This window comes from Micromonospora sp. CNZ280 (genome assembly GCF_011759515.1).
Map to the genome: position 1 here is coordinate 683,649 of NZ_JAAOYP010000003.1, position 113,727 is coordinate 797,375.

Genomic DNA, 113,727 nt, shown 5'->3' on the forward strand with positions numbered 1-113,727 from the left:
CCGACCTCCCGGAGGGCCGGGGTCAGCGGGCGGAGGAGGGGAGGTCGCCGGGACCGCGGACCAGGTAGACGCCGACCAGCAGCAGGTAGAGGCAGAGGCTGAGCACCGGGTCGACGAAAACGAAGGCGAACGCGACCAGATAGAGCAGCGGGCCGAGCAGGAACCGCAGCGCGACCGCGCGGGCCAGCCGGGGATCCAGGTCGGGGTGCAGCAGCCGCCGGCGGCGGGCCCACCACCAGCTCAGGTTGAAGAAGGCCGCCTCGCCGAGCACCGCGCCGACGTAGAGCGCCGCGGTGAGCCGCTGGTCGACCACGCTGGCACGCAGGTTGTCCGCGAGCAGGCTGGCGGTGAACGGGATGGCCGCGACGAAGAGCAGCAGGAGCAGGTTGAACACCAGCAGCAACTGGTCGACCCGGACGACGTAGCGCCACATGTTGTGGTGGGTCAGCCAGACCTGGCCGACGATCGCGAAGGTGATCACGTACGCCAGGTAGGCCGGCCACTCGTGCGCCAACGCCTGGGTGAGGTCCCGCCCGGTGCGCGGGCCGAGCTGGAGCAACTCGACCGCCATCAGGGTCAGCACGATCGCGATGACCGCGTCGCTGAACGCCTCCACCCGGGACGCGTCGCGGGCCATCTCCCGGTCGCGCGAGTACCGGTACCCCTTTTCCTCCTCGTCGGCCGCCGTCACGCCCACCCCCGCGCGCCGTATCCGCTGCCGGTCCGTCCGGTGCGGGGCGGCACACCTGCATGGTGGCGCAGGTACGGAGGTGGGCGTGGCGGTTCGGCTCAGCCGGCGCTCTCGCCGGCCGGCGCCGGGGTCTCGGCGTCGACCCGGCGGGCCCGGACCTTGTGCCCGACGCTGGTCAGGCAGCGGCCGCTGGCCAGGTCGAACCGCCACCCGTGCAGCTGGCAGGTGAGCTGGTCGCCCTCGACGATGCCGAACCGGCTCAGGTCCGCCTTCAGGTGCGGGCAGCGCCGCTGCACCACCCAGTCGCCGAGGGTGATGTCCTCCGCGTCGACCGCCCGCTCGTGCTCGTCGTACCAGCCCTCGGCGTACTGGAGCCGCTCCTCGGAGAGGCACTTGAAGAACGCGTAGACGAACTCGTTGTACTGGCCGATCCGGGCGGCGGAGAACCGGCAGGAGAGGAAGAGCGAGTTGACCCAGTCCACCTCGCCGATGTGCAGCAGGTGCTCGATCAGCGCCCGCTCGGTGCGGAACCGGTACCGGACCTTCTCGTCCGCGTACGGCCGGACCTGCTTGCCCGGGAAGTCCACCACGATCGACTCGACGCTCTCCCCGTCGTAGCCGACCAGGTCGAAGCGGACCGGGCCGCCGACCCCCTTGGCCAGGTAGATCGACTCGTCCAGCAGTGGCTCGACGCGCCGCTTCATCTCCTTCAGGATGTCGATCTCCGGGTGCCGCCAGGACGCCTTCTCCGCCTCGATGATCGGGCGCTTGCGCTCCCGCATCTCCTCCAGGTGGGCGACCTTGTTCGCGAAGAACTCCTCGACCGGCACCGGATGGGTGGTGGTGGCGCCCTCCGTGGTGACCTCGGCGACGCTGCCGGGCAGCAGCACGATGCCGTTGGTGCCGCCGACCTTCGCGTACTCGGCGAGGAACACCGACTGGTCCGGGAAGATGTTCCCCTCGTCGCCGAAGATGTCGTTGAACTGCCACAGCTCGTCGTCGAGGAAGCACGGCGGGCCGGCGATCGGGAAGACGTGCGAGGCGTTCAGGTCGTTGATGTACCGCCAGGTGCGGTCGAACTGCCGGTCGCGCTTCTGCTTGCCGAACGCCGTCTTGGCGGCCTGCGGCAGCTCGTAGACCATCGGGTACCAGATCGCCCCGGAGAACTGGAGCATGTGCGCGTGCACGTGGCCCAGCTCGGCGAAGACGCTGAGGTCGGTGGGGCGGGCGTCGTTCTGGTTCAGCAGCCGGACGCCGTCGTACTCGACCCAGAGCGAGGAGTCGCCGATCGGGCCGTCGGTCGGGCTGGTCAACGCCTGAATCATGATCTTCAGGCCGCCCGGCAGCTCCACGACCTGCTCGTTCGGCGCCTTGAGGAACCTGGTGAAGCCCAGCTCCCGGAACTCGTCCTCCATCTCCGAGGTGGGGAACTCGGGGAGCAGCACGGTCGCGTCCTTCGACACGAAGTCGCGCAGGTGCTTCGCGTCGAAGTGGTCCCGGTGCAGGTGCGAGACGTACAGGTAGTCGACCTGGCCGAGGGTCTCCCAGTCGAGCTGCGAATTGTCGGGAAAAGGGAACCATGAGGCGAAATAGGCCGGATTGACCCATGGGTCGCACAGGATGCTGCCCGCGGCCGTGTCGATCCGCATGCTGGCGTGCCCCGTACCGGTCACTCGCACCGCAGTTCTCCCTCGAGAAGACAGCCAAGGTGTACGTCAGAACGCTACCGGAGGCAGTGTGGCCGTCGACCCGCGACGCCGGTAGTGCCGTTCTGCCCTGGCCCCGGGCCCCGGACGATCCAGCCGGGCGGCGAGGCGGCGAGGCGCTCGCCCGCTTCCCGGCGGGCGCGTGGTCCGCGCGCGTGGACGGTTCCCGGTCGTCGGCGCCCGGGTGCGGCCTCGACCCCGTCCGGTCGGACCCTGCGCCGGGCCCGGTACGCGGCGTGCCAGACTAACCAGAGATCCGATCGCGAGGGAAGGACCGACAGTGGCAGGAAGCGAGCCGGTAACGTCGCCAGACCAGCACAAGCCCGGGCACCGCAAGTCCGGGCGGATCGGCGCGGTGCTGACCGCGCTGGCGCTGCTGGCGATGATCTGCGGCAACCACGAGGGCAGGGTCGAGGACATCTGGCTGGTCGGCCTCGCCGTGCTGCTGCTGGTCATCGTCATCGGCGACGCGGTGCTGCGGCGCAACGGCCTGCGCTCCTGACCGGGCCGGCCACCGGCTGCGCACCTCCCGCGACGTACGAGGGCCCGCCCCCACACCGGGGAGCGGGCCCTTCGTGACGGCGGTCAGCGGCCGAAGAGGATGTCCTGCACGTCCTTGAGCGCGGCGTCCACCTCGGCCTCGAAGTAGCCACCCTGCACCAGGCCGAAGCGGAGCGTGTCCAGGTCCTTCGGGTTAACCGGCATCGGGTTGCGCCCGGCCATCCCGCCGAGCAGGCTCTCGAAGAACCGGTCGACCTGGTCGGGGTCGTAGCCGCTGCCGAACCGGCGCACCTGGAAGCTGCGGCGGATCTGGTCGACCCGGTAGAGGTCGCTGCCGGGCGGGCCGGCCATCGGCGGGCCACCCATCGGCGGGCCACCGGCCGGCGGGCCGCCCATCGGCGCGCCGCCGAACCCCTGCTGTGGCATCGGCGGCGGTCCGGCCGGGCCACGACCCCGCGGGTCCCGCTCCCGCTCCGGCATCCGGATCTCGGCGGTCATGTCGGGCCGGCCGCGCCGGCCCGCCTCGAAGCCGTCGAAGCGCTGCTCGTCCGGGCCGTAGCCGTCCGGGCCGTAGCCGCCCGGACCGGCGGGCAGGCCGCGCGGCGGCGGGCCGCCGTGCCCCATCGGGCCCGGCCCCATCGGCGGGTTCGGGCCGGCCGGGCCGCGCGGCGCGTCGTAGCCCCCGCGCGGGTTGTCGTAGCCGCCGGCGAAGGCGCCGGTCGGCTCGTCATAGCGGCCGTAGCGGTCCGCCGGCGGCGGGCCGGCCTGCGCCGGCATCGCCCGGGGCGGCAGCGGCTGCGGCACCGGGGACATGCCCCGCTCGTCGCGCATCGGCGGACCCATCCGGTCCGGCGGGCCGAGCCGGTCGCCCATCCGGGGGTCGCCGCCGCGCCCGCCGCGCTCCTCCAGTTCGGCGAGCTGCCGCTCCACGCGGTCCAGGTGCAGGTCGACCTGCCACTCGTCGTAGCCGTTGAACCGGACCCGGAAGACGACGTCGTGGACCTCCTGCGAGGCCACCGGGGCGCCGACCGGCTGACCGGCGAGTGTCGCCTCGACCCGGTCGAGGAAGGCGTCCACCTCGTCGACCTTGTATCCCCGGCGGAGCGCCTTACGCCGGAAACGCTGACCCTGACTCGCCACTATGTCTCCTGGTCTCGTTCGCTACGGCCGGTCACGCCGTCGTCTCCGCGGTCCGGTCGGTGTCCCTGTCCTCGGCGGCGGCCAACTGCCCACACGCTCCGTCGATCTCGCGGCCTCGGGTGTCCCGTACCGTCGTGGACACCCCGGCGTCGCGCAACCGCCGGACGAACTCCCGCTCGACCGGCTTCGGGCTGGCGTCCCAGCGGCTGCCCGGAGTCGGGTTGAGCGGGATCAGGTTCACGTGGGCCAGCTTGCCGGCCAGCAGCCGACCGAGCAGGTCCGCTCGCCACGGCTGGTCGTTCACGTTCTTGATCATCGCGTACTCGATCGACACGCGACGGCCCGTACGGGCCGCGTAGTCCCACGCTGCGTCCAGCACCTCGGCTACCTTCCAGCGCTGGTTTACCGGCACGAGTTCGTCGCGCAGATCATCATCGGGGGCGTGCAACGACAGCGCAAGAGTCACTGAGAGGTCTTCGCTGGCCAGTCGGCGGATGGCCGGAACCAGCCCGACCGTGGAAACGGTGATGTGCCGCTGGGACAGCCCGAGCCCCTCGGGCGCCGGCGCGATCAGCCGGCGGATCGCGGCGACCACCCGATTGTAGTTGGCCAGCGGCTCACCCATGCCCATGAAGACCACGTGCGACAGCCGCGGCGGCGACCCGGCCACCGCTCCGGAGGCGGCCACCCCGGCCAGGTAGACCGCCTGGTCGACGATCTCGGCGGTGGAGAGGTTGCGGGTCAGCCCGGCCTGGCCGGTGGCGCAGAACGGGCAGGCCATGCCGCAGCCGGCCTGGCTGGAGATGCAGACGGTGACCCGGTCCGGGTAGCCCATCAGCACGCTCTCCACCAGCGAGCCGTCGTGCAGCCGCCAGAGCGCCTTGCGGGTCGCGCCGTCGTCGCAGGCCAGCTCCCGTACCGGGGTGAGCAGCCGGGGCAGCAGCCGGTCGGCCAGCCGCTCCCGGGTGGCGGCCGGCAGGTCGGTCATCTGGGCCGGATCGCGGACCAGCCGGCCGAAGTAGTGGGTGGAGACCTGCTTGGCCCGGAACGCCGGCTCCCCCAGCTCGGCCACCAGCTCACGGCGACCGGCGAGGTCGAGGTCGGCGAGGTGGCGGGGTGGCATGCTCGCCCGGCGCGCGCCGGGGGCGTCCGGGTCAACGGGGATCAGGGGCAGGCTCGTCATGGCGCGTCCAGTCTGTCACGCCGGATGGCGGACGCACCTGTCCGGACGTGCCGAATCGACCCTGGCCTCGCGGAGGACCCCGACACCCGGACGTGAGCCACGCCTCAGCCCGCCACCGGCGCGACGACCACCAGCAGCAGGTACGCGGTCGGCAGGGCGAACAGGATCGAGTCGAGCCGGTCCATCAGCCCGCCGTGGCCGGGCAGCAGGTTGCTCATGTCCTTGATGCCCAGGTCCCGCTTGATCATGGACTCGGCGAGATCGCCGAGGACCGCCGCGACCGAGACCGCCAGGCCGAAGAGCGCGCCCCACCACGGCGCGACGTCGAGGAGCAGCCAGAGCAGCAGGGCGCTGCCGAGTGCCGCCGCGGTGACCGAGCCGGCGAAGCCCTCCCAGGACTTCTTCGGGCTGATCGTCGGCGCCATCGGGTGCTTGCCGAAGGCCACCCCGGCCGCGTACCCGCCGGTGTCGGAGAGCACCACCGCGGCCAGGGTGACCAGCACCCGCAGGTCGCCGTCGTCGGGCACCGCCGCCAGCAGCGCGGCGAAGCCGCCGAGGAACGGCACGTAGACCGCGATCAGCGTGGCCGCGGTGAGGTCGCGCTGGTAGCCGCCAGGACCGTCGCCCAGCCGCCAGACCATCGTGCCGAGGACGGTGACCAGCAGGCCGAGGCTGAGCGCGTCGGGGCCGGCGAACCAGGCCAGCCCGACGGTGAGCACCCCGCCGGCGATCAGCGGCACCAGCGGCGGGTGGGCGCCGCTGCGGCGTACCGCCCGGGCCATCTCCCACACGCCGACGCCGACCGCGGCGGCGACCACCAGCAGGAACGCCGGCCGGTAGAGGAAGAGCGGCAGCAGGATCGCGCCGACGCCGAGGCCGAGGCCGACCGCGATGGCGGCCGGCAGGTTGCGCCCGGCCCGGCTCGGCTGGGTCGGCGGCCGGTCGGCGCTGGCCCGGCGCCGTCCCCGCGGCCGCCGGCCGCGCGGAGGCTCCGGGTCGGGCCCCGGCTCCGGTTCGCGGTCCGCCCGCACCGGCTCCAGTTGGGCGGTCGGGTAGTCGTCCGGATCGCGGTGGCCGTTCATCCCGGCCGGCCGCTCGTCGTACGGCTGGCCGCGATACGCCTCCGGGTACGGATCGGCCGGCGGGCGGGTCAGCCCACGCGGCTCGGCGTACCGGTCGGGAACCGGGCGGCGGTCCCACGGGGCCGGTTCGATGTCCGGCTCCGGCCAGGGCAGAGCGGTCGGGCGGTCGGGCCGGTCCCAGCCGCGCGGCTCACCGCCGTAGGGGTCGAGGTGGGACATCACGCACCGAACGGAGCCGGTTCGAGATCCACCACATGACGCAAACGCACAACCATCCCCTACCGGCCCGACTGTCCCTCATGTCGACCGACCCGACGGCCGGTCGATTCCCGCCGTTCACCGCGAGGTGGCCGGGAATCCTGCCGAGCCTACTGCACCCGCCGGCCCGGCACGGCGGACGATGTCCCGGCCGCCCGCCCGGCCCGCTCGACACCCCGCCGACCAGGCACAGCATGGCGGGGCGGGGCGTCCCGTCGCCGCCGTGGTCCCGGATCGGCACGAGGCCCGCCCCCCGGGCCGGGGGCGGGCCTCGTGTGCCGACGTACGGCTCAGACCTCGAGCAGCTCGGTCTCCTTGTGCTTGACCAACTCGTCGACTCCTGCCACGTAGCGCTGGGTCAGGTCGTCCAGCTCCTTCTCGGCCCGGCGGCCCTCGTCCTCGCCGACCTCACCGTCCTTGACCAGCCGGTCGAGCTCCTCCTTGCCACGGCGGCGGATGTTTCGGATCGCCACCTTGGCCTCCTCACCCTTGTGCCGGGCCACCTTGATCATGTCGCGGCGGCGCTCCTCGGTCATCTGGGGAAGCAGGATGCGCAGCTGGTTGCCCTCGTTGTTGGGGTTCACCCCGAGGTCGGAGTCGCGGATCGCCTTCTCCATGGCGTTGATCTGCGAGTTGTCGTACGGCTTGATGATGGCCATCCGCGGCTCGGGGATGGCCACGGACGCCATCTGGGTCAGCGGCGTCGGCGTTCCGTAGTAGTCGATGATGACCTTGGAGAACATGGCCGGAGTGGCGCGGCCGGTGCGGATGGCCCCGAACTCCTCCTTGGCGTGCTCGACCGCACGCTCCATCTTCTCCTCGGCCTCGAGGAGGGTGTCGTCGATCACCGGTCTCCTCGCCTCCTTCTGTGCTCGTCGTGGGCTGTGCTGGGTGTCGGAGGACCGTCGGGTGGGCCGCGGAGCCCGCTCAGGCGGTGATCAGGGTGCCGATCTTCTCGCCCGCCACGGCGCGGATGATGGTGTCGTCGCCCTGGGCGCCGAAGACCAGCATCGGCAGGCCGTTCTCCATGCAGAGGCTGAACGCGGCGGCGTCGGCGACCCGGAGGTTGCGCTGCAGCACCTCGGAGAAGGTGATCGAGTCGAACTTGCTGGCGGTCGGGTCGACCCGCGGGTCGGCGGTGTAGACGCCGTCCACGCCGTTCTTGCTCATCAGCACCACGTCGGCGCGGATCTCCAGCGCGCGCTGGGCGGCCACCGTGTCGGTGGAGAAGTAGGGCATGCCGGCGCCCGCGCCGAAGATGACCACACGGCCCTTCTCCAGGTGGCGGATGGCGCGCAGCGGGATGTACGGCTCGGCGACCTGGGCCATCGTGATCGCGCTCTGCACGCGGGTCTCGATGCCCTCCTTCTCCAGGAAGTCCTGCAGCGCGAGGCAGTTCATCACCGTGCCGAGCATGCCCATGTAGTCGGCCCGGGCCCGGTCCATGCCACGCTTCTGCAACTCGGCGCCGCGGAAGAAGTTGCCCCCGCCGACCACCACGGAGACCTGCACACCGCGCCGGGCCACGGTGGCGATCTGCCGGGCGACGGCCTGTACGACGTCCGGGTCGACGCCGACCGCGCCGCCGCCGAACACCTCGCCGGAGAGCTTCAGCACCACCCGGCGGGCACGGCCGGGTGGCGGCGCCGTCGGATCGTCCGCCGCCAGCGTCCGGTCACTCACAACCTGCGTCATCCGCCCCGCCCTTTCCCACGCGCGCGCCCCGTGCGCCGCAAACCGCGAAACTGCCGCTGCCGACCCTATGTGACGAGGAGGCCGCGGTGCCTGTCACGTACACCGGCGGCCTCCTCGTCTACGTTCCTGCCCACGGGCGCGTCGCGCCCGATCAGGCGGCTCAGGCCTGGCCGACCTCGAACCGCACGAAGCGGGTGACCTCGATGCCGGCCTCGGCCAGCAGCTGCTTCACCGTCTTCTTGTTGTCGGCCACCGACGCCTGCTCGATCAGGACGTAGTCCTTGAAGAAGGCGTTGACCCGACCCTCGACGATCTTCGGCAGGGCCGCCTCGGGCTTGTTCTCCTCGCGGGCGGTCTGCTCGGCGATGCGCCGCTCCGACTCGACGACGTCGGCCGGCACCTCGTCGCGGGTGAGGTACTTCGGCCGCATCGCCGCGATCTGCATGGCGACCGCGCGGGCGTCCGAGTCCGACGCCTCGTCGTCCGGGGTCGACCGGCCGGCGCTCGCCGGGGCGGTGGTGTACTCCACCAGCACGCCGACGGCCGGCGGCAGGTCCTGGCTCTTGCGGTGCAGGTACACCGCGGTGGTGCCGTCGACCTTCGCGAACCGGTTGAGCACCAGCTTCTCGCCGATCTTGGCGGACTGCTCCTGGATCAGGTCGGCGACGGTCTTGCCGTCCAGCTCGCTCGCCAGCAGCTCCTCGGCGTTGGTCACGCCGGTGCTCGCGCCGTGCTCGACCAGCTGCTGGGCGAGCGCGATGAAGGCGTCGGTCTTGGCGACGAAGTCGGTCTCGCAGTTCAGCTCGAGCAGCGCCTTGCCGGAGTGCGCGATCAGGCCGTTGGCGGCGGTACGACCGGCACGCTTGCCGACGTCCTTGGCGCCCTTGACGCGCAGGATCTCGATGGCCTTGTCGAAGTCGCCCTCGGCCTCGGTCAGCGCCTTCTTGCTGTCCATCATGCCGGCGCCGGTGAGGTCGCGGAGCTTCTTGACGTCCGCGGCGGTGAATTGGGACATGGCTCTCTCTTCGGTGTTGAGACGGCGTGTGGATGGTCAGAGGTGCCGGTTACCCGGATCCGGGCGGGATGTGCCCGGTGGGCCCGTCGCCACCCCGGCATCCGTCGAAACGGACGGCGGGGCGGCGACGGTACGCCTCACTCCGCGGCGGCGGCGGCCGGCTGGTCCTCGGCCTTCTTCGGCTCCTCGAGCAGCTCGCGCTCCCACTCGGCGAGCGGCTCGTCCGAGGCCACGCCCGGCTCCGGCTTCTCGTCGGTGCCCCGGCGGCGGCCGGAACGGGCGATCAGGCCGTCCGCAACGGCGGCGGCGACGACCTTGGTCAGCAGTTCGGCCGAGCGGATCGCGTCGTCGTTGCCCGGGATCGGGAAGTCGACCTCGTCCGGGTCGCAGTTGGTGTCGAGCACCGCGATCACCGGGATGCCCAGCTTGCGGGCCTCGTCGACGGCGATGTGCTCCTTCTTGGTGTCGACCACCCAGATCGCGGCCGGGAGCTTCTGCATGTCCCGCAGACCACCGAGGGTGCGAGTCAGCTTCTCCTTCTCGCGGGAGAGCTGCAGGGTCTCCTTCTTGGTGTAGCCGGCGGCGGTGCCGCTCAGGTCACCGAGGGCCTCCAGCTCCTTCATCCGCTGCAGCCGCTTGTACACGGTCTGGAAGTTGGTCAGCATGCCGCCGAGCCAACGGTGATTGACGTACGGCTGGCCGACCCGGGTCGCCTGCTCGGCGATCGCCTCCTGGGCCTGCTTCTTGGTGCCGACGAAGAGGATGCTGCCGCCCTCGGCGACGGTGCCGCGCACGAAGTCGTACGCCTTCTCGATGTAGTCGAGGGTCTGGCGCAGGTCGATGATGTAGATACCGTTGCGCTCGGTGAAGATGAAGCGCTTCATCTTCGGGTTCCAGCGCCGGGTCTGGTGCCCGAAGTGGACACCGCTCTCCAGCAGCTGACGCATGGTCACGACGGCCATGGTGGGTACTCCTTGCGTCCCTGGTTGTCCCGCCCGGCCGGCGGCCGGGCGTCCTGGCGCCCGGTCGCCGGCCATGGCGGGCCCGACCAAGATCGGGACCAGGGAGGCCGTCGCCCCACGACGGCTCGTGGAGAGGGCGCGCGAGGTCGACCGCGCGAGGCGGTCGCCAGTCGACCAGTGTACGCCCCTCCCCCGCCCGACGACCCCCGGGTGCGCGGCACCGGCCGGGCGGTCAGTTCGCGGCGAGGGCGGCGGCGACGAAGAGCACCAAGCCGACCGTCAGGTACGCCGTCGGCGGGCGCAGCCAGCCCCGGCCCCCGTCGGCCAGCGACAGCCCACCGGTGCGCAGCCCGTACAGGCCGACCGCGAAGATCGGCAGGCCGCAGACCAGGAAGGTGCCGACGACCACGTCGGCGGCCGACACCGGATCACCCGTCACTCCGGTGAACAGCACCCGCAGCGCGGGGACCTCGAAGACCGCCACCAGCACCGCGAAGAGCACGGCCAGCGCCGGCCGGCGGGTCCGGTAGACGCCGTCGCCGACCGGCACCCCCGGGCCGGCCGCCGGTGGGTAGGCCAGCGGTTCGCCGCGCGGACCGACCGACGGCATCGGCCCGGTCGGCATCTCCAGCGGGTGCGGCGCCTCCGCGACCGGGGTGGCCGGCTGCACCGGATGCCCCGGCTCCGCCCCTGGTCCGGGCCCCTCCGCGGGGCGGGCCGGCTCGGACGTGCGGGCGGGCTCGACGATCGGATACCCGGCCAGCGTGGCCGGCCGGGCCGGGTCGGCACCGGTCAGCGGGTCCGCGGCGACGTCGCGTGAATCCCGGGCGGCCCGGCGGCCCGCACGGTCGCCGGGCAACTCGCCGGAGATCTCCACCGGGTCCGGTTCCGCCCGGCGCGAGCGGCCCGTCCGGTATCCGGCCGGCTCGTCCCGGCCGGCCTGCCGCGGGTCGGCGGTGGCGTACCGCCCCGGATCGCCCATCGTCGCCGCGCCGAACCGACCGGCGTCCTCGTCCGCGGCACCGCGGGGGGCGTCGGCGTCACGTACCCCGAACCGACCGCTGTCGACGTCGCTCGCCCCGAGGGGAGCCCGCCCCGGGTCCACCGCGGCGAACCGCCCCGAGTCGGGCTCCACCCCGAAGCGACCGATGTCCGGCTCCGCGCCGAAGCGACCGATGTCCTGCTGTGCGGCGGAGCGGCCGGAGTCCGGTTCCGCGCCGAGGGGGCCGGGGTCGCCGTGACGGCCGGCGAGGTCGGCGTACCGGCCCGTCTCGGCGCCGCGCTGCTCCGGCGGGCGGAACTCGTCGTCCCGGTACCGCGGCTCGGCTGCCGCGCGCCAGTCCGCTTCGCCGTAGCCGCGCTCCGGTTCGCCGGAGTACCAGCGGGGCTCTTGATCTTCGGCAGAACTCCGTCGTCCGTCCACGTCCGGCACCGTATGTGACGGGTCGCGCGGGCGCCATTCGCCCCCCCGGCCAGGCATTCCACCCGCTCGGCCAGCCACCGCAGTTCCAGGATCGCCTGAGGCTCGGTAGGCGGGGTTGGGCTGTCCCACCCTGCTGGGCGACAGACGATCAGGCGAGCAGCGCGTCCAGGTCGGCCACCAGGTCGGCGCGGAGGTCGTCGTGCGCGGATCCGAGGGCGTACGCGGGGTCGCGCCAGACCTCGGGCGGGTAGTGGTAGACCGGTCCCCGTCGCAGCTCGGCGGGCTCCCAGTCGTAGCGGGGACGCACGTGGGCGTGCAGGAAGGCGTCGAGGTTGCCGAGGATCTCGTAGTTGATCCGCCGGAACGCCGGGTCACGGCGGGCGCAGACCCGGGCCACCGCCTCGCCGAGCAGGTCCAGGTCGGCCAGGAACGCCAGCCGCCGCTGCCGGGGCAGGTCGGTCAGCCGGTCGGCGGCCGGATCGTCGGTGATCAGGACGCAGTAGCCCGGAAGGTACTGCACGTCGCCGATCACCGCGAAGCCGGCGGAGAGGCGGCGGAGCACGGTGGGGTTCTGCCCGGCCAGCGCCGCGCGGACCCGGTCGTTACGCCAGTCGATGGTCATCCCCGCACGCTAACCGGGGCCCGGACGGCATGGGCCTTAGCACAACAGGGGCATGATTGTCCGTTCGTCCACAGCCGCTCCGGTTGTCCACAGCCGGCCGGGCCGGGGCGGCGCGTCCGGGCCGGTCCACGAGACCGTGCCGGCATGACGACGCGGAACCAGGCGATCGGCGCGTACGGCGAGCGCTGCGCGGTGCGACATCTCATCGAGGCGGGGCTGCGCCCGGTGGCCCGGAACTGGCGCTGCCCGGCCGGGGAGATCGACATCATCGCCTGGGACGGGCCGGTGCTCGCCTTCTGCGAGGTGAAGACCCGGGGCACGGGCGAGTTCGGCACCCCGGCCGAGGCGGTCGTCCCGGCCAAGGCCCGCCGGTTGCGCGGCCTGGCCGCCCGGTGGCTGGCCGAGACCGGCACCACCGCCGACGAGGTCCGCTTCGACGTGGTTTCGGTACGGCTCGGCGATGCCGGTGCGGCTCGGGTGGAGCACCTGAAGGGGGCGTTCTGAGATGCCGGGCGGGAGCGGGTGGCGCCGGCCGACGGGCGGCCACGGTGGCGCGAGCGGGAGAGCGGTGCCGGCATGAGCTACGCCAAGGTGCTCTGTGTGGGTCTGGTCGGCGTGACCGGGCACCTCGTGGAGGTGGAGGCCGACCTGGCACCCGGTCTGCCGGCGGTGGTGATCTCCGGCCTGCCGGACACCGCCCTGCACGAGGCCCGGGACCGGGTCCGGGCGGCAGTGGTCAACTCCGGCCAGCGTTGGCCGAACCGGCGGATCACCCTCAACCTGCTGCCCGCCACGCTGCCGAAGTTCGGTTCGGCGTTCGACCTGGCGATCGCGGCGGCACTGCTGGGCGGCTCCGGAGAACTGCCGCTGCTCCCCCTGGAGCGGGTGGTGGTCCTCGGTGAACTGGGGCTGGACGGCACCGTCCGACCGGTCCGCGGCGTGCTGCCGATGGTCGCGGCGGCGGCCCGGGCCGGCGTCGACCGGGTGATCGTGCCGGCCGGCAACGCCGCCGAGGCGGCGGTCATCCCCGGGATCCGGGTCCGCGCGGTGGACACCCTGCACCGGCTGGTCAGCTTCGTCCGCGACGGCGAGCCGCTGATCGAACCGGTCGCCGAGGGGCCACCTCCGGCCGGGGACAGCCCCGATCTGGCCGACGTCGCCGGGCAGGATCTGGGCCGGCGGGCACTGGAGGTGGCCGCGGCCGGCGGCCACCACCTCGCGCTGCTCGGGCCGCCCGGGGCCGGCAAGACCATGCTCGCCGAGCGGTTGCCGTCGATCCTTCCCGAACTGGACGACGAGGACGCGTTGGAGGTCACCGCGCTGCACTCGATCGCCGGGCTGCTGCCGGCGGGCGGCCGGCTGATCCGCCGCCCGCCGTTCCAGGCGCCGCACCACAGCGCCACCGTGCCGTCGCTGGTCGGCGGTGGGTCGGGGCTGGCCCGTCCCGGGGCGGTGTCGCTGGCCCACCGGGGGGTGCTCTTCCTCGACGAGGCACCCGAGTTCAGCAAGGGCGCGCTGGACGCGCTGCGCCAGCCGCTGGAGAACGGCCGGGTCCAGCTGGCCCGCAGCCGGGGCGGCACTGAGTATCCGGCCCGGACCCAACTGGTGCTGGCCGCCAACCCGTGCCCGTGCGCCAAGCCGGGCGGGGACACCTACTGCGAGTGCTCGCCGCTGGTGCGCCGACGCTACCTCGGCCGGCTCTCCGGACCGCTGCTCGACCGGATCGACGTGCAGGTGCGGCTGCCTGCGGTCCGGGCGGCCGAGCTGATGCAGGCGACCGCCGAGAGCGAGTCGTCGGCGGCGGTCGGCCGGCGGGTGGTGGCGGCCCGGCAGGCGGCGGCCGCCCGCTGGTCGGCGATCGGGCGCCGGCTCAACGCGGAGATACCCGGCCCGTTCCTGCGCCGCCCGCCCTGGCGACTGGACGGGCGGGACACCGTCGAGCTGCGGGCCCGGCTCGACTCCGGGTCGATCTCCGCTCGCGGCTTCGACCGGATCATCCGCCTCGCCTGGACCATCGCCGACCTGGACGGACGGGACCGGCCCGACCGGGAGGACGTCCGGGAGGCGATCGGACTCAGGACGGGGGAAGAATCGTGAGCGGGGACGAGGAACGACTGGCCCGGGTGGCGCTGACCTGGCTCACCGAGCCGGGCACCCGGTCGGTGTACCGGCTGGTCCGGCGATTGGGGCCGGTGGCGACGCTCGACCTGCTGCTCGACGGCGGAGCGCCGGACGAGAAGCTGCGGGCCGCGGTGGCCGCCCGGTCGGCCGGCGGGGACGCCCGGGCGGTGGCCGCCGAGGCGGTGGACCGCACCGAGCGGCTCGGTGCCCGGATCGTGGTGCCCGCCGACGACGAGTGGCCGGCACGCGTCGATCAGCTGAGCGGCCTGCGGCTGCCGGAGGCGTACCGGCGGGTGGACGTCGAGACCGATCCGCCGCTCTGTTTCTGGGTGCGCGGCTGCTGGCCGTTGGCCGAGGCGTTCGACCGGTCGGTGGCCGTGGTCGGCGCGCGGGCCGCCACGGCGTACGGCACGCACGTCGCCACCGAACTCGGCTACGGGCTGGCCGACCGGGACTGGACGGTGGTCTCCGGTGGCGCCTTCGGCATCGACGCGGCGGCGCACCGGGGCGCGCTCAACGCCGGCGGCCTGACCGTGGCCGTGCTCGCCTGCGGGGTGGACCGCCCCTACCCGATGGGCAACGCGGCGTTGTTCGACCGGATCGCCGACACCGGGTTGCTGGTCAGCGAATGGCTGCCCGGTGCGGACCCGCTGCGGCCACGGTTCCTGATCCGCAACCGGGTGATCGCGGCGGCCACCCGCGGCACCGTCCTGGTGGAGGCGGCGGCGCGCAGCGGCGCGGCGCAGACCACCCATCGCGCGATCGCCCTGGGCAAGCCGGGGATGGTGGTGCCCGGGCCGGTGACCTCGGCGATGTCCGTCGGTGCGCACGAGCTGCTGCGCGAGTACCCGAAGGCCCGGCTGGTGACCGGGGTCGCGCAGGTGCTGGAGGAGGTGGGGCCGATCGGTGAGCTGGCGCCCGTGGTGCGCGGTCCGCAGCAGCCGGCCGACCTGCTCGACGACGAGGCGCGGTCGGTCGTCGAGGCGTTCCCCCGGCGGGGCGCCGTGGCGGTGGACGTGCTCGCCGCGCGGGCCGGGGTGGACGTGCGGACCGTGCTGCGAAAGCTGTCCATGCTGGAGGAGCTCGCCCTGGTGGTCCGGCGCGAGGACGGCTACCGGCTCGCGCCGCCACCGGCCAGGACGGCCGCCGAAGCCCCGGCGCCAGGCCACGGCGCTCCCGAGGTGGCCCGACGGACCGCCGGCTGACCAGCGGGTTCGACGGTGAGGCCAGCCACCGGAGGAGGTGGGAGCCCGTCGCCCGCCCAGCGCGGCGACGGGCGCCACCCCGGGTACGACCCGGTGCGGCGCCCGTCGCCGTGGTGCTCCGCCCGTGCCGCCAGCTCCCGTGGCACGGGCGGGACCGTTCAGCGGGCGGTCGCGTACGCGGCGCACCCGATCAGCTCGAGCGACACCTGGAGCCGCTCGAGGCTGATGTTCTTGGCGATGGTGTCCTCGGGGGTGTGGTACGGCGGCTCCAACCGGGCTGGGGTCTCCTCGCCCCGCCAGGAGAAGTTGGCGCTGGCGATGCCGACCTCCTGGAAGGGCTGGTGGTCGCTGGAGCCGCGCTGCGTCACCGGCGAGATCCGCGGGTCGTAGCCGAGGCGGGCCGCGGCGGCCGCCACCTCGTCGGTGGCCCGGTTGGCCTCGCCGGTGTACGACAGCAGCCAGTACCGGGTCGCCGGGTCCCAGCTGGTGGCCACCATGTCGTTCTGGTACACCGCGAGGATCCGGTCCCGCTCGGCCGGTGGGAGCTGCCGGACGTGGTAGCGGGAGCCGACCAGCCCCTGCTCCTCCGAACCCCACAGGACGAACCGGAGGTTGGCCTCGACCGGGATCGCGCGCAGCACCCGGGCCAGTTCGAGACAGAGCACCGTGCCGGAGCCGTCGTCGTTGGCGCCGGGCGCGCCGACGACCGTGTCGTAGTGGGCGCTGACCATCACCACCGGCCCACCGGCAGCCGAGTGCCCCGGCCGGTCCGCGAGGACGTTGTGCGAGGTCAGACCGCGGTGTGCGGTGGTGGTGACGCTCAGCGTGAGCCGACCGGCGGCGAGCAGGGCGCGCAGCCGCTCCTTCTGCGCCTGGGCGACCCCGACCACCGGGATCGGCACCGGCGAGCCGGCCGAGCCCGGCAGCGTCGGCGAGAACGTCCCGCTCCGCCGCGGCGGTACGCCGTCGGCGGCGAGGAAGACGACGGCGGCAGCTCCCCGGGTCAGGGCGGTGGCCACCAGTTGTTCCCGGCGCGCGGCCACGTAGTCCACCAGCACGATGCGGCCGGTAACGTCCGCGGGATAGTTCTCCGGCGCGCCGGCGCCCACATCCACCGCGTCGCCGCTGACCGTGGTGTCCAGCGCGGCGTGCGGCGAGGCGCCGACCTGCCAGTTCAGGTCGGTGGGAAGCCCGGCCGGTGAGGCGAGTTGGGCGAGGAACTTGTCCCCCACGGCGAACGGTTCCAGCTGGACATCGTACCCCAGGTGGTCCAGCTCCTTGGCGATGTAGTCGGCGGCGCGGCGCTCGGACGCCGTCCCGCCGATGCGCGGCCCGATCTCCTCACTGAGGAAGCGCAGGTGCGACAGCGCCCGCTCGGCCGACACCTGAGCGATGACCCTGCGGTCGTCCGGGGTCAGCGCCGGCGGGCGGTACGCGCCGGGACGCTGGTCGTTGGCCGCCCACGCCGGTGCGGGCAGGGCGACGGTGGCGGCGCCACCGAGGGCGATGGTGAGCATCCGCCGTCGGTTCACGGTGGAGCGAGCTGGGTCGGTCGAGGATGGAAGGGGATGGCCGTCGTTGGTCATGGCTCCTCCTGGTCTTTCGCGGAGCCCGTCGACCGATGGTGACCGGGCTCACGGAAACTTGAACCTATCCACTCTTCCGGCGTCCTCCAAGATCCGTGCGGGGGTCACCGAAGGGCCGTGCAGCCGCCCTGACCAGGCCGGCTGGCCAGCTGAGGGCGACGCAGCGGGCTGCGGTTCGGAGGGAACGCCGCACCGCCGACGTGATGCCGGGCCACCGGGGAGAACGACCGGCCGAAGCACCGGTCGCGTCGGTCGCTGTTCCGCCAGGTCCGGGGTGGACGGTCGATGACCCCGCGGCCGGAATCAGTCCCCCTCGAACCGGATCTCCATGTCCCGGTCCCGGCACCGCCGGGCGAGCCGGTCCAACCGGCGCACGTGGGTCAGCTCCGGGGTGGTCCGAGCCGCCTCGACCAGGCAGCGCAGTTCAGCGCGCAACTGTGCCACCTGCTCGGCGGGAACCAGCAGCTCACCGATCGGGTCCACCCGGTCGAGCAGCGGGGTACGTCCGCCATCCCGGACCCGCCGGATCAGGTCCAGCAGCACGTCGTCCGGGTCGGGCAGCACCTCGGCCGGCACGTACGACGTCCGGCGCCGGCCCGGACCGGCACCGATCACCCGGTAGAGGACGACTTCCACCCCCATGGCCGGTCCCCCTTCGTCGAGCTCGGCCGGTCGCACGGGTGGGAGCCGATCCGGGCTCACCGCGCCCCGTGGAACAAGTCTGCTCGTACCGGCGGCCGGAATCCATCATTGGTGGGTGTGGACAGTCGGAGGAATCCCGCGCGCGCACCCGTGATCCGGTCCGGAAGGGTGGGCAGGGCGACCCGGCACCGCGCCCCCGGGCCACGCACGCGGACCCAGGGCTCCAGCTGACCGCATTCCCAAAGGTGGGCAGGGCCATCCGGCACGGCGCGCGGGACCCGGGCCGCGCATCCGGTCCCAGGGCCTCGGCTGAGGCACCCACCCGCGCGGGAGCATGCGGGTGGTCGGGCCGGAGGTCGCCCGGCACAGCGGTCCTCGGCCGGCGGCCGCGCCGACCGTAAGGTGGGTCTGTGCGACGTGACACCGTGGGCCGGCCGGTCATCCGGGTGTGGGCGCCGGTCGACCCGGCCGGTACTCAGCCGCGATCGGGGCCGGGGTGAGCCGGGAGTCGCGCAGCACCCGCACGGCGCACGAGGCGCTGCCCGCGGCGATGCGCGAGGCGGTGGACGACTTCGCGGCCCACCTGGCCGGGGTGCGCAACCGCTCCGCGCACACCGTTCGGGCGTACGTCGCGGATCTGGTGTCGCTGCTCGACCACGCGAGCCGGATGGGCTGCGCCCAGCCGGCCGACCTCGATCTGACGGTGCTGCGCAGCTGGCTGGCGAAGCAACGCACGACGGGTGCCGCCCGGTCGTCGCTGGCCCGGCGGGCGGCCGCGGCGCGGACGTTCAGCGCCTGGGCGCACCGGTCCGGGCTGCTTCCCACCGACGTGGCGGCGGCGCTGGCCAGCCCGCGCGCGCGGCGGGAACTGCCCACCGTGCTCCGCGCCGACCAGGCGGCCGCCCTGGTCGAGGCCCCCGGCACGCCCGGACGGACGCCGGCGGAGAACGCCGACGCGCACCCGGGTGGCGGCGACGCGCCGGCGGACCCGACGGCCGCGGCGGTGCTGTCGCGGGACCGGGCCCTGCTCGAGCTGCTCTACGGCACCGGGGTCCGGATCAGCGAGGCGTGCGGGCTGGACATTGCCGACGTGGACCACGGCAGGCGGGTGGTCCGGGTGCTCGGCAAGGGCGGCCGGGAGCGCGCCGTGCCGTACGGCATCCCGGCCCAGCGGGCGCTCGACGAGTGGCTGCGTCGGGGCCGCCCGGTGCTGGCGGCGCCGCACTCCAGGAGCGCCCTCTTCCTGGGCGCCCGGGGCGGCCGGCTCAACCCCAGCACCGCCCGCCGGATCGTCGGCATGTACGCCGAGGCCGCGGGTCTGCCCCGGATCAGCCCGCACGGGCTGCGCCACTCGGCCGCGACCCACCTGCTGGAAGGCGGCGCGGACCTGCGCGCGGTGCAGGAACTACTCGGCCACTCGTCACTGGCCAGCACGCAGATCTATACGCACGTCTCGGTGGAGCGGCTGCGAGCGGCGTACCGCCAGGCCCACCCACGCGCCTGACGCTCGCGGTGCCGCGCAGTCGGCGGGACGGCGTTCGCGGCCGGGCCGGGGACGCCGGTCGGCCTGCTCTCGCCGGTACCGGTGGCGCCGGCGGGCCCCGTGGCCCCGATCGAACCGGGCGGTGGAAGATCGACCAGCGGTTACGATCATCGGGTGAGCGTCCCGCAGCCGCCCGAGCCGATTCCGGGCGCCCGCCTGCTCTTCTCCCTCGATCCGGCGGTCAGCCACCTCAACCACGGCTCGTTCGGCGCGGTGCCCATCGGCGTACAGCGGGCCCAGCAGCGGCTGCGCGACGAGATGGAGGCGAACCCGCTGCGCTTCTTCACCCAGGGGCTCGTCGACCGGATCACCCACACCCGCCGGCACCTGGCGACCGCGCTCGGCGCCGACCCGGACGGCACGGCGCTGGTCGCGAACGCCACCACCGGGGTGGCGGTGGTCCTCCAGTCGCTCGGACTGCGCCCGGACGACGAGGTGCTCACCACCGATCACGGCTACGGCGCGGTCGACCTGTCCGTCCGGCGCGAGTGCCGCCGTACCGGGGCGGTGACCCGGACGGTGCGGGTGCCGCTGGCCGCCACCGACGAGGAGGTGGTCGAGGTGATCCGGGCCGGGCTGCGCCCCGGCCGGACCAAGCTGCTCGTGGTCGACCAGCTCACCTCGGCCACCGCCCGGCTCTTCCCGGTCGCCGCGATCGTCGGAGTGGCCCGCGAGCACGGCGTCCCGGTGCTGATCGATGCCGCGCACGCGCCCGGCATGCTGCCCACTCCGGTGGACAGCATCGGCGCCGACTTCTGGGTGGGCAACCTGCACAAGTGGGGCTACGCGCCGCGCGGCACCGCCGTGCTCGTGGTGGCCCCGAGGTGGCGGGAGCGGATCGAGCCGCTGGTGGTCTCCTGGGAGCAGCAGACCGGGTTCCCGCAGCGGGTCGAGTGGCAGGCGACGCAGGACTACACCGCCTGGCTGGCGGCGCCGGCGGGCCTGTTCACGCTGCGCAGCCTCGGCGTCGACCGGGTACGCGCGCACAACGCCGCGCTCGTCGCGTACGGCCAGCGGGTGCTGGGGGACGCACTCGGGGTGGCGCCGGCCGACCTGCCGGACCCCGGCGGGCCGGGGATCGCCATGCGGATCGTGCCGCTGCCGCCGGGCCTGGCCACCACCATCGACGCGGCTCGGGCGCTGCGCGCCCGCATCGCCGAGCGGCTCGCCACCGAGGTGGCGGTCATGGCCTGGGACGGGCGCGGCTGGCTGCGCCTGTGTGGCCAGGTCTACAACTCCGCCGACGAGTACGAGCGGCTCTCGGTGCGGCTGCCGCCGCTGCTCGCCCTACGCTGACCCGGGCCGTGCGCCGCCCACGCCCGCTGACCCCGACGACGTCGGCGGGCGCCGCGCCGGACAGCGGCAGCAGTCGCACCGGCCCGAGACCGAGCAGCGCCAGCGGGTCGAGGTACTCGGCGCCGCGGCGCAGTCCCCAGTGCAGGCAGGCCGGTGCCGGGCAGCCCGCGTGCCCGCCCAGCAGAGTGCCCAACGATGTGCCGGCCGAGACCGGGGTGCCCGGGCGGACCGCCGGTTGGACCGGTTCGTGAGTGGTTCGCAGGCCGCCGGCGTGCCCGACGGTGACCACCGGGCGGCCGGCGACCAGCCCGGCGAAGAGCACAGTGCCGGGGCCGGCGGCCCGCACGATGGCACCGGGCACGGCGGCCAGGTCGACGCCGCGGTGACCGGGAAGCCACGGCTGCGGCGGCGGGTCGAACCGGCGCACCAGGCGCGGCGGGCCGTCCAGCGGCCACCGGAACCGGACCCGAGCGGCACCCTCGGCCGGCGCGGCCACGGTGCGCTGCCCGACCGCCGACGAGCCCGCCGGAACAGCCGGCGCGGCACCCGGGATGTCCGCCCCGGCCGTGGTCGCCCACGCCGGGCCGGCGGCCGGGGGACCGGACGGCGGCTCCGGTCCGCCGGCCAGCAGGGCGGCGCAGAGCGCGGCGACGGCACTGAACGAGGTCGGTCGCATGGGCGCAGCCTGCCCGGGGGCGAGCGGCCTCGCCGCCCGCCGGTGGCCGGCTGTGGACGGCGGAGCCCGCTGTGGACAGCCACCGATCCGACCGATGATCTGCTATGTGCCGGCGCTCGACCCCGCCCCTAGGCTGGGCCGGTGACGAAGGACTGGTACGCCTGGCACGACGACTACGACGAGCCGGGATCGGCGCTTTCCCGCCGGCTGGCCGAGCTACGGACGCGGCTGCGGGAGGCGCTCGACAGCGCCCGGCCGGGGCCGCTGCGGGCGGTGAGCCTCTGTGCCGGGCAGGGCCGGGACCTGATCCCGGTGCTGGCCGGGCATCCGCGCCGGGACGACGTGACCGCCCGGCTGGTCGAGCTGGATCCGCGCAACGCCGAGGTGGCCCGGGCGGCCGCCGCCGACGCCGGCCTCACCCGGGTGGAGGTGGTGGTCGGGGACGCCGCCCGCACCGACGCGTACGCCGACCTGGCGCCGGCGGACCTGGTGCTCGCCTGCGGTGTGTTCGGCAACATCTCCGAGGCGGACATCCGGCGCACCGTTCGGTACTGCGCGGCGCTCTGCGCCACCGGCGGGACGGTCTTCTGGACCCGGCACCGGCGCAGCCCGGACCTGGTGCCGGCGATCTGCGACTGGTTCGCCGAGGAGGGCTTCGTCCCGGTGTCGGTGAGCAGCCCGGCGGACGGCGTCGGCGTGGGCGTGCACCGCTTCGCCGGCGAACCCCGGCCGCTGCCGCCCGGGGTGACCATGTTCGAGTTCGTCGGCGACGGCCGCCTGCCGTGACCGGAACGGGCAGCACCCGAGGCGGCACGCCCATCCCGACCGGGACAGGCAACCACTCGAGGCGGCACGCCCGTCCCGACCCGGAACAGGCGGCCTCCGGCCGGTCCGGGCCCGGCCGGAGGTTCTAGGCTGGGCGCGCGTACGGCGGACGCCGCCGGCGCGGACCGGGAGGCCACCATGACCACTGTGGACGAGGTGAGCCGGCCGTCGCGGCTGGCCGAGCCGGACGAGACGATCAGCGCCGAGGAGCTGCAACTGGCGGCCCGCAACCACGGCATCCCGCTGGAGGCGCTCCGCTACGACGTGACCCCGGCGGGGTTGCACTACCTGCTCATCCACTACGACATCCCCGACCTCGACCCGGCCGGTCACCTGCTGCGGGTGGACGGCGCGGTGGCGCGGCCGCTCACTCTCGACCTGGCCGACCTGCGGGCCCGGCCCCGGGTCACCCACCGGGTGACGCTCGAGTGCGCGGGCAACGGGCGGGCCCTGCTGCACCCCCGCCCGGTGAGCCAACCGTGGCTGGTGGAGGCGGTCGGCAACGCGGAGTGGACCGGCACCCCGCTGGCGCCGCTGCTGCGCGAGGCGGGCCTGGACGCCGACGCCGTGGACGTGGTCTTCACCGGCGCCGACCACGGCATCGAGCGGGGTGTCGAGCAGGACTACCAGCGGGCGCTGCCGGTCGCCGAGGCGCTGCGCGAGGAGGTGCTGCTGGCGTACGAGATGAACGGCGCTCCCCTGCTGCCGCAGCACGGCGCTCCGCTGCGGCTCATCGTGCCCGGCTGGTACGGGATGGCGCACGTCAAGTGGCTGCGCTCGATCAGCGTGCTGACCGAGCCGTTCACCGGCTACCAGAACGCGGTGGCCTACCGGCTGCGGCAGGACGCCGACGACCCGGGCGTGCCGGTGACCCGGATCGAGCCGCGCGCGCTGGTCCGGCCGCCCGGCTTCCCGGACTTCATGTCCCGGACCCGGGTGCTCCGGCCGGGACCGTGCAAGCTGGACGGTCGGGCCTGGTCCGGCCACGCCCCGGTGGTGGCGGTGGAGGTGACCACGGACGGCGGCGCGACCTGGGCGTCGGCCACCCTGGACGAACCGACCGGCGGCGAGTTCGCCTGGCGGCGCTGGCGCTACGAATGGGACGCGCCGCCGGGCCGGCACGTGCTGAGTGCCCGGGCCACCGACGCCACCGGCCGGACCCAGCCCGTCGAGCAGCCCTGGAACCGCGGCGGCTTCGCGAACAACCTCGTCCAGCGGGTGGACGTGGCGGTCATCCCCACCTGACGCCCCCACCCGAGGCCCGCGGGGTCAAGGTCGATCATGGAGCTGTTGTCATCCGCCACCGGCGTGTCGCGACAACTTCATGATCAACGCGGCCGTCTACCGGGGCGCAGCGCGGGGAGGGTGGGGTGGGGTCGGCGTGGGGGTGCCGACGGGGTGGGTCAGCCGCCGAAGCCGGAGTCGGCGGGCAGGGAGATGTCTGGCTTCTCCAGCTCCTCGACGTTGACGTCCTTGAACGTCATCACCCGGACATTCTTCACGAACCGCGCGGGGCGGTACATGTCCCACACCCAGGCGTCGTGCATCTCGACCTCGAAGTAGACCTCGCCGTCGGAGTTGCGCACGTGCAGGTCGACCTGGTTGGCGAGGTAGAAGCGGCGTTCCGTCTCCACCACGTAGGAGAACTGGCGGACAATGTCGCGGTACTCCCGGTAGAGCTGCAGCTCCATCTCGGTCTCGTACTTCTCGAGATCTTCCGCGCTCATCGCACTCCGCCTTCCATGACCACATCTTCCCCCACCGGCGCCGAGGGCCGAGGCTGCTCGCCCAACGCCACGCCGACGGTACCCCTTGCCGCGCCGAAGTGCTCCATCGGCTCGTCCGGGCTTGCGCCCACCGGTCGGCGCGAGCGCGGTGGGCGGCCGTCGCGCCCGGAGACGGCGGCCACGTTGACGTACGAGAACCGGTGCTCCCGGCACGGCCCGCGCTCGCGCAGCGCCGCGCTGTGCTCCGGCGTGATGTAACCCTTGTGCTCGGCGAACCCGTAACCGGGGAAGGTTCCGTCCAGCTCGACCATGATCCGGTCCCGGGTGACCTTGGCCAGCACGCTGGCCGCCGCCACGCAGGCGGCCACCCGGTCGCCCTTCCAGACGGCCAGCCCCGGCACGTCCAGGCCGTCCACCCCGAAGCCGTCGGTCAGCACATACTCGGGCCGGGTGGTCAGCGAGGCCAGCGCCCGGCGCATCGCGGCCAGGTTGCACACGTGCAGGCCGCGGGCGTCGACCTCCTCGGCCGGGATCACCACCACGGCGTACGCCAGCGCCCGGGCGACCACCTCGTCGTAGACCCGCTCCCGGCTGGCCGGGGTGAGCAGCTTGGAGTCGGCCAGCCCGTCGATCTCGCCGCGGCGGCCCTCGGGCAGGATCGCCGCGGCGGCGACCAGCGGCCCGGCGCAGGCGCCCCGGCCGGCCTCGTCGGCCCCGGCCACGTGCCGGAAGCCGCGCCGCTGCAGCGCCCGCTCCAGCGCGTAGAGCCCGGCCTCACGGCGCACCACGGTGCGCGGCGGGGTCAGCACGGCGCACCTCCGGCGGTCGGCGACAGCACCCGGGCCAGCACCGTGGGCAGGTCGGGCGGGTAGTAGCGCTCGTCGGTGCCGGCCAGCTCGTCGACCGACCACCAGCGGTGCCCGTCCACGCTGGCCCGCTCGACGTCGCTGAAGCCGGTCGTGTCCACCTCCCAGGCCGGCACCCGGACCAGGAAGAACTCCTGCTCCTGCCGGTACCAGACCCCGTCGAAGGGGAACTCGATGGTGTCCCGCCAGACCGGCTCGCCGAGCTGCTCGGGGGTCAGCCGCAGCCCGGTCTCCTCGACCAGCTCGCGGGCGGCCCCGACCGCCGGGGACTCCCCCGGATCCAGGCCGCCGCCCGGGGTGAACCAGTAGCGGTGGTCGGGCCGGGCCGGGTCGAACCCGGCGAAGAGCAGCACCCGACCGGCCGCGTCGACGAGCAGCACGCGGGCCGCGCGCCGAGGGGTGTAGACCGTCACCGCACCAGCCTGCCAGACGCCGCCGACAACGCCCACGCCCCCGCCGGGATCGGCCCGCCGCGCGCCGGCGCCGGATCCGCCGGTCAGGAGTTCGGGATGCTCTCGTACTGCTCCGGCACGCTCAACCAGGTGGCCCGGCTGACCGGCCAGAAGACGGTGAACGCCCGCCCGACGACCTCGTCCTCGTCGATGGTGGCCACGGTGATGTCCTGCCCGGACTGCTGCCAGTGCTCCAGCGAGTCGCCGGAGGCGGACCGGTGGTCGCCCATCACCCAGAGCCGGCCCTCCGGGACGGTGACGTCGAACTCCTGGTCGGCCGGCTTGTCCCGCTGCCCGTCCATCGAGAAGATGTACGGCTCGTCGAGCGGCTTGCCGTTGATCACCAGCCGGTCCTGCGGGTCGCAGCAGACCACGTGGTCGCCGCCGACGCCGATCACCCGCTTGATGAAGTCCTCGCCGTCGGGGTTGCTGCTCCACTCCAGCGGCGCCTTGAACACGATGACCTCGCCCCGCCGGGGCGAGCGGAAGTCGTACACCAGCTTGTTGACCAGCACCCGATCGTCGATCTGGAGCGTGTTCTCCATGGACGGCGAGGGAATGAAGAAGGTCTGCAGCACGAAGGCACGCACCAGCACCGCGACCAGGATCGCCACGCCCAGGAGGATGGGCAGCTCCTTCCAGAAGGAGCTGCGGGGCTTGTCGGTCTGCTCGTCAATCACGGGATGGAGCCTACGTTGCCCGGCTGGACGTCACCGTCCGGAACGCGCGAGAACCCCACAGCGCGGCCGTGAGCGGGAGGAGCAGGACGACACCGCCCTCCGGGGTGGGCCGCACCGGCGGCGGCCCGTCCGGGGCGGCCACGGCCGGCCCGCGTACGTCGGCGAAGGTCTCCGGCACCGAGAGGGCACTCCACCGCGACGACGGCCAGACCACCGTGAAGGCCCGGCCGACCACGTTCTCGATCGGCACCGGGCCCTGGCAGCGGGCGTCCTGCGAGACCAGCCGGTGGTCGCCCATCACGAAGATCTGCCCGGGCGGGACGACCACCTCCTCGAAGCGCCGGGAGCGACACTCGCGGGGGTTCGGTGGGATGTCCAGCGGGGAGTCGCGCACCACGTACGTCTCGTTCAGCGGGGTGCCGTTGACGGTCACCCGGCCCTGCGCGTCGCAGCACTTCACCCGGTCGCCGGGCAGCCCGATGACCCGCTTGATGAAGTCCTTCTCGCCGGGCCTGCTCACCCCGACCAGGTCGCCGACGGTGCGGCTGAGCCTGCCGACGAAGCCCGGGTCGAGCTCCTCGTCGACCTGGGGGGCCCACCGGTCGGTGCCCCGGAACACCACCACCTCGCCCCGCTTCGGGTCACGCACGTCGTAGACGACCTTGTTGACCAGGACCCGGTCGCCGACGAGGAGGGTGTCCTCCATCGAACCGGACGGGATGAAGAACGCCTGGAGCAGGAAGGTGCGGATCAGCACCGCGAGGCAGAACGCGACGACCAGCAGCAGCGGCAGTTCCTGCCAGAGCGGCATCTGCCGGCGCCCGCGGCGGGACCGGCGGCGCCACGGATCGACCGCGCCGCCCTCGTCAAGCGTCTGCACCACGCCACTCTCCGGTCCGCAGAAATGACACTACCGCCCGGGAACCCTGTCGAGGCTCCCCGGGCGGTAGTGGACGTCTCCCCGCCGCTGTCGCGGGGTGACCGCCCCGCCGCGCCCGTACGCCCAGCGTAGTGCGGGCCGGGTCGTACGACATACGCGCAGCTCAGGCGGCGTGGCGAGCGGAAGTCAGCTGGGCTGCTTCTCGCGCTTCTCCTTGATCTTGGCCTTCTTGCCCCGCAGCTCGCGCAGGTAGTAGAGCTTGGCGCGCCGGACGTCCCCGCGGGTGACGACCTCGATCCGGTCGATGGCCGGGCTGTTGACCGGGTAGGTCCGCTCGACGCCGACACCGAAGCTCACCTTGCGGACCGAGAAGGTCTCGCGCAGGCCGTCACCCTGGCGGCGGATGACCACGCCCTGGAAGATCTGGACACGGGACCGGTTGCCCTCGACCACCCGGGCGTGCACCTTGACGGTGTCACCGGCCCGGAAGTCGGGGACGTCGGACCGCTTCGACTGGGCGTCAAGGGCGTCCAGGATGTTCATCGCAGCAACCTCGTGAGGCTCACGGCGCACCGTCAGTCGGTGCGCGGGTGGGTGATTCTGATCCTCGGGTGGTGATCGGTGGCGCCGACCCCGGTCGGGGATCCTCGCAGCCGTCCGCGGCGCGGCCGGATGCGGCAACCCCTCTACTTTGCCACATCCTCCGGTGGCGGCTGAAATCCGGCCCGCTCCAACGCCGCGACGTCCCGTTTGTCCAGGCGCGCCGGGTCCAGCGCGGCGAGCAGGTCGGGCCGGCGACGCGCGGTGCGGACCAGCCCCTCCTCCCGCCGCCAGCGGGCGATCCGGCCGTGGTCGCCGGAGCGGAGCACCTCGGGCACGTCCAGGCCGCGCCAGCTCGGCGGCTTGGTGTAGACGGGGGCCTCCAGCAGGCCGTGCGCGTGCGACTCCTCGTCCAGCGAGCCGGCGTTGCCGAGCACCCCGGGCAGCAGCCGGGTGACCGCCTCCAAAATCACCAGCACCGCGACCTCGCCGCCGAAGAGCACGTAGTCGCCGAGGGAGACCTCGGTGACCGGCATCCGGGTGGCGGCGTGGTCGAGCACCCGCTGGTCGATGCCCTCGTACCGGCCGCAGGCGAAGAGCAGGTGCGGCTCGGCGGCCAGCTCGTGGGCCAGCGCCTGGGTGAACGGGACGCCCACCGGAGCGGGCACCAGCAGTCGCGGCGGGGTCAGCTCCGCCGGTGCGAGCGCGTCGAGCGCCTCGCCCCACGGCTCCGGCCGCATCACCATGCCCGGCCCGCCGCCGTACGGGGTGTCGTCGACCGTGCGGTGCACGTCGTGGGTCCAGGTGCGCAGGTCGTGTACGGCCAGCCGGAGCGTGCCGTTGGCCCGGGCCTTGCCGATGAGCGACAGCTCCAGCGGGGCGAGGTACTCCGGGAAGATCGACACGATGTCGACGCGCATGCGGGGGTGCTCCGGCGGGTCAGAGGTCGAGCAGACCGGCTGGCGGGTCGACGACCACGCGGCCACCGGCCAGGTCGACCTCGGGAACGATCGCCTTGACGAACGGGATCAGCGCGGTCTTCCCCTCGGGGCGGCGCAGCACCAGCAGGTCGGAGGCGGGGGCGTGGTCGATCCGGGCCACCTCGCCGAGCGGCTCGCCGGCCGGGGTGACCGCGGCGAGCCCGACGAGCTGGTGGTCGTTGAACTCCTCCGGGTCCTCCGGCGGGGCCACGTCGGCGCTGTCCACCCCGAGCAGGGTGCCGCGCAGCGCCTCGGCGACGTCCCGGTCCAGCACACCCTCGAAGGCCACCAGCAGCCGGCCCTGGTGCCACCGGGCGGACTCCACGGTCAGTTCGGCGGGCACCCGGAACGGCACCCCCGGGCCCGCGGACGGCGAGGTGGGCGGGGGCGTCGCCCCCGGCTCGGTGCGCAGCACCATGCCGGGGGCGAACCGCGCCTCGGGTTCGTCGGTCCGCACTTCCACGGTGACCTCACCGCGGATGCCGTGCGGCTTACCGATCCTGCCGACGATGAGCAGCATCAGTACGAGTCGACGATGTCGACGCGTACGCCGCGTCCACCGATGGAGCCGATCACCTGGCGCAGCGCCTTGGCGGTCCGGCCGGACCGCCCGATCACCGTGCCGAGGTCCTCCGGGTGCACGCGGACTTCCAGCCGCTTGCCCCGACGGTTGTCGACCAGCCGGACACGGACATCGTCCGGGTGGTCGACGATGCCCTTGACCAGGTGCTCCAGCGCCGGACGCAGAGCCACGTCAGGCCTGCTCGCCGGAGTCCGCACCGGCCTGCTCCTCCGTCTTCGGCGCCTCCTCGGCGGCCGGAGCCTCGGCCTTGGCGGCCTTCTTGGCCGGCTTGGCCGGAGCCTCGGCCAGCCCGGCGGCGGCCTTCGCCTCGGCCTCGTACGCCGCGGTGCGGTCGGCCCGCTCGGGGGCCACCTTCAGCGGCGGCGGGGCCGGCAGGCCCTTGAACTTCTGCCAGTCACCGGTCAGCTCCAGCAGCCGCTGCACCGCCTCGCTCGGCTGGGCGCCGACGGACAGCCAGTACTGGACCCGGTCCGACTTGACCTCGATCACCGAAGGGTCCTCCTTCGGCTGGTAGATCCCGACGAACTCGATCGCCCGCCCGTCGCGCTTGGTGCGCGAGTCGGCGACGACGATGCGGTACTGCGGGTTGCGGATCTTGCCCATCCGCAGAAGCCGGATCTTTACGGCCACAGTTGTTTCGCTCCTGTTGCGATCTCACCGGCCCAACACGGGGCGGTGTGCACGGGTGAGCGCCGACCGGCACAGTGGGGTTGGGCCGGAGACTGCTCGGTGGACTGGCGACGTGCCCGGGTTAGAGGGCGCCGGGCACACGCCGGATACCAGCCAGCCATTCTGCCAGATCCGGCCCGGATCTCTCACACCGGACCGGTACGGGTCATCCGGCGAGCGGTCGAGGTGACCGAAAACACACCTTCGGCCGCCCGATCGGCGGACCGGTCAGCGCACCGGCGGGCGGTCCCAGCCGGCCGGCAACGCCTCGGGGGCGGTCCAGTCCGGCGGCGGGGCGAAGTCGCACCAGGTGCCGTCGAACGGGAACTCCCCCGCCTCGGCCAGCGCGATCACCCGCTTGCCCTCGGCCCGGACCGCGTTCTCGTCCGCCACCCAGTAGTCGTCGGGGTACGCCAGCCGCTCGGCGAACTCCTCCTCGTCCTTCCACTCCCAGCTCCGGTCCGGTCGGACCAGCACGTCGAGGTCCTGGTCGACCACGTCGACCCCGGCGAGCGCGCCGTCGTCCCAGCGCACCCCCGGCTCCTCGAGGTTGACGTACCAGGTCGCGAACTCGTCACGCGCGTCGCGGAACCACCAGACCGAGTGCGCCGCGCCGGTGGGCAGGAACTTCAGCAGCGGCGGCCCGTTCCACCGGTCCACCGCCAGCCGGTACGACGCGGCGATCCACTCGCCGAACGGCATCGCCCGCATGCCCAGCCCGGCCGCGGTGACCTCGTTGGCCACCGGGGTGTCCCGGGCGATCCAGAGCAGCAGGCCCCGGTCGTCGTCGCTGACCACCCGCGCCGGGCGGACCCAGCCGATCCGCCCGCGCCGCACGTTGCGGTGCACGATCAACCGCCCCGGTTCGAACCTCACGGAGGCGACCCTACCGGCGGCGGCGCGCCGGCCTCCGCGGGCCGCGCGAGACGCGGACCCGCCGGAACGCTCTGGACGGACACGGCCCCGCCGAAGCGATGCCGCCGCGCCCCGCACGACGCGGAAGCCGGCCCCGCCGAGGCGGGACCGGCTGCCGGACGGGTGGGTCAGTAGGCGCGGGCCAGGATGGCGACCAGGTCGGGCTCGTCCTCGCTGTCCGGCACCGAGCCGTCGGCGCGGACCAGGCAGCGCACCGTCACGCCCTGGCCGTTCGCCGCCGCCTCGCCCTCGACACCGACCGCCGACCACGGCACCCGGGCCCAGCCGGTGGCCGCCGCCTCGATCGCCTCCGCGAGGGTGCTCACCTCGGTGGTCCGGGACTGCCGGTGGGCCAGCGCCTGGTCGTGCAGCGCCCGCTGGTCGGCCTCCAGCGCGGCCAGCACCGCGCCGACCACGTCGGCCACCGGCACCGGGGACTTCGAGCCGTCCGTACGCCGGACCACCACCGCGTTGCCGGCGGCCAGGTCGCGAGGGCCGACCTCGACGCGTACCGGGTAGCCGCGCAGCTCGGCGTCGACGGCCCGGCGGCCGAACGGGGTGTCGGTGCGGTCGTCGAGCGCGACCCGGACGCCGGCGTCGCGCAGGCCGTCGCGCAGCTTGGCCGCCGCCTCACCGACGCCCTCGCCGTCCTTGACCACCATGACGTACGCCTGCACCGGCGCCAGCTTCGGCGGCACCCGCAGGCCGTTGTCGTCGCCGTGGCACATGATCAGGCCGCCGAGCATCCGGGTCGAGGTGCCCCAGGAGGTGGTCCAGGCGTGCTCCCGGCCGCCCTCGGCCGAGGAGTAGCTGATGTCGAACGCCTTGGCGAAGTTCTGCCCCAGCTCGTGGCTGGTGCCCAGCTGGAGCGCCTTGCCGTCGCCCATCATGCCTTCGCAGGTGTAGGTGGCGGTCGCGCCGGCGAACCGCTCGCGGGCGGTCTTCAGGCCGACCACCACCGGGATACCGAGCACGTTGACCATCAGGTCCTCGTACGCCTCGTGCAGGATCCGCCGGGCGTACGCGCGGGCGTCGGAGCGGGTGGCGTGCGCGGTGTGCCCCTCCTGCCAGAGGAACTCGCTGGTGCGCAGGAAGATCCGGGGGCGCAGCTCCCAGCGGACCACGTTGGCCCACTGGTTGAGCAGCAGCGGCAGGTCCCGGTACGAGTCGATCCACTTGGCCATGAACTCGCCGATCACCGTCTCGCTGGTGGGGCGGACCACAACCGGTTCGGCGAGCTGCTTGCCGCCGCCGTGGGTGACCACCGCCAGCTCCGGCGAGAAGCCCTCGACGTGCTCGGCCTCGCGCTTGAGGTAGTTCTCCGGGATGAAGAGCGGGAAGTACGCGTTCTCCGCGCCGGCCGCCTTGATCCGGGCGTCCATCTCGGCCTGCATCCGCTCCCAGATGGCGTAGCCGGCCGGTCGGATCACCATGGTCCCCCGGACCGGGCCGTTGTCGGCCAGCTTCGCCTTGGCGATCAGGTCCTGGTACCAGCGGGGAAAGTCCTCCGCACGGGGAGTGAGCACGCGTGCCATGACCGCACATCCTATGCGCCGCCCGGCCGCCCGACGCGATCGGGCGGCCCACGCCGCGCGCGGGTCGGGCCGGAGACCACGCCCGGCCGTAGACTTCGATCATCATGAACGAGACGCGGGACGCCGGACGCCAGCGGCTGCGGGACCAGATCGTCGTCGCGGCCCGGACGCTGACCGTGGACCGGGGCTGGGACAGCGTCCGGATGGGCGTGGTGGCGGCCACCGCCGGGGTGAGCCGGCAGACCGTCTACAACGAGTTCGGCAGCAAGGCCGGGCTGGCCGAGGCGCTGGCCCGGCGCGAGGTCGACCGGTTCGTCGCCGACGTGCGGGCGGCCCTGGTCGCGCACGGCACCGACGTGCGCGCCGGCGCGTACGCGGCGATCCGGCACACCCTGGCCGAGGCGGCGACCAACCCACTGATCAAGGCGATCCTGACCAGCGCGCGGGGCGGCTCCGACGAGCTGCTGCCCTTCCTCACCACCCGGTCCGGGCTGGTGCTGACCGAGGCGACCGGTGCGCTGCTGGACTGGGTCACCACGCTGGTGCCCGGCGCCGACCGGGCCGCCCTGCGGTTCGCCGCCGACAGCGTGGTCCGCCTCGTGGTCAGCCACATCGTGCTGCCCGGCGCGCCCGTCGACCAGACCGCCCGCGCCCTGGCCGACCTGGCCGTTTACCTCTTCACCCGCGCCGCCGTCATTTCCAGCCCGCCCGGTTGAGCAGGAGGTTCGGGTCCGGATCAGCCCGGCGCCCTGATCGGCACGGGGAGCGGGCGGGTCAGCGGATCGGGCGGCCGCGCAGCACGATGCGGCTGGGGGTGCGAACCACGCGCAGGTCGGCGCGGGGGTCCTCGGCGTAGACGACGAGATCGGCCAGGCCGCCCTCGACCAGGCCGGGAAAGCCCAGCCAGGCGCGGGCGTCCCAGGAGGCGGCGGCGAGCACGTCCACCGCCGGCATGCCGGCCCGCTCGTGCAGCAGCAGCATCTCCTCGGCGGCGAGGCCGTGGTCGATGCCGCCGCCCGCGTCCGTGCCGACGTAGATCGGCACCCCCGCCTCGTACGCGGACCGCACCACCTCGGGGAAGCGGTCCCGCAGCGCGAGCATGTGGTCGGCGTACCCGGGGAACTTGGCCCGCGCCTGGTCGGCGATGCCGCCGAAGGTCTGGATGTTGATCATCGTGGGCACCAGCGCGGTGCCCCGCCGGGCCATCTCGTCGATCAGGTCCAGGCTCAGCCCGGTGCCGTGCTCCACCGAGTCCACCCCGGCGCGCACCATGATCTCGACCGCCGACTCGGAGAAGGTGTGCACGGCGGCGCGTACCCCGGCGGCGTGCGCGGCCTCGACCGCGGCGGTCATGGTGGCGGCGTCCCATGCCGGCGCCAGGTCGCCGACGCCCCGGTCGATCCAGTCGCCGACCAGCTTGACCCAGCCGTTGCCGGCCCGGGCCTGCTCGGTCACCGTGGCGGCCACCTCCGCCGCGCCGACCTCGATGCCGATGTCGCGCAGGTAGCGCTTCGGCGGGGCGACGTGCCGGCCGGCCCGGGCCAGCCGGGGCAGCTCGGGATCGTCGTCGAGTTCCGGGTACGGGTACGGCGAGCCGGCGTCCCGGATCGCCAGCACGCCGGCGTCCCGGTCGACCCGGGCCAGCTCCCGGGCCTGGTCGAGCGAGGTGATCGGGGCGCCGCCGCGGGCGATGCCGATGTGGCAGTGCGCGTCGATCAGCCCCGGCAGCACGAAGCCGCCGTCGGCGATGGTCTCCGCGCCCGGCACCGGTTCGAAGGTGACCCGGTCGCCGACCAGCCAGATGTCCCGGACCTCGTCGTCAGGGAGCAGCACACCGTGCACATGCCAAGCCATGTGCACAGTCCTACCCGATCACCCGCTCCCGGGTGCGGGCAGCCCGGCCCGCCGCGCCGGGCGGCGCAGATCGACTCCGCGTACGGCAGGTCGTGGCGTCCCGTCGCCCGGACACCGCGACCTGCCGCACATCGGGTGGATCTTCGCGGGCCGACACGCGTCAGCGGGGGTGGTTGTCCCCCTTGCCCAGCTTGTTGAAGTCGATCTTCGGCAGCTTGAAGCCCGGGGGCAGCCCCTGGCCCGCGGCCAGGTCGTTGGGGTCCATTCCCGGCGGGAGCTGCGGCATGCCGCCCGGGAATCCGCCCGGCATCCCGGCGCCCGCTCCGGCGCGCGGCCGGTTGCCGCCCTTGGTGCCCTTGCGCTTGTTCTTCGGCGACTTGGTCGCCTTGCGCCGGCCGCCGCCGGGCAGGCCCATCATGCCGCCCATCTGCTTCATCATCTTCTGCGCGTCGGCGAAGCGGTTGAGCAGCTGGTTGACGTCCATGACGGTGACCCCCGAGCCGTTGGCGATGCGGGCCCGGCGGGAACCGTTGATGATCTTCGGGTTGCTGCGCTCGCCCGGGGTCATCGACCGGATGATCGCGGTGACCCGGTCGAAGTGCTTGTCGTCCAGCTCGGCGAGCTGGTCCTTCATCTGCCCCATGCCCGGCATCATGGCCAGCACGTTGGCGATCGGGCCCATCCGGCGGACCGCGATGAGCTGGTCGAGGAAGTCCTCCAGGGTGAACTGCTCGCCGCCCATCAGCTTGGCGGTCATCTTCTCCTTCTGATCGGCGTCGAAGGCCTGCTCGGCCTGCTCGATCAGAGTGAGGACGTCGCCCATGCCGAGGATCCGGCTGGCCATCCGGTCGGGGTGGAAGACGTCGAAGTCCTCCAGCTTCTCGCCGGTGGAGGCGAACAGGATCGGCTGGCCGGTGACCTCCCGGACCGACAGCGCCGCGCCGCCGCGGGCGTCGCCGTCGAGCTTGGAGAGCACCACGCCGGTGATGCCGACGCCGTCGCGGAACGCCTCGGCGGTGCGGACGGCGTCCTGACCGACCATCGCGTCGATGACGAAGATGACCTCGTCCGGGTCGACCGCGTCGCGGATGTCGGCCGCCTGCTGCATCATCTCGGCGTCGATGCCGAGCCGGCCGGCGGTGTCGACGATGACGATGTCCCGGGCCGCCCGCCGGGCGTGCTCGATCGAGGCGCGGGCCACCTGCACCGGGTCGCCGACGCCGTTGCCGGGCTCCGGGGCGTACACCTCGACGCCGGCCCGGCCACCGAGCACCTGGAGCTGCCCGACGGCGTTGGGGCGCTGGAGGTCGGCGGCGACCAGCAGCGGCTGGTGCCCCTGCGCCTTGAGCCAGCGGGCCAGCTTGCCGGCGAGGGTGGTCTTACCGGAACCCTGCAGACCGGCCAGCATGATCACGGTCGGCGGCTGCTTGGCGAACTGGAGCCGCCGCCCCTCGCCGCCGAGGACGTTGATCAGCTCCTCGTTGACGATCTTGATGATCTGCTGGGCCGGGTTGAGCGCCTGGGACACCTCCGCACCGCGCGCCCGCTCCTTGACCCGGGCGATGAAGCCCTTGACCACGGGCAGGGCGACATCCGCCTCCAGCAGCGCGAGGCGGATCTCGCGCGCGGTGGCGTCGATGTCGGCGTCGGTGAGCCGACCCTTGCCGCGGAGCTTGGTGAAGATCCCGGAGAGGCGGTCACTCAAGGTGTCAAACACGCGAACATCCTGTTTGTCGGGGTTCCGGCGGGTAACGGGCCGGCGGGTGCGGGACACCCGGCCACCGCTAGGGTAGCCGCCCACCACCCCGGCCGCCGCGTCACCGCGCACTCCCGGCGATCTTGCCGGCGGCGGTCCGGCCGCCGGCCGGCGCCCCGCCGCCCGCCGATCAGAGCTCGACCAGGCCGGACTGGTAGGCGTAGACCACTAGCTGGGCGCGGTCCCGGGCGCCGAGCTTGACCATGGCCCGGCTGACGTGGGTACGCGCGGTCGCCGGGCTGACCACCAACCGGTCGGCGATCTCCGCGTTGCTGAGCCCCTCGCCGACCAGCCCGACCACCTCCCGCTCCCGGTCGGTGAGCGTGTCGAGCCGGGGGTGCGGCCGGGGCGCCCGGGCCGGGCGGGCGGCGAACTCGCGCACCACCCGCCGGGTCACCGACGGCGAGAGCAGCGCCTCGCCGGCCGCCACCAGCCGGATCGCCCGCAGCAGCTCGGCCGGCCGGGTGTCCTTGGTGAGGAAACCGCTCGCCCCGTGCCGGAGCGCGTCGAAGACGTACTCGTCCAGCTCGAAGGTGGTCAGCACCACCACCCGGGTGGCGGCCAGCCCGGGATCGGCGACGATCCGCCGGGTGGCCTCGATGCCGTCCACGCCGGGCATCCGGACGTCCATCAGCACCACGTCCGGACGTTCCCGCCGGGCCAGCTCCACCGCCCGCAGCCCGTCCGCCGCCTCGCCGGCCAGCGCCAGGTCGTCCTCGCTCTCCACCAGCGCGCGCAGCCCGAGCCGGACCAGGTCCTGGTCGTCGGCGATCAGCACCCGGATCACCGGGCCGGCTCCACCGGCAGCCGGGCCGCGACCCGGAACCCGCCGCCCGGGCGCGGGCCGGCGGCCAGCTCGCCGCCGAGTGCGGTGACCCGCTCCCGCATGCCGGCCAGGCCGTGCCCCGCTCCCCCGCCGCCGCCCACTCCCCGGTCGAGCACCTCGACGGTGAGCGCGTCCGCGCCGTAGCCGACGGTCGCCTCCGCCTCGGCCACCCCGGCGTGCCGCAGCACGTTGGTCAGCGCCTCCTGCACCACCCGGTACGCGGCCAGGTCCACCGCCCCCGGCAGCTCACGCGGCTCGCCGGTGACCCGCAGCGTCACGGTCAGCCCGGCGTCGGCCAGCCGCTCGCGCAGCGCGTCCAGCCGGGCCAGCCCGGGCACCGGCTCCCGCCCGCCGCCCCGGCGCACCGCGCCGAGGGTGATCCGCAGCTCGTCGAGCGCCTCCCGGCTGGTACGGCTGATCGCGGTGAGCGCGATCTCGGCCTGCTCCGGACGCTTGCCGAGCAGGTGCAGGGCGACCTCCGCCTGCATGCTGATCGCCGCCAGGCCGTGCCCCACCACGTCGTGCACCTCCTGCGCGATGCGCAGCCGTTCCTCGTCGGCCTGCCGCCGGGCCGCCTCGGCGCGGCCACGGGCCGTGCTCTCCCGGTTGACTTGCACGGCGACCCCCACCGCGAACGGTACGACCACCCAGGCCGATGCGGGGAGGATCCCGAACCAGCCCGGATCCGGCCCCCGGGACCAGAACACGTGCACCAGCAGCGCGGCCAGCGTCGACCCGGCCGCCACGCCGGCCCGGCGCACCGGCAGCCGGACAGCCGCGGTGTAGCCGGCGACCAGGAAGGCCAGCAGCACCGGCCCGTACGGGTAGCCGAGCACCAGGTAGGCCGAGGTCGCCGCGGTGACCACGGCGAGGGTGGCCAGCGGGGCGAGCCGGCGCGCCACCAGGGCCAGCGCCGCCACCGCCAGCAGGACCCGGCAGCCGGCGTCGACCGGCACCGAGCCGGGCTGGTTGGCGCCGGCCAGCGGGGTGGTGAGCAGTCCGAACGCCAGCAGCGCCAGGGCCAGGACGGCGTCGGCGGCCACCTTCCGCCGCCGGTCCCGCCGCCGCTCCCGCATGGCGGTCATTCTGCCCCGGCCGGCACCCGTCGTCGTGCGTCCGCGGACGGCACCGCGGCTACGTCGCCGGACGTACCCGGCCGGGTCACACCGCGCCGAGGACCGCGGCCTCCAGCCGGGCCCGGGTGTCGTCGTCCGGCCAGCCACCGAGCAGGTAGAACGCGTCCACCACGTCCCCACCCAGGGTGGAGATACGGGCGGCGCGCACCTGCGCGCCGGTCTCGTCGAGGGCGCCGGCCACCCGGTAGAGCAGGCCGGCCGCGTCGGCGGCGCGCAGCTCCAGCAGCACCGCGTCCGTGGCCGCGTCCCGGTGCCAGACCACCCGCGGCGCCGCTCCGGACCCACGCGCGGAGAGCGCCCGGCCGCGCAGCCGCTGGGTCACCGAGACGTCCCCGGCCACCGCCCGGCGCAGGTCGCTGCCGAGCGCGATGGGGTCGGGCGGCAGGCCGTAGCGCGGCTGCACCCGGCACTGCACCAGCGCCCGTCCGTCCACCGTGGTGGCGTCCGCGGAGATCACCTCCAGCCGGTGCAGGGCCAGGCAGCCGGCCACCGTCGCGAGCAGGCCGCGCCGGTCCGCCGCGGCCACCGCCACCTGCTCCCCGGTCAGGTGTACGACCGGCAGCGGCCCGGCCACCAGCGCCGGGTCCGGTGCCGGCGGGGCGGGCAGCGCGCCGGTGTCCAGCGCGGTCCGTACCCGCCCGACCAGTTCGGCGACCAGCCGGCCCTTCCAGTCCGACCAGGCGGCCGGCCCGGTGGCGGCGGCGTCGGCGCGGACCAGCGCGTGCAGCAGGTCGAGGGTGGTCGGGTCGCCGACCGCGCCGGCCACCGCGGCGATGGTCTTCGGGTCGGCGAGGTCGCGCCGGGTGGCCACGTCGGGCAGCAGCAGGTGCAACCGGACCAGCGTGCCGATCAGCGCCACCTCGGGCGCCGGCAGGCCGATCCGGGCGGCCACCGCCTCGGCGATCGGCGCACCCACCGTGCTGTGGTCTACGGAGATGCCGCCGCGCTCGTGCCTGCCGGGCCGCGCCGCGGCGCCTTCGCCGGCCAGTCCCTTGCCGATGTCGTGCAGCAGGGCGCCGAGCAGCAGCAGGTCGGGGCGCTCCACCTCGCGGGCGTACCGGCTGGCCTCGGCCGCGGTCTGCACCAGGTGCCGGTCGAGAGTGAACCGGTGCACCGGGTTGTGCTGGGGCAGGCTGCGCAGCCGGGTCCACTCCGGCAACCAGCCGTCCACCAGCCCGTACCGGTCGCAGGTCTCCCAGGCGGGCACCAGGCCGGAACCGGCGCCCAGCAGGGTGACCAGCGCGGCCCGGGCCTCGCCCGGCCAGGGCGCCGGCAGCGGCGGGCAGTAGGCGGCCAGCCACTCGCAGGTGGCCCGGGCGATCGGCAGCCGGGTGGTGGCCGCCGCGGCGGCCACCCGCAGCGACAGGCTCGGGTCGGGGCGCGCCCCGATGGCGGTCCGGGCCAGCACCAGCTCGCCGTCGTGCTCCACCACGTCCCGGGCCACCGGCCGGCGCACCGGGCGGCCGTCGGCGCCCCGGCGGCGCCCGGACCGGAGCCGGTCCACCGCCCGGAAGGCGTCGTCGAGGGCGTGGCTGACGGTCCGGGCGTCACCGGCGACCCGGCGCAGCAGCGCGTCGCCGTCGTCCAGCCCGAGCAGCGCGGCGACCCCGTCGCGTTCCTGCGCCACCAGGCGGTCCACCCGGCGGCCGACCTGCTGGTGCAGCGCGTCGCGGGTGTCCAGCAGGCGCAGCTGCGCGGCGCGGACCGCGGGCCGCAGCGCGTCGGTGACGCCGGCCAGCGCGATCGCCCGCAGGATGCCCACGTCGCGCAGTCCGCCGGCGGCCTCCTTGAGGTCACCTTCGAGCAGGAAGGCCAGCTCGCCGTGGGCCTGCCAGCGGGCGCCGGTGGCGGCCCGCAGCGCGGGCAGCTGGCGTACGGCGGTCCGCCGCCAGTGGTCGGCGGCGGACCGGACCAGTGTCCCGGCGAGCGTGGCGTCCCCGGCCACCGGGCGGGCGTCGAGCAGCCCGAGGGCCACCTTCACGTCGTCCTGCGCCACCGACAGCGCCTCCGGCACCGTGCGTACGGAGTGGTCCAGCCGCAGCCCGGCGTCCCAGACCGGGTACCAGAGCGCGGCGGCCAGTTCGTCGACGCCCGGCACCCCGGCGTGCACCAGCACCAGGTCGAGGTCGCCGTAGGGGGCGCACTGCCGCCGTCCCAGCCCGCCGACGGCCAGCAGCGCCACCCCGTTCCGCGGCGGCAGCAGCGACCGCAGCCAGCCGTCGTACGCCGCGGCCCGGGCCGCCCGGGCCGCGGCACCGATCCCCCCGGGCACGCCGACGACCTCGTTGACCAGGTCCGCGTCGGCGCCGGACGCGTCTTCCCTGGTCAACGAGGTCATGTCGGTGGGTGCGTGATCAGAGGGCGTCGAGCCCGCGCTCGCCGGTACGGACCCGGACGACCTCCTCGACCCCGGTCACCCAGACCTTGCCGTCGCCGATCTTGCCGGTCCGGGCGGCCGCCACGATGGCGTCCACGATCTTCTCGACGTCCATCTCGTCGGTGAGCACCTCGACCCGGATCTTGGGCAGGAACTCGACCGTGTACTCGGCACCCCGGTAGACCTCGGTGTGCCCCTTCTGCCGGCCGTAGCCCTGGACCTCGCTGACGGTCAGGCCGGCCACCCCGAGGGCGTGCAGGGCCTCCTTCACCGCGTCCAGCTGGTACGGCTTGATGACCGCGGTCACCAGCTTCATGTCCAACCCCTCCATCCCAGGAACGTTATCCGCCGACCTTCTCGTCCACCGGCTCGGCGGGCGCCGCCGCCGGCTTGGTGGCGCCCGCGGTCGCGCCCGGGGAGCCGATCCCGGCCAGCGCGAACGCGCCGCCGGCGCTGCCGCCGGCCGGGGAGAGGTCGTAGCCGCTCTCCGCGTGCTCGGCGATGTCGATGCCCTCGACCTCGGCCTCCGGCCGGGCCCGGAAGCCGATCGTCTTCTCGATGGCGAAGGCGAGCAGCCAGGCGATGCCGAACGACCAGACGCTGACGATCAGGCCGGCCAGGGCCTGCCGGCCGAGCTGGGTCAGCCCGCCGCCGTAGAAGAGGCCGTCGGAAGCGCCGACCACGTCGGAGATGGCCGCGTTCACCGAGTTGGTGGCGAACAGGCCGAGCCAGAGCGAGCCGATCCAGCCGCCGACGAAGTGCACCCCGACCACGTCGAGCGAGTCGTCGTAGCCGAGCTTGTACTTGAGGCTGACCGCCAGCGCGCAGACCGCTCCGGCGACGAGGCCGAGCAGCACCGCCGCCCACGGGGCGATGAAGCCGCAGGCCGGGGTGATGGCGACCAGGCCGGCGACGGCGCCGGAGGAGGCGCCGACCATGGTCGGCTTCTTGTCCTTGATCCACTCGACGGCGATCCAGCCGAGCACCGCGGCCGCCGTGGCGAGCTGGGTGTTGAGGAAGGCGAGCGCGGCCACCGAGTCGACGGTCAGCTCGGAACCGGCGTTGAAGCCGAACCAGCCGAACCAGAGCAGGCCGGCGCCGAGCGCGACCAGCGGGATGTTGTGCGGCTTCATGCCCTCCCGGGGCCAGCCGAGCCGCTTGCCGAGCACCAGCGCCACCGCCAGGGCGGCCGCACCGGCGTTGATGTGCACGGCGGTGCCGCCGGCGAAGTCGAGCGCGTGGATGTCGCCGCCGATGATGCCGCCGCCCCAGACCCAGTGCGCGACCGGGAAGTAGACCAGGGTGGCCCAGCCGAAGGCGAACAGCAGCCAGCCGGCGAACTTGGCCCGGTCGGAGATCGCGCCGCTGATCAGCGCGACGGTGATCACCGCGAAGACCATCTGGAAGGCCATGAACACGTACAGCGGGACGCCGATGCCGCTGGGGTTCTCGGCGGTCGCGCCCCACAGGTCGGTCTCGGCGAGGAAGGTCTTGGTGCCGAGGTATGCGCCCGGGTCGCCCCAGAAGCCGTTGACATCGCTGCCGAAGGCGATGCTGAAGCCGTAGAACCACCACAGAACGGAGATGAGCCCGATCGCGGAGAAGCTCATCATCATCATGTTGAGTACGCCCTTGGCCCGGTTGAGGCCGCCATAGAACAGCGCCAGTCCGGGCGTCATGAGCAGCACGAGCGCGGTCGACACCAGCAACCAGACGGTGTTGCCGGAGTCAATCGTCGGTGCTTCAGGCACGCTGGCCTCCTAACGGTGAAGTTCCCTCCTTCACGGCTTCCGGGGCAGCGTCGCCCGTACGCCGGATGCGCGGAAGCCTCGCCGCTGGCTGTTTCCGCCAGCGTCACCCGTCGATTTCCGTACGGTGACGGCTTGTTTCGGACGTGTGAAGAGAACCTCACCGCCGGGGCGGACGGCGGCCACGAGCCGGGACGAAAGCGATCGAACCGGTCAGCGGAGGGCGTACTCCAAGGCGTGCCGCTCGTAGTCGAGCAGCCGCAGGTCGCGCATCGGCCGGCGCAGGTGGCCCTTGTGCACGATCCGGACGAACGCCGGCTCGCCGGCCGCGGCCATCCGGCGGATCCCCTCCACGTGGTCGACGATCCGCTTGCGGATGGTCCGGATCAGCCGGTGCCGGTCCCGCGGGATCAGCCCGTACGCGTCGGCGAAGAGGCGCAGCCGCCGCGGCCGGTCCGGGTGCTTCCAGCCGAGCGTGATCGAGTCCCGGTCGGAGAAGATCGGCACCCAGGTCCAGGCCGCGTACGCCACGTCGTAGATCCGCGCCCCGGGCGAGGCCAGGTCGAAGTCGATCAGCCCGAGGGTGCCGTCCGGCCGCCAGATCACGTTGTGCGGGGCGGCGTCGTGGTGGCAGATCACCTCGGTGTCCGGCGGCGGCGGGCCGAACGAGCGCCAGACCGCCCCCTGCGGCGGGACGAAGCCGTACTGGGCGTCGTGGAACATCCGCAGCATGGTGGCGACGGTGACCAGGGCCTCGTCGGTGACCCAGTGCGGGGCGAGCGGGTACTCCCCGCACTCCCCCTCCAGGTAGGACAGCACCTCCCGGTTGCGCTCGTCCATGCCGAGGGCGCGGGGGGCGCCGGTGAAGCCGACGTACTCGAGGTGCCGCAGCAGCGCGTGCACGCTCGGCGTCCACGGCCCGGCGTTGCGCCGCACCGTGTCGCCGACCCGGACCACGGTGCTGACGTTCCCGCCGTGCAGCGGGATCTCCTGCGAAGTCACGTACGGTCTCCCGAGGCGTGGCGCCGGGTGGCTGGGGTCGCGCCACCCCGCGTAGGCGCGATCGTCAGTCGTCACTTCGAGGTTACGCGTCCCGTCCGGGGGCTTCAGTGCCCAGCAGCGCGTCGACGAACTGCGCCGGGTCGAACGGGGCCAGGTCGTCCGGCCCCTCGCCGAGCCCGACCAGCTTCACCGGGATGCCCAGCTTGCGCTGCACGGCGATCACGATGCCGCCCTTGGCGGTGCCGTCGAGCTTGGTCAGCGCGACGCCGGTCACGTTGACCACCTCGGTGAAGACCCGCGCCTGCTCCAGGCCGTTCTGCCCGGTGGTGGCGTCCAGGATCAGGATGGTCTCGTCGATCGGGCCGTGCTTCTCCACCACCCGCTTGACCTTGCCGAGCTCGTCCATCAGGCCGACCTTGTTCTGCAGCCGCCCGGCGGTGTCGATCAGCACGGTGTCCACGCCGGCGTCGATCCCCCGCTTGACCGCGTCGAAGGCGACGCTGGCCGGGTCGGCCCCCTCCGGGCCGCGGACGGTCTCCGCGCCGACCCGGCCGGCCCAGGTCTCCAGCTGGTCGGCGGCGGCGGCCCGGAAGGTGTCGGCCGCGCCGAGGATGACGCTGCGGCCGTCGGCGACCAGCACCCGGGCGATCTTGCCGCAGGTGGTGGTCTTGCCGGCGCCGTTGACGCCGACCACCAGCAGCACCGCCGGCGCGCCCTCCTTGGGTGCGGTGTGCAGGGAGCGGTCCAGCGTCGGGTCCAGCGCGTTGACCAGCTCGGCGGCGAGCAGGGCGCGCAGCTCCTCGCCGGAGCGGGTGCCGAGCACCCGGGTGCGCTCGCGCAGCCGGTCGACGATCTCGCGGGTGGCGTCGATGCCGACGTCGGCGGTGATCAGGCTGTCCTCGATCTCCTCCCAGGCGTCCTCGTCGAGCCGGTCCCGGCTGAGCAGGCCGAGCAGGCTCTTGCCGAAGACGTTCTGCGAGCGGGACAGCCGGGAGCGCAGCCGGACCAGCCGCCCGGCGGTCGGCTCGGGCACCTCCAGCACCGGCGCCGGAGCCTCGACGACCGGCGGCTCCACCAGGATGCCGGTGGCCAGGTCGGCCTCCGGCGCCTCGACCGGCGGGCCGGCGAGATCCTCCTCTGCCCGGGTGCGCACCTCCTGCTCGGGCAGCGGCGGCGCCGGCCGCCGGCGCAGCCGCGGCACGACCAGCCCGATGGCACCGAGGATCAGCACGCCGAGCAGGGCGAGGGCGATGAGGAGGTATTCCGTCATGCCGAAATCCTGTCAGATGGCGGCGACGGCGTCCCAGCCACCGCACCCCGCGGGCCACATCCACCGGCGGTAGGCTCGGCCGCAGCCAGCAGTGGTGCGACCGCCGGCGGGGTAGTAAAGAAGAAGTCCGCTCACCTCGGAGGTCCACCATGCCCGCGGCACACCTGCTCATCGGCCCGCTGCTGCGGCGGGTCGTCGGCACGCGGGCCACCGTCTGGGTCGAGACCAGCGCGCCCGCCGTGGTCACCGTCCGCACGGCCGACGGCGCCGCCGGCACCGCGCCCACCTTCGCCGCGTACGACCACCACTACGCGCTGGTGGTGGTGGAGGGGCTCACCCCGGACCGGGCGACCCGCTACGAGGTGCTGATCGACGGCGAGGTCGCCTGGCCGGTGCCGGAGCGCGGCTTCCCGCCCAGCGTGATCCGCACCCGGGCGGCGGACGACCGGGAGCAACCGGTCCGGCTGATCTTCGGCTCCTGCCGGGAGACCACCCAGCACGCCACCACCCGGCGGCTGCCGCCGGACGCGCTGGACGCGTACGCCCGGCGGTTGATGGCCGACCCGGACCCGGCCTCGCTGCCCGACCTGCTGGTGCTCCTCGGCGACCAGGTGTACGCGGACGTGACCTCGCCCACCGTGCGGCGGCTGCTGAAGCGGCGCCGGCGGCGGCCCAAGGACGCCCCCCGCGACCAGGTGGTCAGCTTCGACGAGTACACCAAGCTCTACCTGGAGTCCTGGCGGGACCCGGAGATCCGCTGGCTGCTCTCCACCGTGCCGAGCGTGATGATCTTCGACGACCACGAGATCATCGACGACTGGAACACCTCCGCGTCGTGGCGGACGGACGCCCGGCGGCAGCCCTGGTGGGCGGAGCGGATCGGCAGCGGGCTCGCCTCCTACTGGGTCTACCAGCACCTGGGCAACCTCTCCCCGGACGAGATCGCCGCCGACCCGGTCTTCGCCAAGGTGACCGCCGCCGAGGACGCCACCGGCGTGCTGCGCGAGTTCGGGCACCGGGTCGACCAGGAGAGCGACCTGGCGCACGACACCGAACGCTGGCGCGCGGTGCAGTACCAGTGGAGCTACGCGCTCGACCTGGGCCGGACCCGGCTGGTGATGCTGGACAACCGGTGCAGCCGGGTGCTGGAGCCGGGCCAGCGCGCGATGCTGCCGCCGGGCGAGTGGTCCTGGTTCCTCGACCAGGCGCACGGCGTCTACGACCACCTGGTGGTGGGGTCGTCGCTGCCCTGGCTGCTGCCGCCGGGCATCCACCACGTGGAGTCCTGGAACGAGAAGGTGGCCGACTCCCGCCGGCGCTGGGTGGCCAACCTGTCGGAGAAGCTGCGCCGCGGGCTCGACCTGGAGCACTGGGCGGCGTTCCGCCGCTCGTTCGATGCGCTCGGCGCGCTCTTCGCCCGGCTCGGCAGCGGCACCCCCGGCACCACCGGGGACCGGGTCGGCGCCGGGCCGGCGTACGCCCCGCCCGCCTCGATCAGCGTGCTCTCCGGTGACGTGCACCACTCGTACGTGGCCCGGGCCCGGTTCGACGACCCGGCGGTGGCCACCCCGGTGCACCAGCTCACCTGCTCTCCCATCCACAACCAGGTGCCGGCCGGGATGCGCCCGTTGATGCGGCTGGGCTGGTCGGCCGGTCCGGCCGGGGCCACCCGGGCCCTGGCCCGCTCGGCCGGGGTACGCCGCCCGGCGCTGCGCTGGCGGAAGCTGGCCGGGCCGTACTTCGGCAACGCGGTGGCCACCCTGGTGCACCGGGGCCGGACGGCCGAGGTGACCATCGAGGGCACCACCGGCGACGGGCACCTGCGGCCGGTGATGCGGCACCGACTCACCGACGGCGGTTGATGGTGGCCGTACCCTCTACGGCGTGGACGACGAGCTTCCGGAGCCGCTGCGGGCGGTCGAGCACGAGCTGACCGTGCTGCTGCGCCGCGGCCGCGCGGTCTCCTGGGAGATCGCCCGGGAGGTGCATCCCAACCTGGAGCCGAACGCGTACGGCCTGCTGCTCTGGCTGCGCCGCTGCGACTCGATCCGGCTCACCGACCTGGCCGTCCGGCTCGGCATCGGCAAGGGCACGCTGAGCCGGCAGATCAACGGGCTGGAGTCGCTGGGCCTGGTCCGCCGCGACCCGGATCCGACCGACCGGCGGGCCGCCCAGCTCAGCCTGACCGAGCAGGGGCGGCAGCGGTTCGACGCGGCCCGGTCGGCCCGGCTGCGGCAGTTCCGCCGGACGCTGGAGGACTGGCCGGCCCGGGACGTCGAGGAGTTCGCCCGGCTGCTGACCCGGTTCAACGAGATCCCACTCTGACCTGACCCCGCCGGCCGGGAACAACGCCTCACAGGGCAGAGTTGTTGCTCTAGGCAACAACCGCATACGGTTGCCCGGGGCAACGCCCTGCCAGCCTTCCCTCGACTTCCTGCCGGAGGCAGCCACGATGAGCTCCGCGCCAGCGCCCGCCCGGGCGGCCGCCGTCGACATGACCCACCGGCAGGTGCTGGAGGCCCTCTCCGGCCTGCTGCTGGGCATGTTCGTCGCGATCCTCTCCGGCACCGTCGTCTCGAACGCCCTGCCGAGGATCATCACCGAGCTGGGCGGCGGCCAGTCCGCGTACACCTGGGTGGTCACCGCGGCGCTGCTCGCGACCACCGCGACCACCCCGATCTGGGGCAAACTGGCCGACCTGACCAACAAGAAGGTCCTGGTCCAGATCGCCCTGCTGATCTACGTGGTCAGCTCGGTGCTGGCCGGGCTCGCGCAGGACACCGGGCAGCTGATCGCCTGCCGGGTGCTCCAGGGCGTCGGGGCCGGCGGCCTCACCGCGCTGGCCCAGGTGATCATGGCCACCATCATCGCCCCGCGCGAGCGCGGCCGGTACAGCGGCTACCTCGGCGCGGTGATGGCGGTGGGCACCATCGGCGGCCCGCTGATCGGCGGCGTGATCGTGGACACCTCCTGGCTCGGCTGGCGCTGGTGCTTCTACGTCGGCGTGCCGTTCGCGCTCGCCGCGCTGGTGGTGCTGCAGAAGACCCTGCGGTTGCCGGTGACCAAGCGGAAGGCCACCATCGACTGGTGGGGCGCCACGCTGATCACCGCCGCCGTCTCGCTGCTGCTGATCTGGGTCTCGCTGGCCGGCGGCTCGTTCGCCTGGGGTTCCTGGCAGACCATCGCCATGGTGGCCGGCGCGCTGCTGCTCGGTGCGCTGGCGGTCCGGGTCGAGCAGCGGGCCGCCGAGCCGATGATCCCGCCGCACCTGTTCCGGTCCCGGACGATCACCCTGGCCACCGTCGCCAGCGTCGCGGTGGGCGTCGGCATGTTCGGCGCCTCGGTCTTCCTCAGCCAGTACTTCCAGATCAGCCGGGGGCAGAGCCCGACCATGTCCGGCCTGATGACCCTGCCGATGATCCTCGGCCTGCTGATCTCCTCCACGGTCACCGGGCGGCTGATCACCCGCACCGGCCGCTGGAAGCGCCACCTGGTCGCCGGCACGGCGCTGCTCACCGTCGGCTTCGCGCTGATGGGCACGCTCCGCGCCGACACCAGCTTCGTCCTGCTCGCCGGTTACCTGGCGGTGATCGGCGTCGGGCTCGGCATGAGCATGCAGAACCTGGTGCTCGCGGTGCAGAACACCGTCGGCACGCACGAGCTGGGCGCGGCCAGCTCGGTGGTCGCCTTCTTCCGCAGCCTCGGCGGCGCGGTGGGCGTCGCCGCGCTCGGCGCGGTGCTCGCCCACAAGGTCAACGACTACCTCGTCGAGGAGCTGACCGCGCTGGGCATCCCCACCTCCCGCTCGGGTGGCGGCGGCGCGCTGCCGGACGTGCACACCCTGCCGGCGCCCGTCCGGGCCGTGGTGGAGGGCGCGTACGGCCACGCGGCCGGTGACATCTTCCTGGTCGCCGCCCCGTTCGGGCTGATCGCCCTGATCACCGTCTGCTTCATCCGGGAGGTGCCGCTGCGCCGGCACACCGGCGACCCGGTCGACGCCCAGATCGAGCAAGAATCGATGGTGGCGGCCGGTGCCGGAGCCGCCGTGGTCAAGACCGGAGAACGGAGCTGACGTGACCGTCGACGCCCCTCGGGAACGGGAGGACTACGGCCCCCGCGCCCGTCCGCTGCCGTTCGAACGGGGCACGGACGGGCCTCGGGTGGTGCTGGTGGGCGTGGACGGCACCCGGACCTCCGAACGGGCCGGCTCGTACGCGGCCGGCCTCGCCCGTCGGCAGGGTGCCGCCCTGGTGGTGGTGCACGTGCGCGCGGCCGCCGGGTTCACCGCCCTGGTCCCCGGGGTGGACGCCGGCGCGCTGGAGCGCTGTCACGACGAGCTGACCGAGGAGCTGCGCCGGGAGTGCCGACGCGGCGCCGAGGAGCTGGGGCTGCCGGTGACGTTCGTGTGCCGGCGCGGCGACGCGTACACCGAGCTGCGGGCGGCGGCCGACGAGTTCCGGGCGGACCTGGTGGTGGTCGGCGCGTCCGAGCAGGCCGGGCACCGGCTGGTCGGCTCGGTCGCCACCCGCCTGGTCCGCGCCGGCCGGTGGCCGGTCGTCGTGGTGCCCTGATATCCGGTCGCCGGTTGTCGGACGTACCGAGCAGGATGGCCGGCATGACCTGGAGAGCACCGGAGATCGTCCGGACCCCCGAGCCCTACGTCGGCGACGAGCGCACGATGCTGGAGGGCTGGCTCGACTACCACCGGCAGACCCTGCTGCTCAAGTGCGCCGGGCTGACCGCCGAACAGCTCCGGACCGCGAGCGTCGAGCCCTCCGGGCTCACCCTGCTCGGCCTGGTGCGCCACCTGGCCGAGGTGGAGGCCTGGTGGTTCCGGGAGAACTTCGCGGGCGAGAAGGTCGACTACCCGTACTACACGCCGGACAATCCGGACGCCGACCACGACGTACGCGACGCGGACGCCGAGGCCGACCTCGCCACCTTCCGTCGGGAGGTGGAGTTGGCCCGCGCCGCCGCCGCCGGCCGCTCGCTCGACGAGACCTTCACCGAGGTCGGCCCGAAGCGCCGGACGTTCAACCTGCGCTGGGTCTATGTGCACATGATCGAGGAGTACGCCCGGCACAACGGCCACGCCGACCTGATCCGGGAACGCATCGACGGCGTCACCGGCGACTGACCGCCACCGCGGGCCTCCCGTCGCCGACCTGACCGGCCCGGGCGGCCTGACCGGCCCGGGCTGCCCGTAGCAGGTGCTCGCCGAGCGGGGTCAGCGCGTGCCGCACCGCGGAGCCGGCCCGGTGCGTGGTGATCAGTCCGGCCGACCGCAGGGTGGCCGTGTGCTGGCTGGCCGAGGCGATCGAGATGCCGAGCGTCCGGGCGACCTGCGAGGTGCTCGGACCGCCGACGATCGCGCCCAGCACCGCCGCCCGGGTCCGCCCCAGCAGGTCGGCCAGCGGCTGGCCGGTGGTCAGCTCGCGCCGGGTCGGCCGGATCGGGTAGGCCAGCACCAGCGGGCCGTCCGGGTCGTCGAGGACGCACGGCTGCGGCAGGAGGTAGGACGGCACCAGGGTGACACCTCGACCGTCCGGCACGACGTCCAGGTCGGTGCCGAAGGCGCACTTGTACGACAGCCGGTAGCTCCCGCCGGACGACGCCCAGTGCAGGTACGGGCTGAGATCGCGGAGCACCCGGTCGATCCCGACGTCCATCATGGTGTGTCCGCGCGCCGCCCGGTCGGCGTGCACCGCCGCCAGGATCGTCGGCCAGTATGGCGCCACCGCGACGGCGTGGAAGGCGCCCATCGCCGCGCGGAGCCGCTGCCGCGCGGTCGGGTCCCCGGCGGCGAGGGGGGCGACCCGGGGCGGCAGGTCGCCGGCCTCGATCCGGGGTCGGAGTTCGGCGTCCAGGGTCGCCGCCGGGGTGGCCGCCACCTCGTCGAGCGCGGCGGCGGCCTCCGCGGCGTGGCCGGTCGGGGTGAGGAAGTCCGGCAGCCAGTGCGGCAGTCGGCACAGGTCCAGCAGCGGCCGCATGCCGGGCCGCAGCGCCGCGCGGGTGCGGGCCCGCCAGGCGGCGAGGTGCTCCGGGGCGTCCGGCCGGAAGACCCGCTGACCCGCCGCGGCCACCTCCAGCAGCACCGACGGCGCCGACCGGACCACCGTGCGGCTGAGGTCCGACGCGTTCAGGTGCAGGGTCAGCATGGCGCCGACGCTAACCACCTTCGGCCGTACCCGAAAGGGGTGGAGCGATCGTCCGCGCGACCCCGACGCTGCGGTCATGAAGACCATCGTCGCCGCGGCCGCCGCGGCCGTCACCGCCCTCACCGTCACCGTTCCGCTGCCCGCAACCGCCGACCGGCGCCCCGACACGTACGTGGTGTCCCGCGACCCGGCGGTGCGACCCGAGGGCATCGCGGTGAGCCCCACCGGCACCATGTACGTCACCAGCGTCTCCGACGGCGCGGTCTACCGCGGTCACGTCCGGGACCGGGAGCTGCGTCCCTTCCTGCCCGCCGGCACGGACGGACGGACCCGCGCCGCCGGGGTGCACCTGGACCGGCGGGGTCGCATCTTCGTCGCCGGCTGGGACACCGGCGCGCTCTTCGTGTACGCCCCGGACGGCACGCTGCTGGCCCGCCGGGCGACCGCCGGAGCGGCCCTGAACGACCTGGCGGTCACCGACGACGCCGTCTACGTCACCGACTCGGCGGGCGGCGGACTCTGGCGCGCGGAGCTGGCCGACGGGCGGGTGGGCGACCTGGTCCCCTGGCTCCCGGCCGCGGCCTTTCCGGCGGCCCCGGGTTTCCTCAACGGGATCGTCGTCACCGACGGCGGCCGGGTCGCGCTCGTCGCCGACCAGGGCAGCGGCGAGCCGGGCAGCGAGCGGCTCTGGCGGGTGGACCTGGTCGCCCGGTCGGCCACCGTGGTCACCGTGGCCGGCGAGCAGCTCGGCGCCGACGGGCTGCTGCTCGACGGTGACCGCCTCTACGCGGTGGTGAACGTTCCCGACGGCGCGGGCGGCTGGAGCTTCGCGGTCAACCTGGCGCTGCTGGACGCCGACCGGCGGACCGCCCGGGTGGTCCGGCGGTCGGGTACGGCCGGCCTGGACCGGTCACCGACCACCATCGCCCGGGACGCCGACCGGCTGCTCTGGGTCAACAGCCAGCTCAACGCCACCGCGCCGATGCCGCCGTTCACGGTGACCGAGGTGCCCGGCCTCTGCTGACCGGCGCCGCCCGGTCCGGCGGCAGCACGGGGTGCCGCCGGGCCGCGCACTGCCCTCAGTACGCCAGTGCCGCCCGCAGGTAGCGCAGGTCGCCCGGGCCGCTCCAGCGGTGCGCCGACAGCCCGGCCGCCCGGGCGCCGCGCACCGACCAGTCCTCGTCGTCGACGAAGAGCACCCGGTCCGGCGGGCTGGCCACCGCCTGGCAGGCGGCCTGGAAGTACTCCTTGGCCGGCTTGTTCACGCCGAGCCGGTACGAGTTGACCACGGTGTCGAACTCGCCCTCCAGACCGAGCGCGGCCAGGTCGGCGTCGAGCAGGTCGGTGGCGTTGGTGGCGAGGCCGACCGGAAGGCCGGCGGCGCGCACCTCGCGGACGAAGTCGAGCACCTCGCCGTCCACCTCACCCCGGTAGCGCTGCCACTGCTCGACCGCGGCCCGGGCCCGCTCGGGCCCGCCGGCCGGCCCGGCCAGCGCGTCGGCCACGCTGGTCATCCAGTCGGCGTGGCTGACCTGGCCGGTGAGCACCGGCTGGAGCCGGCCCCACTGCATGGCGATCTCGCTCAGCACGCCCTCGGAGAGGCCGTACTCCCGCTCCACGCCGGCGGCCACCGCCGGGTCCCAACGCCGCAGCACGCCGTCGAAGTCCACCAGCAGCGCCGTAGCGCGTTCCCGAGCCACTCAGTTCTCCTCGCCGCGGCCGTGCCGCTCGTCGTCCCCGTCGGCCCGGTTGAGCCGCTGACTGATCACCTGGGTGACGCCGCTGCGCATGGTCACCCCGTACAGGGCGTCGGCGACCTCCATCGTCCGCTTCTGGTGCGTGATGACGATCAGCTGACTCTTCTCCCGCAACTGGGCCAGCAGCGTGATCAGCCGTCCCAGGTTCACGTCGTCGAGGGCCGCCTCCACCTCGTCCATGATGTAGAACGGGCTCGGCCGGGCGCGGAAGATCGCCACCAACATGGCCACCGCGGTCAGCGACCGCTCGCCGCCGGACAGCAGCGACAGCCGCTTGATCTTCTTGCCCGGCGGGCGCGCCTCCACCTCGACGCCGGTGGTCAACAGGTCGTCCGGGTCGGTGAGCACGAGCCGCCCCTCGCCGCCGGGGAAGAGCACCGTGAAGACCTGCTCGAACTCCCGGGCGGTGTCGGCGAACGCGCTGGCGAAGACCTCAAGGATCCGGTCGTCCACGTCCTTGACCACGGTGAGCAGGTCCCGCCGGGTGGCCTTGAGGTCCTCCAGCTGCTCGGAGAGGAACTTGTAGCGCTCCTCCAGCGCGGCGAACTCCTCGAGGGCCAGCGGGTTGACCTTGCCGAGCAGGGCGAGTTCACGTTCCGCCTTGGCGGCCCGCTTCTCCTGCACCGGCCGCTCGTAGCGGACCGGCTCGGGCGCCGGCCGGCCCTCCTGCTCGGCCAGTGCGACGTCCGCCTGGGTGGGCGGCACCGGCTGGTCCGGGCCGTACTCGGCGACCAGCGTCTCCACGTCCAGCCCGAAGTCCTCGGCGGCCTTCGCCTCCAACTGCTCGATCCGCAGCCGCTGCTCGGCGCGGGCCACCTCGTCCCGGTGCACCTGGCTGGTCAACCGCTCCAGCTCGGCGCCGAGCCGCTTGGCCGCGCCGCGTACCTCGGACAGCTCGGCCTCGCGGGCGGCGCGCTCCCGCGCCACCGCGTCGCGGTGCTCCTCGGCCACGGCGATCGAGGCGGTCAGCCGGGTGAGTGCCTCCCGGGCGCCACCGGCGACGGCCCGGGCGATCCCCGCGCCGCGGGTCCGCGCCGCCCGCCGCGCCGCCGCGCGTTCCCGCGCGGCCCGCTCGGCGGTGGCCTGGCGCCGCAGCGAGTCCGCCCGCCCGGCGATCGAGGCCACCCGCTCCTCGGCGGTACGCACCGCGAGCCGGACCTCCATCTCGTTCTGCCGGGCCTGCGGCACCATCGCGGCGAGCTGGTCCCGCTCCTCGGTGGACGGTTCGGCGTCCACCGGGGTCTCCTCGGCCAGCCGCAGCCGCTCCTCCAGTTCCGCGAGCCGCAGCAGGTCCTGCTCGCGGGCGGCCTCGGCCCGGGCCCGGGACTCGCCCAGCCGCTCGGTCTCCGCCTTCGCCGACCGGGCGGCCGCGCCCAGCTCGGCCAGCCGGCGGGCGGCTGCGTTGCGCTGCCCCTCCGCCTCCCGCTTGGCCGCCGCGGCGTGCTGCACGGACTCCTTCGCGGCGGCCACCTCGGCCCGCGCGTCGACCAACTGCTCGCGCAGCTCGGCGCTGGTCCGTTCGGCGGCGACCCGGTTCGACCGGGCCTCCTCGACCGCCGCCTGCACCTCGATGAAGCTGGGCGCCTTGGCCGAACCGCCGGCCGCCGCGTACGCCCCGACCACGTCGCCGTCCGGGGTCACCGCCCGCAGCTCGGGGTTGCCCGCGGCCACCTCGGCGGCGGCGGCCAGGTCGTCCACCAGCACCACGTCGCGCAGCGCCCGGTGCACCGCCGGGCGGATCTCGGCCGCGCACTCCACCAGGTCGGGCGCCCAGCGCGCGCCGTCAGGCAGCTTCGGCCGCAGCGCGTCGGCGGAACCGTCCATGCCCGGCCCGGCGGGGCTGCCCACCAGCAGCCCGGCCCGGCCGGCGTCGGAGATCTTCAACAGCCGCATCGCCTCGACGGCCTCGTCCACCCCGGTCACCGCCACCGCGTCGGCGAGCCCGCCGAGCGCGGCGGCGAGGGCGGCCTCGTGCCCGGGCGCGACGGTGAGCAGCCCGGAGAGGCTGCCCAGCAGGCCGGGGACCTGGTCGGCGCGGGCGAGCAGCGCGCCCGCCCCGTCCTTGCGGCGCAGGCCGAGGGCGAGCGCCTCCTCGCGGGCCTTCCAGGTGGCGGCGTCCTTCTCCGCCGCCCGCTCCGCGTCGGTCAGCGACCGGACGGTGGCCTGCACCCGCTCCAGGACGGCGACCGCCTCGTCGTGCCGGGCGTCCAGGTCGGCGTTGTCCCGGTCCGCCTCGGTGGACTCGGCGGCGACCGCGTCCAGGTCGGCCTGGGCCCGCTCGGACCGGGCCAGCGCGTCGGCGTGCGCGGCGGCGAGCCGCTCGATCTCCTCGCCGGCGCTGGTGGTCCGGGCGCGGGCCGAGTTCACCTGCCCGGTCAGCCGGGCCAGGCCCTCCCGCCGGTCGGCGATGGCCTTCGCCGCGGCGACCAGTTCCCGCTCGGCGGCGGCCAGCTGGCGCTCCAGCTCCTGCCGGTGCTCGACCGCCTCGGCGAGCCGGATCTGGTCGTCGGTGAGCGCCGCGCGCAGCTCCTCCTCCTGCTCGCGGACCCGCTCCGCCTCGGCCTCCAGCTGGTCCGGGTCACGACCCGGCCGCTCGTCGTCCGGGGTGGCGCTGAGGTGGCGCAGCCGCTCCCGGGCCAGCTGCTCGATCGAGCGGAACCGCTCCTGCAGCGCGGAGAGCTTGTACCAGGTGTCCTGCGCGGCGGCGAGCAGCGGGGCGTCCTCGGCCAGCGCCGCCTCCAGCTCGCCGAGGCGCCGCTGCACCTCGGTGTGCTCGGCCTCGACCTGCTCGCGCCGTTCGCGCAGCGCGGTCTCGTCGGCGATCTCCTTGTCCAGGGTGGCGCGCAGGGTTGCCAGGTCGTCGGCGAGCAGCCGGAGCCGGGCGTCGCGCAGGTTGGCCTGGATCGCGGCGGCGCGGCGGGCCACCTCGGCCTGCCGGCCCAGCGGCTTGAGCTGGCGGCGCAGCTCGGCGGTCAGGTCGGTGAGCCGGTTGAGGTTGGTCTGCATCGCGTCGAGCTTGCGCAGCGCCTTTTCCTTGCGCTTGCGGTGCTTCAGGACGCCGGCCGCCTCCTCGATGAACGCCCGGCGGTCCTCCGGCTTGGCGTGCAGCATGCCGTCGAGCCGTCCCTGCCCGACGATGATGTGCATCTCCCGGCCGATACCCGAGTCGGAGAGCAGTTCCTGGATGTCGAGCAGCCGGCAGGAGTTGCCGTTGATCTCGTACTCGCTCTCGCCGGAGCGGAACATCCGGCGGGTGATCGACACCTCGGTGTACTCGATCGGCAGCGCGCCGTCGGTGTTGTCGATGGTCAGCGTCACCTCGGCGCGCCCCAGCGGCGCCCGGCCGGCGGTGCCGGCGAAGATGACGTCCTCCATCTTGCCGCCGCGCAACGCCTTGGCGCCCTGCTCGCCCAGTACCCAGGCGATGGCGTCGACGACGTTGGACTTGCCGGAGCCGTTCGGGCCGACCACGCAGGTGATCCCGGGCTCCAGCTTGAGCGTCGTCGCGGAGGCGAAGGACTTGAAGCCCTTCACCGTCAGGCTCTTGAGATACACCTTCTCGATCCTCGTCCGGTGGCCGCCGTACCGTCGCCGGCTGCGCGGACCTGGGTGAACCCGCAGACTAACCCGGAGCCGGGTACGCCGCCGCACGTGACCCGCCCGCACCGTTTCCGGCGGCGTCCGGTAATCGGGGAGACCGGTTCACGTCCGGGGCCCGCCGGAGCTGTTTTCCGGCCCGGAGGATCGCAGTTCCGCGAACCCGGTCAGTTACAAGATCGCCTTATGGCCCGCGAAAAGGGGCCGGACAGAGTTGCGCGCCGGCACAAATGTGTCGGCGCGCTTTTTCGCGTGGTGCGATTCAGTTTTCCCGATCGAACTCAGGTGAGCGCCGGCTCGGCCAGCCGGAGCAGATCGTCCGCCTCCGAGGCGGCCGCCGCGAGCCGATCGTTCTCGGCACGCACCCGGGTGAGCTCGAACTCCAGTGCCTGAACCCTGGCACGCAGTCGGGTGACCTCGTCGAGCAGGCGCCGGTCGGGCGCCGCACCTACGTGGCCGTAGAGGGCCTTCGCCATGTTGACTCCTTGATATGCGCTGCCGGAAAGGCCGGCCAACGCGCGCCCCTGTGTTCGCGGCTGTCATTCCAACTGTTCCTGGGCATGACCGGGCGCGACTGGCGACACCTATATATTGAGCCGATACCCCCTCCTTCGTCAAGTTCCCGCAGGCCGTAGATCATCTTTACGTCGACCTGTCCACTTGCCGGGGGGCCGCCACAAGGCGCAGACACGCTCTGTCCGGACACCTTTACTGTACGCCTTGGTTCCCCGGAACTCCCTACCCGGACGCCCGACTTCCCCTTAACTCTTTCTTAGCCACGTTGCCGCAGGTCGAGGCCGCCCCGTACCGTCACCCCGGCCCGCAACCGACCCGTGGAGGCTACGGCGTGTACGGATGGACCGACCCGAACGATCCGGATGGCGCTCACCGGCGCCCCGAGCCGCCGGCCGACGAGCCGGCCTGGCTGACCGACCGTCCGGCACCCCGGTCGTCCTACCTGTTCGGCGACGAGCCGGAGCAACCGGCCGACGACCGGCACCCGCAACCGCCGACCGGCGCCTGGCCCGGCGACCGGCCGGCCGGCGCGTGGCACGACCGGCCGGACTCCTCAGTCGGCGAGCCGTACCGCGACCAGCCCACCGAGCAGTGGCAGCCGAGCGCCGCCTGGGACGCCGCCCCGCCCGCCGCGAGCGGGTGGCGCGAGCAGCCGGGCGCCGGCTGGCGCACGGAGCCGGACCCGGCGTGGTACCGCGACCAGCCCACCGAGCAGTGGCGGCCCGGCGAGGCGTGGCAGGGCGACCGGCCGGCCGACGCGTGGCACCAGGACCAACCCACCGAGCGGTGGTCGGCGGCCCCGGACACCGGCTGGCACCGGGATCAGCCCGCCGAGCGGTGGACCGGTGACCCGGCCACCGGGGAGCTGGACCCGACCGGTGGCTACCCGGCGTACGCCGGTGGAACCGACCTCGGCGTACACCGGGAGGCCGGGGACGACGAGGAACCGACCGACGGCCGGCACCGCACCGGCCGCCGTTTCCCCCGGCCGGCGCTGATCGGCGGTGCCGCGGCGGCGGCCACGCTGGTGGTCAGCCTCGGCGTCGGCGCCGTCGCGCTGGGCGGTGGCGACGACCGGCCGGACACCACCGCGACCGGTGACGACACGGTGGCCGCCGCGCCCTTCGACGCCGGAGCGGAGTCGCCGGCCGACGCGCTGGCCGCACCCACCCCGGGCGCCACGCCGACCCCGACGAAGCCGACCCCGTCCCCGACGAAGGCCACCAAGCCGAAGCCGGCGCCCGCCCGGACGACCACCGCGCCATCGCGCCGGAGCCCCGAGCGCAGCACCGCGCCGGCCGGCGGCGCCGGTGTCGCCCCGGGCGGCAGCGTCAGCACCCAGGCCCGCGAGGTGGTCAACCTGGTCAACGCCGAGCGGGCGAAGGCCGGCTGCGGCGCGCTGAGCATCGACGACAAGCTGATGACCGCGGCCCAGCGGCACAGCCAGGACCAGGCCGACCACCGGAACATGTCGCACACCGGCAGCGACGGCAGCGACGCCGGCGACCGGCTGGACCGGGTCGGCTACTCCTGGCGCACCTACGGCGAGAACGTGGCCTGGAACCAGAAGACCCCGGCCGCGGTGATGGACGCCTGGATGAACAGCCCCGGTCACCGGGCCAACATCCTCAACTGCGCCTTCACGGAGATCGGCGTGGGCGTGGCCAGCAGCAACGGGCCGTACTGGACGCAGGTCTTCGCCGCGCCGCGCTGAGCGACCGCCGGACAACCTCCACACTGCGAATCGTGGTCGGGTCCGCGCTCGTTTGACCGGGTGAGGTACGCCGGAGAGGGCGTACCGGCTCGGGCGGTGGGATGCCGCCCGCGACCCGGGAGCTGCCGATGCGGATCCGGCTGCGTGCGCGCGCCGTCGGGCGCGGCCTGCGCCGGGCGCTGCCGGCCTGCCTGGTGGTCGCGCTGGCAGTCCCGCTGTACGCCTGCCGGGTCGAGCTGGTCCGGCCCGGCGCGCCGACCACCTGGCCGGCCGAGTCGGTCCGCCGCTGGCAGTGGCAGTGGCAGCTGACCGGGGCGTTGGACCCGGGCGTGGACGCGGACGTCTTCCTGCTCGACCCGGTGACCACCACCGCGGCGCAGACCGCCGAGCTGCGATCCCGGGACCGCCGGCTGGTCTGCCAGGTGCACGTCGGGTCGGTCCTGCCGACCGACCCGGACGCGGACCGCTTCCCGGCCCGGGTACGCGGCACCGCGTCCCGCCGCCCGGAGAGCCGCTGGCTGGACGTCCGGCAGTGGGACACGCTGCGGCCGGTGCTGGCCGACCGGTTCCGGCTCTGCCGGGGCAAGGGGTTCGGCGCGGTGGCGCTGGCCGACGCCGACGGCTACGCCCACCGCTCCGGTTTCCCGCTGGACTTCGACGACGCGCTGCTGTTCAACCGCCGGCTGGCCGAGCTGGCCCGCGCGCTGGACCTCTCCCCCGGCCTGCTCGGCAACACCGAGCAGGTGACCGCGCTGGCGCCGGACTTCGACTTCGCGGTGGACGAGGAGTGCGTACGGCTGCGCCGGTGCGCGAAGCTGCTGCCGTTCGCCGAGGCCGGCAAGCCGGTCTTCCACGTCGAGTACACCGGCTCGACCGAGGACTTCTGCGTCGAGACGGTCGGCTACGGCTTCGCCTCCATCCGCAAGGAGCGCGACCTGGACGCCTGGCGCGTCGCCTGCCCGGTGCTCTGACCCGTGTCGGCGCGGCAGGGCCGGACCGCACGGTGCGGTCCGGCCCCGGAGCGGGATCGGTCAGCGGGCGCCGACCAGTTCCGGCGCGGGCGCCGGCGGCTCGGTCGGGGCCGCCGCGGCGCGCGGGCGCAGGAAGCGCGGCGCCCACCAGTTGGCGTCCCCGAGCATGGTCATCAGCGCCGGCAGCACCACCGCGCGGATGATCGTGGCGTCCAGCAGGATCGCCGCCGCCAGGCCGATGCCGAGCTGCTTGAAGTCGATCATGCTCAGCGTCGCGAAGATCGAGAAGACCCCGACCATCACGATCGCCGCGCTGGTCACCACGCCGGCCGACGAGGTGATGCCGTACGCCACCGCCTCCCGGTTGGGCATGCCGGCCCGGATCCCCTCGCGGATCCGGCTGACCACGAAGACGTGGTAGTCCATCGAGAGCCCGAAGAGCACCACGAACAGGAAGAGCGGCAGCCAGGCCACGATCGCGCCCATCGAGGTGAAGCCGAGCAGGCCCTCGGCCCAGTCACCCTGGAAGACCAGCACCAGCAGGCCGTACGCGGCGCCCGCGGAGAGCAGGTTGAGCAGGATCGAGCTGAGCGCGATCACCACCGAGCGGAAGGTCAGCACCAGCACCAGGAAGGTCAGCACCAGCACGAAGCCCACCACGATCGGCAGCTTGTCCCGGACGTGCTGCGCGTAGTCCTCGCTGGCGGCGATGTCGCCACCGACCGCGTACTCCACGCCGGGAACCCCGCCGAGCGCGGCCGGGACGAGGTCGTCGCGGAGCCGGTCCAGCGACTGCCCGGCCTCGGCGTCCCGGCTGGTGTACGGGGTGGCGACGGTCAGCACCGACACCTGCCGGTCGTCCGAGACCCGGATCTTCGGGCCGTCCGTCTCGGTCGGCGCGAAGAGCGGGTCGGCCGACGCCCGGTCGGCCAGCCCGGTCAACGCCGCCGACACCCGGTCGGCCTCGGCGGCCGGCGCCCGCACGGCCACCGTGTGGCTGGTGCCGTTGCTCGGGAAGGCCGCGGTGAGCCGGTCGTACGCCTGCATCGCCGCCGTGCTGCGCGGCACGTCCTCCATGCCGGGGAACTTCAGCTTCATCCCCAGCGCGGGCACGGCGAGGGCGAGCAGCAGCCCCACCGAGATCACCAGGGTGGCCACCGGCGCACGCAGCGCGGGCTTCAGCACAGCCGGCCAGAACCGGGGCTTGGCGGGCTCGCCGTTCCGCCCGGTACGCGGCGCGGTCAGCCGCCACAGCAGCGGCACCCGGGGCCGGTCGACCCAGCGCCCGAGCTTGGCCAGCAGCGCCGGCAGCACGGTCAGCGAACCGGTCACCGCGACCGCGACCACCAGGATCGAGCCCACCGCGAGAGAGGAGAAGACCACGTCACCGGCGAGCAGCAGCCCGGCCATCGAGATGATCACGGCGAAGCCGGAGACCACCACGGCGTGCCCGGAGGTCTCCGCGGCGATCTCCACCGCGTCCAGGCCGGACCGGCCCTTGGCCCGCTCCTCCCGCTCGCGCCGCACGTAGAACAGCGAGTAGTCCACCCCGACCGCCATGCCGATCAGCAGGATCACGCTGGCCGTCGTGTCGGTCGCCGGCACCAGGTGCGAGGCGAGGGTGGAGAGCCCCATCGCCGCGGCCACCGAGGAGAGCGCCAGCAGCACCGGCACGCCGGCGGCGATCAGCGCGCCGAACGCGATGATCAGGATGGCCAGGGTCACCGGCAGGCTGAGCAGTTCGGCGCGCTTGAAGTCCTTGCCGAGCGTGTCGTCCAGCGCCTTGTTGATCGACGGGCCGCCGACCTGCTCGATCCGCAGCTGCGGGTGCCCGTCCTGCACCTGGGCGGTGGCGTCGCGCAGCGGCTGCACCCGGTCGGCGGCGGTGTCCGGGTCGCCGGACATGGTGATCGGCAGCAGCAGCGCGGAGCCGTCCCGGGCCGGCACCGGCTCGCCGACGGCGGCGACCCCGGTCACCGAGCGCAGCCGGGCCGCCGCGTCGTCGGCCGCCGCCTTCGCGGCGGCCTGGTCCAGCGTGCCGCCGCGCGGGGTGATGAGGACGTTCTCCGTCGCGGGGTCGTCGAACTTCCCGGCCTCGACGATCACGCCCGCCCGGCCGGACTCGCCGATGGCCTGGTCGGCGGAGGTGGCCTCGTTCAGGCCGGCGGCGCTCCCCCCGACGAAGCACACCGCCACGAACACCACCCACATCGCGACGGCGCGCCACGGATGCTCCGCGCTCCAGCGTGCCAACCGCACCGTCACCGGTCTTGCCCCCATCACGGGTCCCCCTGTCACGTCAAGCCCTGTCAACGGGTTGACGCTATGGGCGCGACGGGGTCGGGACATCAGGGAACGGCCCCGGTCCGGCCCGGAACCTGTGCGCGGCCGAACCGGGCGCCGCGATCGGGCCGAGCGGGCGCGGCCGTACGCCACACCGGATCCTTCCCGGAGCGGCCCGGGGCGACGCGCCGACGGCGACCCGGATCCGGCTCGGGGTCATCCCCGAAGCGATCCCCGAGGGCGGGGCTGGCAGCGCGGGCAACTGAACGACGACCGGTTCATGAACGCCTCACGGCGGATCGGCGCGCCGCAGCGGCGGCAGGGCAGGCCCTCCCGGCCGTAGACGTTCAACGCCCGGTCGAAGTAGCCGCTCTCGCCGTTGACGTTGACGTACAGGGCGTCGAAGCTGGTCCCGCCCTCCTTGATCGCCTCACCCAGCACGTCCCGGACGTGCCCGAGCAGCCGCAGCGCGGCCGGCCGGGTGAGCGCGTCGGTGGGCCGGGCGCCGTGCAGGCGGGCCCGCCAGAGCGCCTCGTCGGCGTAGATGTTGCCCACCCCGGAGAGCAGGGTCTGGTCCAGCAGCGCCCGCTTCACCTCGGTACGCCGCCGACGCAGCGCGGCGACGAACTCGGCGTCGGAGAACTGCGGGTCCATCGGGTCCCGGGCGATGTGCGCGATCTCCGCCGGCAGCTCCGCCCCGCCGGCCGAGACGGACAGCCCGCCGAACGTACGCTGGTCGACGAAGCGCAGCTCGGGGCCGTCGTCGGCGAACCGGAACCGGATCCGCAGGTGGGTTTCGTCGGGGGCGTCGGCGGGTTGCAGCAGCAGCTGCCCGGACATGCCGAGGTGCCCGATCACCGCGTCCCCGCTGTCCAGCGGGAGCCAGAGGTACTTGCCGCGGCGGCGGACGTCGAGCACGGTCCGCCCGGCCAGCACGTCGGCGAAGTGCGCGCCGCCGGGGGCGTGCCGGCGCACCGCACGCGGGTGACGCACCTCGACCGAGGCGATCCGCCGGCCGGTGACCCACTGGGCCAGGCCCTGCCGGACCGTCTCCACCTCGGGCAGCTCAGGCACGGTGGGCGCCCGTTCCGGCCGCGCCGGAGGCGGCGTCGGCGGTGCCCGGAGCCACGTCGGCGGCCTCGGCCAGCTCGGCGGCGGCCGCCCGCTGCCGCGCCGCCTGCTCCTGCTCCGCCTGCTCGGTCAGCGTCCGCCAGGCCGACTCGGCCGCCCGCTGCTCGGCCTCCTTCTTGCTCCGCCCCTCGGCGCCGCCGTAGCGGTTGCCGGCCACCACCACCCAGGCGGTGAAGGTCTTCAGGTGGTCCGGACCGGTGCCCTCGATGCGGTACTCCGGCACGCCCAGCCCGTGCGAGGCGGTCAGCTCCTGCAGGCTGGTCTTCCAGTCCAGCGCCGCGCCCCGCCCGGCCGACTCGGCCATCAGCGGGTCGAACAGCCGGTGGATCACCGCGGCGGCGGTGTCCAGGCCGTACTGGAGGTAGATCGCGCCGAGCAGCGCCTCGAGCGTGTCGGCCAGGATGCTGGCCTTGTCCCGGCCGCCGGTGGTCTCCTCGCCCTTGCCGAGCAGCAGGTAGGCGCCGAGCCCGTCCGGGCCCAGCCCGCGGGCCACGTCGGCCAGCGCGCGCATGTTCACCACGCTGGCCCGCAGCTTGGCCAGCTGCCCCTCGGGCAGGTCGGGGTGGTTGTGGAAGAGCGCGGTGGTGATCACCACGCCGAGCACCGAGTCGCCGAGGAACTCCAGCCGCTCGTTGGTGGGCAGGCCGCCGTTCTCGTACGCGTACGAGCGGTGGGTCAGCGCCCGCTCCAGCAGTTCCGGGTCCAGCGTGACGCCGAACGCCGCCTCCAGGTGACCGACGGACGCCCGCCGCCGCTTGTCGTTGGTCATGATGTACGTACCTCGGTGTCGGTGGTGCGGTCGATGGGGTCCTCCGCGGCGTCGAGCAGCGCGCAGACCAGGTCGGCGGCGCCCCGCCGCCACAGGTGGGCGGCGAGCGCGATGCCGGAGGCGACGTCGTCGGCCCGGGCGGCGCCGTGGCAGACGACCACGGTCCCGGCCACCCCGAGCAGGGCCGCCGCCCGCGGCGCCCCGCCGCCGGCCGGTGGTCCGCCGGCCATCGCGTACGCGCCCTCGATCGCCTTGAGCAGCACGTTACCGGTGAACCCGTCGGTGACCACCACGTCGGCGCGGGTGCCGAGGGAGACGTCGTAGCCCTCGACGAGGCCGACGTAGCGGCCACCCCAGGGCAGCGGCTCGACGGCCAGCAGCGGGTCGGCGTGCCGGCGGAGGCGGTCGCCCTTGCCCGCCTCGGTGCCGACGGAGAGCAGCCCGACCCGGGGCTCGACGACGGCGTGCGCGACCGCCGCGTACGCGGCGCCGAGCACGGCGTGCCGGGCGAGGGTGGCCGGGCGCGGGTCCAACGATCCGCCGACGTCGAGCAGCACGACCGGGCCGGCGACGGCCGGAAGGGTGGCGACCAGGGCCGGCTGGCGGACGTCCGACCAGCGGCCGAGGCCGAGCGCGGCGGCGGTGACGGTGGCGCCGGTCGAGCCGGCGGAGACCAGCGCGTCGGCAGCTCCGTCACGGACCGCGGTGACCGCGGCCCGGACGGTACTGTGCGCGCGGGCGGCGCTGGGGTGGTCGGCCATGCCGACGGCCGCCCGGACCGGCCGGACGGCGACCCGGGCACGCTGCGCCGGGTCGAGGGCGGCGATCAGCTCGCCGGCGGCCTCGGCCGGGCCGACGAGCAGCAGGTGCAGGTCAGGGTCGGCGCGTACGGCCCGCAGAGCGCCGTCAACCACGACGGCGGGAGCGTCGTCCCCGCCGAGGAGGTCAACGGCGATCCGCGCGATGCCCGGCTCCGCCGGAACGCCGGCCGGAGCAGGCCGGCCGGCGTTCGTGGGAGCCGGAGCACCGGGCGTTCGCCAGGGCGCGCGCGCCGCCCGACCCGTGGTCGGGGGCGTCACTCGGCGTCCGGTCAGACCTCGAGGACCTGACGACCGTTGTAGGTGCCGCAGACGGAGCAGGCGGCGTGCGGCAGCTTCGCGGACTTGCACTGCGGGCAGGCCACGGTCGCGACCGCCGCGGTCTTCCACTGCGCCCGGCGGGACCGGGTGTTGCTGCGCGACATCTTGCGCTTGGGGACGGCCACGGTTCTTACTCCTCTTTACGGGTCAGTTGCGACAGGCCCGCCCAACGCGGGTCGATCTGCTGGTGACTGTGGTCGGCCGGCAGCTCGTCCCGGTGCACCCCGCACTCGGGGCACAAGCCTGGGCAGTCCTCCCGGCAGCGCGGGTTGGTCGGCAGTGTGAGCACCACCGCGTCCCGCAGCGCCGGCTCCAGGTCGATCAGGTCTCCCTGCATCCGGCCCACCTCGTCCTCGTCGGTCGTGGTGTCCGTGGTGCTGTTCTCGTACGCGTACAGCTCCTGGATCCGCACGACCACCGAGTCGTTGATCTCGCGCAGGCAGCGCCCGCACTCGCCCCGGACGGGACCGCTGACGGTGCCCGAGACGAGCACGCCCTCGGACACCGACTCCAACCTCAGATCGAGGTCGAGGTCCGCGCCCTCCGGCACGCCGATCAACTCCACGCCGAGGTCCGCCGGTGCCGGCACCACCCGCTTGACCGTACGCAACGCACCAGGCCGGCGCGGCAGCTCCCTCGTGTCGAGGACCAGCGGCGACCTGGGGTTGAGTGGGGAAGGCGTGTGTTTGGGCATAGTCAGACTCCGGCCGGTGAGAGGCCGACAAACGAGGTTACCTGGGCGACCGCCGAACCGTCGAACCGGGGGCGACGCCCGCGCCGCCCTGCCGGCTGCTGTGGTGCCGGTCAGAAGGGTAGCGGGCGCTCCGCCTCGTCGCCGGCGAAGGTGCCGATCTCCCGCAGCGCGTGCATCTTGTCGCGCCCGCGCTCGATCGAGGCCAACGCCCGGGTGAGGAACTGCTCGAAGTTGGCCAGCGCGGTGTCGACGTAGTCGTCGACCTCCTCGCGCAGCCGCTGCGCCTCGGCGCGGGCCTCGGCGATGATCCGGGCGCCCTCGTGTTCGGCGGAGACTGTGATCTCGTTCACCGAGACCAGGCGGGCGTGTTCCGCCTCACCCTCGCTGATGATCCGGTCGGCCTCGCGCTTGCCGGCCTCCATGATCTTGTCCCGCTCCTCCAGCAGGGCGGCCGCCCGGCGCAGGTCGGCGGGGAGTTCGGCGCGCAACTCCTCCAGCGCCGCGATCATCTCACCCCGGTCGACCATGCAGTTGTTGCGCGACATCGGGACGGAACGGGCCGTCTCCACCATGGCGATCAGTTCGTCGATGCGGTCGAGCGGGTCCACCGGTACCTCACTCCTGTCGTTCGTACGGCCGACCTACATCATGCGGGCTGCGGCCCGGTTCCCGCTTCACCCATCATCACCCGCACCACCCACCACCGCCCCCACCACCTCCGGCGCGTCGCACGCGCCCGGTCCACGCGATCTTGCAGTTTCCGCCCCCGCATTTCACCCATCACGGGATGAAAGAGGGGCCGAATCGCAAGATCGCGGCGGGGGTGGGGCGGGGTCAGTCGCGGGGGAGGTTGGGGGTGAGGCGGGCCTGGAGGGCCTGGCGGACGACGTCGGGGACGTGGGCGGAGATGTCGCCGCCCCACTTGGCCACGTCCTTGACCAGGCTGGAGGAGAGGAACGAGTAGAGCGGGTTGGTCGGCATGAAGAGCGTCTCGACGCCGGCCAGCCCGATGTTCATCTGGGCCATCTGCAACTCGTAGTCGAAGTCGCTGACCGCGCGCAGGCCCTTGACCAGAACGCTCGCCTGCTGGGCGCGGCAGAAGTCGACCAGCAGCCCGCGGAACGACTCGACCCGTACGTTGTCGTACGAGGCGGTCACCTCGCGGAGCATGTCGATCCGCTCCTCGACGGTGAACAGGCCGCTCTTCGACTGGTTCACCAGCACGCCGACGATCACCTCGTCGAAGAGCCGGCTCGACCGGCCGATGATGTCGAGGTGTCCGTTGGTGACCGGGTCGAACGAGCCGGGACACACCGCACGTCTCATGATCGGCGACCGTACCAAAGGGTGGTCTCGCCGTATCGGCGACTTCGCTCGCCGGTGACACCCGGCACCCACTCGACCGGCCCGGTCCGGCTGGAGCGTTCCACCACAATCAGCGCGTCCGGGGCCAGCCAACCGCCGTCGACCAGCGCGGCCAGCATCGCGGTGACGTCGGCGTCCGGCACCGCGTACGGCGGGTCGGCGAAGACCACGTCGTACGGGCCGCCGTCCGGGCCGGCCGCCAGCACGGTGCCGACCTTCCCGGTGACCAGCCGGGCGGCCGGCGCGGCGCGCAGGGCGGCCACGTTCTCCCGGATCACCCGGGCGGCCCGCGGGTCGGACTCGACCAGCAGCACGTGCCCGGCACCCCGGGACAGTGCCTCCAGCCCGACGGCGCCGGAGCCCGCGTACAGGTCGGCGAAGCGGGCGCCGGTCAGGTCGATCTCGGCCTGCACGGCACTGAACAACGCCTCCCGAACCCGGTCGGACGTCGGCCGGGTACCCGCGCCGGGCGGGGCGGCGATCCGCCGCCCGCCGAGCGTCCCGGCCACGATCCGGGTCACCGTCTCCTCCTGCTCATGACCCCGACGCTACGCGAGGCCCGGGGACCCGCCGGCGACACCGTCGGTGTGCGCGTCGCGCCGCCTCGGCCACCCTTCGTATATCAATGATCTCGCATTCATAACATCATCCTTAGGTCCCGCTGAATGCTGTAACGCTCGCCACGATCTCGCTAGGGTCTGCCGGGTGTCGGCGGTGGACCGCCGGCCAACGGCACGGAGCGGCGCCCGCACCGGACGCGCGGCACGCGACTGCACCGACCGACCGCCCCACTCCGCGCCGACCCCCTTCAAGCTTCCTCACCCCGGGAGTACGCGTGATCCGTACCAGAGCGTCGCTGCGGCGACCACTGGCCGTGCTGGGGGCCGCCTTCCTCGGCCTCACCGCGGCCGTCGCGGTGGCCGCGCCGGCCAGCGCCCACCACACCACCATCACCGCCACCGCCGACTGTGACGGGCTCACCGGCGAGCGGGTGATCACCTGGACGGTGGAGAACAGCGAGCGGGACAAGGCGGCGACGCTGAAGACCGTCACCGCCGAGCCGTCCACCCCGGTGAACCTGGCGGCCGACACCAGCAAGCCGCTGGCGGGCGCCGTCATCCCCAAGGGCGGCTCGGTGCAGGCCGTGCAGCGGGTGCCCGGCGACACCGCCACGGCGCAGCTGACGGTCTACGCGCTGTGGATGAAGAACGGCCAGGACCGCACCAACGACGGCAGCATCAACCTGGGCGGCGACAAGCCCTGCACCCCCGCGCCGAAGTGCGTGGACGCCAGCAAGGCCAAGTACAGCCACACCTTCGACGGCCCGAAGGGCACCGCGACCGTCAAGCTCGACGGCGACCTGCCGCTGTGCGGCGAGGGCAAGCAGTGGTTCACGCTGGTGTCGTACTTCGCGCCGCGGCCGCAGTTCGCCACCCCGCAGTACGTCTACGGCACGCCGGACAGCGACTGGGTCGGCGGCACCCAGACCGAGATCGACCTGAAGGTCGACATCCCGGACTGCCACACCCAGGTGGACCTGATCTGGGGCGGCACCGACGAGATCATCGACCCGCTGGTCGAGGGCGGCAAGCGGTACGGCAACAAGAAGCTCGGTTCCAAGGGCACGCCCGGCAACCGGTCCACCGGCCCGCTGGGCGCGTACAACGGCGGTGACAAGAGCTGCACCACCCCGGCCGCGACCTTCGCGTCCAACTGCGACGGCACCGTCACCGTGTCGCTGAGCAACGACGGCAAGATCTCGAAGTACCCGGTCGAATTCGAGGTCCGGGGCGAGAACGGCTGGTCCACGAAGGTCACCGTCGAGCCGGGCAAGGCCGACAACGACACCGTGGTGCCGGCCGAGAACGCCGGCAAGGTCGAGGTGCTGGTCGACGGCAAGGTGATCGAGGACGGCAGCTACTCGTGGCAGCGTCCCGAGGACTGCCCGCTGCCCACCATCACCACCAAGGCCGACTGCGAGACCTTCACGCTGACCGCGACCAACCCGGAGGGTGGCCTGCCGGTCAAGGTGGTGTTCACCTACGGCAAGGAGACCGAGACCCGGACCGTGCAGCCGGGCGACTCGGAGACCGTCACCTTCAAGGCCGGCAAGGAGGAAACCGCGCTGGTCGTGCTGCCCGAGCTGGAGCTGGAGATGGAGGCCGTCTACGCCCCCGAGGGTGACTGCGGCGGTGGCGGCGGTGGCGAGGAGCCGGGCCTGCCGGTGACCGGTGCGGCGGCCGGCGGCATCGCCGCGGGCGCGGTCGCCCTGCTCGCCCTGGGCGCGGTGCTCTTCGTCGTCGCCCGGCGTCGGCGGGTGCGCTTCACCGCGTGAGCTGAGCCGAGCTGAGCGCTGAGGGCGCGTCGACCCACCCGGGTCGGCGCGCCCTCGTCATGTCCCGCCGTCACCGCACCGGCGGGCCACGCCCCAACCGCGACCAACCACCCACCGCACCGGCCGCACGGAACCCGCGGTCCACTGCGGGTCGACCGCGAAGCGCCACCCGACGGCCGCGGCCGGAAGGGGTGGCGGGATCAGCCCTTCTCCAGGTACTCCGCGCGTTCCTCGTCGACCAGGGCGGCCACCGAGGCGGCCAGCGCGGGGTGCCGGGTCAGCTCCGGATCCTCCTCCACCAGGGTGATCGCCTCGGCCCGGGCGTCGCGGATCAGGTCGGCGTCGCGCAGCAGGGAGAGCAGCCGCAGGTGCGAGCGGCGCCCGGACTGGGTCGCCCCCAGCACGTCGCCCTCGCGGCGCTGCTCCAGATCCAGTTCGGCCAGTTTGAAACCGTCGGTGGTGGACGCGACGGCGTCCAGCCGCTCCCGCGCCGGGCTGCCCTCGGCCGCCTCGGTGACCAGCAGGCAGAGCCCGGCGGCGGCGCCCCGGCCAACCCGGCCGCGCAGCTGGTGCAGCTGCGAGACGCCGAACCGGTCGGCGTCCAGCACGATCATCACGGTGGCGTTGGGCACGTCGACGCCGACCTCCACCACCGTGGTGGCCACCAGCACGTCGAGGTCGCCGGCCGCGAAGGAGCGCATCACCGCGTCCTTCTCGTCGGCCGGCAACCGGCCGTGCAGCACGCCGATCCGCAGCCCGTGCAGCGGCCCCTCGGCGAGCAGCGGCGCCACCTCGGTCACCGCCAGCGGCGGTCGCCGGCCGTTGTCGTCCACCGACGCCGGCCCCGGTTCGAAGTCCGGCGCCTCCGCGCTGGCCGCTCCGGCCCCGGACCCCGAATCGCCGATCCGCGGGCAGACCACGTACGCCTGGTGGCCGGCGGCCACCTCCTCGCGCAGCCGGCGCCAGGCGCGGTCCAGGAAGGCCGGCTTCTCGGCGGCCGGCACCACGTGCGAGGCGATCGGCGACCGGCCGCGCGGCAGCTGGGACAGCGTGGAGGTCTCCAGGTCGCCGTAGACGGTCATCGCCACCGTGCGCGGGATCGGGGTGGCGGTCATCACCAGCACGTGCGGCGGCTGCTCGGCCTTGGCGCGCAGCGCGTCGCGCTGCTCGACGCCGAACCGGTGCTGCTCGTCGACCACCACCAGACCCAGGTCGGCGAAGTCGACCCCCTCGTAGAGCAGGGCGTGGGTGCCGAGCACGATGCCGGCGGCGCCGCTGGCCACCTCGGCCAGCGCCCGCCGGCGCGCCACCGCGCCGAGCGAGCCGGTGACCAGCTCGACCCGGGTCGCGTGCTCGGCGGCGCCCAGCTCGCCGGCCCGGCCGAGCGGCCCGAGCAGGTCGAGCATGCCCCGATGGTGCTGGGCGGCGAGCACCTCGGTCGGGGCGAGCAGCGCGGCCTGCCCGCCCGCGTCGACCACCTGGAGCATCGCGCGCAGTGCCACCACCGTCTTGCCCGAGCCGACCTCGCCCTGCAGCAGCCGGTGCATCGGGTGCGGGGTGGCCAGGTCGGCGGCGATCTCGGCGCCCACGTCCCGCTGGCCGGGGGTCAGCTCGTACGGCAGCCGGGCGTCGAACGCGTCCAGCAGGCCACCCGAGCGCGGCGGGCGGGGCCGGGCGGGCCAGTCCGCGGCCCGGTGCTTGCGCTGCACCAGGGTCAGCTGCACGGCGAACGCCTCGTCCCACTTCAGCCGCCGCCGGGCCCGGTACAGGTCCTCCTTGCTGGACGGCCGGTGGATCTCGCGCAGCGCGGTGCCGAGCCCGACCAGGTTGCGGCTGGCCCGCACGGTGGCCGGCAGCGGGTCCTCCGGCGGGGTGAAGGTGTCCAGCACCACCCGCACGCAGCGGGCGATCACCCAGGTCGGTACCGCCGCGGCGGCCGGGTAGACCGGGATCAGCGCGCCGGCGAACTCCTCGATCTCCTCGCTGGCCGCCGCCTCGCCGTCGCCGCCCTCGCCGAGCAGCACGTACTCCGGGCCGTTGAGCTGCCGCTTGCCCCGGAACTCGGTGACCTTGCCGGCGAACAGCCCCCACCGGCCCGGACGCAGCTCCCGCTCCCGCCACGCCTGGTTGCCGAAGAAGGTCAGGGTGAGCAGGCCGCCGGAGCCGTCGCCGACGGTCACCTCCAGCAGGTTGCCCCGGCGCTGGCGCATCGGGCGTACGGCCGTGCGCTGCACCTGGGCCAGCACGGTGACCTGCTCGCCGACGTCCAGCGACCGGATGTCGGTGTGCTCGCCGCGCTCGTCGTAGCGGCGCGGGAAGTGGTAGACCAGGTCGCCGGCGGTGTGCAGGTCGAGGTGGCTGGCCAGCGCCTTCGCCGTCTTCTCGCCGACCAGCTTCTTCAGCGGCGTGTCCACCGTGGCCGTCTCGGGCATCACTCGACCCCCACCAGGAGCGGATAGTGCGGCTGGCCGCCCGGGTAGACCTGCACCTCCACGAACGGCCAGTGCCGCCCGACGTGCTCCCGCACCGCGTCGGCCAGCCCGTCCGGGGCCTCCGCCCCGGCGAGCAGGGTGACCAGCTCACCGCCGCCGCCGAGCATCCGGTCGACCACGGCGACGCAGGTGTCGAGCAGGTCGCCGCCGATCAGGTGCACCTCCCCCTCGACCAGCGCCAGCACGTCGCCCGGGCGGCACGGACCGGCCACGGTGAGCGCCTCCCGGCTGGCGTGGCAGACCTCGGCGTAGCGGCAGGCGCCGGCCGCCTCAGCCATCGCGATCACGTCGTCCTCGAAGCGCCGGCCGGGGTCGCGTACGGCCAGCGCCGCCAGCGCCTGCACCGGCGAGCGGGTCGGCACCACGCTGACCTTGACGCCGAGCCCGTGCGCCTCCCGGGCGGCGGCGCTCGCCACCGCCTGGGTGTTCGGGTCGTTGGGCAGCACCACCACCCGGGCGGCGCCGGTCGCCCGGATCGCGTCCAGCAGCTCGCCGGTGGACGGGTTGCCGGGCACCACGGTCGCGCCCTCGCCGCCGAACAGCTCGGCGATGCCCGCGCCGGTGGCCACCACCACGGCGGCCCGCCCGTCGGCCGCCACGGCCGGCGACACCGGTGCGACCTGGTCGGCGAAGCGGGTCACCGAGATCCGGTGCGGCCGACCGGCGACCACCCCCGCCTCGACCGCCGCGCCGACGTCGTTGACGTGCACGTGCACGTTCCAGGTGCCGCCGCCGTCGCCCACCACGACCAGCGAGTCGCCCAGCGCCGCCAGCTCGGCCCGCAGCCGGGCCACCGCCGGCTCGTCGGCGTCGAGCAGGAACTGCACCTCGTAGGCGTACTCGTCGGAGCCGGTCTCGCGGACGGCGACGGCCGGCTGGCGGGCCGCCGGCCGCGCGGGCGCCGGCCGCTGCGGGCTCTCTCCCGTGATCACCTCGACCAGGGCGTCGAGCAGCAGGCACAACCCCCGCCCGCCGGCGTCGACCACGCCGGCCCGGGCCAGCGCGGGCAGTTGCTCGGGGGTGCGGGCGAGCGCCCGGGACGCCTCGCCGGCCGCCGCCCGGGCGACCGCGCTGAGTTCGTCGCTGTCCGCCCGCTCGGCCGCCCCGGCGGCCGCGGCGACGACGCTCAGCAGGGTGCCCTCGACCGGGCTGGCGACCGCGGCGTAGGCGGCGGTGGCGGCGTCGCCCAGCGCCACCGCCAGCTCCCGGCCGCGCACCGTGGGCCGGGCCGCCAGCGCCTCGGCGAATCCGCGCAGGATCTGCGACAGGATCACCCCGGAGTTGCCCCGGGCGCCGAGCAGCGCGCCGCGCGCCATCAGCCGCAGCGCGTGACCGTGCGGGGTGGGCCCGTCGTCGGGGAGGGTGTCCAGATCCATGGCCAGCGCCTGCTGGGCGGAGGTGAGGGTGAGCACCAGGTTGGTGCCGGTGTCGCCGTCGGGCACCGGGTAGACGTTCAGGTCGTCGATCTCGCGCTGGTGCTGCTTGAGCGCGGCCAGCCCGCCCGCGCACCAGCGGCGGACCGCGGCGGCGTCGAGGGTGTCCAGCACGGCGTGAAGCCTACTGGCGCGCACCGACACCCGCCGGGCTCGGCCGGGCCGGCGCGGCGTGTCCCCGGTACGGCCGGCGGGCGGCTCGGGGCTACCCTTGCCGGGCGACCCGCCACGCCGCGGGCCGTTGCCCGCCGTTCCGGGCGTCGCCTGCCGGGCCGCACGACCGCGGCGACCGGGCCGGTTGGGCGGGGCGGCGGGTCATCGGGTAACCTGGCCAGGTTGCCCGGGCAGCGCCTGGCGGCGACCTCATGAACGTTTCAAACCCAGGAGTATCCCGTGGCTAGCGTGTGCGACGTCTGTGGCAAGGGGCCGGGCTTCGGCCACAACGTGTCCCACTCGCACCGGCGGACCAACCGCCGCTGGAACCCGAACATCCAGTCGGTGCGGACCCCGGCCGGTGGCGGCAACACCAAGAAGATGCAGGTCTGCACCTCGTGCATCAAGGCCGGCAAGGTCACCCGCGCCTGACGCGGTAACGCCGACCGACATACTCGCCAGCGCCGGCGGGCCCTCGTGGCCCGCCGGCTCTGTGTCGTTTCCGGGCACCGGCGTTGACCGGTACGCGACGCTGCGTCGACGCACCCGGACCGGTCCGGTTAGGGTCTGCGTGCGCCGGCCGTCCCCTTCCCCGGCGCGCACCCCGAGCACGGAGGACGACTGGTGCAGCTGGACCTTGGCCGAGACGAGATGATCATTGTCGGGGCGTCCCTCGGCATGCTCCGCTGGTACGCCGAGGAGCTGCCGGCCGGCTCCGTGGTCCTGATCGAGGAGCCGGACGTGATCCGGCGGCGCGGCATCGAGCAGCTCGCGGGCGAGCTGGCGTTCATCTCCCGGGTGGTGCCCGCGCGCTACCAGACCGGCCTGGACGCGGCCGCGCTGGTCGCCCGCGAACCGGGCCTGCGTTCCGCCCGGCTGGTGGTGCCCGGCCTGGAGTACGCGGTCGCCGGCGCCGCCCGGCTCGCCGCCGAACTCGGCCTGCCCGGCGCCGGGGCGGAGGCCGCAGACGTCTTCTCCGACAAGCACCGGATGCGGCTGCTCGCCGCCGACGCCCAGCTGGCCAACCCGGCGTTCGAGCTGGTCGGCACGGCCGCCGAGGCGGTGGCGTTCGCCGAGCGGCACGGCGGCCGGTGCGTGCTGAAGCCGACCCGCCGCTCCGGCAGCCTCGGCGTGCAGATCATCACCGACCCGGCGGAGATCGCCGACGCCTGGGCGGCCACCGCCTCGCCCGAGGCGCCGCCGGAGGCGACCGACGGGCTGCCCACCGGGGTGCTCGTCGAGCAGGTGCTGGCCGGGCCGGAGCACAGCGTCGAGCTGCTGGTCGCCGACGGCGAGGTGATCTTCGGCAACGTCACCGACAAGCGGGTGCTGCCCGGCCGGTGCCCGGTGGAGACCGGGCACACCGTGCCCACGGCCCTGCCCGTGGCCACCCGCCGGGAGCTGCTCGCGGTGGCGACCCGGCTGGCCACCGCCGCCGGCTTCCGCACCGGCGTGCTGCACAGCGAGTGGATCCTCGCCGACGGCCGGCCGACGCTGGTCGAGTGCGCGGCCCGGCTGCCCGGCGACATGATCACCGCGTTGATCTCGATCGCCTACGAGTGCGGGTTCATCGAGGCGTACCTGCGGGTGCTGCGCGGGGAGCGGCCGGAGCTGCGGCCGCGGCCGACCGGCGCGGCGGCGGTGGAGTTCCTGCTCGCGCCGCCCGGCACCGTCTCCGCCGTCGACGGGCTGCGCGACGCCCGCCGGGTGCCGGGGGTGCTGGACGTGCAGCTCGAGGTGGCGGTGGGTGACACCGTGACCGAGGTGACCTCGTCGTTGCGCCGCAGCGGCCACGTGCTTGCCTGGGGCATCGACGGCCCGGCCGCGACCGACGCCGCCGGCAAGGCCGCCGAGCAGATCCGGATCACCACCGGGTGACACCGCCACCGGCCGCTTCACCCCGGCCGGTGGCTCAGAGGGTACGGCCGAACGAGAGGCAGCCCGGCTCGTCCTTGTAGAAGCCGAAGTTCGGGATCCGCTCGTAGCCGGCCGAGGTGTACAACCCGATCGCCTCGGGCTGTCTGTCGCCGCACTCCAGGATCACCCGCTTGCGCCCCTGCTCGCGGGCGGACCGCTCGACCGCCGCCAGCAGCGCCCGGGCCACGCCCCGGCCACGCGCCGCGGGCGCGGTGTACATCCGCTTCAGCTCGGCGGTCCCCTCGCCGTGGCTGCGCCAGCCGCCGCAACCGACCGGCTCGCCGTCCAGGATGGCGATCAGGAACGCGCCGTCCGGCGGCTCGAACTCGGCGGCGTCGACCGGGGTGTCGTCGCCGCTGCCGCCGTACCGGGCGCCGAGGTCGGCCAGCGCGTCGCGGATCAGGCGCTGCGCCTCCGGGGAGTCGAAGCGCGCGGCGTGGATCTCGATCTCCGTCACGGAGTAAAGGGTACGACCGCGCGGGGTCCTTACCGGAAGTGGTCCCAGCCGGTGGCCCCCTGATAGGGCTCACCGTCGACGGTCACGCCCGCGCCGGCCACCACCCGCCCGATCGGCCGCCACTGCTCGGGCAGCGCCACCTCGGGCGGGAAGGTGGCGGCCAGGGCGTGGTCCTCACCACCGGCCAGCAGCCAGGTGTACGGGTCGACGCCGAGCGCCTGGGCCGCGTCGCGCATCTGCCGGGGCACCTCGAAGGCGTCCCGGCGCACGTCGATGCCGACCCCGCTGGCCTCCGCCACGTGTCCGAGGTCGGCGAGCAGCCCGTCCGACACGTCGATCATGGCGGTGGCACCCAGCCCGGCGGCCTGCGGCCCGGCCGCGTACGGCACCTCCGGCCGTCGGTACGCCTCGACCAGCAGCCGTGGCGTCCGGAAGCCCCGGGAGAGCACGGTGAGCCCGGCCGCCGCGTACCCGGTGCGGCCGGCCAGCGCGACCACGTCGCCCGGCCGGGCACCGGAGCGCAGCACCGGCGCCCGGCCGGCCAGGTCACCCAGGGCGGTCACCGCGATGGTCAGCGTGGGGCTGCCCGACATGTCCCCGCCGACCACGCTCGCGCCGACCGTCGCCGCCTCCGCCGCCAGCCCGTCGGCCAGTTCCTCGGCCCACCCGATGGCCAGGTCCGCGGGGATGCAGAGGGCGACCAGCAGGGCGGTCGGGGCGGCCCCCATGGCAGCGATGTCGGCCAGGTTCGCCGCCGCCGCCCGGTGCCCGACGTCCCGCGCGCCGGACCAGTCCCGGCGGAAGTGCCGCCCCTCCACCAGCACGTCGGTGCAGGCGACCACCCGCGCGTCCGGTGCGGCGACCAGCGCCCCGTCGTCCCCGGGCCCGAGCAGCACCGTCGAGCCGTACGACAGCCGGGCGGTGACCCGGTCGATCAGACCGAACTCGCCCACCCCCGCGACGCTCATGTCAGCACTCCGCTCCGCCGCATCACCGCGCTGAACCGGACGATCCGCTCGCACCACGCGCTCATGCCCGTATCTTCCCGCCGCCGGCCCCGCACCTCGGGCGCGCCGCGCCCGGTCCGACGCCCCCGGCCGCTCCTGCCGCGCTCGCTCACCGCTTCTCCTTGACCACCGATAGGGATCAGACCTGGTCCGTAAGGTACTTTCTCCTCTCGGGCCGCTCGCGGGCGGCGACGGACGGAGGTCGAGTCGTGGTACAGGCGTACATCCTCATCCAGACCGAGGTCGGCCGGGCGCGTGACGTGGCCGGCCTGATCGCGGACCTTGCCGGCGTGGTACGGGTCGACGCCGTCACCGGCCCCTACGACGTGGTCGTGCTCACCGAGGCGAACACCGTCGACGAGCTCGGCAAACTCATCGTCAGCAAGGTGCAGATGGTGCCCGGCATCACCCGCACCCTCACGTGTTCGGTGGTACGGCTTTAAGTGGACAAGATCACTGACTCTCCCCGCCCGGAGGCCGGCGGGGCGGACCGGCCCGCGTCCAAGGCGCCGGACGGGACCACCCGCCGCGCCGCGCTGATCGCGACGCTGGTCGCGCTTCCGGTCACCGTGGTGGTGGCCGGGCTCGCCTTCGCCCAGCTCGCGCCGGACGAGCCGGCCGCGTCGCCGAGCCCTTCGGCCACGGCCGCCCGCGCCCAGTCCACCGCGCCGGTCGAGATGGCCGCGCCGGCCCTGGCCGAGCGCCCCGCGACGGTGTGCCGCGCGCTGCTCTCCCAGCTCCCGTCGACCGTCCGTGACCTGCGGCAGCGTCCGGTCACCGCCGGCCCCGAGCAGAACGCCGCGTACGGCGACCCGGCGCTGACCGTGGCCTGCGGCGGCGCCGAGCCGGCCGTGGGCGACACCGACGACGTCTGGCTGGTCAACAAGGTCTGCTGGCACGCCGCCGAGCAGACCGACGCCACCGTGCTCACCACGCTGGACCGGGAGACCGCGGTCACCGTCCGGGTGCCGCGCGCCTACGAGCAGCCGCTGCAGTGGGTCGCGCCGATCGCCGACACCGTGGTCGCCTCGGTCCCGTCCGCCGGCGACGCACCCACCGGCTGCCAGGGCTGACCGACCTGCCCCTTCCCCCACCCCGCCGCAACCCCCGCGCCAACCGTCCTGTGCGCACGTTCACTGAATGAGTGGCTTTCCGCGCTCGGGAGGCCACTCGTTCAGTGAACGTGCGGGGGCCGGGCGAGGCCGTGCGGGGGCCGGATCGCGCGGGGGCGGGGGCCGGCGCGTGAGGTGGGATCAGTGGAGGCCGACGCCGCGGGTCAGGGCGGTGCGGATGAGGCGGTCGACCAGCTTCGGGTACTCCAGGCCGGAGGCCGCCCACATCCGCGGGAACATCGACGTCGGCGTGAAGCCGGGCATCGTGTTGATCTCGTTGAGGTAGACGTCCAGCTCCGGGGTGACGAAGAAGTCGACCCGGGCCAGCCCGGCGCAGTCGAGCGCGGCGAAGGCGCGCACCGCGTACTCCTGGACCTGCCGGGTCACCCGGTCGGGCAGGCCGGCCGGGATGTCGTACTCGCAGGCGTCGTCGAGGTACTTGGCCTCGAAGTCGTACCAGTCGTGGTCGGCGACCACCCGTACCTCGGCGAGCACGGACGCCTCCGGCGCCCCGCCGGCCTCGCCCTCCAGCACCCCGCACTCGATCTCGCGGCCGACGATCGCCCCCTCGACGAGCACCTTCGGGTCGATCTGCCGGGCGGTGGCGACGGCGGCGTCCAGGTCGGCCCAGTCGTCGACCTTGGTGATGCCGAACGACGACCCGGCCCGGGACGGCTTGACGAAGACCGGCAGGCCGAGCCGCTCCTTGTCCTCCTCGCTGAGCGTCATCCCGTTGCGCAGCACCGCGTACGGGCCGACCGGGATGCCCTCGACGGCGCAGAGCTTCTTGGTGAACTCCTTGTCCATCGCGGCGGCGGAGGCGAAGACGTTCGCCCCGACGTACGGGATGCCGGCCATCTCCAGCATGCCCTGGATGGTGCCGTCCTCGCCGTACGCGCCGTGCAGCACCGGGAAGACCACGTCCACGTCGGCCAGCGCCCGGGGGCCCTCGGTCGGGTCGAGCACCATCAGCCCGTTGCCGGTCGGGTCGGCGCGCAGCACGACGTCGGTGCCGGACTCGGCGGTGATCTCCGGCAACCGGCGCGAGTTGATCGCCAGCTGCGACGGGTCGCCGCTGGTCAGCACCCACTGCCCGGCCCGGGTGATGCCGACCGGCACCACCTCGAACTCGTCCGGGTCCAGCGCGCCGAGCACGCTGCCCGCGCTGACGCAGGAGATGCCGTGCTCCGGGCTGCGGCCGCCGAAGACGATCGCCACGCGGGTCTTGCCTGGGGTGGTCACTCCGGTCACCTCTCGGTACGCGACTGCGGGCTGGCGCTCACCCGGTTGACCTTACTGTGCGTGGCCGGAACCCGATGCCGATACCCGGGGAGATGCGGCGGGCCAGGACAACCGGTCACCGAGCGCTTTACGGTGCGTAATCGGGCGTGCGGCCGTTGCGGCCCTGGTCGGACCTGCCCGACGGGCGCGGGGGCGAGGGTACGCCGGCATCGCGGGGCGCCCACTACGCTGCTCGTCCTATGAGCCCTGATCCCCTCATCGCCTCGCTCTCGGCGGCCCTCGACGCCCGCCCGGACGACCTGCCGCTCCGACTGCACCTCGCCGCGCTGCTGCTCGACGCCGGCCGGGCCGGCGAGGCGATCGCGCAGATCGGGCAGGCGCTGGCCCGGGATCCGGGCAACGTCGAGGCACAGGCGCTGATGCAGCGGGCGCTGGCCGGCGCCGTACCGCCGGCCCCGCAGTCGGCGGCCCCGCAGTCGCCGCCGGCCCCGGCCGCGCCGGCACAGCGGCCCGCGCCGGCCGGGCCGGACGTGCCGCCGGCCGCCGGCGGGTCCGACCCGCTGGCCGCCTACGAGCAGGAACTCGCCGACATCGTGCCGCCGCGCTTCGCCCGGGCCGGCGACGAGCCCGAGCCGGTGACCGGCGACGCCGACCGGGTGTACGACGTGGAGGTCTCCGGGATCCGGCTGGCCGACGTGGGCGGCATGACGGCCGTGAAAGAACGGCTGGAGCTGGCCTTCCTCGGCCCGCTGCGCAACCCCGAGCTGCGCAGGATGTACGGCAAGAGCCTGCGCGGCGGGCTGATGCTCTACGGCCCGCCCGGCTGCGGCAAGACCTTCCTGGCCCGGGCGGTGGCGGGTGAGATGGGCGCCAAGTTCATCTCGCTGTCCATCGTGGACGTGCTCGACATGTGGATGGGCAACTCCGAGCGCAACCTGCACGAGCTGTTCCAGGCCGCCCGGCGCAACGCGCCCTGCGTGCTCTTCCTCGACGAGATCGACGCGCTCGGCCACAAGCGTTCCCAGGTCAGCTCCAGCTCGATGCGGACGCTGGGCAACCAGTTGCTCGCCGAACTGGACGGCATGGAGGGCAACAACGAGGGCGTCTTCGTGCTGGCCGCCACCAACACCCCCTGGGACGTGGACCCGGCGCTGCGCCGGCCGGGCCGGCTCGACCGGGTGGTGCTGGTGCTCCCGCCGGACGCCGACGCCCGCCGGGCCATCCTCGAGTACCACCTGCGGGACCGGCCGATCGCCGGGATCGACCTGCGCAAGCTGATCGCGGCGACCGAGGACTTCTCCGGCGCCGACCTGGCGCACCTCTGCGAGACGGCGGCCGAGTTCGCGATGGCCGACTCGGTACGCACCGGCGAGGTGCGGATGATCGAGCAGCGGGACCTGGAGCGGGCGCTGAAGGAGGTGCGGCCGTCGACCCGGCCGTGGATGGCCACCGCCCGCAACGTGGCCATGTTCGCCAACGAGGGTGGCGTCTACGACGACCTGGTGGCGTACCTGAAGCGGCGCAAGATGCTCTGAGCGCGGGGCGGCCCGGCGGGGCGCCAAGCCGCGCCGGGCCGCCCCGCCGGGCTCTCTCCGCGCGGGTGCCGCGCGGCCTGTCACCGCGCGGGTGCCGCGCGGACCGGAACTCACCCGTGGGCGTGCCGCCGGCCGATGGCGATCACCTTGACCCGCTGCCGGCCGGCCCGCACCATGCCCAGCGCCATGAACGCGCCGGCGATCCGGTCGGCCGCCTCCCGGTTGTTCGCGCCGACCACCTGGCGGCGCCGCTCGGGACAGGTCCGCTCGTTGCGCCAGTTGCCGTCGATCGGACGGACGTCCGTGAGCACCACCAGGAACCGGGTCATCGCCGGCCGCCGGCGCGCTCGGCGGGTTCCTGCTGACCAGTACGCACGTCGAGTCCCTTCCGGTGTGCTGCCGCCCAGGTGGCGTGGCACGCGGCGATCGGGTACGGGGGAGAAACCCGACCGCCGCGCGCCCCATCCCCTCCGGTCGCTCACCACCGCCGTCGCCACGACAACCGGCGGTGAGGACGCGATGACAGATTGACACCTTCGCAGCAATGAATGCAACTCTCATCGGCGTTCTCTCATGTACTAATTCCCGATACGTGTGCGACCATCGATGCATGGCTCCCAAGACCGCGCGTGCCCGCCGGCTCGGCATCGCGTTGCGCACCCATCGGGAGGCCGCCGGGCTCACCCTCGAGGCGGCGGCCGACGAGATCAACAGCACCCGGAGCACCCTGTCCCGCTACGAGAACGCCCAGACGCTGGTCAGCCCGGCCACCGTGCGCGCCCTGCTCACCCTCTACGGGGTCGCCCCGGACGACGTGGCGGCGGCAGTGCAACTGGCCAAGGACGCCCGCAAGCCCGGCTGGTGGGTGTCCTATTCGTACCTGCTGGACCGGCGCACCATCGACTTCATCGCGCTGGAGGCCGAGGCGAACGGGATCGCCAACTTCGAGCCGTCGGTGGTGCCCGGGCTGTTGCAAACCGCCGACTACATCCGTGGCGTGATGCGGGGCGGCCCGCACACGCTCAGCGACGACCAGGTGGAGCAGCGGGTCCAGCTGCGGTTGGACCGCCAGCAGCGGCTCACCGCCGACGGGCCGCCGATCCTCGACGCGATCATCGACGAGGGTGCCCTGCTGCGGCCGGTGGGCGACCGGGGCGTGATGGAGGGCCAACTCCGCCACCTGCTGAAGATGGCCGAACTACCCAACATCACCGTGCAGGTGATCCCGCTGGCCGCCGGCTACCACCGGGGCACCCGGGGCTCACTGCACATCCTGGAGTTCGCCGACCCGGAGGACCCGATCATCGCCTCGGTCGAGACGGTGGCCGGGCAGATGGTCCTGGACCGGCCGGGCGACCTGCGTACCTGCACCAAGATCATGGAGCACCTGCGGACCGTCGCGCTCAGCCCGGCGGACAGCCGCGACCAGCTTCTCCAACTCCTGAAGGGACGGTAGGACCATGACCCCGACGATCAGCGCGGCGCTGGCCTCGGCCGGGTGGCGCAAGAGCAGCCACAGCGGCGACGAGGGCGCCTGCGTGGAGGTGGCGACGATCCCCGGCACGGTGGCCGTGCGCGACTCCAAGGACCCGGCCGGGCCCGCCCTGCTCTTCCCGCCCGCGGCCTGGGCGGCCTTCGCCGCGGCACCGCCGCGCCGCTGACCGTCCCGCGCCGCCGGCAACCGTCGCGCGACGCGGTCGCGGGTGCCGACACACCCGCCCACCAGCGGTCGCGGGGCCGGGCCGGGCGGTGCGGCGCGGGCTCCGGCTCAGCCACCCACCAGCGGTCGCGGGGCCGGCTCGGCGCGCAGCGCCTCCAGCGCCGCGATCGCCGCGCCCCGCGCGCCGGCCATGTCGCGCTCGGGCACCAGGGCGAACGTGGCCACCTCGGCCTGCTCCGCGCGCAGCACGGTGTGCTCGCGTACGGTCGCCAGGAACCAGTCCCGGAACTCCGGCTCCGCCTCCACCACGCCGCCGCCGACGAAGTACGCGTGCGGGTCGGTGAAGTTCGCCGCGACGGTGAAGAGCCGGCCGAGCGCCATCGCCTGCTGGGTGAAGATCTCGCGGGCCAGCGCGTCGCCGCGCTCCCCGTAGCCGCGGACCAGCTTCGCCGCCCGGGCCGGCGGTTCGGCCGCGAGCGGATGCCCGGGGTAGCGGGTCAGCCAGTACGGCAGCAGGTTGCGGGCGATCCCGGTCAGCGAGGCGACGCTCTCCGCGTCCCCGGCGAAGCCGCAGGCGCAGGTCGGCACGGGCTGGTCCGGGGCGAGCAGGCCGGTGAGCGGGATGTGTACGTGCCCCAGCTCCCCCGCCATCCCGGCCGCCCCGGCCACCACCCGGCCGCTCTCCACCACGCCGCCGCCCAGCCCGGTGCCGACGATGGCCGACACCGACGACCGCCGCATCGCCTCGCCACCGAAGTACGCGTGGTGGGCGTAGAGCGCGGCCGCGTTGCCGTCGTTGTGGTAGACCACCGGCAGCCCGAGCCGCCGCTCCAGCGCGCCGCGCACGTCGAAGCCGCGCCAGGCCGGCTGGGAGAAGTTCGTCGACCCACGGGACGAGATCACCCCGGTCGCGCTGGCCGGGCCGGGGGTGTCCAGGCCGACCGCGCGCACCTGCCCGCGCGGGATCCCGGTCAACGCCAGCACCCCGTCGAACGCGCGGGCCAGCGCCTCGATCGCCGCCTCCGGGCCGGCCAGCACCTCGCTGGAGATCTCCACCAGCCCGTCCACCAGGAACCGGCCGTCCACGGTGAGCACCGTGGCGTTGTTGCTGGTGCCGCCGTTGTCCAGGCCGACGACCACCGGATCCTCCACGCCCCCCAACGCGCCGCCTCCCGTCGTAGTGACCTGCTGGAAGGCTAGTTCCCGTTGCCCGGCTCCGCCATGCCCGTACCCCGGCCGCGCCCACGGCGCTCGCGGCGACGACCGTGCCGACCGACGGCGGGCACCGGCGCCGACCCGGGCCGGACACCGACGGCCGCCGGAACGCGTCGCGCTCCGGCGGCCAGGGCCGGCGGTCAGCCGTTGTCGATCAGGCTGGCGATCTCGTTGTAGATCAGGTGTGCCTTGGCGCCCTGGTTCGACGGGCAGCCGCCGAGGTGGTGCAGGGCGATCACGCGGTGACTGCCGTTCAGCACCGGAGAGCCCGAGTTGCCGCCCGAGGTGTCACAGCTGTAGCTGATGTTCCAGGTGTTGTAGTTCCCGTTCCGTACGGTGCAGAGCGCGCCGCCCTGGCTGTCCTCGTAGATCGACAGCCGCTTCGGCCGGCCGTCGCCGTGACCGGGGATGTACATCCGCGTGCCGGTGGCGGTGGCCGTCGTCGCCAGGTACAGCGTGCCGAACCCCTGGATCCTGCTGAAGTTGTTGACCGAGTACAGGGCGTAGTCCAGCTGGCTGGAGCCGCCGGCGCTCACCCTGTACAGGGTGGCGCCGCTGACCTTCGTGCCGGCGCCGGGATTGTTGCCGCCGCAGGTGGCGCACTGGTAGTTGAACTGCATCTCGCTGCCGCTGACCGTGGACTGCGTCGACATGCAGTGCTTGTTGGTCAGCATCCGGTTGGTGTTGCCGACCCGCCACGTCGTGCACATGCCGCCGCCGCTGATCAGCAACCGGGCCACGGCGTTGCCCCGGGCGTACTCGGTGGGGTGGCTGCCCTGGTAGCAGACCACGTCGCGGCGGGCGTCCGTGCCGCACACGGACTGCGTGGAGAAGTTGTACCGGCCGATCTCCGCGGCGTCGTACCCGCGCCAGAGCCGGTCGATGGTCGCGGCCTGGCCGCCGGACCGGCGGTTGCTGTGCAGTTTCACCACCGCGGTGTCGCCGTCCACCGACATGGCCCAGAACCCCGGCTGCCCGTCGGTGGTGTAGTCCGAGCCGGTTGCCCGGTTCAGCGAACGGTCGTACCGGTAGCTCTCCCGGCCGTCCGGGCTGGACACGGTGACGTAGTCGCCGTGGCCCAGCCGCAGCGAACTGAAGTGCACCTTCACGTACGCCGCGCCGGGGTGCCGGATGATCTGCGTGCGACCGTCCCGGGCGTACGACAGCGAACCGTCGACCGTGCGCAGTTCACCGACCGTGGTGACGCCTTCGGCGGAGAACTGTTCCGACTCGGGAGCCCGCTCGGACTGCGGCGCGAGGGGCTGGTCCGGGTCCGCCGCGACGGCGGGCGCCGACACCAGGCTCAGCCCGAGCGTGCCGGCGGCGAGCATGACTGCCGCCGTCCGCATGCGGAGTCGAGATTGCTTCATCGTCGCTCCTCCCCAAGGAGGCGGCCCGTCGCCGCCCTTGCGGTCTTCATACCGGAGCTGATCGATACATACAAGATTATCTATCTTATGATATGGGTCGAGTCTGCCGCTCGCCGCCATGGCGGCATGATCCGGTCAGCGGTCAGGGTTGGCGGTCCCCGGCCGCCGCGCCGACGACAGCGGTGCGCTGGCCGCGATGGACCGCCCGACCCGCCCGACCCGCCCGACCCGCACGACCCGCACGACCGGAGGGCCGCGCGGACCGGGCTGGCCGGGCGCGGGGTCAGCCGGGGCGGCGGGCGGTGACGGCGGTGGCCTCCAGGTCATCGTCCCGCAACACGGTCGGGATCAGGCCGGCGGCGGTGAGCAGCCCGCACAGCCCGTCCGCCTGGGCGACGCTGGTCTCCACCGCCAGGTGCCCGCCCGGGGCCAGCCACTCGGCGGCGCCCGCCGCCACCCGGCGCAGCACGGCCAGGCCGTCCGGCCCACCGTCGAGGGCCACCGGCGCCTCGTGCAGCCGCGCCTCGGGCGGCATCAACGCCACCGCCGCCGTCGGCACGTACGGGGCGTTGGCCACCACCAGGTCCAGCCGTCCCCGCCAGGCCGGCGGGACCGGGTCGAACAGGTCGCCCTGGTACACCTCGACGCCGGTGCCGGCGAGGTTGCGCCGCGCGCAGGCCACCGCCGCCGGGTCGATGTCGGCGCCGGCCAGCCAGCGCGGCGCGAGCCGCCGGGCCAGCACCAGGGTGGTGGCGCCGGAGCCGCAGCAGAGGTCGAGCACGGCGGCCGCCGGGCCGGTCACCGCGACGGCGGCGTCGACCAGCAGGGCGGTACGGCCGCGCGGCACGAACACGCCGGGGTCGACGGCGACCCGCAGGCCGCAGAACTCGGCCCAGCCGAGCAGGTGCTCCAGCGGCAGGCCGGCGACCCGGCGGTCGACCAGGTCGGCCAGCGCCCGCGGGGAGTCGGCGGCGGCGATCAGCAGGTCCGCCTCGTCCTCGGCGTAGACGCAGCCGGCGGCACGGAGCCGGCGCACGAGGTCGGAGTGGTCGAAACGGTGGCGGGATGTCATGGGGTACCTCCGGGAACGCTCGTCGGCGCTCCCGGCCCGCCTATTCGGCGGCGACGTGGGAGGGAGCGCCGGTCCGGCTCGACTGGTGGATCGGACTCACCTCCTCGGGTCGGGGCCCCACCCGGGCCACGGTCGGGCCCGGTGCGGGCCACCGAGACGATAGCTCAACCGGCGGTCGCCGCACCGCCCGGTCCGGCGGCGTCCAGCGCGGTGGTGACGTCGGCGACCAGGTCGACGGTGTCCTCCACGCCGCAGGAGAACCGGACGAAGCCGGGGCCGGTGGCGTCGCCCCACTGGGCCCGCCGGTCGGCGGTGGTGTGCAGCCCGCCGAAGGACGTGGCCGCGAACACCAGCCTCGCGGCGGCCAGGAACCGGGCCACCCGCTCGGCGTCGCCGAGGTCGAAGGAGAGCACGCCGGGAATCCGGCGCATCTGCGCCGACGCCACCGGGTACGCCGGGTCGCCGGGCAGCCCGGGCCACCGCACCCCGGTCACGTCCGGGCGGTCGGCGAGCAGCCGGGCGAGCGCCTCGGCGTTCGCGGTCTGCCGGGCCAGCCGCAGGTCCAGGGTGGCCAGCGAGCGGTGCGCCAGCCAGGCGTCGAACGCGCCGGGAACCGCCCCGGCGGCGGACCGCCAGCCGGTGACCTTGTCGAGCAGTTCGGCCGACCGGCTCGCCACGTAGCCGAGCAGCAGGTCGGAGTGGCCGGTCAGGGCCTTGGTGCCGGAGGCGACCACCAGGTCGGCACCGAGGTCGAGCGGGCGCTGCCCGAGCGGGGTGGCGGTGGTGTTGTCCACCGCCAGCAGGGCGCCGGCGGAACGCGCCCGGGCGGCCAGCGCGGACACGTCGGCCACGTCCAGGCCGGGGTTGGCCGGCGTCTCGACCAGCACCAGGCGGACGCCGTCGAACGACGGGTAGGGTCCGGCGGTCGGCACGAACCGCACCCGCACGCCCAGCTCTTCCAGGGTCGCGGTGGCGAACGCCCGCACCGAGTAGTAGCCGTCGGCCGGAAGCAGCACGGTGTCCCCCGGTCGCAGCACCGCCAGCAGCAGCCCGGTGATCGCGGCCTGTCCGCTGGCGAAGACCCGGCAGTCGCCGCTCTCCAGGTCGCCGATCGCCGCCTCGAGCAGCCGGCGGGTGGGATTGTCCGGCCGGCCGTAGCCGTTCGGCGTCGCCGCCGGGCCCTCCCAGGGGTCGAGGTGGTACGGCGCCGCGAAGACCGGCCCGGGCAGGAACGGCTGCCCCGGTACCGGCTCGGGCAGCCCGGCGTGCACGCACCGCGTTCCGTCGTGCTGATCGGCCATCTCACTCACTCCGGTTTGGTCGTACGGCTCATCAGGGCGGCCACGGCCAGCCGAGGGTCGACCCCCTCGTGGCAGACCAGTTCCACCTGCTCGGTGATCGGCATCTCCACCGCGTGCGCCCGGGCCAGGTCGCGGATGGCCAGCGCGCTCTTGACCCCCTCGGCGGTCTGCCGGGTGGCCACCCGGGCCTCCTCCAGGGTCGCTCCCCGGCCGAGGTGCTCGCCGAAGGTGCGGTTGCGGGCCAGCGGCGACGAGCAGGAGGCGACCAGGTCGCCCATCCCGGCCAGGCCGGCGAAGGTCAGCGGGTCGGCGCCGAGGGCCACCCCGAGCCGGGCCGTCTCGGCCAGCCCCCGGGTGACCAGCATCGCCCGGGTGTTGTCGCCGAAGCCCATCGCGGTGGCGATGCCGTACGCCAGGGCGATCACGTTCTTGACCGCGCCGCCCAGTTCGCAGCCGATCACGTCGTCGTTGGTGTACGGGCGGAAGTACGGCGTGGTGATGGAGCGCTGCACCAGCGTGGCCCGGTCCGCGTCGGTGCAGGCGACCACGGTGGCGGCCGGCTGCTCGGCGGCGATCTCCGGGGCCAGGTTGGGGCCGGAGACCACCACCACCCGGTCCGCCGCCACCCCGGCGGTCTCCACGATCACCTCGCTCATCCGCTTGGTGGTGCCCAGCTCGATGCCCTTCATCAGGGAGACCAGGGTGGCGTCCGGGTGCAGGTGCCCGGCCCAGCCGGCGAGGTTGCCGCGCAGCGTCTGCGACGGCACGGCCAGCACCACCAGCTCCGCCCCGGTGATCGCCTCGGCGGCGTCCCCGGTCGCGGTCACCCGCGCCGGCAGCACCAGGTCCGGCAGGTACTCCGGGTTGCGCCGCTCGGTGCGGATGGTGTCGGCGACCGGCTGCCGGCGGGCCCAGATGGTGACGTCCCGACCGGCGTCGGCGAGGATCTTGGCGAACGCCGTCCCCCACGAGCCCGCCCCGAGCACCGCCACGTGCCCGCTCACGCCGCCGCCTCCGGCTGCTGGCCCTCCGCCGGGGTCGGGCGGGGCGGTCGCTCCCACAGCGGGGGCGGGGTGCCGCCACGGATCTCGGCCAGCAGGTCGCGGACGCGCAGCATGATCGCCTCGGTCATCTCCTCCAGGGTGGCCCGGGTCGGGGTGGCCCCCGCCCACGCGCTCAGGTCGACCGGCGGACCGGCGGCCACCGACACCGGGATCCGGGGCCGCAGGCTCAGCCGCGTGGTCCGCGGGTCGAAGATCTGCTCCGGGCCCCACATGGCGACCGGGATGACCGGGGCGCCGGTGGCCAGCGCCAGCCGGGCGGCGCCGGTCTTGCCCTTCATCGGCCACAGGTCGGGCTCCCGGGTGATGGTGCCCTCCGGGTAGATCACCACCGCGCCGCCCTCGTTGAGCGCGGCGACCAGGGCGTCCAGCGACCGGACCGCGTCCACCGTGCCCCGCTCGACCGGGATCTGCTTGCACCGGTGCAGGATCCAGCCGACCACCGGAACCTTGAACACGCTGGCCTTGCCGAGGTACTGCGGCCACCGCCCGGCGTCGTAGATGAAGTGCGCGGAGACCAGCGGGTCGGCGTGCGAGAGGTGGTTCGGCACCACGATCACCCCGCCCTCGCGGCGCAGGTGCTCCATGCCGCGCCAGGTGCGCCGGGTCCAGACGGTCATCACCGGCTTGACCACCACCACGGCGAACCGTTGCCAGAACCCCAGCCTCCGCCGTGTCACTGCGCCTCCTCGTGCCGCCCCGCCCGCGCACCGGACCCGCCGGTGACACCCGCCGCGGGAAATCATGCCTGCTCGCCCTCGGTACGGCCAGTGAGGGTACCGCCGGCCGGCTGGCAGGATTGCTGGTGTGAGTCAGCCGACCTGGACCGTGGTGGTGCCGGTGAAGCGCCTGGCCGCCGCGAAGAGCCGGCTGCGGGGCGCGCTGGCGGGCGTACCGCACGAGGAGCTGGCGCTGGCCCTGGCGGCCGACACGGTCGCCGCGGTGCGGGCCTGCCCGGCGGTGGCCGAGATCCTGGTGGTCACCGACGACGCCCGGGTGGCCGCGGCGGCCCGCGACGCCGGCGCCCGGGTGCTGCCCGACCGGCCGGGGGCCGGGCTGAACCCCGCGTTCCGGCACGGCGCGTCCGCGGCCGGCGGCGGGTGGGTGGCCGGGCTCACCGCCGACCTGCCCGCGCTGCGCCCGGCCGAACTGGCGGCGGCGCTGCGGGCGGTGTCCGCCGGCCCGCCGGGGGTACGCCGGTTCGTGGCCGATGCCCCAGGCGACGGCACCGTGCTGCTCGCCGCGCCGCCCGGGATGCCGCTGGACCCCCGGTTCGGCGTCGGCTCGGCCGACGCGCACGCGGCGAGTGGGGCGCTGCCGCTCGCTGGCAACTGGCCCAGCCTGCGCCGGGACGTGGACACCGCCGCCGACCTGGCGGCGGCGGCCCGGCTCGGGTTGGGACCGCGGACGGCGGCGCTCGCGGCGGCCCGCTGCCCGGCCTGACCCGCCCGGTGTACGGTGCTGGCATGCAGGGCACGGTGGCCACCTTCGACCCGGCGACCCGCAGCGGGCTGCTGCTCCTCGACGACGGCACCGAGCTGGCCTTCCCCGCTCGGGCGTTCGACGCCTCCGGGCTGCGGCTGCTCCGCCTCGGCCAGCGGGTGCGGATCGACCGGGACGCCGCCGGTGCGGTCGTCCGGGTGACGTTGCCGACGATGGCCTGACCGACCGCGCCAAGTTCATTTTGCGTTAACCCGGGTCGGGTGATTATGAGCGGGTGAGCACCCCTCGCGAGCACCCCGCCGGCCCGCCGCGCGCCACCGAGCCGGCCGCTCCCCGCAACGGCACCCGCGCCCGGGGCGCCGACGGCCGCTTCCGCCCCGCCGGCACCGCCGGGACCGCGCACGCCGAGGTCGACCCGGTCGGGCCGGGCACCGACGCCGGAGCCGCCTCGGCCGGGCTGGAGGAGGTGCTGGACCCGGCGGTCGGCCCGCCGGCCGTCGACGAGGCGCCCGCCGCCGCGCCGCTGCCCGAGGACCGCTTCTTCAACCGGGAGCTGTCCTGGCTCGACTTCAACGCGCGGGTGCTGGCGCTGGCCGAGGACGCCCGCACGCCGCTGCTGGAGCGGGCCAAGTTCCTGGCCATCTTCGCCAGCAACCTGGACGAGTTCTACATGGTGCGGGTCGCCGGGCTGAAGCGGCGGCTGCAGGCCGGCCTGCCGGTCCGCGGCGGCGACCGGATGCCGCTGCGCACCCAGCTGGAGCTGATCGCCGAGAAGACCGCGACGCTGGTCGCCCGGCACGCCGCCTGCTTCGTCGACGACGTGCTGCCGAAGCTGGCCGCCGAGGACGTCCGGATCCTGCGCTGGGCGGAGCTGGACGACGCCGAACGGGAGCGGCTGCGCGCGTACTTCCGGGAGCAGATCTTCCCGGTGCTCACCCCGCTCGCGGTCGATCCGGCGCACCCGTTCCCGTACATCTCCGGGCGGTCGCTGAACCTGGCGGTGGCGGTCCGCGACCCGGACGGCGGCTCGGAGCTCTTCGCCCGGGTGAAGGTGCCGAACAACGTGCCCCGGTTCGTCCGGGTGCACCGCGACCGGCCGGGCGTGCGGATGCTGCCGGTGGAGGACCTGATCTCGGTGCACCTGGGGCAGCTCTTCTCCGGTATGCAGGTGGTGGAGTGCCACCTGTTCCGGGTCACCCGCAACGCCGAGGTGGAGGTCGACGAGGACCGCGACGAGGACCTGCTCCAGGCGCTGGAGCGGGAACTGGCCCGGCGCCGGTTCGGCCCGCCGGTCCGGCTGGAGGTGGCCGCCTCGATCTCCGACCACATGCTGGAGCTGCTCGTCCGCGAGCTGGACATGGCCGACCAGGACGTGCTGCGGGTGCCCGGCCTGCTCGACCTCTCCGCGCTCTGGCAGGTCTACAACGAGGCCGACCGGCCGGACCTGAAGGACCCGCCGTTCGTGCCGGCCACCCACCCCCGGCTCACCGAGGGCGAGGTGCCGCGCAGCGTCTTCGCCACGCTGCGCGACGGCGACATCCTGGTGCACCACCCGTACCACTCGTTCGCCACCAGCGTGCAGCGCTTCATCGAGCAGGCCGCGGCCGACCCGAACGTGCTGGCCATCAAGCAGACCCTCTACCGCACCAGCGGCGACTCGCCGATCGTGGACGCGCTGGTCGACGCGGCCGCCGCCGGCAAGCAGGTGGTGGTGCTGGTCGAGCTGAAGGCGCGCTTCGACGAGGTGGCCAACATCGGCTGGGCCCGCACCCTGGAACGCGCCGGCTGCCACGTGGTCTACGGCCTGGTGGGGTTGAAGACGCACTGCAAGACCGCCCTGGTGGTACGCCAGGAGGGCAACCAGATCCGCCGCTACTGCCACATCGGCACCGGGAACTACCACCCGAAGACCGCCCGGCTCTACGAGGACTTCGGCATGCTGACCGCCGACCCGGAGATCGGCGCCGACCTGACCGACCTGTTCAACGTGCTCACCGGCTACAGCCGGCAGACCGCGTACCGGCGGCTGCTGGTGGCGCCGCAGGGCATCCGCAGCGGCCTGATCGAGCGGATCGAGCGCGAGATCGCGCACGTCCGGCTCGGCGTGCCGGGCCTGGTGCAGTTCAAGGTGAACGCCCTGGTCGACGAGGAGATCACCGACGCCCTCTACCGGGCCTCCCGGGCCGGTGTGCACGTCGACCTGCTGATCCGCGGGATGTGCACGCTGCGTCCCGGGGTGCCGGGCCTGTCGGAGAACATCCGGGTGCGGTCGATCCTCGGCCGGTTCCTGGAGCACTCCCGGATCTTCCGGTTCGGCAACGACGGCAACGCCGAGTTCTGGATGGGTTCGGCCGACCTGATGCACCGCAACCTGGACCGCCGGGTCGAGGCGCTGGTACGGGTCAGCGACCCGGTCGCCCGGGCCGAGCTGGACCAGGTGCTGACCGCCGCGATGGGCCCGGAGGTGGACGCCTTCGAGCTGGCCACGGACGGCACCTGGACGCGGCGTACCGGCACCGCCGAGGCGCCCCCGACCCAGCTGCAGGAACTCCTGCTGCATCGGGTCGCTGGCACCGCGAGCTGACCGTCACGCGCATAGGCTGACCAGATGCTGGATGAGCGGGATTCGGCCGGCGCGGGCCGGACCGGGCCGGCCGAGGATCCCGACGACGGGACGCGGATCCGGGCCGCCGGCGGAGTGGTCTGGCGTCCGGGCGGGCCGGACGGCCCGGCGGTCTGCCTGGTGCACCGCCCCCGCTACGGCGACTGGTCGCTGCCCAAGGGCAAGCTGGAACCGGGTGAGCGCCCACTGGTGGCCGCCGTCCGCGAGGTGGCGGAGGAGACCGACGTGCGGGCGGTGCCGCAGGTGCGGCTGCCCACCGTCGGCTACCGCAGCGAGGGCCGGCCGAAGGTGGTCGACTACTGGTCGATGCGGGCGGTGGCGAACGGCGGCTTCGAGCCCGGCACCGAGGTGGACGAGGTGCGCTGGCTCGCCGCCGACGAGGCGATCCGGCTGGTCAGCTACCCGCACGACGCGGAGGTGCTGGCCGCGTTCGCCGCGCTGCCGCCGGTCACCGCGACGGTGGCCCTGGTCCGGCACGCACACGCCGGCCAGCGGGGCACCTGGACCGGCCCGGACACCGGCCGGCCGCTGGACGCCCGCGGCTGGGCGCAGGCGCACGCGCTGGTCCCGCTGGTGTCGCTGGTCCGCCCGGTGCGGCTGGTGTCGGCCTCGGCGCGCCGGTGCGTGCAGACCCTCGACCCGACGGCCGCCGAACTCGACCTGCCGATCGAGGTGGTCGGCGACCTGGACGAGCCGCGGCCGGGCCAGCAGCCCGACGAGTGCGCGCTGGCCGCCGCCGCCCGGCTGGTCGAGCTGGCCGCCGCCGGCGAGTCGGTGGCGGTCTGCGGTCAGGGCAGGGTGATCCCGGACGCCCTGGCCCACCTCACCGGGCGGGCGGACGACTTCAGCACCCCGAAGGGCGGCGGCTGGCTGCTGGCCTTCGCCGGCGACCGGCTGCTCTCCGCCGACCGCCTCTGAGCCGGCGGGCCGGACCGTCGCCGGGATACCCGCTGTGGCCCCGCGCCTCGGCAGCGGCGCCGCGCTGCCCCGGACCCGTCGCGCCGCTGCGGCTCCGAGCGCCGCCAGCCCGGGTCAGGGCAGGGTGAGCGTCACCGCGACCGGCAGGTGGTCGCTGGCCTCGCTGCGCGGGGCCACGGCGTCCGAGGCGGCGAGACCGGGCGAGACGAGGACGTGGTCGATCTGCTGGCGCGGCTCGTCGGCCGGGCTGGTGGGCAGCGGCCGGGCCGACGCCAGCGCGTCGACCAGGCCGGCCCGGGTGAACTCCGCGAAGGCCGCGTCGCCCGGTTCGGTGTTCAGGTCGCCGGCGACCACCAGCGGGCGGCCGGCGGCGTACCCGGTGGCGAACCCGGCGACCGCGCGGGCCTGGACCACCGGCTCCTCGCCGGGCGGGGGTTGCAGGTGGGTGCTCACCACCGCGAGCCGGACGCCGTCACCGAGGTCGAGGTCGACGGCGAGGGCCTGCGCCCCGGTGGGCGCGCCGACCGCCGGCAGCGCCAGGGTGCGGGGCGCGGCGGTCGGCCAGCGGCTGAGCACGGCGTCACCCCAGACCGGGTCGGCCGCCGGCGCGAAGACGTACGGCATGTCGAGCCGCTTCGCCAGCAGGGTGAGCGTGTCGTGGCCGCCGTTGAGCAGCCACGCCCGGTCCACCTCGCTGAGCACCACCACGTCCGGCCGTTCGGCGCGGACGACCCGGGCCAGGCCGGCCAGGTCGAACCGCCCGTCCAGCCCGAAACCCATCCGCACGTTGTAGGCCACCAGCCGGACCGCCTGCGGCGGACCGGGCCGGTTGCTCGACACCAGCCACGGCCCGTGCCCCCACGCCGCGAGCAGGGTGACCGCGGCCAGCACGGCGGCCGTACGCACCGGGGGCAGCGTCGGCGGCGGTCGGTGCCCGGGCGCCGGGGCGGTCACGGCCACCCCGGCGACCAGCGCGGCCACGGCGACCGGGGCCCAGCCGTTGGGGTAGCCGAGGTCGTAGGCGGCGTAGTACCCGACGGCGGCGACCGCGAAGACCAGCATCCCGGCGACGGCGGCGTAGCCCCGCCGCACGTCCGCACGGCCGTGCCCGGCGGCGTCCCCAGCCACGGTCGCGCGGGCCGGCGCGGCCGAAGCCGGGCCGGCGGTGACCGTGGCCGACCCAGCCGGCGGCGGGCCGGCGGCGGCACCGTCCGGTCCGGAGGTGGCCGTGGCGGCGCCGGCCGGATCGGCGGTGGGTGCGGGCGCGTCGGTGGTTGGTGCGGGCGCCTCGGTGCGGGCCAGGCAGCCGCCGAGACCGACGGCGGTCAGCAGGACGGCCGGGACGAGCAGCGCCGGCCGGTCGAGGGCGAAGAGCAGCGTGCCGAGCAGCAGAGCCACCGGCGCGGCCGGCCACCAGCGCCGCACCGGAGCCAGCGCGGCGAGCACGAAGAGCCCGATCGCCCCGCCGGCCAGCGCCAGGCCCAGCGGCGGTGGCCCGGCGATGCCGCCGCCCGGGCCGTACCAGTAGGACATCGCCGTGCCGGCGAGCGCCGGGGAGAGCGCGACCATGCCGGCCAGCAGCAGTCCCGGACCGGCCAGCAGCCAGGCCCGGCCGCCGCCCGGCGGCTCCGTCGGCCGGCTCGACGGGCGCGGGACCACCGCGGCCAGGAAAAGCGTGACCAGCACGGCACTGGCCGACCAGGCCAGCCAGCCACCCCGCCAGACCAGGTCGTACGTGTCGAGCAGCGCATGCCCGACGGCGGCGAGGGCAAGCCCCAGCGCCAGCCCGGGCACCGGTCGGGGCGTGCCGGCGGCGACGCCGGCCAACCACAGCAGACCGGCGAGCAGAGCAGCGGTGGCCAGCCACAGTTGCGCCCGGCCGCCCGGGGCGGCGGTCAGCGCGAGCCGGATCCCGGCCAGCAGCACCGCGGCGGCGAGGGTGACCCGCCGGACGCCGATCCGCCGGACCAGCGGTGGCGCGGCCAGCGCGAGCAGGAACCAGCCGAGGGCGAAGGCGCCCATCAGCTCGGCCGGGGTGGACGCCGCCTGCCCGAAGATGGTGATGATCGACGGAAGCCAGACCCGCAGCACGTCGGTGAGGACGACGAGGCCAAGGGCGAGCGCGGCGGTGGTGAGGTGGCGGTAGCGCACCGGCGCCCTCTTCTCGTGACCGGCGGGGTTGGTCGGCACGGCGATTCTGCGCGCGGGGCCGCTTCCGGTCAACGCCTTCCGGCCCCGGACCCGGCCGACGCCGGATCGACGGCCACCGTCGCCGATACGCCGAGGGGCGCCCACCACTACGGTGGACGCCCCTGCGGTACGGGCCGGGTCAGCGGCGGGTCGCTGCCTTCTTGGCCGGGGACTTCTTCGCCGGCGCCTTCTTGGCCGCCGCGCTCTTGCTGGCCGTGGCGGTCTTCTTCGCCGCGGTGGCCTTCTTGGTCGCCGCGGCGCTCTTCTTCGCCGGGGCGGTCTTCTTGGCCGTGGTGGTCTTCTTCGCCGCGGCGGTCTTGGTGGCCGCGGCAGTCTTCTTCGCCGCGGCGGTCTTCTTGCCGGCGGCGGTCGCCTTGGCCCCGGTGGCCTTGGCGCCGGTGGCCTTGGCGCCGGTGGTCTTGGCGGCGGCCGCGGTGGTCTTCTTCGCCGCCGCCGTGGCCTTCGGCACCTTGCCGCTGGCCACCATCTCCTTGAACCCGGCACCCGGCCGGAAGGTCGGCACGGATGTCTTCTTGACCTTCACCGCCTCGCCGGTACGGGGGTTCCGCGCTGTTCGCGCGCCCCGGACGCGCTTTTCGAACGCTCCGAATCCGGTGATGGCCACCTTCTCGCCCTTGGTTACCGCCGCCTGGACCTCAGCGAGGACCGCGTCGAGCGCGGCCGTCGCCGTCTTCCGGTCCCCCAGGCGAACGGCGAGCGCCTCGATGAGCTCGGCCTTGTTCACGACTTCCTCCCGATTGTGCAACTGACTCGACGCGAGCCATTCTGCGCGCACGGTATGCCCTGTGCTGCCGGGACACAAACATTCGGTGGAAAAAAGCCCTTGTGTCGCAACGGATTCGCCCCCACCGGCAGAACCGGTGGGGGCGGAAACCGATGCGGGCTGGGGCGTACGGCTATCCGACGGTCGGCAGGAACGCCGGCCGGCGGGTCTCGAAAGCGCTGATCTCCGCCTCGTGCCGGAGGGTGAGTCCAATGTCGTCCAAGCCCTCCATCAGCCGCCAGCGGCTGAAGTCGTCCAGCGGGAACGACCAGGTGGCGTCCCCGGCCCGGACCTGTCGGGCGGTCAGGTCGACGGTGACCGGGGCGGTCGGGTCGGTCTCGACGAGAGCCCAGATTTCTTCGACCGCCTTCAATTCCAGCTCGACCGGAAGTAGACCTTCCTTCAGCGCGTTGCCGCGGAAGATGTCGCCGAAGCGCGGGGAGATCACGGCGCGGAACCCCCAGTCGCGCAGCGCCCAGACGGCGTGCTCGCGGGAAGATCCGGTGCCGAACTCCGGGCCAGCGACGAGAATCGACGCACCCGAATACGTGGGATCGTTCAGCACGAATTGCTGATCTTCGCGCCAGGCGCTGAAGAGCCCGTCGGCGAACCCGGTCCGGGTCACCCGCTTGAGGTACACGGCCGGAATGATCTGATCGGTGTCCACGTTGGATCGACGCAGCGGCACGGCGGTGCCGGTGTGGGTGGTGAACCTCTCCATCTGCGGTGTGCCCTTCTCAAAGATCGGCGGGAGCGGCCAGCCGGCCCACCACGGCGGTGGCGGCGGCGACCGGCGGGGAGACCAGGTGGGTGCGCCCGCCCCGGCCCTGGCGGCCCTCGAAGTTGCGGTTGGAGGTCGAGGCGCAGCGCTGGCCGGGGGTGAGGGTGTCCGGGTTCATGCCCAGACACATCGAGCAGCCGGCGAACCGCCACTCCGCTCCGGCGTCGGTGAAGACCTTGTCCAGCCCCTCCGCCTCGGCCGCCTCCCGGACCGCGGCGGAGCCGGGCACCACCAGCATCCGGACGCCGTCGGCGACCCGGTGCCCGCGCAGCACGTCGGCGGCGGCGCGCAGGTCCTCCAGTCGGCCGTTGGTGCAGGAGCCGACGAAGACCACGTCGATCGGCAGTTCGCGCAGCGCGGTGCCGGGACGCAGGTCCATGTACTCCAGGGCCCGGCGCGCGGCGGTCCGCTCGCTCTCGCTGACGAACTCATCCGGATCCGGCACCGAGGCGCCCAGCGGCGCGCCCTGCCCCGGGTTGGTGCCCCAGGTGACGAACGGGGTGATCCGGCTGGCGTCCAGGGTCACCTCGGCGTCGAAGGTCGCCCCCTCGTCGGTGGGCAGCGTCCGCCAATGGGCCACCGCCGCGTCCCAGTCGGCGCCACGCGGGGCGTTGGCCCGCCCCTTGAGGTACGCGAAGGTGGTCTCGTCCGGCGCGATCATGCCGGCCTTGGCGCCCCACTCGATGGACATGTTGGCGATGGTCATCCGCCCCTCCATGGACAGCGACCGGATGGCCTCGCCGCGGTACTCCACGATGTGGCCGCGCCCGCCCCCGGTGCCCACCTGGGCGATCAGGGCGAGCACCAGGTCCTTGGCGGTGACGCCCGGGCCGAGCTGCCCGGTGACGTTGACCGCCATCGTCCTCGGGCGGGCCTGCGGCAGCGTCTGGGTGGCCAGCACGTGCTCCACCTCACTGGTGCCGATGCCGAAGGCGAGCGCCCCGAACGCGCCGTGGGTGGCGGTGTGCGAGTCGCCGCAGACGATGGTCATGCCCGGCTGGGTGAGGCCGAGCTGGGGACCGATCACGTGCACGATGCCCTGGTTGTCGTCGCCCAGCGGATGCAGCCGGATGCCGAACTCGGCGCAGTTGCGGCGCAGCGTCTCGATCTGCGTACGCGAGGTGGGGTCGGCGATGGTGAGCAGGTCACCACGCCGCGACCGGAAGGCCGGATCGGCGTACCCGGTCGGGGTGTTGTGATCCTCGGTCGCGATCGTGAGATCGGTGCGGCGCACCCGGCGGCCGGCGAGCCGCAGTCCGTCGAAGGCCTGCGGGCTGGTCACCTCGTGCAGCAGGTGCAGGTCGATGAAGAGCAGATCCGGCTCGCCCTCGGCGGACCGTACGACGTGCGCGTCCCAGACCTTCTCGGCCAGGGTCCTGGGCGCCGGCTCGGGAGTGACTCCCACCATCTGGACATCCTAAATTCTGGGAGGTAAATTTCGGCTTGTGGGACACAGTATGAGCGGTGTCGGCGTTCTCGACAAGGCGGTGGTCATCCTGGCCGCCTGCGTCGACGGCGCCAGCCTGGCCGAACTCGTTGAACGCACCAAGCTGCCCCGGGCAACGGCGCACCGGTTGGCACAGGCACTGGAGATCCACCGAATGCTGGTACGCGACACCCAGGGCCGCTGGCGCCCCGGTCCACGCCTGGGTGAGCTGGCCAACGCCGCGCCGGACGTGCTGCTGACCGCGGCGGAGCCGCTGCTGGCGGCACTGCGGGACGCGACGGGCGAAAGCGCCCAGCTCTACCTGCGCCGCGCCGACGAGCGGATCTGCGTGGCCGCCGCCGAGCGGGCCAGCGGCCTGCGGGACACCGTTCCGGTCGGGTCGGTGCTGCCGATGACCGCCGGGTCGGCGGCGCAGATCCTGCTCGCCTGGGAGCCGCCGGAGGCGGTGATGCCGCTGCTGCCCCGGTCGAAGTTCACCGGCCGCACCCTGGCCGAGGTCCGCCGGCGCGGCTGGTCGCAGAGCGTCGCCGAGCGGGAGGCCGGTGTGGCGAGCGTCTCCGCCCCGATCCGGGACCGGACCGGCCGGGTGATCGCCGCGATCAGCATCTCCGGCCCGATCGAACGCCTCGGCCGCCGCCCCGGCGAACGCCACGCCATGGCCGTCGTCCGCGCCGGCCAACGCCTCTCCGGCCTCTGATTCCCCTCCCGGACCCCCTCCCCCGCCCCGCCCGGGTCCGGCCAGTTGATCAAGAGGTTTGCGTCAGAATCCGGGCCGGACCTGACGCAAACCTCTTGATCAACGCGTCGGTGAGGTGCCGGGAGGGGGCTGGTAGAGGGTGGGGAAGGAAACGGCCCGCCTCGCGGGAGCGAGGCGGGCCGTTGGGTGTAGCCCCGACCGGATTCGAACCGGCGCTACCGCCTTGAGAGGGCGGCGTCCTGGGCCGCTAGACGACGGGGCCAGGCACTTTCCTGCGTTCACCGCCCTGCCGGGCGGGTGCCGCTGTAGTGTAGCGGCGTCCCCTCACCGGGTGTGGACCGGGTCGGGGCGGGTAGACCGCGCAGAAGCGGAACGACCCGCCTCACCGAAGCGAGACGGGCCGTACCCGGATGTAGCCCCGACCGGATTCGAACCGGCGCTACCGCCTTGAGAGGGCGGCGTCCTGGGCCGCTAGACGACGGGGCCAGAACCTCTGTGTTGCCGTGCCGCTCTGCCGAGCGACGCCGCTGAACCTTACCAGAGACCTCGCCGAGCCCCTGACGGAACCGGCGTGAACTCCAACAGAATCCAGCGACCGACGTTCTCACGAACACCGGTTTGCTGGGGTACCAGGACTCGAACCTAGACTAACTGAACCAGAATCAGTCGGGCTGCCAATTACCCCATACCCCATTGGCCCCTTGCGGCGCCGGGGACAAACTTTACCCTCCCGGTGCCGACAGGCCAAATCGAGCCCCCCGAAACCGCCCTTGAGCTGCGGAAACGGGCCCTCGACGCGTCATCCCACGGGCACCACCGGGTTGCTCAGCTCGCCGATGCCCTCGATTCGTACGGTGACCGTATCCCCGTCCGTGAGCGGGCTAACCCCCGCCGGCGTGCCGGTCAGCACCACGTCCCCCGGCAGCAGCGTCATCACGTGCGAGATGTACGACACCAGCGCCGGCACGTCGAAGACCATGTCCCGGGTCCGGCCCAGCTGGCGGACCTCCATCTCCTCCGGCCCGCGCCCCACCTCGCACCGGATCTCCAGGTCGCTGACGTCCAGCCCGGTGGTGATCCACGGCCCGATCGGGCAGAACGAGTCGAAGCCCTTGGCCCGGGTCCACTGGCCGTCGGAGCGCTGCAGGTCGCGGGCGGTGACGTCGTTGGCGCAGGTGTAGCCGAAGATGGCCCGCTCCGCGGCGGCGCGGTCGGCCCGGCGAGCGCCCGGCGCGCCGATCACCACCGCCAGCTCGGCCTCGTGCTCGACCTGCTTGGAGAAGATCGGCAGCCGGATCGCGTCCCGGGGCCCGATCACCGAGGTGGACGGCTTGAGGAAGAGCAGCGGCTCCTTCGGCACCTCGCTGCCGTGCTCGGCGGCGTGCTCGGCGTAGTTGCGGCCGACACAGACCACCTTGCTGGGCAGGATCGGCGAGAGCAGCCGGACGTCGGAGAGCGCCCACCGGGCGCCGCTGAAGGTGAGCTGGCCGAACGGGTGGCCCTCGATCTCGGCGATGGTCAGCCCCTGCGGGCCGGCCTCCGGCTCCCCCTCGACGGCCCCGAACGACATTCCCTTGGCATGAGCGAAACGAGCGATACGCACCGGGCCAATCTATCCCCGGTCGGGGCGGCCCCGGCCGCCGCCACGAGCGGCGGGCGGAACCGGCGCGCGGCCCGGGCACGATACCCGGAGCGGCGGCCGCCGGGGCGAAATTCCCCGCTTCGTACCCGCACGACGTCCGGCCGCCCCTAGCGTCGGCTGCGGAGGTTCGTTCGTATGCCTGCATCGACACGACACCACAAGGCCCTCGCAGTGTTCGTCCACTGCCTCGGCGTCCTCGCCGCGCTGCCGGCACTGCACCCGGCCCCGGAGACGACGGCCGCCCGGCCACGACCGGCGGCGGCCGCCGAGCCACGACCGGCGGCGGCCCCGCAGACACCCGCACCGGCCATGCCGTCCGCACCGCCGGCGGTGCCCACCCCGACCCGGGCCGCTCCGGCACCGGCCCCGTCGCCGGTCACCGTGGCTGTCGCACCGGAGAGCACGCCGGCCCCGCGCTACCGGATCCAGGTGCGCAACACCGGCAGCGCGCCGGTGGACACCACGATCCGGCAGGAACTGCCGCCGGGATCGTCGGCCACCGCGATCTCCTCCGGCGGCCGGGCCGTCCGGTCGGCCGGGCAGACCTCGGCGACCGAGGTGACCTGGCGGCTCCGGCTGCCGGCCAGGAGCACCACCACCCTCGGCACGGCGCTCACCACGGCCGCGCCGGGCCGTCCGCTGACCGCGCCGGCCTGCGCATTCGCCGGTGACGGCAGCCGGCCGTACGACTGCGCGACGGCGACCTGGAACGCGGCGCCGGTGCCGGCCGCCGAGGTGACCGAGGCGCCGGTGTGGCGCCGGACACCCGTGGTGCTGGCGGGGCTCGGCGCGGTGCTGCTGCTCGCCGCGCTCGGCGCCCTCTGGGCGTGGCGCCGCCGGCGCCGCCCGGTGGCCGCGGCGCTGGCCAGCGACGGGCCCGGCACCGTGTACCCGCGACCGGCTGCGCCCCGGCCGCCGGAGCGCCGCCGCACCCCGCCGGTCTGGCTGCTCGTCGGGGTGGCCGCGGCGGTGCTGGCGGGCACGGTCGGCGCGGCCGGCTGGACGGCCACCCGGCGGGTCGCCGCGGTCGACACCGACAGCCAGCCGACCAGCGGCGCGTGGGTCGGCCGCGGGGTGAACGGCACGGTCGGCGTGCCGCTGCGCGAGTCGGCGTTCGAGTTCACCGTCTACCGGGTCGCCTGCGATCCCGGGTCGGGGGCCCGGCGCTGCCAGGCCACCGTCGGGCTCCGCAACGTCAGCCCCGAGCAGCAGAGCTGGCACGGTCGGCTGCAACGGGCGTACCTGTCGGACGGCAACTTCGTCAGCACCGACGAGCAGGCCACCCGGATGGCCAACCAGGGCCGGGACGTCTTCGCCCAGCCGGTGGCGGCGGGCACCCGGATGGTGCTGCCGCTGGTCTTCACCGTCATCGGGCGGGAGCCGCCGACGCAGTTGGAGCTGCGCAGCGGGGTCTTCTCCGCCGGGGTGCGGGTGGACGTGCCCTGACCGGCCGGCAGGCGGCGGTCGTACCCTGGGGTCCGTGACCGCCGCCCTCGCCCCCACCGCCGCGCTCGACGCCGCGGACTGGCAGGCGCGCCGGCGGGCGCACGAGGAGCGGGTGGACGCCTGGCTGACGCCGCACCTGGCCCGCCGCCGCCGGGGCGAGCAGCACCCGGTCGAGGACTTCCTCTTCACCTACTACTCGCACCGGCCGGCCCAGCTGCGCCGCTGGCATCCGGGCGCCGGGGTGGTGCTGCGGGACGCGGACCCGGCCGAGTTCGGCCGGGACTACCGCGCCACCGCCGGCGGGGTCACCCTGGACACCGCCGCAGTGCGCTCCCGCCGCGCCGACTCGGTCGACTGGATCCGCTCGCTGCTCGCGGCGACGGCCGGCCGGGCGGGGCACTTCGGCTGCTTCGGGATGCACGAGTGGGCGATGGTCTACCGGCAGACCCAGGCCGAGGTACGGCACAACGCCTGGCCGCTGCGGCTCAGCCCGGAACAGACCGCACGGACGGTCGAGGCGAACCGGATCCGGTGCAGCCACTTCGACGCGTACCGCTTCTTCACCGCGCCGGCCCGGCCGCTGAACCTGCTCACCCCGACCCGGGAGACCCAGCACGCCAACGAGCAGCCGGGCTGCCTACACGCCAACATGGACCTCTACAAGTGGGCGTACAAGCTCTCGCCCCTGGTCCCGTCGGACCTGGTGGCTGACTGCTTCGAGCTGGCGCGGGAGATCCGCACGCTGGACATGCGGGCCAGCCCGTACGACCTGGCCGCGCTCGGCTACCCACCGGTCCGGGTGGAGACGGCGGAGGGACGGGCCGAGTACGTGACCGCCCAGCGCGGCTTCGCCGAGCGGGCGGCCCGGCTGCGGGAACGCCTGCTGGCGGCCATCCCGGACTAGCCCGCCGAGGCCGGATCGGCGGTTTGGCGATGTCCGGCAGGCGCAGATGCCGCCAGCTCGGCGACCTGGCTACGGACGCGGCGCAAGCGGCCGGGACGGCCGGCTATTCGCCGTCGACGCGGCGGTCGCGCTTGCGTTGCGACTGGCGCTTCTTCTCGGCCAGCCGGCGCTCCTTGGCCCCCCGGGACGGGCGGGTCGGCCGGCGCGGCGGGGGCGGCGGGGCCACCGCTTCGCGCAGCAGGGCGACCAGCCGCTCCCGGGCGGCCTCCCGGTTGGCCAACTGTGCCCGGTGCTCGCTGGCGGCGATGGTGACCACCCCGTCGACCAGCCGGTTGGCGAGCCGCTCCAGGGCCCGCGCCCGCAGCGACGCCGGCACGCTCGGCGACGAGCCGAGGTCGAAGCTCAACTCGACCCGGGAGTCGGCGGTGTTCACCCCCTGCCCGCCGGGGCCGGACGAGCGGGAGAAGCGTTCCCGCAGCTCACCGGCGGGGACGACCCACCGGTCGGTCACCCGCAGTCCGTCGTCCACCCCTTGAGGCTAGCGGCCCGGCCGCTGGCCGGGTGTGGCTCGGGGCAGGCGGCTAGCGGCCGGGGCGCCCGCTGGGCGTGACACTCGGGGTGGGCGACGGTTGCGCGGACTCGTCGTCGGCGCCGACCGCCGCGTACGCGACCGCGCCGACCAGCAGCAGGGCAATCACGCCGATCTTCGTGGTGACCGCCCGGATCAGCAGCCACGCGGCGCGACGCGCGCCGGGCACGCTCTTCTTGACGGTCTGGTAGTCGGCCCAACTTCGACGCGCCCGGGCGTACGCCGACCCCACCCCGCACCCGATGACCAGGCCCACCAGCAGGAGGACCGCGATGAGAGGACGCTCCACCCACGCCAGTATCCATACTCAGCGTAATATTTCCATGGTCCGATCCTTTCGCGCCGGGTATCCGACATTTCCCAGGACTCCCAGCACGCCCCGCCGGCCCTCGCCGAGCGGTCGGACCTCAGCCGCCCTTGCCGATGATGGTGTCGGCGGTCTGCTGCACCTGGTCGATCGGGATGGCGAAGCCGATGCCGATCGAGCCGTTGCCGTCGATGGTGGCGATCGCGGTGTTCACCCCGACCACCTCGCCGCGCGCGTTGACCAGCGGTCCGCCGGAGTTGCCCGGGTTGATCGAGGCGTCGGTCTGCACCGCGGAGTGCCGGTTGTCCCCGAGCCGGACCTGCCGGTCCAGGGCGCTGACGATGCCGGCGGTGACGGTGCCGGGCAGCCCCAGCGGCGACCCGACCGCGAGCACCGGCTCGCCCACCCGGGTGGATCCGGGTTTCGCCAGCGGCAGCGCCGCCAGCCCGGCCGACGGCGGCACCTTGAGCACCGCCAGGTCGCTGCGCGGCTCCCGGCCGACCACCTCGGCGGCGAACCGCCGGCCGTCCGGCAGTTCCACGGTCACCGAGCCGTTGCGGCCCTTGGCCAGGATGTGGTCGTTGGTGATGATGTGCTGCTGGTCGTCGACCGCGAACCCGGATCCGGTCGCCGACGCGCCGCCGGCCCCGCCGACCAGCACCGATACCACCCCCGGCACGGTCTTCCCGGCGGCGGTGACCAGCTCCGCCGGCACCGGGGCGGCGGACGCCGGCGCTGCGCCCGGTGCGCCGTCCCGGCTGGCCACCCAGCCACCGGCCGCCGCGCCGGAGACGGTGGAGAGAGCGACCACCGCCAGCGCGGCCAGCAGCCGGGTGCGCCACCGCCACCCCACCGGGTCCCGGCCCGCGCCCGCCCCGTCCCGCCCGCCCCGCCCGGCCGGGTCCAGCTCCGGCGAGATGAACCAGGGGCCGCGCGGCTCGCCCAGTCCGGTCTGCACTGCCATGCGTACTCCTCACTCTCGGTCCGCCGGTCAGGGCAGGCGGGAGAACCAGCGCATCGAGCCGGCCGCCGCGCCCAGCGCGAACACCAGGCCGAGGCCGATGAACCGGGCCGACACGTCCTGCCGCTCGGTGCGGTAGCCGACCGAGCTGCCGATGTCGTCGTAGACCGCGCGCAGCTCGTCGCTGCTGCTGGCCTCGTGGAAGCCGCCGCCGGTCTCCTCGGCGACCGCGCGCAGGGTCTGCCCGTCCACCGGCACCTGGATCGGCCGGCCGCCCCGGTCGACGAACCCGCTCGGCGTGCCGAACGAGATGGTGTGCACCGGGACCTCGACCGCGACGGCGTCCGCCGCGGCCTCCATCGGGTCCATCCCGGAGGTGTTCGCGCCGTCGGAGAGCAGGATGATCCGGGCCGGTGGCGGCTCCTTCGCCGCCTGGCTGTCCAGGCCCTTGACCGCACCGAGCGAGGTGCTGATGGCCTCGCCGATGGCGGTGCCCTGCACGCCGGTGGCGCCCTCGGCGAGCCGCTCGATGCCCTCGTGCAGCGCCTCCCGGTCGGTGCCCGGCGGCACCAGCACCGCCGCGCTGCCGGCGAAGGCGACCAGTCCGACGTTGAACTCGTCCGGCAGGCCGTCGACGAACCGGCGGGCCGCCTCCTTGGCCGCGCTGAGCCGGTCCGGTTCGACGTCGGTGGCGAGCATCGAGGTGGAGACGTCCACCGCCACCATCACCGTGGCGCGTTCCCGCGGCACCTGCACCTCGGCGGTCGGCCGGGCGAAGCCGACCACCAGCAGCGCCAGCATGGCCAGGAACAGCCCGGCGGGCACGTGCCGCCGCCAGACCGGCCGCTCCGGCGCCACCCGGTCGAGCAGCCGCAGGTTGGTGAACCGGACGGCGTACCGGCTGCGGCGCCGCTGGAGCATCAGGTAACCGAGCGCCAGCGCGAGCACCCCGACCAGCAGCCAGAGCCGGACCGGAGACAGCCAGATCACGCGGCACCTCCCCGGGCCGCGCCGGCCGGGGCGGCCGCGAGCCGGCGCTGCGCCCGCACGTGCCGCACGATGTCCGCGCCCCAGTCCCGGTCGGTACGCAGCGGCAGGTGCGTCGCCCCGCCGCGGCGTACCGCCTGGCGGACCTGCTCGCGCTGGGCGGCCGCGGCGGCCGCGTACCGCTCGCGCAGCCGCTCGTCACCGGTCCACACCTCGCGCCGGCGGCCGGTCTCCGGGTCGACCAGGGTGATCAGGCCGACGTCCGGCAGTTCCAGCTCGCGCGGGTCGGTTATCTCCACGGCGAGCACCTGGTGCCGGACGGCGAGCCGGCGCAGGACACGTTCCCAGGGCGGCTCCTGCGCGGGGTCGTCGGGCAGCCCGTCCAGGAAGTCCGAGACGACCACCACCAGCCCGCGCCGGGTGGCCACCCGGTGCACGGCGTCCAGCGCGTCGGCCAGGTCGGGCCCCGCCGGCGGTACGTCCGCCTCGTCGTACCCGCCGGCGCGGGGCGCGGCCAGCAGCGTGCGGAGCAACCCGAGCAGGTGGGTACGCCCGCTGCGGGCCGGATACCCGCGCAGTCCGTTCGGGCCGAGCACCTGCGCGCCGAGCCGGTTGCCGAGCCCGGCGGTGAGGAAGCCGACCGCCGCGACGGCCGCCACGGCCAGCTCGCGCTTGTCCAGCTCGGCGGTGCCGTACTCCATGCTGGGGCTGGCGTCGACCAGCAGCCAGGTGGTCAGCTCCCGGTCGGCGTCGACCTCCCGGACGTGCGGCACGGTGGTCCGGGCGGTCACCGCCCAGTCCATCCGGCGTACCTCGTCCTCACCGGGGCGGTACTCCCGGCTGCCGGCCGGTTCGCTGCCCGGGCCGGGCAACAGTCCCCGGTACTGCCCGTGCAGCAGGCCGTCGAGGCGCCGGGTCACGGCCAGTTCCAGCCGGCGCAGCCGCCGGTCGGGGGTGAGGTCGGCCAGCCCGGGATCCGCCGGCGCCGGTGTGATGGCCTCGCGCCACCTCATGCCGCCGCCAGGTCGGGCGCGTACTCCGGATGGTTGTTGGCGATCCGGGGTGGCGGCACCGCGTCGACCAGCCGGCGGACCACCGACTCGGCGGCCACCCCGTCGGCGATCGCGTCGAAGGAGAGCACCAGCCGGTGGGCCAGCACGTCCACGGCCAGCTCCCGGACGTCCTCGGGCAGCACGTACTCACGGCCCCGCAGCAGCGCCTGGGCCCGGGCGGCGGCCACCAGGCCGAGGGTGGCCCGGGGGCTCGCCCCGTACGCGAGCAGCGAGGCGATCTCCGGCAGCCCGAACCGGCCCGGATCCCGGGTGGCCAGGATGAGCCGGACCACGTACTCGGCGATGGCGTGGTGCACGAAGATGTTGCCGGCGCGCACCTGGAGCTGGCGCAGCCGTTGCGGGTCGAGCACCTGGCGGGCGCGCGGCCGCTCGGTGCTCATCCGGTAGAGGATGGTGAGTTCGTCGGTGTCGCTCGGGTAGTCGACGACGATCTTCATGAGGAAACGGTCGCGCTGCGCCTCCGGGAGCTGATAGACGCCCTCCGACTCGATCGGGTTCTGGGTGGCCAGCACCAGGAACGGCTCGGGCACCGGGTAGCTGCGCCCGCCGATGGAGACCTGCCGCTCGGCCATCGCCTCCAGCAACGCCGACTGCACCTTCGCCGGCGCCCGGTTGATCTCGTCGGCGAGCACCAGGTTGGCCATGATCGGCCCCAGCTCGATGTCGAAGGCCTCCTTCGAGGCCCGGTAGATCCGGGTGCCGACGATGTCGGACGGGACGAGGTCCGGGGTGAACTGGATCCGGGAGAAGGTGCCGCCGACCGCCGTGGCGAGGGTCTGCGCGGCCAGCGTCTTGGCCACGCCGGGTACGCCCTCCAGCAGGCAGTGCCCGTCGGCGACGAGGGCGGTGAGCAGCCGTTCGACGAGCCGATCCTGCCCGACGATCACGCGTTTGACCTCGAAGAGGGTCTGTTCCAGCTCAGCGCCGCTCGCGTCGGGATCGGCCGGGCTGGGCATGCTGGCCAGGGTGTCCGAGATGTCCGTCACGGTGCTTGCTTCCCGTGGCGGACCTCGGACAAACGTCGGAATATCCCGCCCTGGCCCACCCATACCGCGCCGGAGCGGCGCGACCACCAGCAACGCCGCAGGCCGGCAGGAAACGGAGAAAGCCGGCCCGCACGCTGACGTGCGGGCCGGCTCCCCGGCGGGGGCCGGAGGTGTGCGGAGGTCAGAGGTGTACGACGAGGTGGAACGGCAGGTCGGCGGCCACCCCGGCCGAGGTGCGGGTCTGCACGAAGACCCCGTTCGGGGTGAGCAGTCGGGCCGCGACGGCGACCTCGCCGCCGGCCGGGATGCAGCACGAGTCCGGCCGGCCGATGGTGGCCAGGTAGACGCCCCGGGTGACGTTGTACGGGAACTGCACCTCGTACTGGCCCACGCCGTACTTGATCACGGTGCCGGCACCCCGGGCCTTGGTGCCGTTGGCGTTGACGATGGTGGTGTAGTGGGTGCCGGCGGCAGCGGTCGTCTGGGCACCGGCGGCCAGCGCCGCCTTCGCCTTGCGCGCCGACTCGGCGGTCACCGGCGGCTGGCTGCCACCGCTGGCGCGGGCCGCGGGCTGACTGCCCCCGTCCGGGGCCTTGGCGACGGCGACCCCGCCGCCGGCCAGGCTGAGCGCCAGGACGGCGAACGCCACCGCCACCGCCTTACGTCTGAAGATCGTGGTCATGACAGGTCTCCCCTTTTGTGACCGTGGTGATACTGCCGACCCGCGCCTCGCGGGACGGGTGATGCCCTTCTCAGCCGAGGCGATAATTGACCGGAGTGGGCCAGAGAATTGCCTTGCTCGCACCTGAACAGTTGAAGACTTCTTGTTCCGCACCCTTGCCGAGCTGCGATAACTACTCACAGCCACAACGCCTCAACCAGGTGGAACGTAGCAGGACATAAAGCTGGGCGTCAATAGTCGGTCCCGCTTAACGAAGCCGTTGTTGCATCGTCGAAAAATTGTGAGAAGCGAATGCTTCCACATTCGCGAAATGGGTTCGCCGTCGATTGTCGGGACCCGGAACGACGCCGGCCCGGCTAGTCTGCAAGCCGTGATCACCCAGACCGTGCCGCAGCCCGTGGGCACCCGCTCCGGCCGGCTCCGGACCGCGCTCTGCTGGGCCGCCGTGGCGCCCGGGGCGGTCTGGGCCGCGGTGCGGCTGCCGGGCCTGGAACACGGCCCGCTGGTGCAGGCGCTCGCGTTCACCCCGTACGTGGCGGCCTGGAGCCTGCTGCCCCCGCTGCTCGCGCTCGCCCTGCGGCGCCGCTGGCCGGCGGTGGTCGCGGCGGTGACCGCGGTCGCGCTGGTCGCCGTGGTGGCGCCCCGGGCACTGGGCTCGGCGCAACCCGCGGCGGCCGGGCCGACCCTGCGGGTGCTCACCGCGAACCTGCTGGCCGGCTCCGCGGACGCGGCGGCGCTGGTCGACCTGGTCCGCGCGCACCGGGTCGACGTGCTGGCCGTGCAGGAGTTCACCCCCGGCGCGCAGGCCGAACTGGACCGCCTCGGCCTCGACCGGCTGCTGCCGCACCGGCAGCTGAACCCGCGGGTGGGCACGCCCGGCTCCGGCCTCTACGCCCGCTGGCCGATCAGCGACGGCGGCGTACGGCAGCTGCGCGGCGCCTGGGGCTTCACCCAGGCGTACGGCACGGTGGCGGTGCCGGGCGGGCCGCCGGTACGGGTCGAGTCGGCGCACCCGGCGGCGCCCTACGCGGTCGACCAGGTCGGCTACTGGCGGGACGACCTCGCGGCGCAGCCGCCGGCCACCCCGGACGGCCCGCTGGGCATCCTGGCCGGGGACTTCAACGCCACCCTCGACCACGCGGCGCTGCGCGCCCTGCTGGCCACCGGGTACGTCGACGCGGCCGACGCCGCCGGCGCGGGCCTGCGCGGCACCTGGGGCCCGTACGACGGCGACCCGATCCCCCCGGTGACCATCGACCACGTGCTGGTCGACCGCCGGATCGCCGTCCGCGCGGTGGAGGTCCACCCGCTCCCACGCACCGACCACCGCCCCGTCCTGGCCACCCTCACCCTGCCCTGACCGGCAGTCGGCGGCGGGCGGTCCATGCTCGACGGACGGGATCAGACCCGGGTGCGGTCCAGGCCGTAGGTGAGGGCGTCGACCAGGGCGTGCCAGCTCGCCTCGACGACGTTGGGGTGCACGCCGACGGTCGTCCAGTCGCGGCCGGTGCCGTCGGCGGTCTCCAGCAGCACCCGGGTCACCGCGCCGGTGCCGGTGGTGCCCTCCAGGATCCGCACCTTGAAGTCCGCCAGCTCGAAGTCGCGCAGCTCCGGGTAGTGCCGGGCCAGCGCGACCCGCAGCGCCTCGTCCAGGGCGTTGACCGGGCCGTTCCCCTCGGCCGTGGCGATCACCCGCTCCCCGCGTACCCTGATCTTGACGGTCGCCTCGGAGACCACCGCGCCGTCCTCACGGTGCTCCACCAGCACCCGGTACGACTCGAGCGCGAACGGCCGCGCCGGTGCGGCGTCCGGCAGCTCGGAGCGGACCAGCAGCTCGAACGAGGCGTCCGCGGCCTCGAACGACCAGCCGCCGGCCTCCAGTTCCTTGACCCGCTTGGTAACCCGGGACAGCGCCTCCGGATGGCCGGCCAGGTCCAGCCCGAGCTCGCGGCTCTTGAGCTCGACACTGGCCCGGCCGGCCATCTCGGTCACCAGGATCCGCATGTCGTTGCCCACCACCTGTGGGTCCACGTGGTTGTAGAGCAGCGGATCCACCTTGATCGCGCTCGCGTGCAGCCCCGCCTTGTGGGCGAAGGCGGCGGCCCCGGCGTACGCCTGGTGGGTGTCGGGGGCGATGTTGGCGATCTCGGCGATGGCGTGGGAGACCCGCACCATCTGTTCCAGGCAGCCCTCCGGTAGGACGGGCAGCCCGAGCTTGAGCTGGAGGTTGGCGACCACCGCGAAGATGTCGGCGTTGCCGGGGCGCTCGCCGTAGCCGTTCGCGGTGCCCTGGACGTGGCGCACCCCGGCCTCGACCGCGGCGACGGTGTTGGCCACCGCGCACGCGGTGTCGTTCTGGGCGTGCATGCCGAACAGTTCCGGGCCGACGCCGAGCCGGTCGGTCAGGTCGGCGATCGCCGCGGTGACCTGCGACGGCAGCATCCCGCCGTTGGTGTCGCAGAGCACCACCCGCTCGGCGCCGGCGGCCAGCGCGGTCTCCACGACGGCGGCGGTGTACGCCGGGTCGTGCCGGTAGCCGTCGAAGAAGTGCTCGCCGTCGACGAAGACTCGCCGCCCCTGGCCGACCAGGTACGCGACGGTGTCGTGGACCATCGCGAGGTTCTCCGCGGCGGTGGTGCGCAGCGCGCGCTCGACGTGCCGCAGGTCGGCCTTGGCGACCAGGGCCACCGCCGGAGTCCGCGCGTCGAGCAGGCCGCGCACCTGCGGATCGTCGGCGACCGCCACGCCGGCCCGCCGGGTGGCGCCGAACGCGACCAGCACCGCGTGCTTCAGGTCGAGTTCGCCGTACGCCCGGCGGAAGAACTCGGTGTCCTTGGGCACCGCGCCCGGCCAGCCCCCCTCGATGAAGCCGACGCCGAACTCGTCGAGCAGCCGGGCCACCGCGAGCTTGTCGACCACCGAGTAGCTGAGCCCCTCACGCTGCGCGCCGTCGCGCAGCGTGGTGTCGTAGACCTGGAACGTCATGGGGAGTCCTTTCGGGAGCAACAAAAAGACCCCCCGCGGGATGCGGGAGGTCTGCGCGCTCGGCGGAGGGGAGGCCGGCGCGCTAGGTGCGAATAATCAGGACGGTGCTGGTCACGATCAGTACTCTGCCACTCTCCGCTGCTTTTGGGAGGCAAAATCCACATGCCGGGACGGTGACGCAGAGTCGTGATAGCGCGCCGGCCATGACTTCGGGACAGAATCCGCCGCCGGTGATCGACTTCACAAATCACCCGGCCGCCACCAGGCGGAAACAACGCTGCGGAAGTATCTGGAACTGATCCAGTTACGGCCTCGTGCCGCTGTCAAGGAGGACCTGTGCTCACTGTCGGTGACCGCTTCCCCGAGTACGAACTCACCGCCTGCGTGTCGCTGGAGGCCGACAAGGCGTTCGAGACGATCAACCACAAGTCCCACGAGGGCAAGTGGCGGGTGGTCTTCTTCTGGCCCAAGGACTTCACCTTCATCTGCCCCACCGAGATCGCCGAGTTCGGCCGGCTCAACGGCGAGTTCGCCGACCGGGACGCCCAGGTCCTCGGTGTGTCGGTGGACAACGAGTACGTCCACTACGCCTGGCGCAAGGACCACCCGGACCTGCGCGAGCTGCCCTTCCCGATGCTCAGCGACATCAAGCGCGAGCTGACCGCCGCCTGCGGCGTGCTCGGCGAGGACGGCGTGGCGCAGCGGGCGACCTTCATCGTCGACCCGAACAACGAGATCCAGTTCGCCATGGTGACCGCCGGCTCGGTCGGCCGGAACGTCTCCGAGGTGCTGCGGGTGCTCGACGCCCTGCAGACCGACGAGCTCTGCCCGTGCAACTGGAAGTCCGGCGGCGAGACCCTCGACGCCAACGCGCTCCTCGCCGGCGCCGGGGCCTGAGCATGGGCCTGGACGCGGTCAAGGCGGCTCTGCCCGAGTACGCCAAGGACATCAAGCTCAACCTCGGCTCCACGATCGGGACCAGCACGCTGAACCCGGTCCAGGCCTGGGGCACCGCGCTGGCCTGCGCGGTCGCCGCGCGCAACCCGGTGGTGCTGCGGGAGATCGCCGCCGAGGCGGGCGACCACCTCAAGCCGGAGGCGATCGAGGCGGCCAAGGGCGCCGCCGCGATCATGGCGATGAACAACGTCTACTACCGGGCCAAGCACCTGATCGGCGACGAGCAGTACCAGTCGATCCCGGCCCGGCTGCGGATGCAGATCATCGCCCGGCCCGGCGTGGAGAAGGCCGACTTCGAGCTGTGGTGCCTCGCCGTCTCGGCGATCACCGGCTGCGGGGTCTGCCTGGAGTCGCACGAGAAGACGCTGCGCGCCGCGGGCTTCAGCCGCGAGCAGGTGCACGAGGGGCTGCGGATCGCCGCGGTCGTGCACGCCGCCGCGGTCACCCTGGACGCGCAGGCCGCGCTGGCCTGAGCGAACTCGTAGGGCTTGAGCGGAAACCCCGCGAGGCTGCCGGACAGGCGCGCAGGGCCGGCCGGTCACACCGGCCGGCCCTTTTCGTCGGTCACAGGTGTAGCGATCTCGACACCGGGTAGGACATGGGGCTGACAGGGCACCAACCCCCGATCAGTCGAGTAGAGGAGTGAAACGCCATGGAGCGGCTCGACCCTCGAACGACCCACGGGATGCCGGATCCGCTCGTGCGGGGCGGTCAGGGCGCCGTCCCGGGCGGCACGCCCGGCGGCGCCTTCGACCCGTGGCGCTACCGCGACGACGCCGGGGTGACCGGCGTCGACCTGGTGGGCTACAAGGTCGAGGCGAGTGACGGCGGCATCGGCAAGGTGGACCGGGCCAGCCACGAGGTCAACTCCAGTTACCTCGTGGTCGACACCGGTCCGTGGATCTTCGGCAAGAAGGTCATGATCCCTGCCGGCACCGTCAACCACGTCGACCACGACGAGCGGAAGGTCTACGTCGACCGGAGCAAGGACCAGATCAAGGCCGCGCCCGAGTACGACGAGACCGCCGACACCGACCGGGCCTACCGGGACAAGCTCGGTGGTTACTACGGCGACACGTACTCGGCCATCCCGCCGGGTACCGCCAGGTAACGGTGGATCCTGTTTGGACGGCCGGTGGGGCTCCGCCCCACCGGCCGTTACCGTGTCAGGGTGGACGCTATCGAGGTCAATCGCCGGATCCCGTTCTCCGCCATGTTCAACTTCCGTGACGTCGGCGGCTACCCCGGCCACGACGGCCGGGCGGTGCGCCGAGGGCGGCTCTACCGCTCCGACTCGCTGCACCGCATCGACGAGGCCGACCGGGAGGCGTTCGCCGCCCTCGGCATCCGGACCGTCATCGATCTGCGCCGCCCGTACGAGATCGAGCGCGACGGCCGGGTCCCCGACTTCCCCGGCCTCACCTGGCGGCACGTCGCGCCCGAGCACGACGAGTGGCACCTGTGGCCGTACCAACCGGGCAGCGACCTGGCCCGCTACCTCGCCGACCGGTACGCCGACCTGGCCGAGACGGGCACCGACGGGCTGGCCGAGGCGGTCGGGTTGATCGCCGAGGCGGGCAACGCCCCGGTGGTGGTGCACTGCGTGGCCGGCAAGGACCGCACCGGCACCGTCTGCGCGCTGACCCTCGCCGCGCTCGGCGTCGACGACGAGACCATCGGCGCCGACTACGCGCTCAGCACCGAGGCCGGTGAACGTTTCCTCGCCTGGTTCGCCGGCACCGGCCAGCAGACACCGTCGGGTCTGCCGCCGCTGGCCTGCCCACCCGAGGCCATCACGCTCTTCCTCGCCGAGCTGCGCGAGCGGCACGGCTCGGTGGAGAACTACCTGCGCCACGCCGGGGTCACCGACGCCCAGCTGGCCGCACTCCGGGACCACTTGC

Annotated in this window: 110 protein-coding genes and 3 tRNA genes (1 of these 113 cut by a window edge); 37 read left to right on the forward strand and 76 right to left on the reverse strand. The window is 74.1% G+C overall.

Annotated elements, in window-relative coordinates; all coding sequences use genetic code 11:
• Positions 1-22: 22 nt before the first annotated feature.
• Both FHX32_RS24885 and FHX32_RS24890 read right to left on the reverse strand, forming a co-directional pair.
• Positions 23-637 carry a TMEM175 family protein gene (locus FHX32_RS24885; RefSeq protein ID WP_167189229.1) on the reverse strand — a complete coding sequence of 205 codons (615 nt, stop codon included), beginning with the start codon at positions 635-637 and terminating at the stop codon, positions 23-25.
• A gap of 152 nt (positions 638-789) precedes the next feature.
• Entirely contained in the window at positions 790-2,370 is a 1,581-nt protein-coding gene (locus FHX32_RS24890) for a Rieske 2Fe-2S domain-containing protein (protein ID WP_167187922.1), read from the reverse strand.
• 307 nt (positions 2,371-2,677) lie between these two features.
• Here FHX32_RS24890 and FHX32_RS24895 point away from each other — a divergent pair, with 307 nt between their 5' ends.
• Positions 2,678-2,899: a DUF2631 domain-containing protein gene (locus FHX32_RS24895; RefSeq protein WP_167187925.1), complete on the forward strand. Its 222-nt coding sequence runs from the start codon at positions 2,678-2,680 to the stop codon at positions 2,897-2,899.
• An 83-nt stretch (positions 2,900-2,982) separates the two neighbouring features.
• On the opposite strand, the gene FHX32_RS24900 is transcribed toward FHX32_RS24895, so the two are convergent.
• From FHX32_RS24900 to FHX32_RS24940, 9 genes are all read right to left on the reverse strand, one after another.
• Entirely contained in the window at positions 2,983-4,038 is a 1,056-nt protein-coding gene (locus FHX32_RS24900) for a DivIVA domain-containing protein (RefSeq protein ID WP_167187929.1), read from the reverse strand.
• A gap of 31 nt (positions 4,039-4,069) precedes the next feature.
• Complete coding sequence (gene rlmN, locus FHX32_RS24905) at positions 4,070-5,221, reverse strand: dual-specificity RNA methyltransferase RlmN (RefSeq protein WP_167187932.1); 1,152 nt, start codon at positions 5,219-5,221, stop codon at positions 4,070-4,072.
• Between the two features lie 104 nt (positions 5,222-5,325).
• Entirely contained in the window at positions 5,326-6,522 is a 1,197-nt protein-coding gene (locus FHX32_RS24910) for a phosphatidate cytidylyltransferase (protein WP_167187967.1), read from the reverse strand.
• Positions 6,523-6,851: 329 nt separating this feature from the next.
• Complete coding sequence (gene frr / locus FHX32_RS24915) at positions 6,852-7,409, reverse strand: ribosome recycling factor (RefSeq protein WP_167187970.1); 558 nt, start codon at positions 7,407-7,409, stop codon at positions 6,852-6,854.
• 79 nt (positions 7,410-7,488) lie between these two features.
• Entirely contained in the window at positions 7,489-8,256 is a 768-nt protein-coding gene (gene pyrH / locus FHX32_RS24920; protein ID WP_109904137.1) for a UMP kinase, read from the reverse strand.
• Positions 8,257-8,416: 160 nt separating this feature from the next.
• Positions 8,417-9,271, reverse strand: coding sequence for a translation elongation factor Ts (gene tsf, locus FHX32_RS24925; RefSeq protein WP_167187973.1), 855 nt, complete (start codon positions 9,269-9,271; stop codon positions 8,417-8,419).
• Between the two features lie 137 nt (positions 9,272-9,408).
• Positions 9,409-10,233 carry a 30S ribosomal protein S2 gene (gene rpsB / locus FHX32_RS24930; protein WP_167187976.1) on the reverse strand — a complete coding sequence of 275 codons (825 nt, stop codon included), beginning with the start codon at positions 10,231-10,233 and terminating at the stop codon, positions 9,409-9,411.
• A 232-nt stretch (positions 10,234-10,465) separates the two neighbouring features.
• The gene (locus tag FHX32_RS24935) at positions 10,466-11,656 is read right to left on the reverse strand and encodes a hypothetical protein (RefSeq protein ID WP_486481306.1); all 1,191 of its coding nucleotides are present in this window, start codon (positions 11,654-11,656) and stop codon (positions 10,466-10,468) included.
• 148 nt (positions 11,657-11,804) lie between these two features.
• Positions 11,805-12,278, reverse strand: a complete 474-nt coding sequence (locus FHX32_RS24940) for a diadenosine tetraphosphate hydrolase (RefSeq protein WP_167187983.1) — start codon at positions 12,276-12,278, stop codon at positions 11,805-11,807.
• A 144-nt stretch (positions 12,279-12,422) separates the two neighbouring features.
• Here FHX32_RS24940 and FHX32_RS24945 point away from each other — a divergent pair, with 144 nt between their 5' ends.
• From FHX32_RS24945 to FHX32_RS24955, 3 genes are read left to right on the forward strand one after another with little or no spacing between them, the layout of a single operon-like run.
• A complete protein-coding gene (locus FHX32_RS24945; protein ID WP_167187986.1) occupies positions 12,423-12,782 on the forward strand; it encodes a YraN family protein in 360 nt (119 codons plus the stop codon).
• Between the two features lie 18 nt (positions 12,783-12,800).
• Positions 12,801-14,375: a YifB family Mg chelatase-like AAA ATPase gene (locus FHX32_RS24950; protein ID WP_486481307.1), complete on the forward strand. Its 1,575-nt coding sequence runs from the start codon at positions 12,801-12,803 to the stop codon at positions 14,373-14,375.
• A complete protein-coding gene (locus FHX32_RS24955) occupies positions 14,285-15,604 on the forward strand; it encodes a DNA-processing protein DprA (protein ID WP_208419342.1) in 1,320 nt (439 codons plus the stop codon). Before FHX32_RS24950 ends, FHX32_RS24955 begins: the two co-directional genes overlap by 91 nt.
• 158 nt (positions 15,605-15,762) lie before the next feature.
• Here the strand turns inward: FHX32_RS24955 and FHX32_RS24960 are convergent, their stop codons facing one another.
• Together FHX32_RS24960 and FHX32_RS24965 are read right to left on the reverse strand one after the other, a co-directional pair.
• The gene (locus tag FHX32_RS24960) at positions 15,763-17,190 is read right to left on the reverse strand and encodes a M28 family peptidase (protein WP_167187994.1); all 1,428 of its coding nucleotides are present in this window, start codon (positions 17,188-17,190) and stop codon (positions 15,763-15,765) included.
• Positions 17,191-17,493: 303 nt separating this feature from the next.
• Positions 17,494-17,832 carry a hypothetical protein gene (locus FHX32_RS24965; RefSeq protein ID WP_167187996.1) on the reverse strand — a complete coding sequence of 113 codons (339 nt, stop codon included), beginning with the start codon at positions 17,830-17,832 and terminating at the stop codon, positions 17,494-17,496.
• A gap of 550 nt (positions 17,833-18,382) precedes the next feature.
• Here FHX32_RS24965 and FHX32_RS24970 point away from each other — a divergent pair.
• Both FHX32_RS24970 and FHX32_RS24975 read left to right on the forward strand, forming a co-directional pair.
• Entirely contained in the window at positions 18,383-19,336 is a 954-nt protein-coding gene (locus FHX32_RS24970; protein WP_167189232.1) for a tyrosine recombinase XerC, read from the forward strand.
• 153 nt (positions 19,337-19,489) lie between these two features.
• On the forward strand, positions 19,490-20,671 hold the full coding sequence (locus FHX32_RS24975) for an aminotransferase class V-fold PLP-dependent enzyme (RefSeq protein ID WP_167187998.1): 1,182 nt from the start codon (positions 19,490-19,492) through the stop codon (positions 20,669-20,671).
• On the opposite strand, the gene FHX32_RS24980 is transcribed toward FHX32_RS24975, so the two are convergent.
• Complete coding sequence (locus FHX32_RS24980) at positions 20,559-21,347, reverse strand: M23 family metallopeptidase (RefSeq protein WP_167188000.1); 789 nt, start codon at positions 21,345-21,347, stop codon at positions 20,559-20,561. The genes FHX32_RS24975 and FHX32_RS24980 overlap by 113 nt on opposite strands.
• A gap of 141 nt (positions 21,348-21,488) precedes the next feature.
• Between FHX32_RS24980 and FHX32_RS24985 the strand changes: the two genes are divergently transcribed.
• Both FHX32_RS24985 and FHX32_RS24990 read left to right on the forward strand, forming a co-directional pair.
• A complete protein-coding gene (locus FHX32_RS24985) occupies positions 21,489-22,133 on the forward strand; it encodes a class I SAM-dependent methyltransferase (RefSeq protein WP_167188002.1) in 645 nt (214 codons plus the stop codon).
• 177 nt (positions 22,134-22,310) lie between these two features.
• Positions 22,311-23,417: a sulfite oxidase gene (locus tag FHX32_RS24990; RefSeq protein WP_167188004.1), complete on the forward strand. Its 1,107-nt coding sequence runs from the start codon at positions 22,311-22,313 to the stop codon at positions 23,415-23,417.
• Between the two features lie 158 nt (positions 23,418-23,575).
• Here the strand turns inward: FHX32_RS24990 and FHX32_RS24995 are convergent, their stop codons facing one another.
• From FHX32_RS24995 to proS, 12 genes are all read right to left on the reverse strand, one after another.
• Complete coding sequence (locus FHX32_RS24995; RefSeq protein WP_007075222.1) at positions 23,576-23,899, reverse strand: DUF2469 domain-containing protein; 324 nt, start codon at positions 23,897-23,899, stop codon at positions 23,576-23,578.
• Positions 23,896-24,708, reverse strand: a complete 813-nt coding sequence (locus tag FHX32_RS25000) for a ribonuclease HII (protein ID WP_167188006.1) — start codon at positions 24,706-24,708, stop codon at positions 23,896-23,898. The genes FHX32_RS24995 and FHX32_RS25000 overlap by 4 nt, the downstream gene beginning before the upstream one ends.
• Positions 24,702-25,178: an NUDIX domain-containing protein gene (locus FHX32_RS25005; RefSeq protein ID WP_167188008.1), complete on the reverse strand. Its 477-nt coding sequence runs from the start codon at positions 25,176-25,178 to the stop codon at positions 24,702-24,704. Before FHX32_RS25005 ends, FHX32_RS25000 begins: the two co-directional genes overlap by 7 nt.
• An 83-nt stretch (positions 25,179-25,261) precedes the next feature.
• Positions 25,262-25,897, reverse strand: coding sequence for a signal peptidase I (gene lepB / locus FHX32_RS25010; RefSeq protein WP_167188010.1), 636 nt, complete (start codon positions 25,895-25,897; stop codon positions 25,262-25,264).
• A 10-nt stretch (positions 25,898-25,907) separates the two neighbouring features.
• Entirely contained in the window at positions 25,908-26,780 is an 873-nt protein-coding gene (gene lepB, locus FHX32_RS25015) for a signal peptidase I (protein WP_167188012.1), read from the reverse strand.
• Between the two features lie 183 nt (positions 26,781-26,963).
• Positions 26,964-27,320, reverse strand: coding sequence for a 50S ribosomal protein L19 (gene rplS, locus FHX32_RS25020; RefSeq protein WP_167188014.1), 357 nt, complete (start codon positions 27,318-27,320; stop codon positions 26,964-26,966).
• 143 nt (positions 27,321-27,463) lie between these two features.
• The gene (trmD, locus tag FHX32_RS25025; RefSeq protein WP_167188016.1) at positions 27,464-28,237 is read right to left on the reverse strand and encodes a tRNA (guanosine(37)-N1)-methyltransferase TrmD; all 774 of its coding nucleotides are present in this window, start codon (positions 28,235-28,237) and stop codon (positions 27,464-27,466) included.
• Positions 28,238-28,256: 19 nt separating this feature from the next.
• A complete protein-coding gene (rimM, locus tag FHX32_RS25030; protein WP_208419348.1) occupies positions 28,257-28,814 on the reverse strand; it encodes a ribosome maturation factor RimM in 558 nt (185 codons plus the stop codon).
• A gap of 2 nt (positions 28,815-28,816) precedes the next feature.
• On the reverse strand, positions 28,817-29,077 hold the full coding sequence (locus tag FHX32_RS25035; RefSeq protein WP_172899384.1) for an RNA-binding protein: 261 nt from the start codon (positions 29,075-29,077) through the stop codon (positions 28,817-28,819).
• Entirely contained in the window at positions 29,052-29,510 is a 459-nt protein-coding gene (rpsP, locus tag FHX32_RS25040; protein ID WP_088995517.1) for a 30S ribosomal protein S16, read from the reverse strand. Before rpsP ends, FHX32_RS25035 begins: the two co-directional genes overlap by 26 nt.
• Positions 29,511-29,777: 267 nt before the next feature.
• On the reverse strand, positions 29,778-30,425 hold the full coding sequence (locus FHX32_RS25045) for a ribonuclease FAU-1 family protein (RefSeq protein WP_167188020.1): 648 nt from the start codon (positions 30,423-30,425) through the stop codon (positions 29,778-29,780).
• 167 nt (positions 30,426-30,592) lie between these two features.
• A complete protein-coding gene (proS, locus tag FHX32_RS25050) occupies positions 30,593-31,999 on the reverse strand; it encodes a proline--tRNA ligase (protein ID WP_167188022.1) in 1,407 nt (468 codons plus the stop codon).
• A 104-nt stretch (positions 32,000-32,103) separates the two neighbouring features.
• Here proS and FHX32_RS25055 point away from each other — a divergent pair, with 104 nt between their 5' ends.
• The gene (locus tag FHX32_RS25055) at positions 32,104-32,715 is read left to right on the forward strand and encodes a TetR family transcriptional regulator (RefSeq protein WP_167188025.1); all 612 of its coding nucleotides are present in this window, start codon (positions 32,104-32,106) and stop codon (positions 32,713-32,715) included.
• Positions 32,716-32,773: 58 nt separating this feature from the next.
• Here the strand turns inward: FHX32_RS25055 and FHX32_RS25060 are convergent, their stop codons facing one another.
• From FHX32_RS25060 to ftsY, 9 genes are all read right to left on the reverse strand, one after another.
• The gene (locus tag FHX32_RS25060) at positions 32,774-33,853 is read right to left on the reverse strand and encodes an amidohydrolase family protein (RefSeq protein ID WP_167188028.1); all 1,080 of its coding nucleotides are present in this window, start codon (positions 33,851-33,853) and stop codon (positions 32,774-32,776) included.
• A gap of 160 nt (positions 33,854-34,013) precedes the next feature.
• The gene (gene ffh / locus FHX32_RS25065) at positions 34,014-35,570 is read right to left on the reverse strand and encodes a signal recognition particle protein (protein ID WP_167188031.1); all 1,557 of its coding nucleotides are present in this window, start codon (positions 35,568-35,570) and stop codon (positions 34,014-34,016) included.
• 169 nt (positions 35,571-35,739) lie between these two features.
• Complete coding sequence (locus tag FHX32_RS25070) at positions 35,740-36,396, reverse strand: response regulator transcription factor (protein WP_167188034.1); 657 nt, start codon at positions 36,394-36,396, stop codon at positions 35,740-35,742.
• Positions 36,393-37,511, reverse strand: coding sequence for a sensor histidine kinase (locus FHX32_RS25075; protein WP_486481308.1), 1,119 nt, complete (start codon positions 37,509-37,511; stop codon positions 36,393-36,395). The genes FHX32_RS25070 and FHX32_RS25075 overlap by 4 nt, the downstream gene beginning before the upstream one ends.
• Before the next feature lie 85 nt (positions 37,512-37,596).
• Complete coding sequence (locus FHX32_RS25080) at positions 37,597-39,909, reverse strand: [protein-PII] uridylyltransferase (RefSeq protein WP_167188040.1); 2,313 nt, start codon at positions 39,907-39,909, stop codon at positions 37,597-37,599.
• A gap of 16 nt (positions 39,910-39,925) precedes the next feature.
• On the reverse strand, positions 39,926-40,264 hold the full coding sequence (locus FHX32_RS25085) for a P-II family nitrogen regulator (RefSeq protein ID WP_170839442.1): 339 nt from the start codon (positions 40,262-40,264) through the stop codon (positions 39,926-39,928).
• 25 nt (positions 40,265-40,289) lie between these two features.
• Positions 40,290-41,699, reverse strand: a complete 1,410-nt coding sequence (locus FHX32_RS25090; RefSeq protein WP_167188043.1) for an ammonium transporter — start codon at positions 41,697-41,699, stop codon at positions 40,290-40,292.
• Positions 41,700-41,909: 210 nt separating this feature from the next.
• Positions 41,910-42,773 (reverse strand): phosphotransferase, encoded by an 864-nt coding sequence (locus FHX32_RS25095; RefSeq protein WP_486481309.1) that lies wholly within the window; start codon positions 42,771-42,773, stop codon positions 41,910-41,912.
• Between the two features lie 7 nt (positions 42,774-42,780).
• Complete coding sequence (gene ftsY, locus FHX32_RS25100; protein ID WP_167188050.1) at positions 42,781-43,968, reverse strand: signal recognition particle-docking protein FtsY; 1,188 nt, start codon at positions 43,966-43,968, stop codon at positions 42,781-42,783.
• Positions 43,969-44,117: 149 nt separating this feature from the next.
• Here ftsY and FHX32_RS25105 point away from each other — a divergent pair, with 149 nt between their 5' ends.
• The 5 genes from FHX32_RS25105 (at position 44,118) to FHX32_RS25125 (ending at position 49,105) form a co-directional block, all read left to right on the forward strand.
• The gene (locus FHX32_RS25105) at positions 44,118-45,830 is read left to right on the forward strand and encodes an alkaline phosphatase D family protein (protein WP_167188053.1); all 1,713 of its coding nucleotides are present in this window, start codon (positions 44,118-44,120) and stop codon (positions 45,828-45,830) included.
• A 22-nt stretch (positions 45,831-45,852) separates the two neighbouring features.
• On the forward strand, positions 45,853-46,293 hold the full coding sequence (locus FHX32_RS25110; protein ID WP_167188055.1) for a MarR family transcriptional regulator: 441 nt from the start codon (positions 45,853-45,855) through the stop codon (positions 46,291-46,293).
• Positions 46,294-46,420: 127 nt separating this feature from the next.
• Positions 46,421-48,040 (forward strand): MDR family MFS transporter, encoded by a 1,620-nt coding sequence (locus FHX32_RS25115; protein WP_167188059.1) that lies wholly within the window; start codon positions 46,421-46,423, stop codon positions 48,038-48,040.
• Position 48,041: 1 nt separating this feature from the next.
• Positions 48,042-48,539, forward strand: a complete 498-nt coding sequence (locus FHX32_RS25120; RefSeq protein ID WP_167188063.1) for a universal stress protein — start codon at positions 48,042-48,044, stop codon at positions 48,537-48,539.
• Positions 48,540-48,583: 44 nt separating this feature from the next.
• Positions 48,584-49,105, forward strand: coding sequence for a DinB family protein (locus tag FHX32_RS25125; RefSeq protein WP_167188066.1), 522 nt, complete (start codon positions 48,584-48,586; stop codon positions 49,103-49,105).
• On the opposite strand, the gene FHX32_RS25130 is transcribed toward FHX32_RS25125, so the two are convergent.
• Positions 49,092-50,126, reverse strand: a complete 1,035-nt coding sequence (locus FHX32_RS25130) for a helix-turn-helix domain-containing protein (protein ID WP_167188069.1) — start codon at positions 50,124-50,126, stop codon at positions 49,092-49,094. The two genes, FHX32_RS25125 and FHX32_RS25130, sit on opposite strands and share 14 nt — an antisense overlap.
• A 76-nt stretch (positions 50,127-50,202) precedes the next feature.
• On the opposite strand from FHX32_RS25130, the gene FHX32_RS25135 reads away from it, so the two are divergent.
• The gene (locus FHX32_RS25135; RefSeq protein WP_167188072.1) at positions 50,203-51,150 is read left to right on the forward strand and encodes an NHL repeat-containing protein; all 948 of its coding nucleotides are present in this window, start codon (positions 50,203-50,205) and stop codon (positions 51,148-51,150) included.
• A gap of 55 nt (positions 51,151-51,205) precedes the next feature.
• Here FHX32_RS25135 and FHX32_RS25140 read toward each other — a convergent pair whose 3' ends face one another.
• The 3 genes from FHX32_RS25140 to FHX32_RS25150 all read right to left on the reverse strand — a co-directional run bounded on the left by FHX32_RS25140 (position 51,206) and on the right by FHX32_RS25150 (position 55,956).
• On the reverse strand, positions 51,206-51,826 hold the full coding sequence (locus FHX32_RS25140) for an HAD-IA family hydrolase (protein ID WP_167188075.1): 621 nt from the start codon (positions 51,824-51,826) through the stop codon (positions 51,206-51,208).
• On the reverse strand, positions 51,827-55,438 hold the full coding sequence (gene smc, locus FHX32_RS25145; protein ID WP_167188078.1) for a chromosome segregation protein SMC: 3,612 nt from the start codon (positions 55,436-55,438) through the stop codon (positions 51,827-51,829).
• 323 nt (positions 55,439-55,761) lie between these two features.
• Positions 55,762-55,956 carry a hypothetical protein gene (locus FHX32_RS25150; RefSeq protein WP_088995539.1) on the reverse strand — a complete coding sequence of 65 codons (195 nt, stop codon included), beginning with the start codon at positions 55,954-55,956 and terminating at the stop codon, positions 55,762-55,764.
• A gap of 371 nt (positions 55,957-56,327) precedes the next feature.
• On the opposite strand from FHX32_RS25150, the gene FHX32_RS25155 reads away from it, so the two are divergent.
• Both FHX32_RS25155 and FHX32_RS25160 read left to right on the forward strand, forming a co-directional pair.
• Positions 56,328-57,710 carry a CAP domain-containing protein gene (locus FHX32_RS25155; RefSeq protein ID WP_167188081.1) on the forward strand — a complete coding sequence of 461 codons (1,383 nt, stop codon included), beginning with the start codon at positions 56,328-56,330 and terminating at the stop codon, positions 57,708-57,710.
• A 101-nt stretch (positions 57,711-57,811) separates the two neighbouring features.
• Positions 57,812-58,681 carry an endo alpha-1,4 polygalactosaminidase gene (locus FHX32_RS25160; RefSeq protein WP_486481310.1) on the forward strand — a complete coding sequence of 290 codons (870 nt, stop codon included), beginning with the start codon at positions 57,812-57,814 and terminating at the stop codon, positions 58,679-58,681.
• Between the two features lie 60 nt (positions 58,682-58,741).
• Here the strand turns inward: FHX32_RS25160 and FHX32_RS25165 are convergent, their stop codons facing one another.
• The 9 genes from FHX32_RS25165 to rsmD all read right to left on the reverse strand — a co-directional run bounded on the left by FHX32_RS25165 (position 58,742) and on the right by rsmD (position 66,583).
• Positions 58,742-60,961, reverse strand: a complete 2,220-nt coding sequence (locus tag FHX32_RS25165; RefSeq protein ID WP_167188084.1) for an MMPL family transporter — start codon at positions 60,959-60,961, stop codon at positions 58,742-58,744.
• Positions 60,962-61,180: 219 nt separating this feature from the next.
• The gene (gene mutM / locus FHX32_RS25170; RefSeq protein ID WP_109906101.1) at positions 61,181-62,038 is read right to left on the reverse strand and encodes a bifunctional DNA-formamidopyrimidine glycosylase/DNA-(apurinic or apyrimidinic site) lyase; all 858 of its coding nucleotides are present in this window, start codon (positions 62,036-62,038) and stop codon (positions 61,181-61,183) included.
• Complete coding sequence (gene rnc, locus FHX32_RS25175) at positions 62,031-62,864, reverse strand: ribonuclease III (RefSeq protein ID WP_167188087.1); 834 nt, start codon at positions 62,862-62,864, stop codon at positions 62,031-62,033. The genes mutM and rnc overlap by 8 nt, the downstream gene beginning before the upstream one ends.
• The gene (locus tag FHX32_RS25180; RefSeq protein ID WP_486481348.1) at positions 62,861-63,829 is read right to left on the reverse strand and encodes a phosphate acyltransferase PlsX; all 969 of its coding nucleotides are present in this window, start codon (positions 63,827-63,829) and stop codon (positions 62,861-62,863) included. The genes rnc and FHX32_RS25180 overlap by 4 nt, the downstream gene beginning before the upstream one ends.
• 125 nt (positions 63,830-63,954) lie before the next feature.
• Complete coding sequence (gene rpmF / locus FHX32_RS25185; RefSeq protein WP_012181392.1) at positions 63,955-64,128, reverse strand: 50S ribosomal protein L32; 174 nt, start codon at positions 64,126-64,128, stop codon at positions 63,955-63,957.
• Between the two features lie 5 nt (positions 64,129-64,133).
• Positions 64,134-64,697: a YceD family protein gene (locus FHX32_RS25190; RefSeq protein WP_109906107.1), complete on the reverse strand. Its 564-nt coding sequence runs from the start codon at positions 64,695-64,697 to the stop codon at positions 64,134-64,136.
• Between the two features lie 110 nt (positions 64,698-64,807).
• Positions 64,808-65,305, reverse strand: coding sequence for a hypothetical protein (locus tag FHX32_RS25195; protein ID WP_109906109.1), 498 nt, complete (start codon positions 65,303-65,305; stop codon positions 64,808-64,810).
• 226 nt (positions 65,306-65,531) lie between these two features.
• Positions 65,532-66,023: a pantetheine-phosphate adenylyltransferase gene (coaD, locus tag FHX32_RS25200; protein WP_167188093.1), complete on the reverse strand. Its 492-nt coding sequence runs from the start codon at positions 66,021-66,023 to the stop codon at positions 65,532-65,534.
• On the reverse strand, positions 66,020-66,583 hold the full coding sequence (gene rsmD, locus FHX32_RS25205) for a 16S rRNA (guanine(966)-N(2))-methyltransferase RsmD (protein ID WP_167188096.1): 564 nt from the start codon (positions 66,581-66,583) through the stop codon (positions 66,020-66,022). The genes coaD and rsmD overlap by 4 nt, the downstream gene beginning before the upstream one ends.
• A 314-nt stretch (positions 66,584-66,897) precedes the next feature.
• On the opposite strand from rsmD, the gene FHX32_RS25210 reads away from it, so the two are divergent.
• Entirely contained in the window at positions 66,898-68,397 is a 1,500-nt protein-coding gene (locus FHX32_RS25210; protein ID WP_167188099.1) for a cell wall anchor protein, read from the forward strand.
• A 200-nt stretch (positions 68,398-68,597) separates the two neighbouring features.
• Here the strand turns inward: FHX32_RS25210 and recG are convergent, their stop codons facing one another.
• Together recG and FHX32_RS25220 are read right to left on the reverse strand one after the other, a co-directional pair.
• Complete coding sequence (gene recG / locus FHX32_RS25215) at positions 68,598-70,829, reverse strand: ATP-dependent DNA helicase RecG (RefSeq protein WP_208419186.1); 2,232 nt, start codon at positions 70,827-70,829, stop codon at positions 68,598-68,600.
• Positions 70,829-72,436, reverse strand: a complete 1,608-nt coding sequence (locus FHX32_RS25220) for a DAK2 domain-containing protein (RefSeq protein WP_167188106.1) — start codon at positions 72,434-72,436, stop codon at positions 70,829-70,831. The genes recG and FHX32_RS25220 overlap by 1 nt, the downstream gene beginning before the upstream one ends.
• Positions 72,437-72,715: 279 nt before the next feature.
• Between FHX32_RS25220 and rpmB the strand changes: the two genes are divergently transcribed.
• Positions 72,716-72,907, forward strand: a complete 192-nt coding sequence (gene rpmB / locus FHX32_RS25225) for a 50S ribosomal protein L28 (RefSeq protein WP_088963534.1) — start codon at positions 72,716-72,718, stop codon at positions 72,905-72,907.
• Positions 72,908-73,099: 192 nt separating this feature from the next.
• Entirely contained in the window at positions 73,100-74,353 is a 1,254-nt protein-coding gene (locus FHX32_RS25230) for an ATP-grasp domain-containing protein (RefSeq protein ID WP_167188110.1), read from the forward strand.
• Between the two features lie 34 nt (positions 74,354-74,387).
• On the opposite strand, the gene FHX32_RS25235 is transcribed toward FHX32_RS25230, so the two are convergent.
• Positions 74,388-74,849: a GNAT family N-acetyltransferase gene (locus tag FHX32_RS25235; RefSeq protein ID WP_167188113.1), complete on the reverse strand. Its 462-nt coding sequence runs from the start codon at positions 74,847-74,849 to the stop codon at positions 74,388-74,390.
• A 29-nt stretch (positions 74,850-74,878) separates the two neighbouring features.
• Positions 74,879-75,817 (reverse strand): thiamine-phosphate kinase, encoded by a 939-nt coding sequence (locus FHX32_RS25240; RefSeq protein WP_167188116.1) that lies wholly within the window; start codon positions 75,815-75,817, stop codon positions 74,879-74,881.
• Positions 75,818-76,065: 248 nt separating this feature from the next.
• On the opposite strand from FHX32_RS25240, the gene FHX32_RS25245 reads away from it, so the two are divergent.
• Both FHX32_RS25245 and FHX32_RS25250 read left to right on the forward strand, forming a co-directional pair.
• The gene (locus FHX32_RS25245; protein WP_013284547.1) at positions 76,066-76,299 is read left to right on the forward strand and encodes an Lrp/AsnC ligand binding domain-containing protein; all 234 of its coding nucleotides are present in this window, start codon (positions 76,066-76,068) and stop codon (positions 76,297-76,299) included.
• 9 nt (positions 76,300-76,308) lie between these two features.
• A complete protein-coding gene (locus tag FHX32_RS25250) occupies positions 76,309-76,929 on the forward strand; it encodes a DUF3515 family protein (RefSeq protein ID WP_167189238.1) in 621 nt (206 codons plus the stop codon).
• Between the two features lie 180 nt (positions 76,930-77,109).
• Here FHX32_RS25250 and FHX32_RS25255 read toward each other — a convergent pair whose 3' ends face one another.
• A complete protein-coding gene (locus FHX32_RS25255) occupies positions 77,110-78,210 on the reverse strand; it encodes a D-alanine--D-alanine ligase family protein (protein ID WP_167188119.1) in 1,101 nt (366 codons plus the stop codon).
• A gap of 239 nt (positions 78,211-78,449) precedes the next feature.
• Here FHX32_RS25255 and FHX32_RS25260 point away from each other — a divergent pair, with 239 nt between their 5' ends.
• Complete coding sequence (locus FHX32_RS25260) at positions 78,450-79,745, forward strand: ATP-binding protein (protein WP_167188123.1); 1,296 nt, start codon at positions 78,450-78,452, stop codon at positions 79,743-79,745.
• Positions 79,746-79,855: 110 nt separating this feature from the next.
• On the opposite strand, the gene FHX32_RS25265 is transcribed toward FHX32_RS25260, so the two are convergent.
• Positions 79,856-80,074 (reverse strand): hypothetical protein, encoded by a 219-nt coding sequence (locus tag FHX32_RS25265; RefSeq protein ID WP_167188126.1) that lies wholly within the window; start codon positions 80,072-80,074, stop codon positions 79,856-79,858.
• Between the two features lie 281 nt (positions 80,075-80,355).
• Between FHX32_RS25265 and FHX32_RS25270 the strand changes: the two genes are divergently transcribed.
• Positions 80,356-81,201: a Scr1 family TA system antitoxin-like transcriptional regulator gene (locus tag FHX32_RS25270; protein ID WP_167188129.1), complete on the forward strand. Its 846-nt coding sequence runs from the start codon at positions 80,356-80,358 to the stop codon at positions 81,199-81,201.
• Between the two features lie 4 nt (positions 81,202-81,205).
• Positions 81,206-81,406: a DUF397 domain-containing protein gene (locus tag FHX32_RS25275; RefSeq protein ID WP_167188132.1), complete on the forward strand. Its 201-nt coding sequence runs from the start codon at positions 81,206-81,208 to the stop codon at positions 81,404-81,406.
• A gap of 107 nt (positions 81,407-81,513) precedes the next feature.
• Here the strand turns inward: FHX32_RS25275 and FHX32_RS25280 are convergent, their stop codons facing one another.
• The 6 genes from FHX32_RS25280 to FHX32_RS25305 form a co-directional block, all read right to left on the reverse strand.
• Positions 81,514-82,566 carry an ROK family protein gene (locus tag FHX32_RS25280; protein ID WP_167188135.1) on the reverse strand — a complete coding sequence of 351 codons (1,053 nt, stop codon included), beginning with the start codon at positions 82,564-82,566 and terminating at the stop codon, positions 81,514-81,516.
• 194 nt (positions 82,567-82,760) lie between these two features.
• Positions 82,761-83,990, reverse strand: a complete 1,230-nt coding sequence (locus FHX32_RS25285; protein ID WP_167188138.1) for a S1 family peptidase — start codon at positions 83,988-83,990, stop codon at positions 82,761-82,763.
• A gap of 283 nt (positions 83,991-84,273) precedes the next feature.
• Positions 84,274-85,062: a putative protein N(5)-glutamine methyltransferase gene (locus FHX32_RS25290; protein ID WP_167188142.1), complete on the reverse strand. Its 789-nt coding sequence runs from the start codon at positions 85,060-85,062 to the stop codon at positions 84,274-84,276.
• A gap of 164 nt (positions 85,063-85,226) precedes the next feature.
• Complete coding sequence (locus FHX32_RS25295; RefSeq protein WP_167188145.1) at positions 85,227-86,363, reverse strand: cystathionine gamma-lyase; 1,137 nt, start codon at positions 86,361-86,363, stop codon at positions 85,227-85,229.
• A gap of 5 nt (positions 86,364-86,368) precedes the next feature.
• Positions 86,369-87,367 (reverse strand): NAD(P)H-dependent glycerol-3-phosphate dehydrogenase, encoded by a 999-nt coding sequence (locus FHX32_RS25300; RefSeq protein ID WP_167188148.1) that lies wholly within the window; start codon positions 87,365-87,367, stop codon positions 86,369-86,371.
• Positions 87,364-88,104, reverse strand: a complete 741-nt coding sequence (locus FHX32_RS25305; RefSeq protein ID WP_167188151.1) for a lysophospholipid acyltransferase family protein — start codon at positions 88,102-88,104, stop codon at positions 87,364-87,366. Before FHX32_RS25305 ends, FHX32_RS25300 begins: the two co-directional genes overlap by 4 nt.
• Before the next feature lie 127 nt (positions 88,105-88,231).
• Between FHX32_RS25305 and cofC the strand changes: the two genes are divergently transcribed.
• Genes cofC through FHX32_RS25325 form a run of 4 tightly spaced genes read left to right on the forward strand, consistent with a single transcriptional unit; the run spans position 88,232 to position 92,408 of the window.
• A complete protein-coding gene (cofC, locus tag FHX32_RS25310) occupies positions 88,232-88,867 on the forward strand; it encodes a 2-phospho-L-lactate guanylyltransferase (protein ID WP_167188154.1) in 636 nt (211 codons plus the stop codon).
• 23 nt (positions 88,868-88,890) lie between these two features.
• Entirely contained in the window at positions 88,891-89,088 is a 198-nt protein-coding gene (locus FHX32_RS25315) for a cold-shock protein (protein WP_167188157.1), read from the forward strand.
• 53 nt (positions 89,089-89,141) lie between these two features.
• A complete protein-coding gene (locus FHX32_RS25320; RefSeq protein ID WP_167188160.1) occupies positions 89,142-91,451 on the forward strand; it encodes an RNA degradosome polyphosphate kinase in 2,310 nt (769 codons plus the stop codon).
• Between the two features lie 24 nt (positions 91,452-91,475).
• Positions 91,476-92,408 carry an NUDIX hydrolase gene (locus FHX32_RS25325; RefSeq protein WP_167188163.1) on the forward strand — a complete coding sequence of 311 codons (933 nt, stop codon included), beginning with the start codon at positions 91,476-91,478 and terminating at the stop codon, positions 92,406-92,408.
• Between the two features lie 114 nt (positions 92,409-92,522).
• Here the strand turns inward: FHX32_RS25325 and FHX32_RS25330 are convergent, their stop codons facing one another.
• From FHX32_RS25330 to leuC, 4 genes are all read right to left on the reverse strand, one after another.
• Entirely contained in the window at positions 92,523-94,598 is a 2,076-nt protein-coding gene (locus FHX32_RS25330) for an endonuclease/exonuclease/phosphatase family protein (protein WP_486481311.1), read from the reverse strand.
• A 139-nt stretch (positions 94,599-94,737) separates the two neighbouring features.
• Entirely contained in the window at positions 94,738-95,343 is a 606-nt protein-coding gene (locus tag FHX32_RS25335; protein WP_486481312.1) for an HU family DNA-binding protein, read from the reverse strand.
• 172 nt (positions 95,344-95,515) lie between these two features.
• Complete coding sequence (leuD, locus tag FHX32_RS25340) at positions 95,516-96,103, reverse strand: 3-isopropylmalate dehydratase small subunit (protein ID WP_167188169.1); 588 nt, start codon at positions 96,101-96,103, stop codon at positions 95,516-95,518.
• 16 nt (positions 96,104-96,119) lie between these two features.
• On the reverse strand, positions 96,120-97,571 hold the full coding sequence (gene leuC, locus FHX32_RS25345) for a 3-isopropylmalate dehydratase large subunit (protein WP_167188173.1): 1,452 nt from the start codon (positions 97,569-97,571) through the stop codon (positions 96,120-96,122).
• A gap of 49 nt (positions 97,572-97,620) precedes the next feature.
• Here leuC and FHX32_RS25350 point away from each other — a divergent pair, with 49 nt between their 5' ends.
• Positions 97,621-98,307: an IclR family transcriptional regulator gene (locus tag FHX32_RS25350; protein WP_130322559.1), complete on the forward strand. Its 687-nt coding sequence runs from the start codon at positions 97,621-97,623 to the stop codon at positions 98,305-98,307.
• A 189-nt stretch (positions 98,308-98,496) separates the two neighbouring features.
• Here FHX32_RS25350 and FHX32_RS25355 read toward each other — a convergent pair.
• The 4 genes from FHX32_RS25355 to FHX32_RS25370 all read right to left on the reverse strand — a co-directional run bounded on the left by FHX32_RS25355 (position 98,497) and on the right by FHX32_RS25370 (position 99,910).
• Positions 98,497-98,569: transfer RNA gene (locus FHX32_RS25355), tRNA-Glu, on the reverse strand.
• A gap of 151 nt (positions 98,570-98,720) precedes the next feature.
• Positions 98,721-98,793: transfer RNA gene (locus FHX32_RS25360), tRNA-Glu, on the reverse strand.
• Positions 98,794-98,928: 135 nt separating this feature from the next.
• A tRNA-Gln gene (locus FHX32_RS25365) sits at positions 98,929-99,000 on the reverse strand.
• A gap of 106 nt (positions 99,001-99,106) precedes the next feature.
• Complete coding sequence (locus tag FHX32_RS25370; RefSeq protein ID WP_167188176.1) at positions 99,107-99,910, reverse strand: fumarylacetoacetate hydrolase family protein; 804 nt, start codon at positions 99,908-99,910, stop codon at positions 99,107-99,109.
• A 174-nt stretch (positions 99,911-100,084) separates the two neighbouring features.
• Here FHX32_RS25370 and FHX32_RS25375 point away from each other — a divergent pair, with 174 nt between their 5' ends.
• Both FHX32_RS25375 and FHX32_RS25380 read left to right on the forward strand, forming a co-directional pair.
• The gene (locus tag FHX32_RS25375; protein ID WP_167188179.1) at positions 100,085-101,395 is read left to right on the forward strand and encodes a hypothetical protein; all 1,311 of its coding nucleotides are present in this window, start codon (positions 100,085-100,087) and stop codon (positions 101,393-101,395) included.
• A 34-nt stretch (positions 101,396-101,429) separates the two neighbouring features.
• Positions 101,430-102,299: a 3-methyladenine DNA glycosylase gene (locus tag FHX32_RS25380; RefSeq protein WP_167188182.1), complete on the forward strand. Its 870-nt coding sequence runs from the start codon at positions 101,430-101,432 to the stop codon at positions 102,297-102,299.
• A 103-nt stretch (positions 102,300-102,402) separates the two neighbouring features.
• Here the strand turns inward: FHX32_RS25380 and arfB are convergent, their stop codons facing one another.
• From arfB to FHX32_RS25415, 7 genes are all read right to left on the reverse strand, one after another.
• Positions 102,403-102,828 carry an alternative ribosome rescue aminoacyl-tRNA hydrolase ArfB gene (arfB, locus tag FHX32_RS25385; protein WP_167188185.1) on the reverse strand — a complete coding sequence of 142 codons (426 nt, stop codon included), beginning with the start codon at positions 102,826-102,828 and terminating at the stop codon, positions 102,403-102,405.
• A 52-nt stretch (positions 102,829-102,880) separates the two neighbouring features.
• The gene (locus FHX32_RS25390; protein ID WP_167188188.1) at positions 102,881-103,177 is read right to left on the reverse strand and encodes a hypothetical protein; all 297 of its coding nucleotides are present in this window, start codon (positions 103,175-103,177) and stop codon (positions 102,881-102,883) included.
• 118 nt (positions 103,178-103,295) lie between these two features.
• Positions 103,296-104,159 carry a trypsin-like peptidase domain-containing protein gene (locus tag FHX32_RS25395; protein WP_167188191.1) on the reverse strand — a complete coding sequence of 288 codons (864 nt, stop codon included), beginning with the start codon at positions 104,157-104,159 and terminating at the stop codon, positions 103,296-103,298.
• A gap of 27 nt (positions 104,160-104,186) precedes the next feature.
• On the reverse strand, positions 104,187-105,146 hold the full coding sequence (locus tag FHX32_RS25400; protein ID WP_167188194.1) for a VWA domain-containing protein: 960 nt from the start codon (positions 105,144-105,146) through the stop codon (positions 104,187-104,189).
• Positions 105,143-106,156, reverse strand: coding sequence for a DUF58 domain-containing protein (locus FHX32_RS25405; RefSeq protein WP_167188197.1), 1,014 nt, complete (start codon positions 106,154-106,156; stop codon positions 105,143-105,145). Before FHX32_RS25405 ends, FHX32_RS25400 begins: the two co-directional genes overlap by 4 nt.
• Complete coding sequence (locus tag FHX32_RS25410) at positions 106,153-107,202, reverse strand: AAA family ATPase (RefSeq protein ID WP_167188200.1); 1,050 nt, start codon at positions 107,200-107,202, stop codon at positions 106,153-106,155. Before FHX32_RS25410 ends, FHX32_RS25405 begins: the two co-directional genes overlap by 4 nt.
• 181 nt (positions 107,203-107,383) lie before the next feature.
• Complete coding sequence (locus FHX32_RS25415) at positions 107,384-107,884, reverse strand: hypothetical protein (protein WP_167188203.1); 501 nt, start codon at positions 107,882-107,884, stop codon at positions 107,384-107,386.
• 385 nt (positions 107,885-108,269) lie between these two features.
• On the opposite strand from FHX32_RS25415, the gene FHX32_RS25420 reads away from it, so the two are divergent.
• Positions 108,270-109,244, forward strand: a complete 975-nt coding sequence (locus FHX32_RS25420) for an endonuclease/exonuclease/phosphatase family protein (RefSeq protein WP_486481349.1) — start codon at positions 108,270-108,272, stop codon at positions 109,242-109,244.
• Positions 109,245-109,285: 41 nt separating this feature from the next.
• Here FHX32_RS25420 and cimA read toward each other — a convergent pair whose 3' ends face one another.
• The gene (cimA, locus tag FHX32_RS25425; RefSeq protein WP_167188209.1) at positions 109,286-110,869 is read right to left on the reverse strand and encodes a citramalate synthase; all 1,584 of its coding nucleotides are present in this window, start codon (positions 110,867-110,869) and stop codon (positions 109,286-109,288) included.
• Between the two features lie 336 nt (positions 110,870-111,205).
• Between cimA and FHX32_RS25430 the strand changes: the two genes are divergently transcribed.
• From FHX32_RS25430 to FHX32_RS25445, 4 genes are all read left to right on the forward strand, one after another.
• Positions 111,206-111,766 (forward strand): peroxiredoxin, encoded by a 561-nt coding sequence (locus FHX32_RS25430; RefSeq protein ID WP_167188212.1) that lies wholly within the window; start codon positions 111,206-111,208, stop codon positions 111,764-111,766.
• Positions 111,767-111,768: 2 nt separating this feature from the next.
• Positions 111,769-112,299: an alkylhydroperoxidase, AhpD family gene (ahpD, locus tag FHX32_RS25435; protein ID WP_167188215.1), complete on the forward strand. Its 531-nt coding sequence runs from the start codon at positions 111,769-111,771 to the stop codon at positions 112,297-112,299.
• Positions 112,300-112,478: 179 nt separating this feature from the next.
• A complete protein-coding gene (locus tag FHX32_RS25440; protein ID WP_167188218.1) occupies positions 112,479-112,937 on the forward strand; it encodes a PRC-barrel domain-containing protein in 459 nt (152 codons plus the stop codon).
• Positions 112,938-112,997: 60 nt separating this feature from the next.
• Positions 112,998-113,727 carry the 5' portion of a tyrosine-protein phosphatase gene (locus FHX32_RS25445; RefSeq protein WP_486481313.1) on the forward strand. It continues 8 nt past the right edge of the window, so only the first 730 of its 738 coding nucleotides appear in the window; the start codon lies at positions 112,998-113,000; the stop codon falls past the right edge of the window.

Bases quoted from the DNA above. Each gene is read 5' to 3' on its own strand.
- FHX32_RS24885 (WP_167189229.1), bottom strand. From the start codon at position 637: ATGGCCCGCGACGCGTCCCGGGTGGAGGCGTTCAGCGACGCGGTCATC.
- rlmN (WP_167187932.1), bottom strand. From the start codon at position 5,221: ATGACGAGCCTGCCCCTGATCCCCGTTGACCCGGACGCCCCCGGCGCG.
- FHX32_RS24910 (WP_167187967.1), bottom strand. From the start codon at position 6,522: ATGTCCCACCTCGACCCCTACGGCGGTGAGCCGCGCGGCTGGGACCGG.
- pyrH (WP_109904137.1), bottom strand. From the start codon at position 8,256: ATGACGCAGGTTGTGAGTGACCGGACGCTGGCGGCGGACGATCCGACG.
- tsf (WP_167187973.1), bottom strand. From the start codon at position 9,271: ATGTCCCAATTCACCGCCGCGGACGTCAAGAAGCTCCGCGACCTCACC.
- rpsB (WP_167187976.1), bottom strand. From the start codon at position 10,233: ATGGCCGTCGTGACCATGCGTCAGCTGCTGGAGAGCGGTGTCCACTTC.
- FHX32_RS24940 (WP_167187983.1), bottom strand. From the start codon at position 12,278: ATGACCATCGACTGGCGTAACGACCGGGTCCGCGCGGCGCTGGCCGGG.
- FHX32_RS24945 (WP_167187986.1), top strand. From the start codon at position 12,423: ATGACGACGCGGAACCAGGCGATCGGCGCGTACGGCGAGCGCTGCGCG.
- FHX32_RS24960 (WP_167187994.1), bottom strand. From the start codon at position 17,190: ATGACCAACGACGGCCATCCCCTTCCATCCTCGACCGACCCAGCTCGC.
- FHX32_RS24965 (WP_167187996.1), bottom strand. From the start codon at position 17,832: ATGGGGGTGGAAGTCGTCCTCTACCGGGTGATCGGTGCCGGTCCGGGC.
- FHX32_RS24970 (WP_167189232.1), top strand. From the start codon at position 18,383: ATGCGCGAGGCGGTGGACGACTTCGCGGCCCACCTGGCCGGGGTGCGC.
- FHX32_RS24980 (WP_167188000.1), bottom strand. From the start codon at position 21,347: ATGCGACCGACCTCGTTCAGTGCCGTCGCCGCGCTCTGCGCCGCCCTG.
- FHX32_RS24990 (WP_167188004.1), top strand. From the start codon at position 22,311: ATGACCACTGTGGACGAGGTGAGCCGGCCGTCGCGGCTGGCCGAGCCG.
- FHX32_RS24995 (WP_007075222.1), bottom strand. From the start codon at position 23,899: ATGAGCGCGGAAGATCTCGAGAAGTACGAGACCGAGATGGAGCTGCAG.
- rplS (WP_167188014.1), bottom strand. From the start codon at position 27,320: ATGAACATCCTGGACGCCCTTGACGCCCAGTCGAAGCGGTCCGACGTC.
- trmD (WP_167188016.1), bottom strand. From the start codon at position 28,237: ATGCGCGTCGACATCGTGTCGATCTTCCCGGAGTACCTCGCCCCGCTG.
- proS (WP_167188022.1), bottom strand. From the start codon at position 31,999: ATGGCACGCGTGCTCACTCCCCGTGCGGAGGACTTTCCCCGCTGGTAC.
- FHX32_RS25055 (WP_167188025.1), top strand. From the start codon at position 32,104: ATGAACGAGACGCGGGACGCCGGACGCCAGCGGCTGCGGGACCAGATC.
- FHX32_RS25060 (WP_167188028.1), bottom strand. From the start codon at position 33,853: ATGGCTTGGCATGTGCACGGTGTGCTGCTCCCTGACGACGAGGTCCGG.
- FHX32_RS25075 (WP_486481308.1), bottom strand. From the start codon at position 37,511: ATGCGGGAGCGGCGGCGGGACCGGCGGCGGAAGGTGGCCGCCGACGCC.
- FHX32_RS25080 (WP_167188040.1), bottom strand. From the start codon at position 39,909: ATGACCTCGTTGACCAGGGAAGACGCGTCCGGCGCCGACGCGGACCTG.
- FHX32_RS25085 (WP_170839442.1), bottom strand. From the start codon at position 40,264: ATGAAGCTGGTGACCGCGGTCATCAAGCCGTACCAGCTGGACGCGGTG.
- ftsY (WP_167188050.1), bottom strand. From the start codon at position 43,968: ATGACGGAATACCTCCTCATCGCCCTCGCCCTGCTCGGCGTGCTGATC.
- FHX32_RS25105 (WP_167188053.1), top strand. From the start codon at position 44,118: ATGCCCGCGGCACACCTGCTCATCGGCCCGCTGCTGCGGCGGGTCGTC.
- FHX32_RS25115 (WP_167188059.1), top strand. From the start codon at position 46,421: ATGAGCTCCGCGCCAGCGCCCGCCCGGGCGGCCGCCGTCGACATGACC.
- FHX32_RS25125 (WP_167188066.1), top strand. From the start codon at position 48,584: ATGACCTGGAGAGCACCGGAGATCGTCCGGACCCCCGAGCCCTACGTC.
- FHX32_RS25130 (WP_167188069.1), bottom strand. From the start codon at position 50,126: ATGCTGACCCTGCACCTGAACGCGTCGGACCTCAGCCGCACGGTGGTC.
- FHX32_RS25135 (WP_167188072.1), top strand. From the start codon at position 50,203: ATGAAGACCATCGTCGCCGCGGCCGCCGCGGCCGTCACCGCCCTCACC.
- FHX32_RS25150 (WP_088995539.1), bottom strand. From the start codon at position 55,956: ATGGCGAAGGCCCTCTACGGCCACGTAGGTGCGGCGCCCGACCGGCGC.
- FHX32_RS25160 (WP_486481310.1), top strand. From the start codon at position 57,812: ATGCCGCCCGCGACCCGGGAGCTGCCGATGCGGATCCGGCTGCGTGCG.
- FHX32_RS25165 (WP_167188084.1), bottom strand. From the start codon at position 60,961: ATGGGGGCAAGACCGGTGACGGTGCGGTTGGCACGCTGGAGCGCGGAG.
- rnc (WP_167188087.1), bottom strand. From the start codon at position 62,864: ATGACCAACGACAAGCGGCGGCGGGCGTCCGTCGGTCACCTGGAGGCG.
- FHX32_RS25190 (WP_109906107.1), bottom strand. From the start codon at position 64,697: ATGCCCAAACACACGCCTTCCCCACTCAACCCCAGGTCGCCGCTGGTC.
- coaD (WP_167188093.1), bottom strand. From the start codon at position 66,023: ATGAGACGTGCGGTGTGTCCCGGCTCGTTCGACCCGGTCACCAACGGA.
- recG (WP_208419186.1), bottom strand. From the start codon at position 70,829: ATGCCCGAGACGGCCACGGTGGACACGCCGCTGAAGAAGCTGGTCGGC.
- FHX32_RS25240 (WP_167188116.1), bottom strand. From the start codon at position 75,817: ATGAGCGTCGCGGGGGTGGGCGAGTTCGGTCTGATCGACCGGGTCACC.
- FHX32_RS25260 (WP_167188123.1), top strand. From the start codon at position 78,450: ATGAGCCCTGATCCCCTCATCGCCTCGCTCTCGGCGGCCCTCGACGCC.
- FHX32_RS25265 (WP_167188126.1), bottom strand. From the start codon at position 80,074: ATGACCCGGTTCCTGGTGGTGCTCACGGACGTCCGTCCGATCGACGGC.
- FHX32_RS25270 (WP_167188129.1), top strand. From the start codon at position 80,356: ATGGCTCCCAAGACCGCGCGTGCCCGCCGGCTCGGCATCGCGTTGCGC.
- FHX32_RS25275 (WP_167188132.1), top strand. From the start codon at position 81,206: ATGACCCCGACGATCAGCGCGGCGCTGGCCTCGGCCGGGTGGCGCAAG.
- FHX32_RS25285 (WP_167188138.1), bottom strand. From the start codon at position 83,990: ATGAAGCAATCTCGACTCCGCATGCGGACGGCGGCAGTCATGCTCGCC.
- FHX32_RS25290 (WP_167188142.1), bottom strand. From the start codon at position 85,062: ATGACATCCCGCCACCGTTTCGACCACTCCGACCTCGTGCGCCGGCTC.
- FHX32_RS25295 (WP_167188145.1), bottom strand. From the start codon at position 86,363: ATGGCCGATCAGCACGACGGAACGCGGTGCGTGCACGCCGGGCTGCCC.
- FHX32_RS25315 (WP_167188157.1), top strand. From the start codon at position 88,891: ATGCAGGGCACGGTGGCCACCTTCGACCCGGCGACCCGCAGCGGGCTG.
- FHX32_RS25325 (WP_167188163.1), top strand. From the start codon at position 91,476: ATGCTGGATGAGCGGGATTCGGCCGGCGCGGGCCGGACCGGGCCGGCC.
- leuD (WP_167188169.1), bottom strand. From the start codon at position 96,103: ATGGAGAGGTTCACCACCCACACCGGCACCGCCGTGCCGCTGCGTCGA.
- leuC (WP_167188173.1), bottom strand. From the start codon at position 97,571: ATGGTGGGAGTCACTCCCGAGCCGGCGCCCAGGACCCTGGCCGAGAAG.
- FHX32_RS25350 (WP_130322559.1), top strand. From the start codon at position 97,621: ATGAGCGGTGTCGGCGTTCTCGACAAGGCGGTGGTCATCCTGGCCGCC.
- FHX32_RS25375 (WP_167188179.1), top strand. From the start codon at position 100,085: ATGCCTGCATCGACACGACACCACAAGGCCCTCGCAGTGTTCGTCCAC.
- FHX32_RS25395 (WP_167188191.1), bottom strand. From the start codon at position 104,159: ATGGCAGTGCAGACCGGACTGGGCGAGCCGCGCGGCCCCTGGTTCATC.
- FHX32_RS25405 (WP_167188197.1), bottom strand. From the start codon at position 106,156: ATGAGGTGGCGCGAGGCCATCACACCGGCGCCGGCGGATCCCGGGCTG.
- FHX32_RS25415 (WP_167188203.1), bottom strand. From the start codon at position 107,884: ATGACCACGATCTTCAGACGTAAGGCGGTGGCGGTGGCGTTCGCCGTC.
- cimA (WP_167188209.1), bottom strand. From the start codon at position 110,869: ATGACGTTCCAGGTCTACGACACCACGCTGCGCGACGGCGCGCAGCGT.
- ahpD (WP_167188215.1), top strand. From the start codon at position 111,769: ATGGGCCTGGACGCGGTCAAGGCGGCTCTGCCCGAGTACGCCAAGGAC.
- FHX32_RS25440 (WP_167188218.1), top strand. From the start codon at position 112,479: ATGGAGCGGCTCGACCCTCGAACGACCCACGGGATGCCGGATCCGCTC.